This is a genomic window from Nocardiopsis sp. NPDC006198, assembly GCF_040613895.1.
GTDB classification, from domain to species: Bacteria; Actinomycetota; Actinomycetes; order Streptosporangiales; family Streptosporangiaceae; genus Nocardiopsis; species Nocardiopsis tropica.
Map to the genome: position 1 here is coordinate 1 of NZ_JBEXSY010000021.1, position 110,973 is coordinate 110,973.

A 110,973-nucleotide genomic window follows, 5' to 3' on the forward strand; every position below is an offset into this window, starting at 1 on the left:
CGCGTCTCGCCCGAGAGCTCCGCAATGGTCTGGTGCTGCGCGGGCACGCGCACGGGGAGGCGCCCGCCGGAGGGGGACTCCGGCGGGTGTCCTCACCCCTCCAGGGACGTGACCAGGTCGTCGGTGTGGACGGCGCGGGAGGGCGGCGCGGCCCCCTTCCACTCCATCCGCGACCACGGGAGCTCCAGGTCGTCCGGGTCGAGGACCTCCCGCGGAGCCAGGTCCTCGATCGCCGCGGCCTCCCCGTGGCGCGCGAACACCGACTCCACGTACCGGTGGCCGGTGTCCGGCGCCAGGAACACGACGCGGCGCCCCGGGCTGCGGCGGGCCTCCCACCGCGCCGCGAGGTGGGCCGCCCCGGTGGAGAGCCCCGCGAACACCGCGTGGCGGCGGAGCAGGTCGACGGTCCCCGCCAGTGCGGCCGAGAACCCGGTCCAGTGGACGGTGTCGTAGAGCGAGTGGTCGACGTTGCCGAACGGGATGGAGCTGCCGATGCCCGCGATGATGATGTCCCGGTCCTCGACGCCGTCGCCGCCGAACGTGACGCTGCCGAAGGGCTGGACCCCCACCAGCGCGGTGCCGGGCTCCCTCTCCCGCAGGAAGCGGGCCAGGGCCCCGGTCGAGACGCCCGTCCCCACGCCGCCCACCAGGGTCAGCGGCTCGCCCCCCGTCTCCCGGGCGATCATGTCGGCGGCCTCGCGGTAGCCGAGGGCGTGGACGTCGTCGTGGTACTGGCGCATCCAGTGGAACCCGGGGTTGTCCCGGATCACCTCGCGGACCCTGCGCACCCGGCGGTTCTGGTCGAGCCGGAGGTCGTCGGAGGGCGGCATCTGCTCCAGGGTGGCCCCGAGCACGGCGAGCTGGACGCGCAGGGTCCGGTCGACCGTCGTGGAGCCGATGATGTGGCAGCGCAGGCCGTAGCGGTGGGCCGCCAGGGCCAGGCCGTGGGCGTACATGCCGCTGGAGCTGTCCACGAGGGTGTCGCCCGGGCGGACGGCCCCCGTGTCGAGCAGGTGGCGGACCGCCGCCACGGCGGAGGCCACCTTCATGGACTCGAAGCGCAGGCAGGCCAGCCCCCCGCCCAGGTCGATGAGGTCGGGTCTGCCGACGGCCTCGGAGAAGTGCTCGTCCACGGTCACCCCTCCCCTCCCCCGGCCGTTCTCCGGTCCGCACCGTGGGCCCGGTAGCGGTAGAGGGAGGTCGGGTCGGCGCTGAACTGGGAGAACGGGAAGGGTTCGGCCGACAGGGCGCTCACGCCCGCGCCGAGGAACGCGCGGGCCACGGCCGCGCCGCTCTGCGCGTAGACCACGAGCGGGACGTCCCGTTCGCGGCAGCGCTCCAGGATGCGGTCGAAGGTCCCGTTGCCCAGGGTCATCCCGGTGGCGACGACGGCGTCGGCCTCGGAGAGGACCTCCTCCATGTCCGGGGTGACGGGGTCGCCCCACTGCGTGCTCCGCAGGTTCAGGTCGCAGGGAAGACAGCGCCCTCCCCTCTCGTGGATGGCGGCGACGAGGGGGTTCACCACGCCGATGAGGCCGACCTTGCGGCCGTCGGGCTCGGGGACGAGACCGGCGACGGCCGCGTCGCGGGCCAGGGCCCGCTCCTCCGGGGTGCCCCGGGGCAGGACGACCTCCTCGGCGCGGGGGTCCTCGGCGTGCGGCGAGGCCTGTCCCAGGTAGGCGTCCAGGGCGGCGAGCCGCAGCGGGAGCGGCCCGTGCAGGAGGAGGTCGCGCAGCGGGGCGCCGGACGCCTCGGCGCAGACCGCGGGGTCCAGGGCGCCCTGCTCGAAGGCGCACGCGCCGAAGGCCCGGCCGACCCTGACCAGGACGTACTGGTTGAGGTAGGTGACCCCTCCCCCCGCGAGCCGGGTGCCGTGGTGGACCCAGAACACGCTGGTCGCCGGGGGCAGGTCGGGTTCGGCCAGCACCGACCGGAAGAGTGCGTCGAGGTCCTTCATCGGACGGCCTCCCTTTGGTGGGCGCCGTCCCCGGCCCCGGCGGGTCCGCGGGTCAGCCGGAACAGGTGGGTGAGGACGCCGTCCTCCCAGTCGTGCAGGTGGTGGATCCGGGCCCTGAACCCGGTGTCGGCGGCGTGGCCGATGATGCGGCGCAGGTCGGCGGTGTTGGACACGATGAGGTAGACCTCCCCGCCGGGGGCCAGCAGGTCGCGTTCGGCGATCTGCGAGAAGAAGGCCTCGGTGACCGCGGCTCCGGCGCACACGTTGCGGACCACGTCGGGGTCGTCGCTCACCGGCTGGCTGACCGCCGGGGGGTTGAACGTGACGACGTCCGCCTGGTGGCCCTCGGGGAAGCCCGCGAAGACGTCGGAGACGACCGGGACGAACTCCGGCGCCTGCGCGCCGGTGACGAGCCTGCGGTAGTTGTCCCCGGCCGCGCGGACGCTGTCGGCGTGCACGTCCACGGCGTAGACCCGCGCCGCTCCGCGCAGGCCCGCCACAGCGGTCTCGACCCCCAGGCCGACCCCCATCGCGGCGTAGCGCCTGCCCCGCACCGCGATGTCGCCGTCGAGGAGGCGCTGGTGGATCATCCGGCTCGTCTCCCCCGGCATGAACACGCCGGGAGGGACGGTGAAGTCCCATCCGTTCCAGGTGTAGGTGCGGTGGGTGCGGAGGTCGGCCTTGGGCTGGTTCATGCCGATGATCTGCTCGGCCGGAAGAGGGGGAGGGAGCTGGGCGATCAGGGAGGGATCCACGCGGGTCCTTTCGACGGCGGAGGGGTACGTCTCGGAATGCGGACACGGGGCGCCGGCACACACGCCCCAGGTCGCATCTCGGACACCGGACCGACCGCGCGGGGCGGCAGGGGCGGCTCTGGCGATGACGACTATAGGGGAAATGAAAATCATTGTCAGCAGATGGCGGCGATGTGAATACGAGCGTTAGTGGTTATCGTTTTCACTAAGATGGAACAGACCCCTGCCGAACCGCCAGAGAGCGAGAGACCACGCGTGTCAACGACGACGCCGAACCAGACCGATCCCCGCCGGCTACGGGGCTCCCCCCTCCTCGACCCCGCCTTCGTGCGCCTGTGGTGCGGAACCACGGCGTCGGGCCTGGCGACCTGGGCCCTGCCGTTCATCCTCGGTCTGGCGGTGCTCGACGGCTCCCTCGGCGCCGTGGGCCTGGGACTGGTCCTGGCCACGCGGACCGCGGGCTTCCTGGTCGCGGTCCCCCTCGGCGGGCTGCTCGCCGACCGCCACTCCCGGCGGTCCGTCGTCCTGTGGTCGGGGCTCGCGGCGGCAGCCGCCACACCCGTCCTCGCCCTGGGGCTGGGCACCTCCACCGCGCTCATGGCAGCGGCGGCGGCCGTGGTGGGCGTCGGCCAGGGCGCCTGCCGCCCCGCGTTCCAGGCGCTCACCGCCGAGGTCGTCGACCCCGAGGACCGGCAGCAGGCCAACGCGGCCCTCACGTTCTCCGTGCGGGGCGCCACCCTGCTCGCCCCCGGGCTGACCGCGCTGCTGTCGACGGTGACCGGCACGGGAGCCCTGCTCCTTGTCACGGCCGCGCTGTGGCTCGCGGCCGCACTCCTGCCCCCGGCGGGCGCCGCGGCGGGGACCGGGGAGCGGGCACCCCGCGCCGCCTTCCACACCGAGTTCCTCGAAGGGCTCGCCGAGGCCCGCAGGCACCCCTGGTTCGTCGCCGGGCTGGGCGCCCTCACCGTGGTGATCGCCCTGGGCTACTCCGCCACCAACGTCCTGCTCCCCCTGGCCAGCCGCGACCACTACGGGACCGAGGCGGTCCTGGCCGGGGCGCTCACCGCCTACACCGGCGGCGCCCTCCTCGGCGCGGTGCTGGTCTCCCGGTGGCGGCCCCCGGCCCAGGGGTGGACCGCCCTGGCCGGGCTGGCCCTCTACGGCCTGGCCCCGCTGAGCCTGATCCTGCCCGTGGGCCCCCTGGCGGTCATGGCCGCGTACGCGGTGGTGGGGGTCGGCGTGGAGCTGTTCAACGTCCCGTGGTTCACGGCGGCGCAGCGGGAGGTGGAGCCCGGCAAGCTCGCGCGGGTCTCCTCCCTGGACTTCCTGTTCTCCTACGGGCTCGCGCCCGTGGGCCTGGCCCTGATCGCCCCGGCCGCGCAGGCCTTCGGCGCCGGGCCGGTGCTCCTGGCGTGCGCCGTGCTGTGCGTGGCGGCGCCCGCGCTGGCCGCGCTGGCCCCCGGGGCCCGGGATTTCCGGACCCCCTGAGCCCCGGACCGGGGCGGTCGGCGCCGACCAGGGCCCCGTGGTGCCGTGGCCGAAAACGTCGCCGATGTGATGTGAGGGGCCCCGACCCCGATGATCTTGTACCTATAGACGTTCTCGACGCCCAACCTCGCTATAGGTACAAGATCACGGCGGAAAGGCGGAGCGGAGCCGTGCACCTTTCCGGGGACGGGACCGGCCCTCAGGCCCCCCGGTCCGCGGGGACGTGGCGGGTCGGCGGCCCGGTGTACTCCGCCAGGACCGACCGGGGGAGCGGCCCCTTGATCCGGGCGCCCGACCCGTGCTCCTCCCAGGCGTGGGCGAGGATCCCGACGGAGCGGGAGAGCACGAACAGCCCCCGCGCCAGCTCGGCGGGGAACCCCAGGGACGCGTAGACGACCGCCGTGGCGCCGTCCACGTTCATGGGGACGGGTCTCGCACGCCCCTCGGACAGGGCGGCTTCGAGGGCCAGGGCCGACTCCAGGGGGCCGCCCGGCACCACGCCCTCCTCGACGGCCGCCCCGACCAGGCCCAGGAGCGGGTCGCGGCGGGGGTCGCGGGGGTGGAAGCGGTGGCCGAACCCGGGCACGTACTCCCCCCGGGCGCGGTACCCGGCCACCTCGTCGGCGGCCACGCGGTCCACCGGGGCGTCCCCGGCGCGCAGGGCCGCCATCCGCTCCAGGAGCTCCACGCACTGCTGGCCCGCTCCGCCGTGGACGTCCCCGAGGAGGTTGACCCCGGTGGCGACGGCGCTGTTCAGGCCGACGCCGCAGGTCGCCGCCATGCGCGCGGCCGCGATCGACGGCGCCTGGGGGCCGTGGTCGACGGCGGCGACCAGAGCCGCCTCCAGCAGGCGGGACTGCCGGGGGTCGGGCAGTTCCCCGCGCAGCATGAGCCACACGGTGTCCACGAACGAGGCCTGCCCGATCAGCTCCTGGACGGGGTAGCCGCGCGGCTCGATCTCGCCCGGGGCGATCCTGATGACCCCCGTGGACCACCAGCTCCCGATCTCGCGGCGGGTCATGGACTCCTGGCCGGGGTCGCTCATACGGTTCCCTCCTCGCGCAGCCTGTCGATCTCCTCGTCGCCGAACCCCGCCTCGCGCAGGATCTCGGCCGTGTGCTCCCCGAGCACGGGGGGCGGTCCGGGCGGGGCGAGGGCGGCCCCGTCCACGTGCACCCCGCTGCCGAGGACCCGCAGCTCGCGCCCCTCCTCCCCGGGAAAGGGGAGCGTGTGCACGAGGCCCCGGTGCTCCACCTGGTCCAGGTCCAGCGCCTCGGCCACGCTCAGGACGCGGGCGGCCGGGACGCCCGCCTCGGACAGCTCCCGCTCCCACTCCCGGGCCGTGCGCCGGGCGAGGTGCTTCTCCAGCTCCTCCCGCAGGGCGTCCCTGTGGGCCTTGCGGTCCTCGCGGCGGGCGAAGCGCGGGTCCGAGGCCAGGTGGGGCGCGCCGACCAGGGCGCACAGGGTCTCGAACTGCTCCTGCTTGTTGGCGGCGATGTTGAGCGCGCCGTCGGCCGCGGCGAAGGTGCCGGAGGGCGCGGCGGTGGCGTTCTCGTTGCCGATGGGGGACGGCTCGACGCCGGTGGTCAGGAAGTTGGAGACCCCCCACCCCATGGCGGTGATGGCGGTCTCCAGCATGGACACGTCCACGCTGGCGCCGATCCCGGTCCGCTCGCGCCGCACGAGCGCGGTGCTGACCGCGAAGGCCGCGGCGAGGCCGCCCAGGACGTCCGCGACGGGGAAGCCGGCCCGGAGCGGCCCGGTCCCCGGGGTGCCGGTGGCGCTCATCATCCCCGAGAGCCCCTGGACGATCTGGTCGTAGGCGGGGCGCCCGCTCATGGGGCCGTCGGCCCCGAACCCGGAGACCGCGCAGTACACCAGCCGGGGGTTGATCCCGCGCAGCCGCTCCCAGCCGAAGCCCAGCCGCTCCAGGACCCCGGGGCGGAAGTTCTCCAGCAGCACGTCGGACCCGCGGACCAGCCGCTCCATCACCTCGCCGCCCCGGGGGGACTTGAGGTCGAGCGTGAGGGAGCGCTTGCCGGCGTTCTGCGCCAGGAACGACGCGCCCAGGCCCCGGGCGCTGAGGTCGGGGGCGGCTCCGAGCCGCCGGGCCAGGTCCCCGCTGCCGGGCACCTCGACCTTGACCACCTCCGCCCCCATGAGGGCCAGCTGGTAGCCGGCGTAGGGTCCGGCCAGGACGTTGGTCATGTCCAGGACGCGGACCCCGGCCAGCAGGGGTTCGGGCTGTTCCGCCGCGCTCATCGGGCCGTCCTTCCGGGGCCGGCGGGCCCGCCCAGGGGGTCGAGCCCGATGCCGGTGATGCGCCCCGCCGCGCCGACGACGGCCGAGGTGAAGCTCTCGACCGCGGCGTCGGTGAAGCGGGCGGTGGGCCCGCCCACGGCCAGGGCCGCGACGGGGACGGCGCCGTCCGGTCCGTACACGGGGGCGGCGACGCCGGAGGCCCCGGTCTCGCGCTCGCCGTGGCTGACCGCGTAGCCCAGCCGCGCGGCGCGCTCCACCTCCTCCTTGAGCCGGTTGAGGTGCCCGGGGCCGTGGGGCGAGGCCGCCGAGACGCGCAGGAGCAGGGACTCGGGGGCGCCGATGAGGAGGACCTTGCTGGCGGAGCCGCCCCACAGGACCATCTCGTCACCGGTGTTCACGACGTGGCGGAGCCGCTGGGGACCCTCCTCCTGGGCGACGCACACGCGCACCGCGTCCGCGCGGACGTAGAGGTTGACGGTCTCCGCGGTGTCCGCGACGAGTTCGCGCATCACCGCCCGGACCGCCTCGGGGACCCTCCAGACCGCGTGGGCCAGGCGGGCCCACCGCAGCAGTCCGGGGCCCACCCCGATCCGGCCGTCGGGCCGGGTCCACAGCAGCCCCCGCTGTTCCAGGGTTCCCACCAGTCGCAGGACGGTCGTCTTGGCCAGACCCGTCCGCTCGGTGAGCTCCCGCACGGTGTGGGCCTGGTGCGTCTCGTCGAACAGGTCCAGCAGGTCCAGTGCGCGCGCCACGCTGCGCACGGAGCCGTCCGCGTCGCCTCCCGGCATGTCTCCTCCTCGCCAGTGGTCCACTGTGTGGTCTCTCTGATCCATCAGGTGGACTCGCGGCGACAGCCTAGCGCACGGGGCGGATTCCCGTACAGGCCCGCCCGCGACGGGCACCCCCGCCCCGGACGCCGCGCCGTGAAAAAAGTCGCTGGAAGAGGCGCGTACACCCGGACCGCGACGAACACGTTACGGGCGCGTGTCATCCTCCCGTTGACAGGAGCCATTGTGACCCGCATCATTCTCGGAACCAGCAAGCGGCCCTCCTGGTCCACCTGGTGGACCACAGGGTCGAGAGGAAGTGAAGGATGAAGAACCAGCGGATCCTCCGCTCGGTGGGAGCGGTGGCCTCCGTCCTCGTCGTCGGCGCCGCCGCGGCCAACGCCGCGCTCTCCGACACGGGCGCGTCCGAGGCCCGGGCCCGGGTCGACATCGTCGTCCCGGCCGACCCCGGCGGAGGCTGGGACCTGGTGGCGCGCGAGGCCCAGCACTCCCTGCGCGTCAACGGCATCGTCGAGAACACGCAGGTGATGAACCTCCCCGGGGCCGGCGGCACGATCGGCCTCGCCCAGACGGTCCGCCGGGAGGGCGACGCGACCACCCTGATGACGACGGGCACCGTCATGATCGGCGGCATCATCGTCAACGACTCGGCGCAGACCCTGGAGGACGTGGTCCCCATCGCCCGCGTCGCCGACGACTACGAGGTGTTCGTGGTCAGGGAGGACTCCCCGTTCGAGGACATGTCCGACCTCGTCGCGGCCTGGGAGGACGACCCGGGCTCGGTCGCCGTCGGCGGCGGCTCCCTGGGCGGCACCGACCACCTCCTCGCGGGCCTGGCCGCCCAGTCCCGGGGGGTGGACCCCCAGAGCGTCAACTACATCCCCTTCGCGGGCGGGGCCCAGGCGCTCACGTCCCTGCTCTCGGGCAGCATCGACGTCGGCGTCTCGGGCTACAACGAGTTCCGCGACCAGGTGGAGGCGGGCAACCTCCGCGTCCTCGGCGTCTCCGCGGAGGAACGGGTGCCGGGGCTGGAGGAGCACCCGACCCTGCCCGAGCAGGACGTGGACGCCGTGCTGCCCAACTGGCGCGGCTTCATGGCCGCGCCCGGCATCAGCGACGCCGAGCGCGAGGAGCTGACCGCCATCGTCGAGGAGATGGTCCGCACCCCCGAGTGGCAGGACACCCTCGAACGCAACCGGTGGGAGGACACCTTCCAGTCCGGACCGGAGTTCGAGGAGTTCCTCGCAGCCGAGATCGACCGCATCACCACCGTCACACAGGACCTGGGACTGTCATGAGCCTGCGCAGCACACCCGCGGAACCGCGCGGGACCGAGACCGGACCGCGCCCCGCGCGGCCGGCCCGGCACTGGTGGAGGGGGCGGAGCGAGATCTTCGTCGGCCTGCTCACCATCGGCATCGGCCTCTTCCTCGGCGAGCAGACGCTCACCATGCACGTGCCCGACAACTCGGCCTCGCCGGGGCCGCAGTTCTTCCCCTCCGTCGTCGCGGTCCTGATGGTGGTCCTGGGCACGGCACTCGCCGTCCAGGTGATCCGGCGCCCCGCCCCGGAGCCGGAGAGCGGCCCCGCCGACACCGAGACCAGGGCGCACGACCAGGCCGGAGCCGTCGGAGAGCTGGTCGACGGCGAGCGGCCCCCGGCGGGCGCGCCCGCCACCCACAGCGACTGGCGCACGGTCGGCATCGTGATCGGCTCGGTCGCGCTCTTCGCCCTGCTGCTGCAGCCGGTGGGCTGGCTGCTGTCCGGGGCCCTGCTGTTCTTCGGCGTCGCCTGGGCCTTCGGCGACAAGCGGCGTCCCGTGTTCGAGGCCGGCGTGGCGCTGGTCTACTCCTCCGTCGTCCAGCTGGCGTTCGTCGCCGGCCTGGGCCTGAAACTCCCCGCGGGGATCCTGGGAGGGGTGCTCTGACATGGAGACGCTCGGACTTCTCGGGGGCGGCTTCGCGGCCGCCCTCACCCCGGAGAACCTGCTGTGGGCGCTGGTCGGCGTCGTGCTCGGCACCGCGGTCGGCGTCCTGCCCGGCCTGGGGTCGGCGATGGCGGTGGCCCTGCTGCTGCCCGTCACCTTCAAGCTCGACCCCACGGGCGCGTTCATCATGTTCACCGCCGTCTACTACGGCGGGCTCTTCGGCGACTCCACGACCTCGATCCTGATGAACACCCCGGGCAACAGCTCGGCCATCGCCACGGCGATCGAGGGCCACAAGATGGCGCTCAAGGGCAGGGCCTCCCAGGCCCTGGCCACGTCGGCGATCGGCGCGTTCATCGGCGCGGTCGTCTCCACGGCCGTGGTGGCGTTCTTCTCGGGCGTCATCATCGACATCGCCCTGCGCTTCGGCCCCGCCGAGTACTTCGCGCTGGCCGTCTTCGCCTTCCTGGCCACCTCCGCGGTCGTCGCCCAGTCCATGGTGCGCGGCCTCATCGCGCTCTCCATCGGCCTGTCCCTGGCCATGGTCGGCATCGACTCCCAGAGCGGCGCGGCCCGCTTCACCCTGGGCATCCCCTCCCTGTTCGAGGGGGTCAGCATCATCACGGTGACCGTGGGCCTGCTCGCGCTGGGAGAGGTCCTCCACGTGGCCTCGCGCGTGCACCGCGGAGGAAGCGGGAACACCGAACTCCTGCGCACCAGCGGCACCCCCTGGCTCAGTGTGCGCGACCTCAAACGCGCCGTGCCCGCGTGGATCCGCGGACTGGGCTTCGGTCTCCCCTTCGGCGCCGTCCCGGCGGGCGGCTCGGAGATCCCCACGTTCCTGGCCTACGGCACCGAGCGCAAGCTGTCCCAGCTGCGGGCGCGCAGGGGCAAGCGCCCCGACGAGTTCGGCGAGGGCGCCATCGAGGGCGTCGCCGCCCCGGAGACCGCCGCGAGCGCAACGGCGGGCACCGCGATGGGCGCCCTGCTGGGCCTGGGCCTGCCCACCTCGGCCACGGCGGCGATCATGCTCGCCGCCTTCCAGCAGTACGGCATGCAGCCCGGGCCGCTGCTCTTCGAGCGCAACGCCGACCTGGTGTGGGCACTCCTGGCCAGCCTGTTCATCGGCAGCGTCATGCTGCTCATCCTGAACCTGCCCTTCGCACCGCTGTGGGCGAAGCTCCTGCTGATCCCGCGCCGCTACCTGTACGCCGGCATCACCGGTTTCGCGGTGCTGGGGGTCTACGCCTCGTCCTACTCGGTGATCGAGCTGTGGCTCCTGATCCTGCTGGGGCTGTTGGGGTTCATGATGCGGCGGTACTCGATCCCGGTGGCCCCGGTGCTCATCGCGGTCATCCTGGGCCCGCTCGCCGAGACGGAGCTCCGCCGCGCACTGGCCATCGGCCAGGGGGACGTGGGCGCGCTCTTCTCCGGACCGATCACCATCGGCATCTACACGGTCATCCTCGCGGCCGTGGCCCTGGTCGCCGTCGCCCGGATGCGCTCGGCGCGGCGGAGCCGGGCCGAGGCCGAGGCCGCCGAGAAGACGGAGGTTGTCGGGTAGCCGGGGGGTGGTGGGTCCCGGTCCGCCCCCCCTGATCGGGGGCGGACCCCTCCGCGGAGGCCCCGGGCACGGCGAACGCCGTGCCCGGGGCCTCCGTCGTGGGTGCCTCGGGTCGCTAGCCTGCCGGACATGCACCCAGTCGAACTCTCCAGTACCAGGCTCACCCTCCGGGAACTGCGCCCCACCGACGTCGACGGCCTGCTCCGGGTCTACGGAGACCCGGAGGCGGTGCGGCACCTGTCCTTCACACCGCGCACCGGGGAACAGTGCGCGACCGTCGTGGAGGCTGCGATGACCGATGCCGAGCGGGAGGACAGGGGCGTCTACATGCTCGCTGTCGCGCGGCAGGAGGAGCTCGTCGGCGCCGCGCGCCTGGCCGTGGACGAGCGCCCCCACAGCGCGCAGATCGGTTTCGCCCTGCGACCGGACCTGTGGGGGCGGGGGTTCGGTAGCGAACTCGTCGAACTCCTGCTCCGGCTCGGCTTCGACGAACTGGGGCTCAAGCGGATATGGGGCGCCCGCTCTCCGGAGAACCAGGCCTCCGAGCGCGTCATGCTCAGGACCGGGATGGTGGAGGAGGGACGGATCCGGCGACACCTGTGGACCCGGAACGCCTGGCGCGACTCCATCGTCCACTCGATCCTGGACGACGAGCGGACACCGAACCCGGTGACGCACAAACCATAGGTCCCACCCCAGGTCCAGGACACAGGCCGGGCGACGGGAGACGATCCCGGCACACTTCAGGGCCTCCATCGAACTCGGCGCGAAACACCTGCGTTAAACGCCGCGGTCGGTCCGCGGTGGAGCATCTGGCTGCGCGTACATCCCGGCCGGACCGATCACCAAGTGCCGGTGGCCCTGCGGAGCGGTCTCGACGGCCTCCCCGATGTGGACGAGGAACAGCTGCAGCGCACCGATCTCGGGAGCAGTGCCGGGGAACAGTTCGCTGATGCCCTCCATGGACCGCAGGTGCTCTCCCAGCGTCGGCGGGTCCACATGCAGCATGTACGGCGGGTCCAGGTCACGACCCTGCCACCGGCGAAGCAGGACACTTCTCCGGCGGGTGGCCTCGTCGGCTGAGCCTTCATCCAGGTTGAGCCGACGCACGAGTTCGGTGAACAGGTATGTGTCGTCCATGAGCCCTCCAACGCCTACCCGCGCCGGGGGTAGGCAGTGATGATATTGCGTGACTCGTTGGCGACGGAGACCAAAGGCCGGTAAGTACTGACAACGTTTCCGCCACTGTCTCGGATCTGCACTGGCGCTGTGAAAGCATAGGTGTCGTTCCCGGACTTGTAGGTAGAGGATTCAGGCGCGATCAGAATCTGCTCGATCGCGAAGTCAGCGAACGACCTCCAGTTGTCGCCTATCTGAACGGCGATGTTGCTCCAATCCCCCATATGTCTGTCCTGAATGTGTCGATAACCCCAACCCGGCGACCCGCACTTGAGATAAGCAATTTTCCCGGAGGGGCCACCGTTTTTAGTAAAACTACGGACAAGCTTGTGGTTGTCGTCCTGCACCCCACAGGCCGCCCATGTCTGAGAACGCTCCTGCGATGGCCTGTACTCGACCCCGTTGATCTCCGCGTAGTGGTCCTCAGCCTCGACCAGTGGCAGAACATGTTCGGCATGAGCCTGTGGCATTGGACCAAGGAGGATGAGCGCCATCAGGGCAGCAAGCACACCGGGGATCTTCTTGAGCATTTCGGGCGAACTCCTCATATCCCGCACCCGATCAACGAAAGCGCACCAAGTTCCTCCCACAATCCGACGGCGAGAAAACCAGGTTCGCAAGGTGTGCAACCTTGCGCACATGACAGCATTTTTCCTTCATGTGATTTATTTCCACTCCAGAGAGACATGACCAGATCACCCGAAATGCGATCTCGCCACCGGTTTCAGAAGAAACCGGAGTGGTGGCTGATGCAGAATACGGAACAATTCAGGGGACCTTTGATCCGGTGGGTTGCCGCCCCCGGCGCAAGGAAACCCTAGGCCAGCCAGGGTGAACCCGTGGAATGGCCTGGGGTCGGTGGTGCCGTGTGGCTCGTGGTGCGCTCGCCGGTTCGGTTACCCGGCCGAAGCCGAGGTGCCGCGTAGCAGCGCGGCGGTGGCCTCAGCCACCGCCTTGGCCACGTCCGGGAACACCGACTGGTAGGTGTCCTGGGTGAAGTACATGGTCGCGTGGCCCAGCTCGCTGGACACGATGTCTCGTGCCTGGTTTATTGGAGACTCGCAACCAAAGAGGCATCGTAGACCACATCGGCAGCTGGCGCTACTACTATCTCATCAGGAGGAACTAGATGTCGGAACTAGATCGGGAAGTTGCCATCATCAAGGCCGAGGAATTTCTTGAGTCAGAATCAAGAGAATGGAAGTACAATTACGTGAAGACCATGCGCGAAAAATCATTTCAACATGAAAACCACCTCATTGTCCCCTATAACACAATTTCTTACCTGAAGACAGGAAAAATAGAGGATGGCCTAGTAGGAAATACCCCGATTAGGGTAAATTTGGAAACCGGTGCATGCGAATTCATCGACATCATACAGGTCCTGGACTACAGGGACATGGGATACCCGGTCTAGGGATCACATCGATAGCCATTGGCATGCCTGGACGGGTGTTTGCAAAAAAAGAGCATGCAGGCAATGCCGAGCATGGCCCGAAAGGTGGGGTCCCTGCGCCCCCCGGAGCACATTCAACCTTCGACAAGAGCCCGGCCAGGCGATCGAGCCCTCGGCCTCGCACCGGTGTCGCCCCAGTCACCAGGAGGCTCGATCGCGAAACGGACCAGGGTGGATTTGTCTTCCTGGATGCATAGACTGGAATCGCATCCCACGTGAACGCCTGGCGCCACTACATGCCGATAAGGACACACACCCATGATGAAAAAAGAAGAAGCTATTGAAATTGCCAAAGAATTCTTCAGAGATGAGAGCAATGAAGAAACCTTTCACGGAGGCATGATCTCAGAGCAGGATATTTTCTGCCACGAAAAATATGTGATCGTACCCTGGGATTCGATCGGCTTCCTCAAGGAGGGCAAGTGGAAGGAGCGCTTTATTGGAAATGCCCCCATCAGAGTAGACCGGGAGACCGGAGATTGCGAATTCATAGGAGTTCTACAGTCGGTGGAGTATCGAAAGATTGGCTTCCCTGTTTGACGCGAGGATGGAGCTGTCCGTTGCCGGGTTAAGGGTACGCACGTTCTGAGTGCGCACGGTGAGCACCGCGGGGTCAGGAACCCGCACACCGACCACGACGCCCTCCCGGCCTGAACGCCGACCGCATCGGCAGGGACATGCCCAGCATTTACACATCCGAGCACACTGCTGTTGCCTCCGACCCCACACCCCGGCCTGCGGTTCCGTCGCATTCTGCCTGTCTCCGACCTCCTTTTCACAGCGAAACCACCGAGGGCACCCATCCACCGAGGTGGTGCCCTCGGTGCTGGTCCATCACCGTTCGTCCCACCCCGGGGGAAAGGCGGCCAGCACTGCAGCGATATTTGGGTCTCCATGGCCGGGTCATTTCCTGCAGGGCCCGCAGGCCGGGGCAAAAAATGGGATAAGTGTACTTCGCGTGACCTCACGATATGCCATCGGACACCATTCCATCTTCTCATCGATGGTCGCAGGTTCGAATCCTGCCGGGAGCGCCACAAACCCCGGTCCATGCGGAGTGCACTGCTTCACTTTCGAGGAACCATCGCACTGATGCGACCAGCCCCGCATTCATCCTCTGTAACTGCCTACAGGACTATGTCCGGTGCTTCCGTCCACCGGCCGCGTACAACACCCGGTCAGGTCAGTACGACGAGGGCTCCCTGCTCCAGGCGCGAGCGGCCAGGACCAGGACATCGTCGCCCCCCACGAAGACCTGCGATTCCGTCTCCTTCCCGTCGACGCGAAAGCGCAGGGGCCCGCCGAACGCCTCGGTGCCCATCCGGAGCCGGACGGGATCGGTCGCGACCAGACCCTCCAACCGCCACGACGCCCCCGGTTCGTGTCCGGGCACGGCCAGCTGCACGACGGCCTGGGCACCCTGTCGGGTTCCCCGATCGGCGTGTCCGGTCGTGTAGGAGACCAGGCGCAGTTCGGTCCGATCGGGGAGACCTGTGACCTCGCGGTCGGAGTCGGGGACGGCCGGGTCCGCGCCAGACATGAGAGGGCTTCGGTGCACCTCACGTATCAGCTCCGCGGCGCCCGGAACGCCTTGGAGGAGCCGTTTCCACCACGGCACCAGTCCGACCCCTCCACGGTGGAGCCACCGCACCACCAGGGAGCGGAAAGCCACCTCACGCTGTCGCCGCGGAAGAGCTCCTGCCGCCAGGACGTCCTGTCCAGCTCCCCGCAGGGCCCGGCAGTAGGCCTTCACCGGGACACCCAAGGCTCCCGGCAGGGCGTGGACCGAGCGCATGTGCACCATCGCCGTACTGAGGAAGACGGCCGCGCCCCACGCCGAAGGCGACAGCTTCCCCGCCTGTGGTGGATGATCTGCCCTGGTTCTGCCCCTGCGGGACGGGACCTGCGTGTCGGCCCGGCGGCCCGCACCCGACAGGTGCCAGAAGGGGTCGTCGAGCCGCAGCGAAGCCGACCGTGCCCGTAGCACTCCGCGGGCGCCGAGACCGACCGATGCTCCGCGTGCGTTGCAGTTCAGCCGTACCCCGGGCTCGGTCCCGGTATCGACGTCCGCTTCGGCGAGGTCGTGCAGGGACACGTCGAGTGTGGGGACCCGGGCTCCGCCGTCGCCAGGGTCGTAGGAACGGGCGAGTTCCAGGGTGAGGAAACCACCGAGCCGGGTGCCGTCACGTTCGATGCGTAGGTGGCGGAGGGTGGCCGCGTCCAGTGCGTAGTCGTCGGCCAGTTCGGTCAGTGTCTGCGGCGTCCACCGGGAGTACGCCGGCCGGACCGTTCCCCTGTAGTCGCGCCCATGCCCGTCGGGGCGCGCAGGTGGAGGTGGGACCAGTGCGTCGATCCGGTGCCCGGCCGCCGCCCCCTGCTCCAGCAGCCAGGCCCGGCGCCGGGGCTCCAGGCTCGACATCCACTCCAGGGCCGCTCGGGCACGCCGTTCCCTCTCACGACCGGTCCGACCTGTCGCGGCGCGGAACAGGGGGAAGGTGTTGTTGTCCCACACGTCGGCGACGGCCCTGATGGCTTCCCGGTCGAACGTGCGCGCGTCGTGGGCGGCGTCGGCGATCTGGATCAGGAAGCGGTCCAGCAACGCGCCCAACGCGGCAAGGGCAGGCCCAGAGGGCTCGGGGGGTCGAGATCTCATACACGAACCCTGACACGGGCTCCTGAGCCGAGCAGCAAGCGGTCGGGCACCGGTGCCCCCGTCAGAAAACGGGGCCCGGCCCGGGCGGAGCCGTCTCCACCGACCTGGAGGCGGCGCGACCCGCCAGGGCCAGCACCGCGCGCGCACGCTCGACCATCGCGGCGTCGAGGAAGGTCCCGTCGGCCAGGACGACCACCCCCGTCCCCGCGTCGGCGGCCCCGCCGACGCGGTCCAGGACCGTGCGCGCCCGCTCCACCTCGTCCGGCGAGGGCAGGAACGCGGCCCGGATCGTGTCGAGCTGAGCCGGGTGGATCGCGGTGCGGCCGCAGAAGCCGAGCGCGCGCCCGGCGCGGCACGAGGCGGCGAGGCCCTCGGGGTCGCGCACGCGCGTGTACGCCGACATCGCGGGCGGTGGCAGCCCGGCCGCCCTGGCCGCGTTCACGACACGGGCGCGCGCCCAGGCCAGGCCCTCCTCCCCGTCCACCCGCAGGTCCGAGCGCAGGTCGGCCTCGCCGAGGCCGACCGAGGCCACCGCGGGCGATGCCGAGGCGAGGTCGAAGGCGCGCTCGACCCCGAGCGCGGACTCCACGAGCAGGTGCAGGGCGCGGCCGGGCAGCGCGTCGGCGAGCGCCCGCACCTCCTCGGCCGACTCGGCCTTGGGCACGCGGGCCCCGACGCCGGCGGGCAGCCCGGCGAGCGCGGCGACGTCGGCGTCGTGCCACGGCGTGGAGCGGTGGTTGATCCGCACCTGGACGGGGCGGGTCGCGGAGGCGAGCAGCCGCACGGCGTCGCGCCGCGCCCCGTCCTTGCGGGAGGGGGCGACGGCGTCCTCCAGGTCGACCAGCACCGTGTCGGCGGCGGAGCCGAGCGCCTTCGCCACCCGGTCCGGCCGGTCGGCGGGCACGTACAGGAGTGTGAGGGGAGGCGCCGCGCCCGGGTCGCGCGCCACGCCGCTCACACCTCCCCCCGCTCCCGCAGTTCGGCGATGCGCTCGGGCGCGAACCCGAGTTCGCCGAGGACCTCGTCGGTGTCCGCGCCGTGGGGGCGGCCGGTGAAGCGCACGACGCCGTCGTTGTCCGACAGCCGGAACAGCGGGCCCTGCATGAGCATCGGCCCGAGTTCGGGGTCCTCGACCTCGTGGACCGTCCCCAGTTCCCGGAACTGGGGGTCGGCGACGATGTCGGACGCGTCGTAGACCGGGGCGACCGCCGCCTGGGCCTCCTCGAACGCGGCGACGACCTCGTCGCGCGTCCTGCGGGCGATCCACCCGCCGACCGCCTCGTCGAGCTCGTCGGCGTGGCGGGCCCGGTCGGTGCCGCGCGCGAACCAGGGCTCGTCGACCAGGTCGGGGCGGCCGACGAGCCGTACGACGCGCTCGGCGATCGACTGGGCGGAGGTCGAGACGGCCACCCAGTGCCCGTCCCCGGTCCGGTAGGTGTTGCGGGGCGCGTTGTTGGACGAGCGGTTGCCGGTGCGCGGCTGGACCGTGCCCAGCTGGTCCCAGCGGGTGATCTGGGGTCCGAGCACGGCCAGGATCGGCTCGATGATCGCCGTGTCGACGACCTGCCCGCGCCCGGTCCCCGCGCGGGCGGACAGCGCCACCATGACGGCGAACGCCGTGGCGAGCGAGGCGACGCCGTCGGCCAGTCCGAACGGCGGGAGCGTGGGCGGCCCGTCGGGCTCGCCCGTCATCGCGGCGAACCCGCTCATGGCCTCGGCGAGCGTGCCGAAGCCGGGCCGCGTCCGGTACGGGCCGATCTGGCCGAACCCGCTGACGCGCGCGAGCACGAGCCCGGGGTTGCGCTCGCTGAGCTCGTCGTAGCCCAGCCCCCAGCGCTCCAGGGTGCCGGGGCGGAAGTTCTCGACGACGACGTCGGACTCCGCGGCGAGCGCGAGGAACACCTCCCGCCCGCCCCCGCTCCCGAGGTCGGCGGTGACGGTGCGCTTGTTGCGCCCCAGCGTCTTCCACCACAGGTTGACGCCGTCCTTGGCGGCGCCGTGCGTGCGCGAGGGGTCGGGGCGGGTGGGGTGCTCGACCTTGACGACGTCGGCGCCCATGTCCCCCAGGTGCATGGCGGCCATGGGGCCCGCGAAGAGCGTGGAGGCGTCCACGACGCGCAGGCCGGCGAGTGCGCCCGAGGAGGGGTCGCGCGAGACGGTCACGCGACCACCTCCCCGGTGCGCTCCGGCGCCGAGGCGGAGGGCGCCGTTCCGGGAAGGTCTGTGTCCGGCAGGTCCCACGCGCAGCGGAAGCCGACGGTGGCGCCCCGGGCCAGGCCCAGGCCGGGCAGCAGCAGCTTGACGCTGCGGTCGGGTGCGTGGCGCCCGCCCTCGACGTACCACTCGGATCCCTCGGCGGCGTAGTCCGCGCCGCCCTTGAGCATGACGAAGCGGGTCCGGCCGTCGCTGTGCTCGCTCTCGGTCCAGTTCCAGACGGCCGGCGTCCCGCGGCGCAGTCCGCCGGCCTCGCCGGCGAGCTGCCACTCGTCCTCCGTGGGCAGGCGTCCGCCGCGCCAGGCGCAGTACGCCCGCGCGTCGTCCAGGTCCACGAACGACACGGGTTCGTCCTCCGTGCCCGGGGCGGGGCGCCCGTCCTCCCAGTGCGCGAGGAAGCGGTGCGGGAACGCGGGCTCGTAGCCGGTGGCGTCGAGGAACGCGGCGAACTCGGCGTTGGTGGCCTCGCTCGCGGCGACCGCGACGGGCGCGGCCAGCGCCCCGTCCCTCTGGAGGGTGCGCGCGTCGTGCAGGCGCGGCGGGAGGGGTTTCCACTCGTCCACGTACGGGGCGCCCTGGTACATGCCCGTCTCCCGTGCGCGGTAGCGCACGGTGAGGACGTACGGCCCCGCGGGCACCACGGCGGCGTCCGGGTCCGGGCCGTTCGTCGCGGGGGTTCCCGCCGCGCCGGTCTCCGGGGCCGCGGGGCGCAGTCGCGCGGCGAGGCGGTGCCGGAACCGCGCGTCGGGGTCGTGCGGCGCGGCGGCGAGCAGGTCGAGAAGGCCGGGCAGCCACTCGGGCTCGGGGGCGCCGTCCGCGACGTGCAGGAGCGCGGCGACGCCCCGTCCGGGCACGGTCACGTGTCCGGCCTCCGCCCGCCCGCCGCCCGTGAGGTCGACGAGCGTGCCTCCGGGGGCCCGGGCGCCGTCCCCGGGCGCGAGCACCGGGCCCGTGTGGTCGGCCTCGCCGCGGTTGACGAGCGTCCACAGGGTCAGGCCGTCCAGCTCCCACCGGGAGGCGTACACGCCGGCGGCCTCCGCCTCGGGGGCCAGCTCCGCCAGGGGCGTCCACTCCCCGTCGAGGAGGAGGTCGCCCGCGGCGCGCTGGACGGCCGTCATCCGGCTCACGGTGGCCGCGTCGCGCGGTGACCAGCCGACCCAGACCCCGAACACGACCTCCCACACCATGACGCCGACCCCGTTGAGCCAGGCCGACTGGAGCTCCTCGGAGTGGTCGCGGTGCCAGCGGCGCACGTGGTGCTGCATGTGGCGCCGCTCGTACCAGTGCGCCCTGAGCACCCCGGGCACGGGCGAGTCGGCGAAGAACTGCGCCCACGAGGTGGCGTGGTCCTCGATGCGCTCGACGGCCAGCTTCGACTCGCCCTCCAGGACCACGCCGGGCCGGGCGGCGTCCAGGCGGGCGACGAGGTCGGGGTCGGCCTTCTTCAGGGTGTCGAGGAAGACGCCGTCCGCGTCCAGGTCGGCGACGAGCGACGCGAGCTCGGTGACGTCGTCGGCGCCCCGACGGGTGCCGACGTCCCAGGGGTTGTAGTCGACGAACACGTGCAGTCCGGCGCGGTGGAGGGCCTCGACGAGGCCCCCGGGGCCCGCCAGGCCGGGCACGTCGCGGTAGTGGTCCCACTGGTTGCGGTCGTCCAGGCCGATCACCGGGTAGGCGTGCCAGAGCACGACGGCGTCGAGTCCGCCGAAGCGCTCGCGGGCGTCGGCCAGGAAGCGCTCGGGGGTGAAGCGGTGCTCGTCGAAGGAGTACAGCAGCTCGTCCCACAGCCACACCTGCGCGACGGTGTGGCAGCGGGCGGCCCACGCCGCCCCGGGGTGCTCGTACACGGCGCCCCGGTAGCCGTGGCGGGTCCGGGCGTCCTCGCGCCACGCGTGCAGGCGCTCCCGCCAGGCGGGGCGGTCGGCGGGGTCCGCCGGGGCCGCGAAGACCTTGGCCTCGTCGAGGGCCCGGAGCCGGTCCGCGGAGGGTTCGCCGTCGAGGGGCACCTCGGTGGGGAGGTCGATCGGGCGGGGGACGAGCGGGTCGAACAGGTAGGTCACGGCGTGCTCCTCTCGGTCGTGGCGGCGGGGGCCGCGAGGGCCGCGGTCCGGGCGGCGAGGTCGTCGATCCGCTGTTCGCCCCCCGGTAGCGAGGTCGCGATGCGGCCGTCGAGCGGGTCGGACCACCGGGCGCCGATGCCCCGGGCGCCCCGGAGCGCGCCCACCACGCCGCCGACGGTGGCCGCGGCCGAGTCGGTGTCCCACCCGGCCGTCACCGCGTGCGCGACGCTCGGGCCGAACTTCCCCGCGCCGCGGGCGAGGGCGTACGCGATCACGGCCGCGTTGTTGAGGACGTGCACCCAGTGCAGGTCGCCGTAGGCGTCGTGGAGCCGGTCGAGCCCGGCGCGCACGTCCCCCTCCCCGGCGGCGTCGCGTCCCAGCCGGACGGCCGCGGCGAGGCGGCTGTCCGGCGGGACGGCCGCGTCCGCGGCGTCCAGGACCCCGTCGACCGTGTCGTGGACCATCGCCGCCGACGCCAGCGCCGCCGCCCACATGGCCCCGTAGACGCCGTTGCGGGTGTGGCTGAGCCTGGCGTCGGTCCAGGCGAGCCGGGCGGCCCCGCGCACGTCGCCGGGGCTGGCCCACCCGAGGACGTCGGCGCGGATGAGCGCCCCGATCCACTCGCGGAACGGGTTGCGGTGGGTGGCCGTCTCCGGGACGGGGCGCGCGTCGAGGATGTTGCGGTAGGCGGCGCGCTCGGCCGTGAAGACGCGGCCCGCCGGGAGGTTGTCGAGCCAGAGCTGGGCGACGTCCTCGGTCGTGAACCCGCGCCCGTGCCGTTCGAGGAGGGCCAGGGCGAGGATGGGGTAGTTGAGGTCGTCGTCCTCCGGCATCCCGTCGATGTTCTCCTCCAGGGACGTCGGCGCGCTGCGGCGGTTCCACGGCCAGCGGGCGGCGACGCCGTCGGGGAGCCCCACGGCCGTGAACCAGCGGTCGAGCGGCCAGCGCCCCGTGGAGCGCAGGATCTCCTCGATGCCCTCGCGCGGGATCTTCTCGACGGGTTTGCCGAGCAGGCATCCCGCGGCGCGGCCGGTCCAGGCGCCGCGCATCCGCTCGCGGAGGTCGCCGCCGGGTGCGGGCTGCCGCGGCGCCGGGGGCAGGACGGCCTCGACGCCGGCCCAGTCGTCGGGTTCGCCGGGGGCGGCGGGGACGGGCAGGGCTGCCAGTTCGTCGAGCAGCGCGCGTGCGAGTTCTCGCAGCTCCGGGGAGGCGGGCACGGGTCCGGCGCCGCTCACCGCGGGGACGGGGTCGCCCCCGGCGTCGGCCCACCGGTCCCGGATCGCGGCGACGTCGCGCCCCTCGGCGGCGGACTGGACGAGTTCGTGCGCGAGCAGGTCCTCCGGCTGCGCCCAGGTGAGCCTCACGCCGTCCCTCCCGCCGGGACCGCGGCCGGCGCGCGGTCGATCGCGTCGATGTCCCGCAGGCGGGCGGCGGCCCGCTCACGGTCGGCGCGCAGGATGTCGGCGGCGGCGGAGGCCATGAGGCGGCCGGTCTCGCGGATGTCCATGCGGCTCGCCTCCTCGACCGCGTCGAGCCAGTCGGCGGGGACGGCGGTCGTCCCCCCGAGGCCGGCGCAGACAGCGCCCGCCATGACGGCGATGGAGTCGGCGTCGCGGCCGTAGTTGACGGCGCCGAGCACCGCGCCCCGGTAGTCGCCCCGGTGCCCGAGGACGAGGCCCAGCGCGGCGGGCAGCTCCTCGATGGCCTTGGTCCGGGAGGGGCGGCGCGCGTCCATCGACATCTGCCGGTAGGCCGGGCCCACCGAGTCGAACGGGGCGACCGTCTCGCGGACGAGCCGTGCCAGGGCGCGCTCCTCCTCGTCGGTGCGGGGCGGGGCGTCCCAGCCGTCGAAGGCCCCGACGACGGCGCGCAGCGCGGCGGCGGTGCCGTCGTGGGCGACGTCGAGCGCCGCGGCGACGACGTCGTCGAGGGCGGCCCCGGGAGCCACGGAGGCCGCGACCATGGCCGCGAAGACCCCGGCGGCCTCGCGCCCGTAGCTGGACTGGTGCGCGCCGGTGAGGTCGATCGCCTCCGCGTAGGCGCCCCGGGGGTCGCCCGGGTTGGCCAGGCCGACGGGCGCGACGTACATCGCCGCGCCGCAGTTGACGACGTTGCCGACGCCCGCCTCGCGGGGGTCGACGTGGCCGTAGTGGATCCGGGCTACCATCCACTTCTCCGCGAGGAAGACCCGCTGGAGCAGCAGCGCGGTCGACTCCAGCTCGGGGACCCAGCGCGGTTCGCCGATCATGAGCGGGACGAGGTCCTCGGCCACCGCGTAGGCGTCCAGGTGTGCCCGCCGCTTCGCGTAGACCTCCACCAGGGCGCGCGTCATGAGGGTGTCGTCGGTGACGTGTCCGTCGCCCTTGTGGTACGGCGCGATCGGGCGGGCGTTGCGCCAGTCCGGGTACCACGGTCCGACGATGCCGGTCACCCGTCCGCCGTGGCGCTCCTCGATCTGCTCGGGCGTCCACCCCTCGGTGGCGCCGCCCAGGGCGTCTCCCACCGCCGCTCCGGTGATCACGGCCACCGCTCGGTCGTCCAGCCAGGTCATGGGCCCACTCCCCTGTCGTCGTTCGTCTGCGCTGCGGGCCCGTCTTCGCGGGCCCGCCCACTCGTCCGTCCCGGGACGCGCCCGGGACTCCCCGTGCCGGGGGCGTGGCGCCCCCGGCCGCTCCGGGTCCCTACCGCGTGATCTCCTCCCAGCCGTTCTCCAGCTCGGCCGCGAGGCCGTCCGCATCGATCTCCTGGGCGAGGAAGCGCTGGTAGGCGGGGGTCGCGACCGTGTCCTTCCACTGCGCGTAGGCGTCGACGAACAGGTACGGGGAGGACTCCAGGTACTCGCCCGAGGCCAGGACGGCGTCCCAGCCGTTCTCGCCCTCCAGGGAGGAGCCCATGACCTCCCTCGCGGAGGTCGTCGCCGGGATGAGCGAGTCGGCCTCGTTGAGCGCCGCGAGGTTGTCGGTGGAGGTGAAGAACTCGATGAACGCGGCGGACTCCTCGACGTGCTCGGAGTCGATGTTCACCGACAGCGTCTGCGGGTTCGCGGCCTGCCACGGGCCCGCGGGCCCCTCCAGCGGCGGGAGGACGACCCAGTCGAGGTCCTCGGGCGCGTCGGCGGCGATGTTGGCGGCCTGGAAGGAGCCCTGGACCGTCATGGCGACGTCGCCCGCGTAGAAGGACGGGAGCGCCTCCGTGCCCGACTGGGTGAGCGTGACCGGCAGGATCGACCGGTCCTCGTGGGCCATGGCGTCGACGAGTTCGGGCAGGGCCATCTCCCCCTCCCCGATCGCCAGGGCGGCGTCGGGGCCGGAGCCCTCGAAGTAGGTCCCCCCGAAGGCCGGGGCCATGGCCATGAACACGGCCGTGGGGCTGGACAGCCCCCAGCCGAGCCCGTGGGCGTCGGGGGTGGTCGCGGCGAGCGCGATCTCGCGCAGGTCCTCCCAGGCCGTGGTCTCGCCGGTGGGGATGTCGACGCCCGCGTCCTCCAGCATGCCCCGGTTGGCGAAGACCACGTAGGACTGCATCTCGGTCGGGTACGCGATGACCTGGCCGTCGACCGTCACGGAGTCGAGGACGCCCGGGGGGATGTCGCCGCGCGCCGCCTCGGACATGTGGTCCGAGAGGTCGGCGAGGTAGCCGTCGACGGCGAAGGGGACGACGCCGGCGGCCTCGTAGTGGATGATGTCGGGCGCGGCGCCGCCGTTGAACTGGGTGATGAGCTTGTCGTAGACGCCGTCCCAGCCGGCGGGGACGATCTCGACCTGTGTGTCGGGGTTGGCCTCGTTCCAGGCCGCGACGATGCTCTCCGTCGCCTCGATGGCGGCGGGCTGGTCCGAGAGGGACTGGAACTCGAGGGTGACGGGGCCGCCGTCCCCCTCGCCGGAGCCGCAGGCGGTGAGGAGCAGTACCGTGGCGGAGAGTCCCGCGGCGACGGACACGACGCGTGTCTGCATGGGTCTACCTTTCGTCGGGGGGTGCCGGTGGAAGCCGGTCGCGGGGGTCATCCCTTCACCGCGCCGGCCATGAGCCCGCCGGTGAGCTTCTTCTGCATGATCGAGAAGAAGACGATGCTCGGGATCGCGGCGAGCACCGATCCCGCCGCGAGCGGCCCGAGCGCCACCTTGCCCTCGCCGCCGATGAACATCTTGAGCGTGATGGGCAGGGTGTAGTTCTCGGGCGACTGGAGCAGCACGAGGGCGAAGAAGAACTCGTTCCACGAGGAGACGAAGCTGAACATGGCCGTGGCGACGACGCCCGGGGCCAGGAGGGGGAGGATGATCAGGCGCAGCACCGTGAGGCGGTCCGCGCCGTCCATGGCCCCCGCCTCCTCCAGGTCGACGGGGATGCCGGACACGTAGCCCTGGAGCATCCACAGGGCGAACGGCAGCGTGTAGGTCGTGTGGACGAGCGTCAGGCCGACGAGGCTGTCGGTGAGCCCGATGGTGCGCAGGACGAGGAAGAGCGGCAGGATGACGAGGATGACCGGGAAGACCTGGCTCACGAGGATCCAGCCGACGCCCGCCGTGCGGACCCTCCCCTTGAGCCTGGCCAGGACGTAGGACGCGGGCAGCGCGACGAGGACGACGAGCGCCGTCGACACCAGGGCGACGAACACGCTGTTCCACGCGGACCGGACCAGGCCCTGCCGGGCCAGCGCCTGCGCGTAGTTCTCCCAGTGCCACTCCTGCGGCAGCAGGCTCACGGTGAGCGAGTTGAGCTCGCCCGAGGACTTGACCGAGGCCGAGATCAGCCACAGCAGCGGGAAGCCCAGGAAGAGGACGTAGAACGCGAGGGCCGCGTACTGGGCGGGACGGACGAGGGAGCGCACGGTCAGCCCACCTTGCCTTCGCGGTCGTCGCGGAACTGGGACCGCAGGTAGAACGCCAGGAGCAGCACGACGACGATGACGAGCACCATGCCCATGGCCGCGGCGTAGCCGATGTTGCGGTTCTTGAACGCCTCCAGGTACGTGAACAGCATCGGGAGCATCGTGCGGCCGCCCGGACCGCCCTCGGTGAGGACGTACACCAGCGAGAACGAGTTGAAGTTCCAGATGAAGTTCAGCGACGTGATCGAGGCGACGATCGGCCTCAGGCCCGGCAGGGTGACGCCGGTGAACCTGCGCCAGGCGCCCGCCCCGTCCATGGCCGCCGCCTCGTGCAGCTCGGACGGGATCTGCTGCAGCCCGGCGAGGAGGGTCACGGTGGTCTGCGGCATGCCCACCCAGACGCCGACGACGACGACGGCGGGCAGCGCGGTCGAGAAGTCGGCGAGCCAGTTGACGTCGTCGGGCAGGCCCAGTGCGCCCAGTGCGGCGTTGAGCGGCCCCGCGTTGGGCGAGTAGATCATCTGCCACATGATCGCCACGACGACCGGGGGCATCGCCCACGGGATGAGGGCGAGGACGCGCGTGAGGCCCTGGAACCTGAGGCCGGCGTCGAGCAGGAGCGCCAGCCCCATCGCGGCGACGAGCTGGAGCAGCGTCACGGAGACGGCCCAGACCATGCCGATGCGGAACGACTCCCAGAAGTAGGAGTTGTCGAGGAGGCGCACGAAGTTGTCGACGCCGACGAACTCGTAGTCCGGGCGGCGCACCAGGCGCGCGTCGGTGAACGCCAGCGCGATGCCCATGACCAGGGGTGCCACGCTGAGCACCAGGATGGGCAGCAGGGAGGGCATGACCAGGGCGGCCGCCTCGCGGCGCCGTGCGCGGGCCGTGCCGCCCGGCCGGGGCGGGGCCCCGCGCGCGGGGCGGGGCGGGGCCGTGCCCCGCGGGGAGGAGGGCGCCGTCATCGGACGCCTTCCCCGGGCGCGGACGCGCGGGTCGGCGCCGGGGCCGTGGACTCCCGGACGACCAGCCGGGGCCCGACCGAGGCCGTCTGCGGCTCGCCGGCGTCGCCGTCGACGAGCCGCAGCATGATCCGCGCGGCGGCGCGCCCGCGCTCGTCCGAGCCGAGCGAGACGCTCGTGAGGCTGGGCTGGAAGACGCGGCCCAGCTCGGTGTCGTCCATGCCCGTCACCGCGACGTCCTCGGGCACGGACAGGCCGAGTTCGCGGGCGGCGCGGATGGCGCCGATGGCGAGGAGGTCGTTGGCGGCGACGACCGCGTCGAGGCGGGCGCCGGCGTCGGGGGCGCCGGCGAGGAGCCGGTGCGCGGCGGCCACGCCGGCCGCGACGGTGAAGTCCTCGGCGAGGGCGACCTCCACGCGCTCGGCGGCGAACCCGGGGTCGGAGGCGGCTGCGTCGAACCCGCGCCTGCGCGCCTCGCCCGGGGTCGTGTCGGGGGGGCCGTTGAGGAAGCCGATCCTGCGGCGGCCGGTCTCCAGCAGGTGCCGGACGGCCTGGCCGATCCCGCCCGCGGAGTCCGTGGACACGGAGTCGATGCCCTGGTCCCCCAGGGAGCGCCCGATGACCACGACCGGGACCGGCGCCTGCTTGATGGCCCGCACCAGCCCGTCGTCGGTGCGCAGCGGGCTCAGGACCATCCCGTCGACGAAGCCGCTGCCCAGGCTGCGCACGAGCTCCGTGGTCGAGGCGGGGGTGTCGCCCGTGGTCATGACCACGACGCGGTAGCCGTGCGGGGCCAGGACCTCGTGGATGGCGGTCATCATCTCGACGTAGACGGGGTTGCCGATGTCGGCGACGGCGAACGCGATCTGGAAGGTCTTCCTCAACCGCAGGGAGCGGCCGGTGACGTCGGGGCTGTAGCCGAGCTCGGCCGCCGCGGCGCGTACGCGCTCGACCATCGCCTCGCTGGCCCCGCTCCCGTGCAGTGCGCGGGAGGTCGAGGCCAGCGAGACCCCGGCGCGTTCCGCCACCTGGATCAGGGTGGCGCGTGATGACGTCATCGCGGCTCCAGTCACGCTGTGCTCCGGAAGGGCTTGGAAACGTTTCCAGAAACATGGCGCAATGTGCCGGACATCTCCTGGAAACGTTTCCGGGAAACTATCGTGACCCAGTTCACCCTGTCAACAGGTTCAACTCCCCCACCCCTGGTCGCCGGGGACGGGAAGGGCCGCGCACCCCGTTCCCGGGTGTGCGCGGCCCGTGGACCCCTCGGCCGCCGGTCGGCCGCTCAGCCGGTCATTCGGCCCGGTCGACCACGAAGACGGGGATGAGGCGGTCGGTCTTGCGCTGGTAGTCCGCGTAGTCGGGGAAGGCCGCGACGGCCCGCTCCCACCACTCCTCGCGCTCCGCTCCCCCGACCTCGCGCACACGGGCCGCGAAGGGGGTGGGGCCGTCCTGCAGGGTGACGGCGTCGGGGTTCTCGCGGAGGTTGTGCACCCACATGGGGTCCTCCGGGGCCCCGCCCTGGGAGCCCACGAGCGCGTAGCGCCCCCCGTGCTCCACGCGCATGAGGGCGATCTTGCGGATCTTCCCGGTCTTCCTCCCGCGCATCGTCACGATGACGACCGGCAGGCCGGTGTCCCCCAGGGTGTTGCCCTCGGCCCCGCCGGTGCGCTCGTACAGGGCGACCTGCTCGCGGACCCACGCGGACGGGCTCGGTTCGTATTCGCCTTCCACGGCCTTCTCCCTCTGGGCGTGTCCTCGGCGTGCGGGCGGCCCGCCCGCCTCGGACGGTCGGCGCCCCGGCCCGCGCGGCGACCGTGGCGCACGGGTGCGACCCGGTCGCGGGCGCCGCGCCGCCCCTTCGGCGGGGCGGGGCCGTGAGGCCCCGGCGGAGCACCCACATGGTGCCACGGCGGCCCCGCGCGGGGACGGGCGACGCGGCCGGGACCGGGCCGCCCGCTCCGGCCGGGGCGTTGACGCGGTCTCCGCGGCGGTGACAACGTACCCACCACCTGTCAGGGGACGATCGAACGGAGAACCACCGTGCACGACGACCGGCGGCTGACCGAGGCCCGGCTGCAACGGGTACTGGGCGAACGCGTGTGGCCCGCGATCTACACGAGGTCGGTCCCCCTGGAGGTGGCGCGGTGGGACGCCCCCGGCGAGCCGGTGCCCGCGGCGGAGGGGATCGCCGCAGACCACGTGCCCGCCCGCGTCGGCGACGCCTGGGGGCCGGCCTGGGGGACGACGTGGTTCCGGCTGCGGGGCGAGGTGCCCCGGGAGTGGGCCGGGCTGACGGTGGAGGCCGTCGTCGACCTGGGATTCGACAGCGGCATGCCGGGCTTCCAGAGCGAGGGGCTCGTCCACCTCCCGGACGGCGCCGTCGTCAAGGGCCTCAACCCGCGCAACGCCTGGATCCCGGTCGGCTCCCCGGCCGGGGGCGGGGAGGCCGTGGAGTTCCACGTGGAGGCCGCGGCCAACCCCGTCATCCTCGGGAACCCGCCGTTCCGGCCCACGGAGCTGGGCGGGGGGCGGGGGCCCGCGGACGAGCCCCTGTACCGGCTGGCCCGCGCCGACCTGGCGGTCTTCGAGACGGCGGTGTGGGAGCTGGCCATGGACCTCGACGTCGCGGGCGGGGTCATGCGCTCCCTCGACACCGGCGACCCGCGCCGCTGGGAGCTCCTGCGCGCCCTGGAGAGGTCCCTGGACGCCCTCGACCTCCACGACGTCCCGGGCACGGCCGACCGCGCGCGGGAGGCGCTGGCCCCGGCCCTGCGCTCCCCCGCTGCGGCGAGCGCCCACCGGGTGTCGGCGGTGGGCCACGCCCACATCGACTCCGCCTGGCTGTGGCCCGTGCGGGAGACCGTGCGCAAGGTGGTCCGCACCAGCGCCAACGCCGTCGCCCTCGCGGAGGACCACCCGGGGTTCGTCTTCGCGATGTCCCAGGCCCAGCAGTGGGCCTGGCTCAAGGAGCACCGGCCCGACGTCTTCGCCCGGGTGGTGCGCGCCTGTGAGGCCGGGCAGTTCGTGCCGGTCGGGGGCATGTGGGTGGAGTCCGACACCAACATGCCCGGCTCCGAGGCGCTGGCCCGGCAGTTCAGCTTCGGCAAGCGGTTCTTCCGCGACGAGCTGGGCGTCGACACCCAGGAGGTGTGGCTCCCCGACTCGTTCGGCTACTCGGCGGCGCTCCCCCAGCTCGTGCGGCTGTCGGGCTCGCGGTGGTTCCTCACCCAGAAGATCTCCTGGAGCCAGACCAACGCGTTCCCCCACCACACGTTCTGGTGGGAGGGCATCGACGGCACACGCGTCTTCACCCACTTCCCGCCCGTGGACACCTACAACTCCGAGCTCACCGGCTCGGAGCTGGCGCACGCCTCCGGCAACTTCCGGGACAAGGGCGGCGCGTCGCGGTCCCTGGTGCCCTTCGGGCACGGCGACGGCGGAGGGGGCCCCACCCGGGAGATGCTCGCCCGCGCCCGGCGGACCGGCGACCTGGAGGGGTCCCCCCGGGTGGAGATCGAGCACCCCTCGGAGTTCTTCGCCAAGGCCCACGCGGAGTACCCCGACGCACCCGTGTGGCTGGGCGAGCTGTACCTGGAGTTCCACCGCGGGACCTACACGAGCCAGGCGGCCACCAAGCAGGGCAACCGGCGGTCGGAGCACCTGCTGCGCGAGGCCGAGCTGTGGGCCGCGACCGCCGCCGTGCGCACCGGCGCACCCTACCCGTACGAGGCCCTGGACCGGGTGTGGCGGACGGTCCTGCTGAACCAGTTCCACGACATCCTGCCCGGGAGCTCGATCGCGTGGGTCCACCGGGAGGCGGCCGAGTCCTACGCGGAGGCCGCCGCCGAGCTGCACGGGATCGTCGCGTCGGCCCAGGGGGCGCTGGCGGAGGAGCCCGGCGGGGACGGCGGCACCCTGGTGTTCAACGCCGCCCCGCACGAGCGCGACGGCGTGCCCGCGCTCGGCGCGGTCCCCGCCGCGCTCACGGGCGCGCCCGGCGCGGCGGCGGCCTCGGTCGACGCCTCGGACGGCGGCTTCCTCCTGGACAACGGGCTGCTGACCGTGCGCGTGGACGGCCGCGGGCTCGTCACCTCCGTCCTGGACAGGGTCGCGGAGCGCGAGGTGCTGGCCCCGGGGTCACCGGGCAACCTGCTCCAGGTGCACCCCGACCTGCCCAACCAGTGGGACGCCTGGGACGTCGACGCGTTCTACCGCAACACCGTCACCGACCTCACCGGCGCCGACGCGGTCGAGGCCCTGGAACCGCGGCCCGGGGGCGCCGCCGCGCTGCGCGTGGCGCGCACGTTCGGCGCGTCCTCGGTCGTCCAGGTCCTGTCCCTGAGCCCCGGCGCTCGGCGTCTGGACGTGGAGACGGTGGTGCACTGGCACGAGCGGGAGAAGTTCCTCAAGGCGGCCTTCCCGGTCGACGTCCGCGCGGACGAGTCCTCCTCGGAGATCCAGTTCGGGCACGTGAGGCGGCCCACCCACTCCAACACCTCGTGGGACGCGGCGAAGTTCGAGATCTGCGCGCACCGGTGGGTGCACGTCGGGGAGCCCGGCTACGGCGTGGCGGTCCTCAACGACTCCACCTACGGGCACGACGTGACCCGCGCGGTCCGCGGGGACGGGGGCACCACGACCACGGTGCGGCTGTCGCTGCTGCGCGCCCCGCGGTTCCCCGACCCGGAGACGGACCAGGGCGAGCACCGCTTCCGCTACGCGCTGGCCCCGGGCGCGACGGTGGAGGACGCGGTGCGCGAGGGGTACCGGATCAACCTGCCCCCGCGCGAGGTCCCCGGCGGCGGCGAGGTCGAGCCGCTGGTGCGCGTGGACGACCCCGGGGTGGTGGTGGAGTCGGTCAAGCTCGCCGACGACCGGTCGGGCGACGTCGTCGTGCGGCTGTACGAGGCCCGCGGCGGGCGGGCCCGCGCGACGGTGGCGCCGGGCTTCCCGTTCGCCGGGGTCCGCGCGGTGAACCTCCTGGAGGAGGAGTACGAGGGAGCGCCCGAGCTCGACGTGCGGACCGCGTCCGGCGACGGCGGGCACGGCTGCGTGGCGTTCGGGCTGCGGCCGTTCCAGATCGTGACGCTGCGGTTCGCACGGTAGCGCGGCCGCGTACCGGCCGGCGCGTCCGGCCGGTACGCGCGGCCGTCTAACCTGGCACGCATGCACAGGCAGAGCACCACACCCCCCGGCACGCAGACGCTGCGGCGGGGGCTCGACGTCGTCGCCGCCGTGGCGCGGGGGGCGTGCGACCTCCGGGCGGTGTGCGAGAGGACGGGGATCAGCCGCAGCACCGCGCACCGGCTGCTGCAGCTGCTCGTGCAGGAGGGCTACCTGCGCCGGGGCCCGGAGAACACCTACCTGCTGGGCCCCGCGCTGATCGAGTACGGCTTCCTCGCCCTCCAGCAGAACCCGGTGCCCCTGGTGGCGCGCCCGGTCCTGGAGCGGCTCTCCGGGCGGTACCGGGACACGGTGCACCTGGCCATCCGCGACGACGACGAGGTGCTGTACCTGGACAAGATCGCGAGTCTGCGCGGCGCGGAGACGCGTTCGCGGATCGGCTACCGCATGCCCCTGACCACCACGGGCATCGGCAAGTCCCTGATCCTGGACGAGGGGGAGGAGGTCTGGGAGCGGCTCTTCGCCGCCGAGCGGGAGGGCGGCGGTGGCGGAGACCGGTCCCTGGACCGCTTCCTGGAGACGATGCGCCGCTACCGCAGACTGGGCGCCACGATGGACCTGGAGGAGAACGAGCCGGGCATCCGCTGCGTGGCCGCCCCCGTGCGGGACGGCAGCTCGTCCGGCGTGGCGGCGGTCAGCATCGCCGCCACCCGCCCCTACATGCCCGTGGAGCGCATGCGCGCCCTGGTCCCGGTCCTGCGCGAGGCGGCCGAGGAGATCTCCGGGCTCCTGGGGTACCCCTCGGCGGGGTCCCAGGCCTGACCCCGGCCCGGCGGGGCCCGCCCTCGCGCCGCCGGCGGGAGGGGCGCCCGGCCACGTCCGTGGGGACGGGGCCGGCGACCTGCCTCACGCCGCAGGCGGGAGGGGCGCCCCCAGCGCCAGCAGCACGGGGAACCCGATCAGCGCCCCCACCCTGATGGCGTCCTCCACCCTGCTCCGGCCGGTGTGGAAGGCCACCGGTGAGCGCAGCATCCACCACCGCTTGCCCCGCACCGTGAACGGCCAGGCCAGCGGCACGCCCGACCGGGTCAGCCAGTCCCCCAGCACGTGCGTCAGCGCGCCCGCGAACACCACCAGGCCCACGAGCCACGGAGCGGGACCGTAGCCCTCCACGAGCAGCGTGCACGCGCCGAGGACGAGGGCGGCCACCAGCGCCGCCCGCCTGCGCCGCCGGACCGTGCCCCACGCCCTCCAGGGCCGGACCACGGTCCCCAGGCCCAGGGCGGACATCGCGAACACCACCGCGGCGGCCCCGAACGGAGCCAGTGCCGCCCCCAGCGCGACCAGGCCGAACACCAGGCACGCCGGGACGGTGTGGGTCAGGTGGCGGTGCCCGCCGTCCTTGGGCGCCTCCAGCTCCCGCGGGGTGGCCGTGCGGCGGTAGACCCGTCTCGACAGGCCGCGCAGACCGGTCGAGACCAGTTCCGTCACCCGTCCGAGCGAGCGCCCCGCCGAGGAGCCGGGCTCGTCCAGGTCGGGGAGGAGCGCGGCGCCGGCGCCGACCGCGGCGCACGTCAGTGTGACGGGCACGTCGGCGCCGCAGAGCAGGGCGACGGCGCCGCCCGCGAGCACGCCGGTCGCGGCGTGCGAGGTACCCATCATCGAGGTCTCCGTAGGGGGTGGGGAGGTCTGCCTCCCCGACCCTCTCTCGGACGCGCGACAGGGCTGCGCCCGGGGCCCCGTCCACGCCCCGCCGGGCGGGGTGGGGCCGGTGCCGTCATGGCGCTGCGCGGCCGCGGGGAGCCGGGCGCCGAAGGGGTGTGTGGCCGAGCGGGCGCCTGTCCCCGAACCCGATGGGGGCGCTCGTCGCCGTCGGGAGCGCCGCCGCCGTCGACACGGTCCTGCTGAGCGCGCCCGCCCCGGGCCGGCGCCGCTTCGCGCGGCTCCGGCCCGGGTGGGCGTGCCCCCTGCCCTCCGCACAGGCCGTCAGGCCCGGCGGGGGCTGCCCGGACGGCTGGGCGCCGAGGCGCCCGGCCGTCCGGGGCCGGACCCGTGCCCTAGGACGGAGGGCGCGGATCCGGCGGCTTCGAGACCCCTCGCGGGGCCCCTGGTCAGTTGGCCATGCCGGTGGACGCGTAGCCCGACACGAAGCGGCGCTGCATGACGAGGAAGACCGCGAGCATGGGCAGCAGCATGATCAGGCCGGCCGCCGCCACCAGGGCGTGGTTCACGGTGAAGCCCTGCTGGAACGAGTACAGGGCGATCGAGACCGGCAGCGCCTCGGAGTCCTGGAGGAACGTCACCGCCAGGAGGAACTCGTTGTACGCCTGGAGCCCCGCGACCAGGCCCGCCGTGAGCAGCCCCGGCCAGATGAGCGGCAGCACGATCCGGAAGAACACGGTGAGCTCCCCCGCGCCGTCCATCCGGGCCGCCGCCTCGTAGTCCGGCGGGATGGCGATGAGGTAGGACCTCAGGAGCAGGGTCGCGAAGGGGCTGTAGATCGCCCAGTAGATGAGGATGAGGCCGAACTGGGTGTCGTACAGCCCCAGCCGCGTCCACCACGACAGCAGCGGGACGAGGAACAGCTGGATCGGCAGCGAGGTCACCACCAGCAGGTACATCGTGATCGCCCCGGGAGCGGGGACGTCCAGGCGCACCATGGCGTAGGCGGCGGCGCCCGAGATCAGGCACACGCCGACGGCGGTGCAGGACACGATGACCGCGCTGTTGGCCAGGCCGGTGGCCATGTTCGCGCTCTGCCACGCGGTGGTGAAGTTGTCCCAGGCGGCGTCGGCGGGCAGCCCCATCGGGTTGGTGCTGAGCTCCGCCGGGGTCTTCAGCGCGCTGAAGACCATGACGACGATGGGCCCCAGCGCGTACGCGGCGAGGATCACCAGCAGCAGGTAGGTGAGGGGGCGCCCCCGGTCCAGGAGACGCGCGGCGCGTCTGGCCCGTGTCGGTCGTGCGGGCATCGGGGTCACACCTCCCATCGGAGTCGGCGGCGCAGGACGAGGTAGCCCGCGATGGTGACGGCGCTGATGACCGCCATGACGACGCCCACGGCGGAGGCCACGCCCGCCCGGGACTCGCTGAACGCCGTGCGGTACAGCAGGGTGCTGAGCATGTCCGTGGAACCCGCCGGGCCGCCCTGGGTGAGGATGTAGACGAAGTCGAACACCAGGAACGACCAGATGATCGTCATCAGGAACAGGAAGACGAGGGTCGGCCGGATCCCGGGCAGGGTGACGTGCCAGAACTCCCGGAACCTCCCGGCCCCGTCCAGGCGGGCCGCCTCGTACAGCGACGGGTTGACCGACTGCATGGCGGTGAGGAAGAGCATCACCAGGAAGCCCCACCACTGCCAGTTGTTGATCATCGCGATCGCGCCCAGGGCCAGGTCGGGGTCGCCCAGCGCGTTGGCGTCGCCCACCCAGGGCACCCCGAAGGAGGCCAGGGCCGGGCCGATGCCCGCGTCGGGGCTGAGGATCTGGCGCCACACGGCGGCCGAGACGACGGTGGCGACCACGTACGGGATGAAGAACGCGATGCGGAAGAGGGTCCGCCCGCGCCGCACGCGGCTGAGCAGGTAGGCGCCGAGCAGGCCCATCCCCATGGGCACCGTCAGGAAGAACAGCGTCCACACCAGGTTGTGGCCGAGGGCCCGGTGGAAGGCCGGGTCGCCGGCCAGGGCCTCGTAGTTCGCCGTGCCGACGAAGTCCGGGGTGTTGATCCCGTCCCAGTCGGTGAACGAGTACGCGACCGACATCATCGCCGGACCGGCGATGACGAGGACGTTGACGATGAGGAGCGGGGCGAGGAACAGCAGGCCCGTGAGCCTGCGGTTGGGGCCTCGCCTGCGGGCCGGGGGGCGGGGCGGTCGGACCGCCCCGCCCGTCCCGGTGACAGCGACGGACATCGGGTGGGGTTTCCGGTTTCTCTCTACTGCGGAGTGAACGGCGTCGGCAGGCCGCCGGCGCCCAGCTCCTGCTCGAAGCTGGTCTTGAGGAAGTCCGCGTACGCCGACGGCGACATGTCGCCGGTGATGACGCCGTCGAACTCGGTGTAGAGCGCGGTGTTGGTCTGCGGGGGCAGGAAGGTCCAGCTGGCGTAGCCGATGTTGTCCGACGCGGGGATCTCCTCGTACAGGCGCTGGGCGCGCGGGTCGATGCCCTCGGGGAAGTCGTCGGCGCCGTAGGCGACGGGCGGCGGGTTCTCGCCCTGCTCGGCCAGGTAGCCCAGGGAGCGGGAGGTGTCGCCGACCAGGTGGTCCAGGAAGGCGGCGGCGGTGTCGGGGTCGCTGCTGTCGGAGCTGATGGACAGGGCGGTGCCGATCGCCATCGGGAACACGCCCGGCTCGACGCCCTCGGCGAGCGAGGGCAGGGGCGCCCAGTCCCAGTCCTGCGGGTCGTTGCCGGAGTCGGTGAAGAACGTGCCCATGGAGCTGAAGCTCCACGTGCCGCTCATGTACATGGCGACGTCGCCGTTGGCGATGCCGGTGCACATGTCGGGGTCGGTGTTGGTGAACCAGCGCTCGGCGCCGCCGCCCCACCAGCCCTTGTCGATCTGGGACTTCATCGTCTCCAGGGCGTCGACGACGGCCGCGTCGTTCCAGTCGCGGTCCCCGGTGAGGATCTCGTAGAGGTTCTGGGGGCCCACGGCGGCGTTGAGCACGCAGCTGAGGTACCACTCGCTCTGCGCCGGGTAGCCGCTGTTGCCGGCGCCGACGGGGATGATCCCCTTGGAGTCGGCGTCCTCGCACAGGGCCTCGAACTCCGCCTTGGTCGTGGGCGGGGTCCAGCCGTTCTCCTCGAAGACGGCGCGGTTGTAGTACATCACCAGCGAGCCGTAGGAGGTGGGCACGGACTGCATGGCGTCTTCCACGCGGCTGAGCTGCTGCGCCCAGGGGAGCAGGCGGTCGTTCCAGCCGTACTGGTCGGCGTAGTCGTCCAGGGGGATCGTGCGGTTGCCCTGGGCGTAGGACACCGTGGTCGTCGGGCCGGGCGAGTAGATGATGTCGGGGGCGTTGCCGGAGGAGACGGCGGTGTCGGTCTGCGAGGCCAGGTTGGTGAGCTGCTTGGTCGTCATCTTGACCTGGCGCTCCGACGACTCGTTGAACGTGTCGATGAAGTGGGTGCGGAAGTACTCCTCGGTCTCCGGGGTGGGGAAGGCGCCCCAGTAGTCGATGGCGGAGGAACCCCCGCCGGAGCCGCCGCACCCGGTCAGGAGCCAGGCGCCCGCGAGGGCCCCTCCGGCGAGTTTGAAGGCGTCACGGCGAGGAAGGTGGTGGGTCACAGGGGATCCTTTGGATCGTGCACGGTGTTCAGGTGGATTCGCGGACGATGAGTTTCTGGGGGAGGACGACCTCGCGCGCCCCCTGGGCGGGGCCTTCGGAGAGGCGTTCGAGGATCAGCCGGGCGCAGGTGCGCCCGATCTCCCGGGCGGGGTTGTGGACGGTGGTGAGCGGGGGCGACAGCAGCGACGCCGCCTCGATGTCGTCGAACCCGGTGACCGCGACGTCGCGGGGGACGCTCAGGCCGCGCTCGCGGACGGCGTCCAGGGCGCCCACCGCTATGAGGTCGTTGGCGCAGACCAGGGCCTCGGGCGCCGGGTCGAGCGCGAGGAGGGCGTGGGCCCCCTCCACCCCTCCGGCCCGGGTGAAGGGGCCGGAGACGACGAGGGACTCGTCGAACTCGACCCCGAAGTCGCGCAGGGCCCGTTCGTAGCCCGCCAGGCGGAGCCGTCCCGGTGCGGTGTCCGGGTCCCCGTTGACGAAGCCGATCCTGCGGTTCCCGCGTTCGAGCACGTGGGTGACGGCGTCCGCCATGCCTCCGGTGTCGTCGGCCCGCACGATGTCGCCGAAGCGCGGGTCGAGCTCACCGCTCAGCCGGACCAGGGAGGCGCCGGCGTCGGTGATCGCCGCGTAGTGGCGCTCCTGGGCGGTCAGCGACGCCAGGACGACCCCGTCGACCTTGCGGTCGAGCAGGTGGCGCAGGGCGGCGTCGAGGTCCTCGGAGTTCTCCCGGACGCTGCAGATCGAGATGAGGAAGCCCTGGGGCTGGAGCACGTCCTGGAGCCCGGCCGCCATCTGGGGGTAGAAGGGGTTGGTGACGTCGGAGACCACCAGCGCGACGGCCTCGCTGCGTCCGGTCCGCAGGCCTCGGGCCGAGGGGTCGGGCCGGTAGTCCAGCTCCTGGACGACCCGGAGCACCTTGGCCTTGGTCTTGTCGCTGACCGGGCGCCGCCCGCTCAGGACGTGGGAGACGGTCGTGATGCTCACACCCGCACGCGCCGCGACGTCGGCGATGCCGGCCCTGTTCTCCTTGCTCATCTCTCTCGATTCGCATCGTATGCAAAACGTATTGCAAAAGGGTAGGGTTCATAGTGGCCAAAAACGGTGTGCAGTGTCAAGACGAGTATCCCCCTCCCCCACTCACCAGTTGGAACACGGCGGAGCGCGTCGAACTGCTGTGCGCAAAACGAAGTGAGAGGATGCCGATGGTGACTCGTGATCGGTGCCGCGGGGCCCTGGTGGGCCTGGCGGTCGGCGACGCCCTGGGGGCACCCACAGAAGGCATGACCCCCGATGCCATCCGTGCAGCACACGGGCGTGTGGTGGACTTCCTCGAGGAGGACGCCGCGGGCACCGACGACACCGAGTACGCCGTCCTGTGCGCCCGGGGGCTGCTCGCGCACGGGCACGGCCTCACGGCCGACCACGTCGCCGAGGTGTGGCGGACAGCACTCCTCGCCCAGACCGAGGGGTTCCACGGCGCCGGGTTCAGCGAGATGGTGGCCATCGCCAACCTGCGGGCCGGACTGCGGCCCCCCGTCAGCGGCGCCGACAGCTACGAGTCGTGGAGCGACGGCGCGGCCATGCGCGTCGCGCCCGTCGGGATCCTCTGCGCCGGCGACCCGGCCGAGGCGGCCCGGCTGGCGCACGAGGACGCCATGGTCAGCCACGACGCCGACGGCGTCCACGGCGCGCGGGCCGTCGCCGCGGCCGTGGCGGTCGCCCTGGTGGCCGAGGGGCCCGACGAGGTCGTGGCGGCCGGGCTCGCGGCCATGCCCGCGGACTCCTGGACCGGGCGCCTCACGAGGCGGGCCCTGGAGATCGCCGGGGCCGCCCCCGACACCGACACGGCCGAACGGGAGCTGTACGCGCAGATCCCGCTCTTCCACTACCCGTGGCCCGACACCGCCCCCGAGGCGGTGGCCCTGGCCTTCGGGCTCTTCGCGGCCGCCCGCGGCGAGTTCGTCCCCACCGTGCTCGCCGGGGTCAACATCGGGCGCGACTCCGACACCATCGCCGCGATGGCCGGGGCGATGGCGGGCGCGCTGCACGGCGCCTCGGCCGTCCCCGCGCACTGGCGGGAGCAGGTGACGAGCGTCTCCGGCCGCTGCGTCACCGTCACCGCAGGAACGGACCTCATCGAACTCGCCGACGCCCTGCACGCCGCCGGGCGCCACCACCAGGAGGTGGACCTTGCGCTCTGAGACCGCGCGCGGAGCCCTGCTCGGGCTCGCGATGGGCGACGCCCTCGGCCTGCCCGCCCAGTTCCACCGGCGTGTCCGCTCCGGGTGGGGGCGCGACATCCTGTGGCAGAAGAACGCCGAGCTCGACGCCCAGCGCGTCTCGCGCCCGCTGCTGCCCTTCGCCCTGAGCGGCGACGAGGGCAGCCCGCTGTCCGGCACCGACGACGCCGAGACCGCGGCGACGGCGGCCCTGGTGCTGCTGGAGGCCGAGGCCCACGACACCGCCTCGCTGTTCGCACGGTGGCGCGCGCACTACGTGGACACCGAGGACGTGTGGTGCGGCGTCGCCGAGCGCGGCGCGGCCGTCCACGCCCTGCGGGGCGCGGTGCCCCCCACGACGGGCACGGACAACCCCGTGCACTGGGACGACGCCGCGGTCCCGGCGGCCGTGGCGGTCGGACTGCTGCGCGCCGGGGACGCGGACGCCGCCGCCCTCCTGGCCGGGGACTACGCGAGCATCACCCACTCCCGTGACGGGCTGTGGGCGGCCCGCGCCATGGCCCACGCCGTGGCGTCGCTGGCCGGGGGCGCCCCGCTGGAGATCGCGCTGGCGGGAGCCCGCCGGACCGTGCCCGCGGACAGCTGGCTCGGGCGGGGGCTGGACCGCGCCGACGCGCTGGTCGACGACGCCGCGGACGCCTTCACGGCGGTGCCGGACCTGGTGGACGCCTTCGGGCGGGCGCGCTACAGCCACGGGGGCGTGGCCCCCGAGACGCTGCCGACGGCGTTCGCGATCACCCGCCTCGTGGGCGGGGACCTCGCCGCGGGGCTCCAGGCCGCGGCGCTCCTGCCCCGGCAGGCCGACAGCATGCCGGCGATGGTCGGCGCCCTGTGCGGGGCGGTCGGCGGCGAGCGGGCCGTCCCGGAGGCCTGGCGCGAGCGCGTCGACCGGCTGGAGGGCGTACTGCTCCCCCGGGTCGCGGGCGTGCGGCTGACCGAACTGGCCGACCGCCTGGTCGCCGCGGGGGCCGGAGTCCTCCGGTGAGGTGAGCTGGGCCGGGCACCGGTACCGGAGGGCGGATCGGGGCAGGCGTACCCGGCAGCGCGGGGGCGCGCCGGGTATCGGGGGCCGCGCGGGGCGGAGGATCCGTTCCGCGCGGCCTTCCGCGTTCCCGGGACCGCGCCGCTCCCGGGCGGGCCCTCAGCGCTCGCCGTCGGAGGGCGCCGGCACGGCGGCCGCGTCCTCGCGCTCGGCGAGGAGGGCGGCGTTGAGCACCGCGCCGAGCAGCCCCGGCATACGCGTCTCCAGGTCCTCGGTGCGCAGGCGGCTCATCCGCGACGTGCCCTCGTAGTACTGGCGGATGATCCCGGCCTCGCGCAGCACCCGGAAGTGGTGCGTGGACGTGGACTTGCTCACCGGCAGCGCGAAGGCGATGCAGGCCATGTCCTCATGGCCGTCGGCCAGGTCGCGCACGATGCGCAGCCGTACCGGGTCGGCCAGTGCGTGCAGGACCGCGTCCACCCGGATCTCCCGGGCGTGCGGGTGCTCCAACCGGCGTCCCGGCCTTCTCGTCCCCGCCGTGTCGACCACAGGACCGCCTCCCTCGCTGCGCCACCATCCACAAAGTACGACAAGCCTCGTAGTTTGACAATCATCGTAATACGATGATTATCGTATGAGGAGCGGTCGACTCGTGACCGACGCCCGACCCCGGCGCCGCCGGGGTCCCACCCCGCACCACGGGAAGGACCGACCGTGAGCACGTTGTTCACCCCCCTCGTACTGAGGTCGCTGGAGATTCCCAACCGCGCGTGGATGTCCCCGATGTGCATGTACTCGGCGGAGTCCCAGGGCCCCGACACCGGGGTGCCGACCGACTTCCACCTGGCGCACCTGGCGGACCGGGCCGCGGGCGGTCTCGGCATGGTCATGGTCGAGGCCACCGCCGTGCGCCCGGACGGGCGGATCAGCCCGTGGGACCTGGGCCTGTGGAACGCGCGGCAGGAGGCGGGCCTCGCCCGGGTGGTCTCGGCCGTCCGCTCCCACGGCGCCGTCGCCGCCATCCAGCTCGCGCACGCCGGGCGCAAGGCCTCGGTCGACAAGCCCTGGCTCGGCAGCCGCCCCGTCGCCCCCGCCGACGGCGGATGGGCCACGGTCGGCCCGAGCGCCGAGCCCTTCCACGACCACCCGGCGCCGACCGCGCTGACCGTCGAGGAGATCGGGCAGCTCGTGCGCGACTTCGCCGCGGCCGCCGAGCGCTCCCTCGCCGCGGGGTTCCAGGTCGTGGAGGTGCACGGGGCCCACGGCTACCTCCTCAACTCCTTCCTCTCCCCCGCGGCCAACCACCGCACCGACGCCTACGGCGGCAGCCTGGAGAACCGCATGCGGTTCCCGCTGGAGGTGGTCGACGCCGTACGCGCCGTCTGGCCCGAGCACCTGCCGGTGCTCTTCCGCACCTCCGCCACGGACTGGCTCTCGGAGAACGCCGACGACGCCCGCGAGGGCTGGACCGCCGAGGACACGGTGCGGCTCGCCAAGGAGCTCCAGGCCAGGGGTGTGGACCTGCTCGACGTGTCCACCGGCGGCATGGTCCACGACGCCTCCATCCCCGCCGCGCCCGACTACCAGGTCCCCTTCGCCGAACGGGTGCGCCAGGAGACCGGCCTGCCCACCGCGGCGGTCGGCCTGATCCTGGAGCCCGCCCAGGCGGAGGAGATCGTGGCCTCGGGCCGCGCCGACGCCGTGTTCCTGGGGCGGCAGCTCCTGCGCGAGCCCTACTGGGCCCACCGCGCGGCCGAGGAGCTGGGCGCGGCCTCGCGCTGGCCCGACCAGTACGGGTACGCGGTCGCCCGTCGGCGCTGACCGCGCGCACGGACCCGCCCGGCGCGGTGCCCCTCCCGGGGGGCGCCGCGCCGGTGTCGTGTCCGGGGACGGGGGTCCGCTCCGGCTGCGCCGTGCCTTCCGTGCGCGGACTCGACGGCCCCGGGGCCCGGCGTCCGGGAACCGCGTTCGGGACGGGAGCGCCTGCCCGCCCGGGCTCGTCACGGGTCCCGGCAGCCCCTTCGGGCCCCGGGGTCACTCGAACTGCTCGCGGTGGGTGAGGCGGACCTCCTCGGTGTCCATCGCCGACTGCATCCGGCGCAGCACGACGTCGTCGATGCGGCGCTCGTCGCGCAGCCGGATCACGGTGGCCCGCTTGCGGGCCAGCAGAGCCAGGCGCAGCGCCGTGTACTGCTCCTCCCTGTTCCGGATCCGGTCGGTCCGCGCGGCGTCGGGGTCCTCGCGCAGCGTCTCCAGGTGCTCCCGGTACTCCTCCTCCAGGCGGGAGGCGACGGCCGGGTCGGTGTCCAGGGCGGACGCGGTCCCGGGCAGGGCCTCCAGTGCCTCCTCGATCGCGGTCCGCTGGGCGAACCGCCGTTCCCGCTCCACGTCGGAGTCGTCGGGCAGGCCCGCCCTCGAGATCAGCGGGGGCAGCAGCAGCCCCTGGACCACCAGGGTCACCAGGATGACGCCGGTCGTGGTGAACACGATGAGGTCCCGCTCGGGGAAGGCGGCTCCGGAGGAGGTCGTCTGCGGCACCGACAGGGCCACCGCCAGCGACACCGCGCCGCGGAACCCCGCCATGGCGTTGACGAGCCGGGAGGGGAGCCCCGGTCCCCCGGCCGGCCGCCGCGCCCGCGGCAGGAGCCGCACGAGGAGGGCCGGACCGAGGACGAAGGCGCCCCGCACCGCGAGGACCAGCACCGACACGAGGGCCACCAGCGCGAGGGCCTGGGCCAGGGCCAGGCTGGCCAGCCCCCGCACGGCCGTGTGGACCTCCAGACCGACCAGCACGAACAGCGACCCGTTGACGAGGAACACCGCCAGGGACCAGGACGCCTCGGTCTGCCGGCGGGACAGGGGCCGTCCGACGGTCGGTCCGGCCTGGCTCATGATCAGGCCCGCCACCACCACCGCCAGCACGCCGGAGGCCTCCACGCCCTCCGCCAGGAGGAAGGCCGTGAACGGGATGAGGAGGATGGCGACGTTCTGCAGGAGGGCGTTCTCGATGCGGCGGCGCACCGCCGCCCAGAACAGTGCGGTGACCGCGCCGGCCGCGACGCCGCCGCAGTAGGACAGCAGGAACAGCCAGCCGACGTGCGGGGCGCTCAGGGACTCCTCCCCCACGGTGACGCCGACGGCCACGCCGTAGACGACCAGGGCGGTGCCGTCGTTGACCAGGCCCTCGGCGCGCAGCACGGTGATGTCCCGGCGCGGCAGGAGGCGGGCCACGGTGGACACGGCGGTGGCGTCGGTGGGGGCGACGGCGGCCCCCAGCACCCACGCCGCGCCCCAGGGCAGCCCCCACAGGTGGGCCGGGACGGCGACGGCGGCGGCCGTGGCGATGACCAGCAGGGTGCTCATCACCGCGATGCCGGTGAGGTTCTTGCGGATCTCGCGCAGCGACGTGGACAGGCTCTCCCAGTACAGCAGGAGGGGCAGGAAGATCAGGAGCATCAGCTCCGGCGGCAGCTGCACCTCGTGCAGGGCGGGGACGAACCCCATCAGCACCCCGCTGCCCAGCAGCAGGGCCGGGGCTGGCAGGCGGGTGCGGCCAGCCAGGGCGGTGCAGACCAGGATCGCCGTCCCCAGCAGGACGACGAGTACGAGACCGAGCAGGAGGCACCTCCGTCGACGTCGTCCGGGCGCGTCCCGGGGCGCGGCACGCTCGGAAGCCTCTCGCGCCGCACCCCGGGTGCGACCGCCGGACACGGCGCTTTGCCCAGGGTGGAGGAGGTCCTGTCCGCCCCTTGGCCCGCGGGGACGGGGATGCCGGGGTGCGGGAGGGCCCGACCGCGCTCTCCCCGCGGCCGGGGCTCCGGCCCGGGGGCCGCCGCAGCCCGCGCCCCGCCCGGCGGGAGGCGGGCCGCAGGGCCGGACCTGGCGCGCGACGGTGTCGTACCCCCTGGCTACCGTGGCCCCATGCCGACCTTCCAGGACTTCAACTTCAAACTGCTCGTCGTCGAGAAGCTCATGTACGACGACGGGACGCTCTCCCCCCGGTTCACCCTCTCCGAGCACCTCCAGGGGCTCGGGATCACCCAGAGCCCCCACGACTACGCCTACGCGGTCGGGAAGGAGTTCCAGGTCCTGGACGAGGCGCGCGCGTACTTCGAGGCGCTGGAGATCGGCGCGGAGCAGCTCGCCGCCGTGGACTCGGTCCTGTTCGACGGCGGGAACCAGGCGTTCATGGAGTGCGCGCCGGTCTGGGACGGCGAGGACGACCTGTTCGACGTCCGCTCCCTGGACGACCTCGACCTGGTGCCGAACCTCCGGCGCTTCGAGGGCGCCGAGGACCTCTTCTACCAGCGGCCCGAGATGCTGGAGGTCCTGACCGCCAGGGGCATCGAGGTCGACTGAGCCGACGGGGCCCGCAGCGGCCGGCGGGGCACCCGGGCGCGGGCGTCCCGCCGGCGGGAACCCGGAGGCCACCGCGGACGACCACAGGGGCGAAGGACGCTTCCCACCGGGCACGGGCCCGGTGCGCCGCTGTGAGGAGAACGAACGCGTGGAACGGCAACCGGACAAGTCGGCAGCGGACCGGGCCCGCCCGGGGCCCCGCGGCGCCTGGGCGGCGCTGCGCCCCCTGGTCCTGCGGCTCCACTTCTACGCGGGGGTGTTCGTCGCCCCCTTCGTCCTGGTCGCCGCCGCCACGGGGCTCCTGTACGTGTGGACGCCGCAGATCGAGCAGGCGGTGTACGCGGAGCAGCTGTACGTGGAGCCGGGGGGCGAGCCCCTGCCGCTGCACGAGCAGGTGCGCACCGCCCGGGCGGAGCTGTCCGGGGCCGAGGTCGACGCGGTGCGTCCGGCCACCGGCGAGGAGGACTCCACGCGGGTGCTCTTCGACCTGCCCGGGTCGGCCGAGAGCCACCGGACGACGGTGTTCGTCGACCCCTACGGCGGCGAGGTCCTCGGCGTGATGGAGACCTACGGCACGAGCGGCGCGCTGCCCGCCCGGACCTGGGTCGACATGCTGCACCGCAACCTGCACCTGGGCGACGCGGGCCGCCTGTACAGCGAGCTGGCCGCGAGCTGGCTGTGGGTGGTCGCCCTGGGCGGGGCCGCCCTGTGGGCCTCGACCGCGCTGCGCCGCCGCGGGGGCGCGCGCCGCCTGCTCGTCCCCGGCGCGGGCACCGCTCCCGGCCGTCCCCGGTCGGTCTCGGTGCACGGCGCGACCGGGACGTGGCTGCTGGCGGGGCTGCTGTTCCTGTCCGCCACGGGGCTGACGTGGTCCCAGTACGCGGGGGCGAACATCACCGAACTCCGGGAGCGGCTGGCCTGGACCACCCCCTCCGTCTCCGCCGGCGTCCCGAACGCCTCCCCGGGGGTGGACATCGGCATCGACACGGTGCTCGCCGGCGCGCGGGACGCCGGTCTGGACGGCCTCGTCGAGATCTCCCTGCCGAAGGACCCCGCCGCCCCCTACACAGTGACCCAGATCGACCGGTCCTGGCCCACCTCCGTGGACTCGGCGGCGATCGCCGCGGACACCGGGGAGGTCGTCGACGTCGTCCGCTTCTCCGACTACCCGCTCATGGCCAAGCTGAGCCGCTGGGGCATCGACGCCCACATGGGCGTGCTGTTCGGGGTGCCCAACCAGCTCGTGCTGACCGCCGTCGCCCTGGGAGTGGTCGTCGTCGCGGCGTGGGGGTACCGCATGTGGTGGCAGCGGCGTCCGACGCGGGGCCGGGCCCTGGGCGTGGGCCGCCCGTACCCGCGCGGCTCCTTCCGGGCCCTGACGTGGCCGTGGCGGGTGGCGGTGGTCGTCGTCCTGGCGGGGATCGGGTGGGCCGTTCCGCTGGTCGGCGCCTCGCTCGCGGTGTTCCTCGCGGTGGACGCGGCGCTGGGGTGGCGCGCCCGCCGCCCGCGCCGCACGGCGGGGCCGGCCCCTGCGGCGCCCGGGTCCGGGGACGCGCCGGTCGCGGGGTCCCGCTCCCGGTGAGGCGCCCCGCGCGGCCGTCCCCGCCCGGGCGGGGACGGCCGCGGGCTCAGTGGTGCCCTCCGTGGTCGGTCACGGGTGCGCTGCCGGCCGCCATGGGCTGCACGGGCGCGGTGACCTCCAGTTCGCTCCCCTCGGCGAAGGTCAGCGTGACGGCGACCTCGTCCCCCTCCTCCAGGGGTTCGGGCAGGTCGTTGACCATGATGTGGTAGCCGCCGTCGACCAGCTCGGTGGCTCCCCCCGCCGCCACGGGGATCTCCTCCACGACGCGCATGCGGGAGGCCCCGGAGCCGGTGGTCTCCGTGCTGCACAGGTCGGCGTCGGGCGAGGCCCCGGTGGAGACCCCGGTGATGGCGGTGTCCTCGTCGGCGGCGTTGGAGACCTCCATGTACAGGACGGCGATCTCCGGGTTGGCGGGTTCGGGCACCCACGCGCCGGTGACCTCCAGGTCGCCGGCGGCGGCGTGGCCGCGGGGCTCCGCGTCCGGGTCGGCCCCGGCCCGGTCGGCGGGCGCGTCCGGCGTCCCGCAGGCCGTGGCGAGGAGCAGGGCGGCCAGCGCGGCGGCGGCGGTGGTCCGTGGCTTCGGCACGGTCCCGTGTCGTGGGAGTGGCATGGTCCTCGCGGTTTCCTCGTGGTCGTGGTCGTGCGGTGGTGCGGTGGTGCGGGTGGGAGCGCGGCCCCGTCCCCGGGGTCGTTCACGGAGCCCTCGCGGTTCCCGGTGTGCGCGCCCTCACCCGGGGAGGAGGTCGTGCGCGATCCAGGGTTCGCCCCCTCGCACGGGCGGCACGGCGAACAGGGCGCTCCCCTCGTGGCGGACGTACCGGTGGAGGGCGTCGGCCCCCTCGTCCAGAGCGCGCTGCACCGGGGTGAAGCCCGCCCTGGGGTCCGCCTGCCAGGCGGTGAAGACCAGGCCCGCCTGCCGGAGGCCGTCGGCGTCCCAGCCCAGGTCGTAGTTGAAGCCCCGGCGCAGCATCCGCGCGCCGAGGGTGTTGCCGGGGGCGGCGAGCCTGATGTGGGCGTCGGGCGCGATCACCGGCGTGCCGTCCTCCCCCGTGGCCGACAGGTCGGGGAGGTCGTCCTCGGCGCCGCCCCCCAGCGGCGCGCCGTTGGAGAGGCGGCGGCCGATGACGGCCTCCCGGTCCCCGGGGTCGAGGGAGTACCAGTCGTCGAGGAGCATGCGGATGCGGCGGACGACGAGGTAGGTTCCGCCGTCCATCCACGCCAGGGCGGGCTCGGGGTGCGCGGCGAGGACCTGGGGGCCGAACACCGGGTCGGAGGCGTTCGGGTTGACGGTCCCGTCGATCTGGCCCATCAGGTTGCGCGGTGTGGCGCCCGGGTCCTCGGCCGCGGCGGCCGAGCGCTGGAACCCGGGCAGGGACCACCGCGGCCGCGCGTCGGCGGCGACGGCCCCGACCAGGTGCCCGACCGCGGAGGAGAGGACGACGGGGTCCTCCGCCCCCGCGTGGAGCAGCAGGTCCCCGCCGCACCAGCCGGGCTCCAGGCGGTCGGAGGCGAAGGCCGGGACGTCCTCCATGTGCGGGGGGATCCGGTCCTGCGCCCCGATCCGGTCGAGCAGGGAGGCGCCCAGGCCGACGGTGACGCCCAGCGACGCCGGGAACAGCCCCCGGGTCGGGGCGCCCTCGACGCGGGCGTCGAGGCCGTGCCCGTGGAGGGCGCCGATCTCCCGGCCCCAGGTCCGGAGCACCCGGCGCGCGGCCTCGCGCACCCGCTCCCCCGGCTCCGCCCGCAGGTCCAGCGCGACCAGTCGGACCTGGGACGGCGTGGGCGACAGGAGGGCCGGGGGCAGGCCGTCGCGGTCCCCGGCCCTGGAGCGGGAGGGGGCGAGCGCTTGGGCGTTCTCCTCCCCGGCCCGGCGGTCGGCGAAGGCGTGCCCGGCGCCCGCGCCCGCGGCCAGGCCGGCGAGCCCGGCCGCGCCCGTGGCGGCCAGGAGGCCGCGGCGGGAGGGCCCCTCCCCCGGGTCGGTGCGGCGTCTCACAGCAGGGTCTCCGCGAGTTCGGGGAGGAGAGCGGCGATCCGGTCGGCCTCGGTGCCCTCGTCGAACATCCCGGCCGCCTCGCCCCCGGGCAGCAGAACGACGATCCGGCCGCCGTGGGTGACCAGGTACTGGCCCTCGGCCTCCTGCGGGGGGTCGACGGCGATGCCGTAGTCGCGAGCGGCCTCGACCGTCGTGTCGACGTCCCCCCGGACCCCCTGGAAGGAGGGGTCGAACCGGTCGAGCCAGGACCGCATCTGCTCGGCGGTGTCGCGGGCGGGGTCGGTGCTGACCATCACGACGTCGTAGGCGTCGGCCGCCTCCCCGGCCTGCCCGAGTGCCAGGTCGATCTCGGCCATCGTCATCGGGCACACGTCGGGGCAGCTGGTGTAGCCGAAGAAGAGCAGGGTCAGCCGGTCGTCGGCGACGTCGGTGAAGCCCCACGGGTCGCCGTCGAGGGTCGTCAACTCGGTCGCCGAGGCGGCCATGGGGTCGTCGGACAGGTCCATGTAGTGGTCGGCCTCCGCGACGGGGTCCGCGGCGGAGCAGGCGGTGGCGAGGGCGAGGGCGGCGCAGAGCGCGAGGCCGCGGAGGGCGGCCTGGCGGGGTCGGGACGTCATGGTGTTCCTTCTCGGGTTCGGGGCCGGCCGGAGGCCGGCGGTGGGGAGGCGCGTCCGGGGCGGCGCGGTGCCGCCCCGGACGCGTGTCAGGCCGCCTGGCGCAGCATGCGCGCCAGGTCGCGCCGGCCGCGCGCCACGCGGGAGCGCACCGTGCCGACGGGGGTGCCGATGGCCCGGGCGGCCTCGGCGTAGGGCATGCCCTGGATCTGGGTGAGCACGAAGGCCGTTCTGCGGTCCTCGGGGAGGCCCTCCAGCAGGGACAGCAGGGCGAGGTACTCGTCGAAGCGCCCCTGGTGGGCGCACACGCCCTCCTCGGCCCACCCGTCCACGGCCTCGTGGCGCGGGATCCGGCTCTGGGCGCGGTAGCGGTCGGCCACCGTGTGGCGCGCCACGGAGAAGAGCCAGGCGCGCACCGGGGCGCGTCCCGCGTAGTGGTCGAGCCCGCGCAGGGCGCGCGAGAAGGTCTCCTGGGTCAGGTCCTCCACCCAGGACGGGTCCACCCGGCGGGCGATGAAGCGCGCCACGTCGTCACGGGTGCGCGCGAACAGGGAGTCCAGCGCGTCGCGCGCGCCCTCCTTGGCGCGCATCGCCAGGGCTGTCAGTTCGCCGTGCTCGCCGCCGGGGCGGAGGGGGCCCGTTCCCGGGGAGCCGTCGGGGGGTGCGGAGGGGATGGTCTCGCTGAGGGAGAGCATGTCGGTTCTTTCTGTCGCCGACCGCGCGGACCCCGGGACAGGGGTCGGCGGAGGACCGCGCGGTACACGTCGGAGGGGGCGCTCGGCAGGGCGGAGCACCCCGAGGGGCCGGCGGGGCCCGGACGGCGCGTTCGACCGTTCTCCGGCGCCGGGGCGGTGCGGGAGATCAGGGCAGGGGGTCAGGGCAGGGACGGCCGTGACCGCGCCCTGCCCGGGGCGTGGCGAACGCGGGGTCTCAGGCGGGCAACAGGGCCGGGGGGCCGCGCAGGACGCGCGTGTGCCGCAGGTACGGCAGCCGGATGCGGACGGGCACGTCCGCGGTCCGCAGGCGGGGCACGAGGGGGCCGCGCGGTGCGGGCAGGCCGCACACCAGCACCAGCAGCGGGAGGAGGGCGAGCGCCATGAAGCGCAGGAAGGCGAACAGCGCCGTCTCCCCGCGGCGCAGCCACCACGCGCTGACCAGCGCGGAGACCACATGCATCCCGATCATCGTCCACGCCGGCATCGCAGCCTGGACCACCACGTCGCCCTCGTGCGAGGCGGTGTGCGGACCTCCGAGCGAGCCGACGTAGCTGAAGGCCACGTGCAGGGCGAACTGGCCCCAGAGCATCCACCCGGTGAGGGTGGCCCAGCCCTGGCGGCGGTTCGCGGCCGCCCACGCCATGGCGAACACGACGGCCGCCCCCGCGAGGAGTCCGGCGAGGGGGACGTCGTGGCCGGAGCTGAGCGCGTGCCCGTGCGCGGACAGGCTCGCGCACACCAGGGTGAACACCCCGGCGCGCAACGGGCGGCACGACTCGCTCTCGGTCATCTCCCCTCCATCGTCCCACCACCGCGGGGGGCGGCGACGGCGGGGCCGGGTCACCAGCCGGTGAGCAGCAGGTGGTTGACCAGGAGGGCCGTGGCCCCCTGGGCGGCCAGCCACCCCCGGTGGTGGCGGTCCGGAAGGAGGGCCGCGGCGGGGACGAGCCACAGCACGAACGGCAGCCAGATCCGTTCGGTCTCGCCCTTGCTCATCCCCGAGAGGGTGGCCACCGCGATCGCCCCGAGCCCGGCGGCGACGAGCAGGACCGTCGTCGAGGCCTCCCGGGACGGCGCCCGGAGCAGGCCGACCGCCGCCGCGGGCACCCCCGCCAGTGCCCGGCGCAGGCCCGCCGCGGTCGCGGGTCCCACGGCCAGGCACGCGACGGCGAGGTTGGCCCACACCCAGTACGCGTAGGGGCGGACGGCCGCCACCCCCTGGTAGTAGCGCTCCACGAGCAGGCGGTACCCCTCCCACCAGTGGAAGCCCGCCGCGGTGAAGGCGGCGGCGACGACCAGGGCTCCCGCCAGGGCGTAGGGGAGGGGGCGCGCGTTCCTCGCGCACAGGAGCACGGCCAGGGCCGGGACCGCGGCGAGAACCAGCCCGTAGGACAGGTACACCGCCCACCCCAGGAGCAGGCCGGCCGCCAGCGCGGTGGAGCGCGGCGCGCGGGCGCCGGGCGACGCGCCGACCGCGAGCAGGGCCAGGCCCCACGCGGTGACCGCCGCGAAGTAGCCGTCCGCGGACACGCCCGCCCACACCGCCGCGGGCAGCAGCACGAGGAACGGGGCCGCCCGGCGCGCCGCCCCCTCCGCGCCGAGCGCGCGCATCGCGACCAGCACGGCCGCGGCGGCCGACCCGCCGGCCAGGATGCACCAGAGCCCGGCCCACGCCCCTCCCCCCAGGCCGATCCGGTCCAGGGCGACGAAGGTCAGGACGGCGCCCGGCGGGTGCCCGGCCACGTGCGTGGGCCAGTTGTCCGGTTGCCCGATGAGGATGTGCCGGGTGAACGTGCTCAGGGCGGCGCCCGCGTCCTCGAAGCGGTGCACCGAGGACAGGTACTCGTGGGGTGACAGGAGGCGGTCGGCGATCCCGCGCCTCCAGCCGTCGACCAGGGCGAGCGCGGCGGTCCAGAGGGCGGACACCGCCCAGGCCGACCCCACCAGGGCGCGCCAGGGCAGGGCGCGCGCGGCCGCGGGACCGCAGGCCGCCACCGCCGCCGCCAGGGCCAGGGCCGGCACCGTGCCCGGCCCCGTGTGCGGGAGCCAGGAGGCGTACAGCGGCGGCCAGTCGACGTGGAGGACGCCCCGTGTGCGCTCGATCCAGGTGCCGGTGACGGCCGCCGCGGCGAAGAGGAGCACGGCCAGGGCGGCGGCGGTCAGGTCGGCGCGGAGGCCGCGACGGGCGGCGCCGGGCGCCTCCCGGTCGTTCCGGTGGAGTTCTGGCTGCGTCACGCCGTCACCGTAGGTCACGGCCGCCGTTGTCGCGGGGTGCGCGGCGGCGTGTCGCCGGGACGGGGGAAACCGCTGTTCGCAGGGGGTGCGGTCGGACACACCGCCGAGCGTGCGGTCCGCTCCCGGCGCGCCCGGTCGACCTAGGGTGACCGTGGCCGATCCATCGTTGCGGAGGGCGGAGGACCACGTGGACGAACGGGAGGGCGGTCCGCCCCGGGGACGCGCGACCGGCGGCGGGCGCGCGGGGACCCCGGCCCCCGGGCCCCGGCTGCGGGCCGGCGGGTTCCGCGCGCTCCTGCGGGACGGTCCCCCGTACGGCCCCACCCGGGCGGAGTTCTGGCGCAGCCCGCTGCGCGGACCGCGCCTGACGTCCCTGCTGGGCGCGGTCCTGCTCGGCGGGGTCCCGGTGCTGTTCCTCACCGGCCTGCTGTCCTACGCCGCGTACAACCCCGATCTCGGGTCCAACGACATGACCCCCGGCAAGGGGCTCCTCGGGTTCCACCTCTTCCCCTGGCCGACCGACCCGCCGTGGCTCTACCGCCTCACCCAGGGCGTGCACGTCACGCTCGGCGTCACGCTGGTACCCGTCCTGCTGGCCAAGCTGTGGTCGGTGGCGCCCCTCTTCTACCGCTGGCCCCCGGTCCGGTCCCCCGCCCACGCGCTGGAGCGGCTGTCCCTGCTGTTCCTGGTGGGCGGGGCGCTGTTCGTGTTCGCGACCGGGATCCTCAACATCCAGTTGGAGTACGCCTTCCCCGGCTCCTTCTACCCGCTGCACCTCTACGGCTCCTGGGTGTTCGTCGCCGCCTTCTCGTCCCATGTCGTCCTGAAGCTGCCGGCCGCGGTACGGGCGCTGCGCGGGCCGCGCCGGGGCGCGGGCGCCCCGCCGCCCCCGCCCGGGACCGGGGAGGGCCTGATCGCGCCCGCCCCCGCGCCGCGGACGGCCTCGCGCCGCACCCTGCTGGGCGCGGTGGGGCTGGGCTCGCTGGCGCTGTTCCTGACGACGGTCGGCCAGAGCCTCGGCGGCCCGTTCCGGCGCACGGCCGTCCTGGCGCCGCACGGCAGGCTGCCCGAGGACGGGGCCGACGGCTTCCCGGTGAACACCACCGCGGCCCACGCGGGGATCACCGGCGCCGACACGGGCCCGGACTGGCGGCTGACGGTCCGGTACGGGGACCGGGAGGCCGTCCTCACCAGGGAGGAGCTGCTAGCCCTGCCGCAGCACCGGTCGGCGCTGCCGATCGCGTGCGTGGAGGGGTGGTCGACGCGCGACCTGGACTGGGAGGGGGTGCGCCTGGCCGACCTCGCCGCCCTGGTCGGGGCGGACGGGGCCCCGGGGGTCCTCGTGGAGTCGGCCCAGCGCTCGGGCGCCTTCCGCAGGGCCGCCCTGCGCGCCAACCAGGTCGCGGACCCGCGGTCGCTCCTGGCGCTGCGCGTCGGCGGCGAGGACCTGTCCCCCGACCACGGCTACCCCGCGAGGGTGGTCGTGCCGGCGAACCCCGGCGTGCACAACACGAAGTGGGTCACCAGGCTCGGCTTCGGGGAGGTGTGATGGCGTTCCTCCGCCGCTGGTACGGGGCCCCGCCGTGGCACCTGCTGCTGATGGCCGGCGTGTTCGCCGTGGTCGCCTACGCGGGCGTGCGGCTGCTCGCCGGGGGCAACCCGTGGGGCATCGCCGTGTGGTTCGCGGGCGCGGCCCTGCTGCACGACCTCGTCCTCGTCCCCGCCTACAGCCTGGCCGACCGCCTCCTCCGGGCCGTCTGCCTCGGCCGGTCCGGACGCCCGGACGGTACCCGCGGGGAGCCCGGCCGGGCGCGTACGGCCCTGCTCGACCATGTGCGCGTCCCGGCGGTCGCCTCGGCCCTCCTGCTCCTGGTGTACCTCCCGCTGGTCCTCGGCCCCCCGGAGGCCTACGTCTCCAAGACGGGCCTGACCGGGGAGCCGTTCGGCCCGCGCTGGCTGGCGGTCTGCGCGGTCCTGTTCGCCGCCTCGGCGGCACTGGGCGCGGTCCGGTACGCGCGGGCCGCGCGCACGTCCTGAGCGGCCGCCGGCGCGGCGCCGCTCCCCCGGCCCGCCGCGGCTCAGCGCGGGGAGCGCAGCGCCGCGAACCGGCGCCCCCGCACCCTCCACGCCTCCGACCACGTCCATCCGGCCGCCTCCGCGCACAGCCGCAGGGCGGGGAGCCCGACCCTCGCCCACGGGAACGGCGCCCCCGGATCCCGGCGGCCGTCGGTGACCTGCACCGTCACGCACTCGTGGACGTCCTGGCCCGCGGCCTCGACGACGAGCAGGCCGCCGGGCAGGACGACCTCCCGTATCCGGGAGAGCAGGTCCCCGGGCACGCCGCCGATACCGATGTTGCCGTCGAGCAGCAGGGCGGTACGCCAGGCTCCCTCCCGGGGCAGGGGGTCGAACACCGACGAGCGCACCGCCCGGCCGCCCGCCTCGACGGCGCGCGAGACCGCGACGGGGTTCGTGTCCACGCCCAGCGCGAGGTGGCCCCGGGCCGTGAGCGCGGCGACCATGCGGCCGGGGCCGCACCCGACGTCGACGGTGTCGCCCTCGGCGCGCTCCAGCACGCTCTCGTCGGCGGCGTCGGTCCCCCCGCACCAGCGCTCGACCTCCAGCGGGAGCATCCACCCGTCGGACCGGCACAGGAACAGGGGGCCGCGCCCGCTGGCGAGCGCCTGCGAGTAGGGGTCGCACAGCCACGGGGCCGATCCGGCGTCGATCCCGGTCCCGGCCGCGCTCACCTGCGGCACCGCGCTCTCGCCAGCCGGACGGCCCTGCCGAAGCGGCTGCGGGGTATCAGCGACGCCACGAGGGCGGCGTCGCGCGCGGTGTCGACGTCGGTGATCCTCTCCAGGTCGCCCACGCGCAGTCCCGCGCCGACGAGCCGCTCGCGCTGGACCCGGCCCGTGTGCGCGGTCGACATCGGAACGCCGCGCAGCAGAGCGGGGTCGGGGGCGGCCAGGCCGAGCGCCCAGAAGCCGCCGTCCTCGCTCGGTCCGAACCACGCGTCGGCGCGGTCCCACGCGTCCGGGGCCAGCGCGGGCGCCAGGAGCGCCCGGCTCACCTGAGGGGTGTCCATGCCGATCAGCAGGGTGGGCCCCGAGCACGCGGCGAAGGCGTGCGCGAGCCGCTCGTCCAACCCGGCGCCGACCTGCGGCACCACCTCGAAGCCCGGGGACGGGAGCCAGGGGCCGGGCCTGCCCTCCAGGACGAGGAGCCTCCTCCTGGCGGGGAGGGAGCGCACCGTGTGCAGGGTGTCGGCCAGGGCCGCCTCCGCGAGCGCGGCGGCCTCCTCCCTCGTGTACTCCGGGGTGAGCCGCGTCTTGACCAGGCCGGGGACCGGTTCCTTGGCGATGACCACCAGGGTGGCGGCCCCGGTCGGCAGGGCGGCGTCGCGGTGGCCGGTCACGGCGACCCTCCCCCCGCGGGCGCGCGGCGCCGGGCCGGGGGCTCGCGCAGGACCGCCGTCATGTCGCGCACGGCGGTCCAGGTGCCCCGCCACGTCCCGGTGACCTTGGACCTGCCCGACCTGGGCAGGTAGGGCACGTCCACCTCCTCGATCCGCCACCCGGCGTCGGCGGCGCGCACGACCGTCTCCAGGGGGTAGCCCGAGCGGCGGTCGGCCGTTCCCAGCCCGAGGAGCCCGGCTCTGCGGGCCGCCCGCATCGGGCCGATGTCGCGGACCCGCACCCCGGTCCGGGAGCGCAGCATGCGCGCGACGGCGGCGTTGCCGGCCCTGGCGTGCACCGGCCAGGTCCCCCGGCGGGTGGGGCGCCGCCTGCCCATGACCAGGTCGGCGCCGCCGGAGCGGACCCGCTCCACCATCTCCGGGAGGAGCCCGGGGTCCAGGGAGGCGTCGCAGTCGCAGAAGCAGACGAACTCGGCGGTCGCGGCGCTCAGGCCCGCGTGGCACGCCGCGCCGAAGCCCCGGCGCGGTTCGGGGACGACGAGGGCCCCCAGGGCCTCGGCGACGGAGGCCGAGCCGTCCGTCGAGCCGTTGTCGACGACGATCGCCCGCCAGCCCGGCGGTATCCGCTCCATGACCCAGGGCAGGGCGGCGGCCTCGTCCAGGCAGGGCAGCACCACGTCGACGGGCGGCGCGGGACCGCCTCCCCCGGGACCGTGGCCGGCGCGCGCCGGTTCGTCGTTCTCGCGGTCGTGCTCGTGAGGTTCACTGGTCATCTTGGTCACGTTACGAATCGATGCCCTTGCCGGGCGTGAACGACGGGCGCGACACGCGGAGGCGTCGTCCTCACCCCGTCGTGGCCCCCGCGCCGACCGATCCGCGCAGGTCGGCGCGGGCGAACTCGGCCATCCCCTCGGCGAAGCCCACCCTCGGCCGCCAGGACAGCTCCTCGACCAGCCGCCGGGAGGACGCGGTGATGTGCCGTACGTCGCCCAGCCTGTACTCGCCGGTGGTCCGGGGCGCCGGGCCCCCGTACGCGTCCGCCAGCGCCCGCGCCATCTCGGCGATGGTGTGCGGCGTCCCGCTTCCGGTGTTGAAGGCGGACAGCTCCCCGCCGGCCCGGTCCCGCACCGCCTCCAGTGCCGCCACGTTGGCCCTGGCCACGTCCGCGACGTGCACGAAGTCGCGCCGCTGGCGGCCGTCCTCGAACACGCGGGGCGCCTCGCCGCGGGCGAGCGCGGAGCGGAAGAAGGAGGCGACGCCCGCGTACGGGGTGTCGCGGGGCATCCCGGGCCCGTACACGTTGTGGTAGCGCAGGGACACCGCGCGCCCTCCGACGGCCCTGGCCCACGACGCGCACAGGTGCTCCTGCGCCAGCTTCGTGGTGGCGTAGACGTTGCGCGGGTCGGTCGGCGCCTCCTCCCCGACCAGGCCGGGCACGAGCGCGGCGCCGCAGCGGGGGCACGGGGGGTCGAACACCCCGGCCGCCAGGTCCGCCTCCGCCCTCGGTCCCGGGCGGACGTCGCCGTGCTCGGGGCACGTGTACCGGCCCTCGCCGTAGACGACCATCGAACCGGCCATGACGACGTCGCGGACCCCGGCCCGGGCCATGGCGGCCAGCAGGACCGCCGTGCCCAGGTCGTTGCAGCCCACGTAGTCGGGGGCGTCGAGGAAGCCGGCGGAGCCCAGCCCGACCATCGCCGCCTGGTGGCAGACCGCGTCCACCCCGCGCAGGGCACGCTCGACGGCGTCGCCGTCCCGGACGTCGGCCACGACGTCGACGCCCTCCCGCGGTCCCTGCCCGGGGTGGGCCTGGGGCAGGTAGGCGTCGAGGGTCACCGCCTCGTGCCCGGCCAGGCGGAGTTCCTCCGCCACCCGCGATCCGATGAACCCGGCCCCGCCTGTGACTAGTACGCGCATGGCCCCAACCTACGTTTCGATCACTCACCGTCACCGTTTCCGCCACGCACGGTGCGGTGTTTCCGCGGTCGGCGCCCCTGTCGGACGCCGACCGCGACCCGGGGGCCGCACGGCGGCGGGCGGTCCGCCGGGCGTGCGGGGACCGGGCCGCGGCGGGCGGACCGACCGCGGCCCGGTCCGGCCGCCCGCCCGGGGCGGCCTCAGACGGCCGCGCCGGACCGGCGGCGGCGGGTCGTGCTCGCGCCCGTGGCCAGGGCCACGGTGAGCAGGACGGGCACCAGGAGGCCGGTGCCCACTCCGCCCTGCTCCGAGAGCACCCCGATCACGGGGGCGCCCAGCAGGGGTCCCAGGTAGCCGATGGCCGCGACCGTTCCCAGGTTCTTGCCGACGCGCCGGGGATCGATCTCCGCCGCCGCGCTGAACAGCTGGGGCACCGCGCACGAGAGGCCGAGGCCGACCAGGGCGAACCCCGCCAGGACCGTGGCCTGGGTGGGCAGGCCCAGGGCCAGGGAGAACCCGGCGACCGCGACGAGCGCACCGGACCTGAGCAGGACCACCCGGCCCAGCCACAGGACCAGGCGGTCGCCCATGAGGCGGCCGATGGTCATGGTGACCGTGAACGCCGCGAACGCCGTCGCCGCCATGGCGCCGGAGGCGCCCACGCTCTCCTGGGCGTAGAGCGCGCTCCAGTCCTGGACGGCGCTCTCGGTGAGCATCGCGGCCAGGGACAGCACCCCCAGGGTCAGGAGCAGGGGGGAGAGCCGGAGCCTGCCGGGTGACCCGCCGGCGCCGCACTGCTGGTCGACCGCCGGTGGCGTGTACCGCGCGAGCGCTCTCGCGGGGGCCAGTGCGGCCAGCGCCAGGAGCGCGCCCATGGCCTGGAAGGTGATGAGGGGGCTGAGTCCGACGTGGGCGGTGACGACACCGCAGACGGCGCCGAAGGACGCTCCGAGCGACACGAAGGCGTGGAAGGAGGACAGGAGGGGCCGTCCCAGCGGCTGCTGGAGGGTGGCGGCGTGGGTGTTGACGCTGATGTTGAGCAGGGAGTGGGCGACGCCGAGGACGAACAGGGCGGCGGCCAGCTCGCGTGGCCCCATGGCCGCTCCCGGCAGGGCCAGGCAGAGCGAGGCCGCGACCGCGGCCGGGGGGACGACGAAGCGGGGGGCGCACCTGTCGAGCAGGGCGCCGCCCACGCGGGCCGTGATGATCGCCCCCACCCCCATCGCGAGGAGCGCGAGGCCGAGCTGGTCGGCGCCGACGCCGCTCTGCTCCTTGACCGCGGGGATGCGGGAGGCCCACACGGGGATCACGGCCCCGGTGAGGAAGAAGTACCCGGCGAGGGCCGATCGGGCGTGGAGGGCCCTTTTCTCACTGGTATCCCGATCTGGATTGGGGTGCGCGGTGTCAGGTTTCATGGACACTCTCCAGGTTCTCTGGGGTGGTGGAATCGAACGTCACCGCAGGAAATGGTCACGGGCGAGGTCGGGGTCAGGGGCGCATGCGAACACGCAGGCCTCTGGCCGCGCTCTCCCTGCCAGACCCATGGTCGGCCGAAAACACGAGGTTACAAGCGCCGCAACCCGAAGAGTAGTAATTCGCGGACTTTATTTTGTAGAACTGCGAATGGCTTAATCCAGAATTTTCACAAAGTTGTGGAACATGGGGATATTATCCGAGATATTCTTTTTCTCGGAAACAAATGAGAACACCGGAAAGAATGGCAATGACCAACAGATCCCGCTTGTCGACGCATTCGACCGAAGGACACATGCCGCACAGCAGGACAAAAGAACCCGGCGCGCGAGAATTGGTTACCCCGGTCCGAAGTTATCCTGTGGCTTCCTCCACCGGGGAGCACCCCCGCCGGAACACGAAGTGTGGTCCGCCACACTCCTCCATACAGCCCCACCTGGAACACCAGGTCAGACCCGTCCCGGCCACCGGGTGCGGACGGCGGCCGGTGTCGGCCGGACGCCGGCGGCGGCTCCCGGAGCGACTCCGGGGCCGCCCGGATCCCGCGCGCGGGGAGTCGGACGCCCCTGTGTCCCCGGCCCCCTCACGCGGGGGCGCGCACGCCCGCCGTCCCCTCCCCGACCGGGGGGCCGGGGACGCCGGGCACGGGGCCCGCTCACCCGGCGCCGGGCGCCCCCGCGTCCAGCCAACCCACCAGGTCGTCCGTCAGCAGCTCCCCCTCCGACGCCACGTCCTCCCCGATCGCTCCGAGGCCGAGGCGGTACACGCTCTCGCGGTCGCGGCCGTGGCGGCGCATGAACAGTCCGCCGCCCTCGCCGTCGTCCCCCATCAGGACCCAGTCGGCCGCGTACCGGCGCACCTCGAAGGTCTCGTTGCGCTCCCCGATCAGGTGCGGACCGTAGGCCAGGACGCCGTTGGCGAGCAGCGCCCCCGGCGTGGACCGCCACAGGCGGGCCACCGCGGGGTTGGGGCCGTCGCGGAGTCCGAGCGCCAGGGCCGTCCGCACCGCCAGGAACCCGGCGAAGGACTCCGCCACCGGGGACTCGTCCCCGTCGAGGGCGTCCCGGCGCACCACCTGGAACTCCCCGCTCGCCCCCGGGCGGTCGAGGGCGAAGCTGTAGCCGTCGCCGCAGCCGGGCTCGACGCAGAAGCACAGTCTCGCGCCCTCCCTGCGCCATCCGGCCGTGAGGTCCTCGGCCACGGCGTTCTCGTGCGGCGGGGGGACCGTCGCGATGTCCGCGCCCCCGACGGTCCCCCGGCCGAACCTGCCCAGCCACCACCGGTACGAGCGCGGCAGCGGGCCCACCCGCTCCTCCGCCGCGCGCAGGGCGGCCTCCGGAACGGGGGCGGCCCGGCCGCGTCCCAGTTCCGGGGTCCCCTCGACCAGGTCGGCCAGCTGTGTCAGATCCGCTTCCATGGCGGCGATCCTGCCAGGGGGCACCGTCACTCCACGGCCTCCCCACCGCCAGCGGGCGGCGTCCCGGCCGCCGCTCCCTCCCCTGCCGTTGACGGATCGGCCCCGGTGATACAGCCTATACACTGCACACTGTGACGCCAGTCACGGATGGTTCGAGGAGGAGCAGATGACAGTGGTGCTCGCACACGCCCCCGTGGAGTCCGCCGAGGCGGCCTTCGCGCAGGCGGTCCGACAGGCGGGACTCCAGGGCGGCGAGTTGGTGATCGCCAACGCCGTCTCGGACGACGCCGCCGCCGACACACGGGCCGCCGACGAGTCCCGGGTCCGCGAACTCGTCGGGCGCGCGGAGGCCGAGGGGGTCCGGGCGAGGGCCGTACGCCTGGCCGACGCCGACGCGGCGGCCGCCCTCCTGGAACTCACCGAGGAGCTGGACGCCGACCTGCTCGTCATCGGGGTCCGCCACCGCTCCGCGATCGGCAAGCTGCTCATGGGCAGCACCGCCCAGCGCCTGCTCCTGGAGGCGTCGTGCCCCGTGCTCGCGGTGAAGTCCGGAGCCGGGCCCCGCAGAGCGGGAGGCCCCGCGTGATCGGCGACAAGGGCCTCCTCGGCGCCGGGATCGGCCTCGCCCTGGTCGTGACGACCGGGTTCTTCGCCGTGCAGGACGCCGCGGGCGGCGACGAGGGCTCGCGCGCCCGCTCCGCCCTGACGGTCATCGCCCCCGCCGCGGCCGGAGGGGGCTGGGACCTGGCCGCCCGCGAGTTCCAGCAGGCCACCAGGACGGAGTCGATCGTCAACAACGTCCAGGTGGTCAACGTGCCCGGCGCGGGCGGCACCATCGGCCTGGGCCAGCTGGCCAGGCTCGACGGGGAGCCCACCACCGTGATGGTCACCGGCGCCGCCATGGTCGGCGGCGTGGAGATGGGCGGTTCCCCGGTCCGGCTGAGCGACGTGACGCCGATCGCGCGCCTGACCGACGACTTCGAGGTGATCGCGGTTCCCGCGGACTCCCCCTGGCAGACCCTGGACGACTTCCTCCGGGCCTGGGAGGAGGACCCGGACATCCCCGTGGGCGGCGGGTCGGCCGGATCGCCCGACCACCTGGTCGCCGGGCAGCTCGCCGAGGCCGCGGGGCTGGACCCCGCCGACCTGCACTACACGCCGCACGCCGGGGGCGGGGAGCTGACGATCTCCCTGCTCTCCGACGCCGGCGGCACCGTGCAGATCGGCGTCACCGGGTTCAACGACTTCCGCGACCTCATCGAGGGCGGGCGGCTGCGGGCGCTGGCCGTCGTGGCGCCCGAGCGCCTCGACGGGTTCGACATCCCGACCACCGCCGAACTCGGCTACCCCTCCGTCGACCTGGTCAACTGGCGCGGCCTCGTCGCCGCCCCCGGGATCACCGACGAGGACCGGGCCGAACTCCTGGCGATCATCGAGGAGATGTACGGGGCCGACTCCTGGCAGGAGGCGACCGACCGCAACTACTGGCAGCCGAACTGGGCCGGTCCGGAGGAGTTCGCGGAGTTCCTCACCGACGAGGAGGTCCGGATCCGCACGCTCATGACCGACCTCGGCCTCATCTCGGGCTCCTGAGCCCGAGGACTTCACGGAGAGAACATGTCACACACAGACCTCGACAGCGGCTCGGCCGCCGACCCGGCGGAGGCCCCGCCGCGGGCGCCGTCCTTCTGGGACGGCCGCGGCGAACTGGTCATCGGCGGCCTCCTGCTCGCCATGGCGGGCACGCTCGCCGCCGGCAACGCGGGGATGGACGTCATCGGCGACGGCGGCCTGCTCGGCCCCCAGGGGTTCGGCTGGTTCGTGGCCGCGCTCGCCGCCGTCATCGGCCTCCTGCTGATCGTCGCGGCGCTGCGCCGCTCCCCCGGGCGCCGCGCCGCCCTGGCCGCGGAGGAGCGCACCAACTGGCGCGCCGTCGGCCTGGTCCTGCTCGGCATCGCCGCCTTCAGCGGCCTCATCGACATCGTGGGCTGGCTCCTCATGGCGACGCTGATGTTCACGGCCGTGGCGACGGGGCTGGGCAACCGGAACCTCCTGCGCAGCCTGACCGTCGGCTTCGTCATGGCCGCGACCGTCCAGATCGTGTTCAGCGGCATGCTCGGCCTGAACCTGCCCTCCGGCGTGCTGGGGGGTCTGTGACATGGAGCAGCTGACGCACCTCATCGGCGGGTTCGGCGCCGTCCTCACCCCCATGAACCTCCTCTGGATCACCCTCGGCGCGTTCCTGGGCACGGCGGTGGGCGTCATGCCAGGCCTGGGATCGGCCATGGCCGTGGCCCTGCTGCTGCCGATGACGTTCACGCTCGACCCGCTGGCCGCGCTCATCATGTTCAGCGGCGTCTACTTCGGCGGCCTGTTCGGCGACTCCACCGCGGGCATCCTGATGAACACCCCGGGCAACAGCACCGCGATCGCCACCACCTTCGAGGGCCACAGGATGGCGCGGTCGGGGCGGGCCCCGCAGGCGCTCGCCACCTCCGCCATCGGCGCGTTCACCGGAGGCGTTCTCGCCACCGTGCTGGTCGTCTTCTTCGCGCCCTCCATGGCCGACCTGGCGACCAAGTTCGGCCCCGGCGAGTACTTCGCGCTGGCCGTCTTCGCGTTCGTGGCGATCTCCGCCGTGGTCTCGGAGTCGCCCCTCAAGGGCCTGGCCGCCCTGGCGTTCGGCCTGGGGCTCGCCCTGGTCGGCACGGACCAGTCGACGGGCACCGCGCGCTTCACCTTCGGGATGCCGGCGCTCTTCGACGGGATCAGCGTCGTCGTCATCACCGTGGCCGTGCTGGCCGTCGGCGAGGTGCTGTACGCGGCCGGGCGCGTGGGCCACCGCGGCGCGCACGAGATCGTCCCCTCCGCGGGACGGCCCTGGCTGTCGGGCAGGGAGTTCCGGGCGGCGCTGCCCGCGTGGCTGCGGGGCGCCGGCATCGGCATCCCCTTCGGCATCATCCCGGCGGGGGGCGCGGAGGTCCCCACCTTCCTCGCCTACAGCGCCGAGCGCCAGCTGGACAAGCGCCGCCGCAAGCCGATGTTCGGCAAGGGGGCGATCCAGGGCGTGGCGGCCCCGGAGGCCGCGGGCAACGCGACGGCGGGGAGCGCGATGGGGGCGCTGCTGTCGCTGGGCCTGCCGACCTCGGCCACCGCGGCCGTGCTGCTGGCCGCCTTCCAGCAGTACGGCATGCAGCCCGGCCCCCTGCTGTTCGAGCGCAACGGCGACATCGTGTGGGCCCTCCTGGCGGGCCTGCTCCTGGCCACGGTCGTGCTGCTGGTCATCAACCTGCCGTTCGCGCCGCTGTGGGCGAAGCTGCTGCTGCTCCCCCAGTCCTACCTCTACGCGGGCATCACGGTCTTCGCCTGCCTCGGGGTCTACGCCACGGGCGCGAGCAAGACGGACCTGGTGCTCATGTGCCTCCTCGGCGTCCTGGCGTTCGCCATGCGGCGCACGGGGGTGCCCCTGGCCCCGGTGCTCATCGCGGTGATCCTGGGCCCGCTGGCGGAGTACTCGCTGCGCGACGCGATGGCCAACTCCGGCAACGACCCGCTCACCCTGGTCGGGAGCCCGATCACCGTCGCGCTCTACAGCCTGCTCCTGCTCGGGCTCGTCTGGACCGCGTGGCGGCGGCTGCGCCCCGCCGCGCCCGCCGGTGAACCCGCCGCGGAAGACCCCGAGGACTCCGAGGAGGTCCCGCGGGCGCGGAGCTGACCCGGCGCTCCGACACGGAGGGGCCGGCCGGGGGGACTCCCGGCCGGCCCTTCGCCGTGCGGCGCGCGGTCGGATCAGTCCCGGGCCCGCCCCGGCTCCGACAGCGCCCGGTGCAGGATGTAGGGCAGCAGCCCGCCGTGGCGGTAGTAGAGCTGTTCGCGGGAGGTGTCCACCCGGGCCCGCACGGTGAACTCGGTGACCCGGCCCGTGCGCAGGTGGCGGGCGGTGACGGACAGGCGCTCGGGGACCTCGTCGCGGCCCTCCAGCCCCGTGACGGCGTACTCCTCCTCCCCCGTCAGCCCGAGGCTCCCTGCGCTGTCGCCGTCCTCGAACTGGAGGGCGAGCACGCCCATGCCCACCAGGTTGGAGCGGTGGATGCGCTCGAAGGACTCGGCGATGACCGCGCGCACGCCCAGGAGCGAGGTGACCTTGGCGGCCCAGTCCCGGGAGGAGCCCGTGCCGTACTCCCGGCCGGCGATGATCAGCATCGGCTGCCCGCGGTCGCGGTGGCGGTCGGCGACGGCGTGGACCTCGCCGACCGTGCGCTCGTCGCCGTCGGGGCCGAGGTCGACGGCGCTGCCGCCCGGCAGGCCGGGGGTCATCGCGTTGCGGAGCCGGGGGTTGGCCAGGCCGCCGAGTTTCATCACCTGCCAGTTGCCCCTGCGCGAGGCGTAGGTGTTGAGGTCGCGCGCCTCCACGCCGCGCTCGCGCAGGAACCGTCCGGCGGGGCTGTCGGCGGGGATGCGCCCGGCCGGGCAGAGGTGGTCGGTGGTGACGGAGTCGCCGAGGACCTGGAGGGCGCGGGCGCCCACGATGTCGCCGTGCGCCCCCTCCGCGCCCCGCTCCGCCGCCAGTTCCAGGAACGGGGGGCGCTGCAGGTACACGGAGTCGGGGTCCCAGTCGAACCGGGCTCCCCCGGGCGCGGTGAGCCCCCGCCAGTTCTCGTCGCCGTCGAAGAGCGTGCCGTAGACCTCGGTGTACATCGACGGTTCGATGCCGGCGGAGACCACCTCCTCGATCTCGGCCTCGGTGGGCCACAGGTCGGCCAGCATGACCGGCTCGCCGTCCGGGCCGGTGCCGAGCGGGTCGGCGGTGAGGTCGACGCGGGTGGTGCCCGCCAGGGCGAAGGCGACCACGAGCGGGGGAGAGGCGAGGAAGTTCAGGGAGACGTCGTTGTTGATGCGGCCGTCGAAGTTGCGGTTGCCCGAGGTCACCGAGGCGGCCACCAGCCCCCTGTCCTCGACGGCGGCCGCCGCCCCGGGCGCCAGCGGCCCGGAGTTGCCGATGCACGTCATGCACCCGTACCCGACCAGGCCGAACCCCAGCTTCTCCAGGTCGCGCATCAGGCCGGCGCGCTCCAGGTAGTCCACGACCACGCGGGAGCCGGGGGCCAGGCTGGTCTTGACCCACGGTGCGACGCCCAGTCCGCGCCGGACGGCGTTGCGGGCGAGGAGGCCGGCGGCGACCATGACGGCGGGGTTGGAGGTGTTGGTGCACGAGGTGATGGCGGCGATGGCGACGGCGCCGTCGCGCGGCCCGGACGCGTCGGGCCCCTCGGCGGGCGCGGGCCCCTCGGCGCGGCCCAGCTCGGCGAGGGCGGCGCGCACCGCCTCGCCGGTCCCGGCCAGCTCGACCCGGTCCTGCGGTCTGCGCGGTCCGGCCAGGCTCGGGGTGATCCCGTCCAGGTCGACGACGAGGGTCCGGTCGAAGCGCGGCCTGCGGTCGGGGGCGTGCCACAGGCCCTGCTCCTTGGCGTAGGCCTCCACCAGCCGCACGTGGTCCTCGCGGCGCCCGGTCAGGCGCAGGAACTCCAGGGTGCGGTCGTCGACGGGGAAGAGCGCGGCGGTCGAGCCGAACTCCGGGCTCATGTTGGCCAGGGTGCACCGCGTGGCGACGCCGGTGGCGCCGACCCCGGCGCCGAAGAACTCCACGATGCTGCCGACCACGCCCAGGCGCCGCATCCTCTCGGTGACGGTGAGCACGAGGTCGGTCGCGGTGACGCCGGGCCGCAGTTCGCCGACCAGTTCCACGCCGACCACCGGGGGGATGAGCAGGGAGACCGGCTGGCCCAGCACGGCCGCCTCGGCCTCGATGCCGCCCACGCCCCAGGCCAGCACGCCCAGCCCGTTGACCATGGTGGTGTGGGAGTCGGTCCCGGCGACGGTGTCGGGGAGGGCCAGGCCGTCGCGCACCTCGACCACGCGGGCCAGGTGCTCGACGTTGATCTGGTGCATGATGCCGGCGCCGGGCGGGACCACCTCGAGTGTGCTCAGCGCCCGCTGCCCCCACTTGAGGAACCGGTAGCGCTCGGCGTTGCGCTCGTACTCGCGCCGGACGTTGAGGCGGGGGGCGTCGGGGCGGGCGAAGAAGTCGGTGGACACCGAGTGGTCGACCGTCAGCTCGGCGGGGATCGCGCCGTCGACGGCACCCGGGTCCCCGCCGCGCTCGGCGACCGCGTCGCGCAGCGCGGCCAGGTCGGTCAGGACGGGCACGCCGTTGGTGTCGTGCAGGAACACCCTGGAGGGGTGGAAGGCGATCTCGTGGGTGCCGGTGCGCCCCTCGGCCACCGCCGCGATGTCGGCCCCGGTGACCAGGTCGCCGTCCTCGTGGCGCAGGAGGTTCTCCAGCATGATCTTGTGCGCGAGGGGCAGCCGTTCGGTTCCCGGCACCGCCCCGATGTGGAAGTACTCCGCGCCGCCCGCCGCGGACCCCAGCCTCCGGCGGCTGCGGTGTGAATCGATCGACATCAGTCCTCCTAGCCTATAGGCTACATGATGTCAGAAGTCAGGAGGGGCCGATATCCTGCCTCCTCAGGGAGGACGACGTTCGTGACGACGAAGCCGGTTTTCAGCAAGAGCCAGTACGCCTACGAGGAGATCAAGCAGCGCATCCTCGCCGACGAGCTGCACCCCGGGGCGGCGCTGAGCCAGGAGGGCATCGCGGCCGAACTGGGCGTCTCGACCACGCCCGTGCGCGAGGCGCTCAAGCGCCTGGCCGCCGAGGGGCTCATGACGCTGGAGACGCACCGGGACGCGCGGGTGACGGAGCTGACCTTCGAGGAGGCGCAGAGCCTGTACGAGGTCCGCTCGCACGTCGACCCCCTGGCCGCCGGGTGGGCGGCCCAACGCCGCACCGGCGCCGACGTCGAGGCGATCCGCCGCGCGCTGGACGCCCTGGACCCGCTGACCGGCACGTCCGGCATCCAGGCGCTGAACGCGCACCGCGACTTCCACCGCGCCGTGTACCGCGCCTCCCACAACGAGCCCATGATCGGCATCCTGGACAGCCTGTGGGACAAGGCCGACCGCTACCGCCAGTTCACCCTGCGGCACCGCGCCGGGTCCGCCTCCGAGGACGCGCGCGTGCGCCGCGAGCACCGGGCGCTGGCGGAGGCGGTGATCGACGGCGAGAGCGGGACCGCCGAGGAGGTCATGCGCGGGCACATCGAGCAGAGCCTGGGCCGGCAGGCCATGGAGGCCCTGCGCCCGGGGGCGGCCCCCGCGCGCTGACCGGGCCGGTCGGGTCCGGCCCCGCCGACGTGGCGGCGGAGGCCCCGCGGGCCGAGCGGGCGGGGCGCCCGCCCCGGAGATCCCCGGGAAGGCCCCCGCCGTCGGCAGGGGCCTTCCCGGGGCGGGCCGGGCGGGGACTCAGTCCTCGCCGTGGCCCTTCGGGAGGAGGCGGATGACCGGGATCGTGCGGTCGGTGGCCCGCTCGTACTCCGCGAACCCCGGTGCGGCGGCGGTGATCCTCGCCCAGACGCGGTCGCGTTCGCCCCCGGCGAGCTCCTCGGCGGTGACGGCGAGCTCCTCCCCCGCGACGACCACGCGCACCCGGTCGGGTGCGGCGGCCAGGTTGCGGTACCAGACCGGGTGCCTGGCCGCCCCGGCGGCGGAGGCCACGATCGCGTAGGAGTCCCCGTCCAGGGGGAAGTAGGCCACCGGCGTCTGCCGCTCCTGCCCGCTCTTGCGGCCGACGGTGACCAGGACGAGCGCGTTCATCCCGTCCGGTCCGCTGCCGCCGGCGCGGATGTCGGCGATCACGTCCTCGTTCATCCGCCGCATCTGCTCGGCGGGCGGCAGCTGGGCGCCGCGGGTGCCCTCGGGTGTGTCGAAGCTCAAGGTGACTCCTTCTCGTTGTGGCGTCGCGGCGTCGGCGGGCCGACGTCGCGGGCGTCGCGGGACAGGCGGCCGGACGGCGGCGGGGCGGTCTCAGCCCAGGGCCGGGTAGTCGGTGTAGCCCCGCTCGCCGCCGGAGTAGAAGGTGGCCCGTTCCGGGGCGTTGAAGGGTCCGCCGGCGGCCAGGCGCGCGGGCAGGTCGGGGTTGGCCAGGAACAGGGCTCCGAAGGAGACCAGGTCCGCGGTGCCGTCCGCCACCAGGTCGACCGCGTCCGGGCCGGTCGGGACGCCGGATCCGGTGGCGGGGTTGAGGACGAACGTGTTCGGCCACGCGGCGCGCAGCCGGTCGGTGAGCGCGCGGTCGGCCTGCTCCGCCACGTGCAGGTAGGCCAGGTCCAGCGCGGCCAGTTCGTTCACCAGGGGCAGGTAGGTCGCGGCCAGGTCCGCGTCCTCGGTGATGTCGTTGAACGTGCCGCCGGGCGAGATGCGGATGCCGGTGCGGTGCGGGCCGATCGCCCCGGCCACCGCCCGGGCGACCTCCACGGAGAGCCTGATCCGGTTCCCGACCGATCCGCCCCACCGGTCCGTGCGGAGGTTGGCGTTGACCGACAGGAACTGGTGGAGCAGGTACCCGTTGGCGCCGTGGACCTCGACCCCGTCGAACCCGGCCTCGATCGCGTTGCGCGCCGCGTCGGCGAAGTCCCGGACCGTCCGGTGGACCTCCTCGTCGGTCAGCTCCCGGGGGGTGACGAACTCCGCCGCCCCCCGGTGGGTGTACACCTTCCCCTCGGGCCTGACCGCGGAGGGGCCCACCGGCACCAGGCCGTCGGGCAGCACGCTCGGGTGGCTGATCCGGCCGGTGTGCATCAGCTGGGCGAAGATCACCCCGCCCTCGGCGTGGACCGCGTCGGTCACCGTTCTCCACGCCCGGACCTGTTCGGCCGAGTGCAGTCCTGGGGTGTTGGTGTAGCCCTGGCCCGCCGGGGACGGCTGGGTGCCCTCGGTGACGATGAGGCCCGCGCCCGCGCGCTGGGCGTAGTACTCGGCGGTCAGCGCCGTCGGGATCCGCTCCGGCTCCCGGGCCCGGCTGCGCGTCATGGGGGCCATCGCGATCCGGTTCCTCAGCTTGGTACCGGCCAGGTCGTGGGCCTCGAACGCCGTGGTCATGTCCTTCTCGCCTTCTCCTGACGCAGAGCCGGGGACATCGTGCTCCGCAGAGTTTGTTGTCCGGACAAGTAAAGCATTGCCGAAGGCGGCTTATTCCCATGACCTGCTTCGTCTGAACAGAGAATCTAGAATGAAAGGACAGGGTCGCACCACTGAGTGGCCGGTCAAAGAAACCGCGCCGCGAAGGCCGTGCGTTCGAGAGAGGGACTTCATGTGCAGTACACCCGCAGGGCGCTCCGGTGAGTGCGGGCCCACCCCCCTGCCCGGGGCCACCGAACGACTGGGACCGGTCAGCAACGCGATCGTGCGCGTGGCCCGTCTGCACCGCATGCTCGCGGGCCAACTGCTGCGCCGCGTGGGACTCCACCCGGCCCAGGAACTGGTGCTGATGCAGCTGTGGGAACGCGGTCCCCAGCGCCTGAGCGACCTCGCACGGCTCCTGGGCTCGGAGGCCGCGACCATGACCCGCACCGTCCAGCGGCTCGAACAGGGCGGCTTCGCCAGGCGCACGCCGAGCCCGACCGACGGACGGGTCACCCTCGTGGAGGCCACCACGGCCAGCCTGGCCCTGCGCGCCGAGGTGGAGCGGGTGTGGGAGGACCTGGAGCAGAGCGTGACCCGCGACCTCGGCGGCTCCGAGCGCGAGGGGGTCCTGTCCTCGTTGGAGCGCATGGAGCAGGGTCTGACCGAAGCCGTCGAACGGGCCCGGTCCGCGCAGGGGTGAACCGCCCGGGCGCGGGGGCGCGGCAGCCGCGGCCGTCGCGCGGTCCCGCCCCCGGGCGTTCCGGCTCAGGTGTTCCAGACCCCCTGCGCGGCGGCCTCGCGGGCGTAGTCGGCGAAGTCCCGGGGCGGGCGCCCCAGGACACGCTCCACGTCCCCGGTGACCGACCCCAGCGCCCCGGAGCGGACGTGGGCGTACAGGTCGACGGTCAACCGCACCCATTCCTCGGGCACCCCGTGAGCGCGCTGCTCGGCTGCATAGGACTCGGGGCTCAGCGGGGTGTAGCCGATGTCGCGGCCGGTGGCACGGGCGATGTCGGCGACGGCGTCGGCGAAGGACATCGTCCGCGGACCGCTCAGCTCGTAGGCCCGCCCGGCGTGGCCGTCCCCGGTCAGGGCCTCGACCGCGACGGCGGCGATGTCCTCGGCGTCCACGAACGCCTCCTCGCCGTCCCCGGCGGGCAGGCGCACGTCCCCGGAGAGCACCGGGTCGCGCAGGAAGTCCTCGCTGAAGTTCTGGAAGAACCACCGCGGGCGGAGCACCGTCGTCTCCAGTCCGGCACGGGTCGGCGCCTGCTCGGCCGCCGCCACCTGGTCGGTGTCCGGCCCCGGGGTGTCGGCGTGGGGGAAGGAGACCAGCACCGCGCGCCGCACCCCGGCCGCGGCGGCCCGGTCGGTGAAGGCCGCGAGGTTCTCGGCCTCCTGGACGCCGCCCAGGCCGGGGGCGACCAGGTACACCCCGGCCACCTGTCGTAGCGCGGGTTCCCAGGTGGTGCGGTCGTTCCAGTCCAGGCGCACCGCACTCGACGGCGAGGCCGCGCGCACGGGCACGCCCCGCTCCCGCAGTCGGCGCGCCACGCGACGGCCCGTCTTGCCCGTGGCTCCGGTCACCAGGATCATCTCGTCGTTCATGTCCTCCAGTGAACCGGTCCGCGCATGTGGCGGCCATGGCGAGCGCGCTCCGCCCCATACGCGTTCGTCTACGCTGACCGGCATGGACTCCCAGACGCCGACCGCGACGGACCCCCTGACGGATCTGCTGGACGGCGTGCGGAGCGCGGGCGCCCTCTTCCACCGTTCCCCACTGGAGCGGACCTGGGCGGTGCGCTTCGAGGACTCCTCCCCGCTAGCGCTGGCGGTGCCCCTGCGCGGCTCGGTCTGGATCAGGCCCCTCGACGGGGAACCGGTGCGCCTCGGTCCGCAGGAGGTCGCGGTGCTCAGCGGCGGATCGCCGTACGTGGTCTCCCTCGCCCCGGACACCGAACCGGACGTGGTCGTCCGCCCCGGAGGACGCTGTACCGCCCCGGACGGTCGCGAGCACAGCACCACGCGGGGCCTGAGCACCCTCGGGACACCCGGCCCCCAGGACCCGATACTGGTCAGCGGCCTGTACACGGCCCGTCCCGGTGTGCCCCAGCGGCTGTCGACCGCACTGCCCCCGCTCGCCGTCGTCCCCGCCGGCCGGGGGGCCTGCCCGGTCGGCCCGGCGGCGCTGGAGGAGCTCTCCCACCCCGCGCCGGGGCGCCAGGCCCTGCTGGACCGGATGCTCGACCTGATGCTGATCGCCGCGCTGCGCAGCTGGTTCACCCGCCCCGGGGCCCCCGTCCCCGCCTGGTACCGGGCCCACGGTGACTCGGTCGTCGGCCCGGCCCTGCGGCTGCTGGGCGAGGATCCGGCCCGTCCCTGGACGGTCGGGTCCCTGGCCTCCGAGACGGGCGTGTCGCGCGCGGCCCTGGCCCGCCGCTTCCACGAGCTGGTCGGCACGCCGCCGATGACCTACCTGCGCGAACAGCGGATCGCCCTGGCCGCGGACCTGCTGGACGAACCCGGGGCGACCCTCGGCGCGGTCGCGGGGCGGGTCGGCTTCTCCAGCGCCTTCGCCCTGAGTACCGCGTTCAAGAGGCTGCGGGGCGTCAGCCCGAGCGAGCACCGTGCGCGGGGAACCGCCGCGGAGCGCGCGACCGGCCGCGGCGGTGGCGGGGCCGGCGGGAGCACGCCCTGAGGACCGGCGCCCGCCGTCCGCGTCGGCACGTCCACGACGCGGCGCGGAACCCGGGAGGACCGGCCCTCTCCGCCCGCCCCGGCGCCCGGCCGACCGGGGCGCCGCTCGACGCGGTGGTAGGTTCCACTGGTCAGGAGACCGCGGTGGCGTCGGGTGCGAACCCGCCTCGCGCCCGTGTCCACCCCGCGGCCCGCCAGGGGCCGCCCCAGGAGAGGACCCCGTGTCCGGTCGCCCCGTCCCCACCGAGATCTCGGACCTGCCCTACGCCGAGGACCTGCGCCCCTTCAGCATGGAGCAGCTGCACGACGACCCCCACGAGGCCGTCCACTTCGACGGCGGCGGGTTCGACCGGATCCACCTCACCGGCGCCCGGTTCATCGAGAGCGCCTTCACCTCCGCCCGGTGGAGCGGCGGGAGCCTGCGCCGGTGCAGGTTCACCGACGTGTGGCTGCACACGGTGCGCGTGACGGGCACCGACATCGCGGAGTCCGTCTGGCTCGACAGCAGCATCGTGGACAGCGTGTTCGCCGGGGCCGCCTCCTTCGACTGCGAGGTCCGGCGCGTGGTCTTCTCCTCCTGCAAGCTCGACGGGGTGAACTTCAGGGCCTCGCGCATGGACGACGTGGTGTTCGAGGACTGCGTCCTCACCGACGTGGACTTCGGCGGGGCGTCCCTGTCCCGGGTCTCCTTCCCCGGCTCCAGCCTGCGGAAGGTGCACCTGGCCAGGGCGAAGCTGCGCGAGGTGGACCTGCGCGGGGCGGTCGACCTCGACCTGACGTCGGGCTTCGAGTCCCTGGCCGGCGCGATCGTCACCCGGGGCCAGTTGATCGCGCTCGCCCCCGCCCTCGCCGCGAGCACGGGGATCTCCGTCCGGGACGAGTGAGCGCCTCGGGCCTTCGCGAGAACGGGCCCGTGTCAGTGGACCGAGGATCAAGAAAGTGGTCACTCCCGGCCAAGGACGTTTCCGGGAGAACCCGTCAAGCTTGAGGGACCCAACCACCGAACGAACGGATCCCCCCGTGCGACTGCTCAGGAAAAGCCTCGCCACCGCCACCGCCACCCTCGCGCTCCTGGCCGGCGGCGCGATCGCCGCGGCCCCCGCCTCCGCCGCCGCCTACAACGGCGCCTGCGGAACGGGCTACAACGTCGTCAACTCCGCCCAGGTGCCCAACAACCAGGGCACCCTCTTCCTCACCTACAACAACTCCAACGGCTACAACTGCGCGGTCACCATCCGCAACAACCCGGGCGCCGCACTGCCCATGCTCGTCGGCCTGCGCAGGACCGGCGACGAGAGCTCGGCCAGGTACGACTCGGGCGACTTCACCACCTACGCCGGCCCGGTCTACGTACACGGGAGCGACACCTGCATGGACTGGACGGGCACCATCAACGGCCACCAGGTCACGAGGATCGCCACCAACTGCGGCTGAGGCGCGCGGGCTCCCCGGCCCGGCACGACGACGGCCCGCACCCCCGCGGGGGTGCGGGCCCCGAACGAACGGATCCCCCGTGCGATTGCTCAGGAAAAGCCTGACCACCGCCACCGCCACCCTCGCGCTCCTAGCCGGCGGCGCGATCGCCGCGGCCCCCGCCTCCGCCGCCGCCTACAACGGCGCCTGCGGAACGGGCTACCAGGTGGTCAACTCCCTCCGGATACCCGGCAACCAGGGCACCGTCTACCTCACCTACAACAACTCCAACGGCTACAACTGCGCGGTCACCATTCCCGAGAATCCGGGCGCCGCTGCCGTGGATGTCTGGCTGAACAGGGCCGGGGAGCCGACGCCGGGCCTACCCGATCCGTACCCCGGACCGGTGTACGTGGACGGGCGCGGCTCCTGCCTGGAATGGGGCGGCTCCGTCAACGGCCGCAGGGTCGACTGGCGCGACACCAGCTGCGGCTGAGGCGCGCGGTCGCCCCGGCCCGGCACGACGACGGCCCGACCTGCCCGGTGTGGCCGTGCCCGGGGCCGCGGAGCCGTCTACCGGGCCGGCTCGGCCGCGGCGCCCTCCCCGCTTCCGAACACCTCCCCGACGAGCCTCCGCGTCACCTCCTGGAACTCCCCCGCCAGGGACTGCCCGGCGTCGTCCACGTAGGTCAGCGAAGCGGTCAGGGTCCTGCTGCCGTCGGGCGTGCCGTACATCAGCGCAGCGTAGCCCCCGATGCCTCCGTTGTGGGTGATGACGGTGCCCCCGCCGGGCGCCGTCTCCTGCACGAACACCCCGAGGCCGTAGCCCGCCTTGGGGTGCGGCGCGCACATCTCGGCCAGGAGCGGGGCGGGCAGGAGCCTGCCGCCCAGCAGCGCGGAGAGGAACACGTGGAGGTCCCGGGTGGTGGAGACCATGTCGCCGCCGCTGGAGATCCACGAGGGGTTCTGGCGGGTGACGTCGACCGTCCTCTCCTCGCCGTCCTCCTCGTACCGGTAGTAGGCGTGGGCGTGCGGTTCGGGGAGCTCCGGCCCGGTGGTCGGCACGACGGTCCCCGTCAGCCCGAGGGGGCCCAGGACCGAACGCCGCATCTCCTCGGCGAGCGAGTGGCCGGTGACCTTCTCGACCAGCAGCCTGGCCAGCACGTAGTTGGTGTTGGCGTAGCTCCAGTCCGCGCCCGGCTCGAACCGCGCCGGCCTGGACAGCGACAGCTCCACCAGTTCCTCGGGCCGGTAGGTCCTGAACCGGCTCTCGACCCACTCCCGGCCCGCCCAGGTGATCCCGGGCACGACCGTGCCGTCCTCGTGGTACTCGCCGGTGAAGTTGAAGATCCCGCTGGTGTGCTGCAGCAGCATCCGCACCGTGATCCGCCGGTCCAGCCCGAACCCGGGGAGGTGGTCGGCCACCGGGTCCTCCAGGCCGAGTCTTCCCTCGGCCACCAGCTGCAGCACCACGGTCGCGGTGAAGGTCTTGGTGCTGCTGCCGATCCGGAAGTGCCCGTCGGTCGGCGGCTTCTCCGGTGAGCCCAGCTCGCGGACCCCGGCACTGCCGACCCACTCCCCCCGCTCGTCGTTCACGCGCATCTGGATCCCGACGAAACCGGGTCCGACGACGTCCTGGATGATCTTCTGGAGTTCCGGGCGGTCCTGCTCGGCGGGGGTGGCGGACATGGTGGTGTTCTCCTTCGACTGCTGGTACGGGACGGGGACGGCCGTGCTACAGGCTGCGGGCGGTGATGTCGCCGTGGGCGGTGGTGGCGCGGATGTGCAGGTCGGGGACGCCGTCGTTCCTGAGGGCGTTGTGGATACGGCCGTAGGGGGTGCCGGCGTCCAGGGAGGCCGAGACGCCGGGGGCGGCGCCGATCGAGATGTGTCCGGACTCGGTGCTCAGCTCGACGGTGCCGCGCACGGCCTCGGTGACGGCGATGTCGCCCTTGGAGGTGCTGATCCGGGCGGAGCCTTCGAGACGGGCCAGTGAGACGTCGCCGGCCAGGAGGGTGAGGCGGGCCACGGCGGTGTGGTCGAGTTCGACCGTGGCGCGGGCGGCGTCGAGGGTGACCTCGCCCAGGCGTCCGGTGCTGTGCAGCCGGGCGTCGGCGGCCTTGGCCCGGAGGACCGAGCCGACGGGCAGGTGGACGGTGACCCGCACGGAGCCGGTGTCGCCCAGGATCCGGTTCTCGGCGGGCGCGGTCCGGATGCTCAGGACCCCGTCGGCGAGGCCGACGGCGGTGCGCTCGGCGGCCTTGACGTCGCGGCTCCTGGCGGGGTCGGCGGGCAGGACCTCGACGGTGGTGTCGGCGCGGTCGGCGGCGGTGAGGCTGATGTGGGCGCCGGGGGCGTCCAGGACGGCGGTGACGGGGGCGGGGGTGGTGAACGTGTGCATCGTGCTTGTCCTCCTCGTGCGGCGGATCCTTGCGACCCGCTGTTTCCGATGAAGGAAAAGCTACGTTGCATTCGCATAGTCGGCAACACCTTCGTTGCGAGAAAAGCCTATATCCCCAGGTAGTTTTCGTGAAATCGTTGCTTTGGTTTTGAATCTAACGCAACAAGCCCATGCCATTCGTTGCAATAGATAGGAATTGAACGCTATGGCGCCCCGGTCGGGAGGCGCCGGACTTGCTGCCCTACCTAACGGTAGGTAGAGTGACGCCCATGTTCGAACACACCTCGGTCGCGGTCACCGACCTCAGGAAGTCCTACGGGAAGCGCCCGGTCCTCACCGGCGTCTCCCTCGAGGTCCGGCGGGGCAGCCGCACGGTCGTCCTCGGCCCCAACGGGGCGGGGAAGTCCACGCTGCTGGAGATCGTCTCGACCCTGCGCACGCCGACCTCGGGAACGGTCGTGGTGGAGGGCCGCGACGTCGTGGCCCACACCCGGGAGGCGCGGCGCCTGATCGGGCTGGCGCCCCAGTCCAACGCGCTTGACCCGCTGGCGACGCCCCAGGAGGTGCTCGACTTCCAGGGGGCGGCGCTGGGGCTCGCCGGACGGGTGGCGCGCCGCCGGTCCCGCGAACTGGTGGACATGTTCGGGCTCGGGGACCACCGCCGGACACGTGTCGCGAAGCTGTCCGGCGGCACCCGCCGCAAGATCGACCTCGCCGTCGCCCTGGTCGGTTCGCCCTCGCTCGTCGTGCTCGACGAGCCCACCACCGGCCTCGACCCCCTCGCCCGGATGGACCTGTGGGGCGAGCTCGAGCGCCTGAACTCCGACGGCGGCGCCACGCTCCTGATCTCCACCCAGGACCTCCACGAGGCGGAGGTGCTGGCGAGCGACATCGTCGTCCTCCGGGACGGCGCCGTCGTCGCACACGACTCGCCCGACGCGCTCAAGGCCCTCGTGGGGGAACGCACCCTGACACTGACGCTGGACCCGCCCGGGCCGGCCGACGGCCTGGTCGGGGCCGGCCGCTCGGGGTTCCGGCCCGAGCCCGGCCGACCCGGCACGGTCCGCCTGGCCCTCCCCCGCGACCCCGCCGTGCTCCGCTCGGCCCTCGACGACATCGGCTCCGTCGCGGCCTCGGTCCAGGAGGTGCGGCTGGCGGACCCCTCGCTCGACGACGTGTTCGCGGCCCTGGCCACGGGCTGAGCCAGGACACCCTCTTCCGGAAGGACCCGACATGACCACGACGACCGTGTCCACCAAGACCACCCGCCGCGCCGGCACGTTCTCCGTGACCGCGGCGGCCACCCTGCGCTCGCTGCGCGCCGTGTTCCGCTCGCCGGCCCTGCTGATCGCCCCGATCGCCCAGTCGCTGTTCTTCCTCCTCGTCTACGCGGGACAGCTCGGCAACGTCGGGAGCGGCTATCTGGACGACCGGTCCTTCATCGCGTTCCTCCTCCCGCTGATCCTGTTCACGGGGGTCGCGACCGGCGCCGGAGCCGCCGGGACGATGACCCTGGGCGACATCACGAGCGGCTACCTGGACCGGCTCCGCATGGCCCACGGAACAGCCGCGCCGTTCCTCACCGGAACGCTCGTCGCCACCCTCGTCGCCGTCACCGTGCAGGCCCTCCTCACCACCGGCGGGGCGGTGCTCGTCGGCTACCGCCCCGCCGACGCGGCCGGAACCCTCGGGATGATCGCTCTCCTGCTGGTCCTCGGCGTCGCGGTCGCCCTGTTCGGCATCGCCGTCGCGGTCCGCACCGCGTCGTCGTCGACCACCGGCCTCGTCACGCTGGCCTTCTTCGGGCTGTCGTTCTTCACGGGCGTGTTCGCCCCCGTGGAGGAACTCTCCGGATGGATGCGGGCGATCGCGACGGTCAACCCGCTCACGTACGTCATCGACGCCGCGCGCCAGGTGGAGGCCGGGACCGTCCTCACCGCGGGGCCGCTCGCGGCGGCCGTCCTGGTCGCGCTCGTCGCCGCGGGGTTCGCGGCCTGCGTGCTCGCCCTCGGCCACGCACGGAGGAACCGGTGACCGCCGCGCCCGGTGACCGTCGGCCCCGGGGCCGACGGTCCGGGCTCAGCGGCGGTTCGTCGGGGCCCGCGTCCCGCAGGGCAGGATCCGCGGCGGGCAGGATCCGCTTTCACGACGGACTCCGGGCGAAGAAGCCGTAGACCCTGCTGATCCCGCCGCTCTCCGGCACCGGGACGTGCCCACCGTCGCGGACCGAACGGGGCCTACGCCCGCCCCGGGGCGGCGCAGTAGGCCGCCAGCACCGCCGCGCCCCACACCGCCTGCGCCGCGAGCAGCGGACCGCTCACCCCGGCGGCGACCGCCACGAGCGCGGGCAGGCACCCGAGCACGGCGACGTCGGCCCCGGCCAGCGCCCACACCAGCGGACCGAGCGGCACCGGGCCGAGGGGCGTGTCCACGGCCGGCATCGCGTGCTCGATCGGGCGGCGGCGCGCCATCCGCAGCGCCCCCGCCGCCAGTGCCGGCGCGCACAGCAGTCCGAGGGGCCAGAGGCCGGCGCCGTCTCCCGCGACGTCCAGTCCCGCCAGCGCGAGGGCCAGCCAGGAGCCGCCGAGCAGGGCGGGCAGCACCGCCCGCGCCGCGAGGAGCGCGCGCGGACCCGTGCCCAGCAGCCGCGCGAGCGAGGCGTCCCCGGCGTCCCGGCGCGCCCCGGCGGTCCCCGCCGCGGCGACCGCGAGCGCACCCGCGGCGAGCACGGCCGTCACCGCCGTCGCGCCGCCGCCCGCACGCTCCGCCAGCACGGGCAGGGCGGCCGCGGCCGCCATCAGCGCGAGCCTCCCCGGCCGCCGCGCCAGCCGCCGCCAGTCCAGCCAGGCCACCGCCGCCGCGCCGCGCAGCCGCGACGGCCACGGGCGCGACCTCAGGACCCTCGACCGCCAGTGGGCGTCCTCGGCGACCAGGGTCAGCGAACCCGGGTCCATGACGACGAACGCGCCCGCCGCGAACCCCACCCGCCGCGAGGCCTCCAGCACCGCGCGGGCCGGGATGCGCCCGAGGGCCGCCCAGGCCCGTGCCGTGAGGCCGGCGGCCACCACGGCGGACGCGGTGGCCGCCGCCGTCCACGCCGCCGGGGGCGCCGACGCGATACCGGTGAGCACGCTCTGCCCGGGTCCGGCGCTCATGACCACCGCGGCGGCACCCGCGACCACGAGGACGGCCACCGTCGCGACCAGCCGGCCGTCCCAGGGCTGGAACGCCTGGGCCAGGACGGCCGCCGCCGTCCCGCCCAGCATCCACGAGACGCCCGTGACCAGGGACGCGAACAGCCGCAGCGTCAGCTCGTCGGAGGCCCCGAGGGCGCTCAGCAGCACCAGGCCGAGGATCGCGCCGAACGCGGCGCACAGCGCGGCCAGGACCACCGCCGTGCGGGTCAGCACGCTCCGGCGCGGCAGCGGCGAGAGCAACAGCCACGCCGCGTCCGCGGCCGACACCGCCACGGGCCCGAGCCCGCGCGCGAGGACCAGCACGCCGGCCAGCAGCAGCGCGACCAGGGCCAGGCCCGCGCCCGCCCGCGCCGGGTCGACGCCGGCGGGCACCGCCGACACCGCCCGGCCGACCGCCGGGGCCGCGAGGACCACCAGCAGTCCCAGGGCGAACAGGGTGATGTACCGGTCGGACCAGGTGCGGCGACCGCGGTCCCCGGCCCGTGCGAACGCCCGGACCTGCGCCACCCCGTTCACGCGGCGGCCTCCAGGGCGATGTGCCGGGCGTCCTCGGCGAACCGCGGGTCGTGTGTCACCATGACCACCGTCCCGCCGTCGTCGGCGTAGACGGCGAGCAGCCCCGCGAGCCGTTCCCGGAAGGCCGCGTCGAGCCCGCGCTCCGGCTCGTCCAGCAGCAGCAGCCGGCTGGGGCGCAGCAGCGCCATGGCCAGGGACAGCCGCTGGCGCTGCCCGGTCGACAGCGACGACGGGGCCCGGTCGGCGCAGCCGCCCAGCTCGAACAGGTCCAGGGCCGGCCCCACCTCCAGGCGCCCCGGTCCGTGCACGCCGCGCATCAGCTCCAGGTGCTCCCGCACGGTCAGTCCGGGATACCAGGTGGGCTCGTCGCCGACCAGGGCGACCTCGCGCCAGAAGCCGGGCTCGTCCACGGGCGGCCGGCCCAGCACGCTCACGCTGCCGGAGGCGCGCTGCAGCCCCGCGAGGCAGCGCAGCAGGGTGGTCTTCCCGACGCCGTTGGCGCCGAGCACCGCCACCACCTCCCCGGGCTCGACCGTGAGGTCGACCCCGCTCAGGACCGGGACGCCGCCCAGTTCCACGTCCACACCACGGGCCACGATGATCGGTTCGCTCACCGGCCCAGCCTAGGGTGTGGGGCCGACGCGTCCGGCCGGTGCCCCCGGCCGCCGTCCGCCCCCGCGACAGCGGTCCTCCGGGAGGCGCTCCGCCCCCTGTACCCCGCCGCTCGGCGGTGTTAGCCTCGGGGCAACGACCTACCTGGCCCCCAGGGGAGTCCGCGCCGTTCGGCGTGTTCGATTCCCGGAGGTAGACGTGTTCTCCATCGATGGACCAGGTCGGGCGACGGCGCTGTGGGACATGGTCGACGGGCCGATGCCGCGCGGACTGCTCGGCGTCGGCGACCCGGACCTCCACGTGGTCGACGGTGTCGCGACAATGTTCCTGGGCGGCTTCTCCACGACGTTCCGCAACCGGCTCTACCGGGCCCGTCCGGCCCCCGGCGGGGGCATGGACTCCGCGCGGTGGCTGATCGACGCCGACGCGCGCGGCCGGGCGAGGCCGATCGTCGCGGACCCTCCCCGCGACGGGTGGGACCGCGCGGGGATGCACACGCCCTCGTACGTGCCCGCCGTCGACGGCCGGCCCGCGCGCATCTACTACACCGGTCGCGCGACGGCCAGGCACTACGGCCCCCGGAGCGGCTACGCGATCGGGGTCCTGGAGCAGCGCGGGGGACGGTGGGAGCGCCGCGACGAGCCCGTCCTGCGCGGCAGCGCACCGCGGACGAGCGTGCTCGAACCGCTCGTCGTCCACCACCGGGGCCGCTACGTGATGTGGTTCCAGGCCGACCCGAACGAGATCGGACCGGGCGAGCTGCCCGACTACGAGCTCAGGGTCGCCGAGAGCGCCGACGGGATCGCGTGGTCGGCCCCGCGGGTCTTCGCCGGCCCTGACGAGGGCTTCTTCGACAACGCCGTCCACCGCGTGGGCGACCGCTGGGTCATGGTGCTGGCGAGGGGGGCGAACCTGCACAACACTCCTCGCTTCCCCGACCAGGGCCTCTGGGTCGCCACGGCCCCCGAACCGAGCCCCGTCCGCACCGACTGGACGGCCCCGGTCCGGGTGCTGGACACGGACCGGCCGGGCGTTCCCGCGTGGATGGCGCGCGGCGTCTACGGTCCGGCGCTGCACGCCCTGGAGGGAGCGGACGGCGCCGTGCTGACGTACACGGCCGTCAGGGCCGCTCCGAAGTGGCCCGCCTTCAACCTGCGCCGCCTCCTGCGCGGACGGGCCCCGGTCGTGCCCTCCCCCTTCTACCTCGCGGTGGGGCGGTCGCGGTTGTCCGGCCCGTTCCCGGACGCGGCCGGGCGCTGACACCGCCGTCGACCCGCCCGCCCCGGAGCGGGTCCGGGGCGGGGCGTCGCCCCGGGAGGCACGGCGCGGGCGGTCCCGGGCGGGCCCCGCCCGTCCGGGACCGTCCGGTCAGCCCTGCGGGCCGGGGTCCTCGCCCATCGTCACCACGACCTTGCCGCGCAGCCCGCCCTTCTCCACCCTCCGGTGGGCCTCGCGCACCCTCTCCACCGGGAACACCTCGTCCACCACGGGCACGAGCCGGCCCGACTCGACGTACCGGACGAGTTCGGTCAGGTCCTCGCGTGAGGGGTTGTTGCTGAAGGGCAGGACCCTGCGGCGGTCCACGGCGGCGGACCAGAGGGTGTCGGCGGTCGACCTCAGGGGGCGCCGGGGGTCGATGGCCAGCGGGAGGTAGCGGCCCCCCGGGGCGCGCAGCCTCCGGTAGGCGCCCGGCTCGGAGCCCACCACGTCGAGGACGACGTCGAACCGGCCCAGGTCCGCGGGCCCGGTCTCACGGTGGTCGAACACCTCGTGGGCGCCCAGGTCGCGGACCCAGTCGAGGTTGCGCCGCCCGGCCAGACCGGTGACGTGCGCCCCCAGGGCCCGGCCGACCTGCACCGCCGTGCTGCCGACCCCGCCGGAGGCACCGCGCACCAGCAGCCGCTCCCCCTCGCGCAGGCGCGCCTTCTCCACCAGGGCGGTCAGGACCGTGGTCCCCGAGGCCGGGAGCGCCGCCGCCCCGGCCGGGTCGAGGCCGGCCGGGGCCGCCACGACCCTCTCCTGCGGGACCGCGACGAAGTCGGCCGTGCTCCCGAACCCCATGTGCGGCAGGATTCCCAGCACCTCCTCCCCCACCCGCGCGGGGTCGACCCCGGGCCCCACGCCCGACACCCTGCCCGAGAAGTCGACGCCGAGGCCGCGGGGCATGCGCGAACCCATGACCCGGCGGAGGCTGCCCGCGCGGATCTCGGTCTCCCCTCCGCCCACGCTCGCGGCGTGGACCCGCACGAGCACCTCCCCCGGCCCCGGGACGGGGACGGGCACACGGTCGATCGTCAGGACGTCGGGCGGACCGAACCGCTCGTAGCGGACAGCGCGCATGGTGTTCACGGTGAACCTCTCCTCGTTGACGGGAATGGCCGACAGCGCACCGCGGTTCCCCGCTACGAATGCCGGGGGCGGTGCGCGGCCTGTGCCGACTCCCCGACCAACGCACCGGGGCCGCGCCGTGATGGCCCCGGGGACACAAGTGAGAGACGGGGACATGGGGACTTCTCGGATCGGCGCACCGGCGGCGGCCACGGACCCGGACCGCCCGGCGCTCCCGCCGATGCGGCGCGACGCCGAGGACAACCGCCGACGCATCCTGCGGGCCGCCCACGAGTGCTTCCGCGAGCGCGGCCTGGACCTGCCGATGGCGGCCGTCGCTCGACGCTCCGGGGTGGGCACGGCCACGCTCTACCGGCGTTTTCCCACCAAGGACGCCCTGGTGATGGAGCTCTTCGCGGACTCGGCCGCACAGTACGAGAAGGTGTTCGACGCGGCCCTGGCCCATGCCGACCCCTGGCGCGGCATGGAGTACGCGCTGCGGCGCTGCTGCATCCTCCAGGTGGAGGGCCGTGTGTGCTCACCGGAGTTCGCGGCCCGGTTCCCCTCCCACGCCGAACGGCACGCCCGCGAGGGCCGGGAGAAGCTGGCGGCGGTCCTGGACCGCGCCCGGGGGGCCGGGGTCGTGCGGGCCGGGATCACCGCCGACGACGTGGAGATGCTGTTCGAGGCGGTCGGCGGTCTGGCCGCGTCCGCCGAACCCCACCGCCGCGCGCAGCGGCTGGTCAGCCACCTCCTGGCCTCCTTCGCCGCCTGAGGCGCCCTGCGGGCCGCCGGTCCGCGCCCGGACGGCGCGGGGCGCGGCTCCCCGGCCGGCGCGGGGCGGCGACCGGGGCCGGGCCGCGACGGGCCTTCCGAACGCGACGAGGCCCCCGGCGCGACGTCGTGTCGCGCCGGGGGCCTCCGATGTGTGCCGCGGCCCCGGAGGCTACTCGGGGGCCGGTGCGGACTTCTCCGGCACCAGCTTGAGGCCGACGACCGCGGCGATGATCCCGGCGAGGAAGACGACCTTGAGCGCCGAGACGCTCTCGCCGCCGGTGAACATCGCGTAGAACACGGTCAGCGCGGCGCCGAGGCCGACCCAGACCGCGTAGGCGGTGCCGATGGGGATGTGCTTGGCCGCCCAGCCCAGGCCGGCCATGCTGATCGCCAGTGCCACGAGGAACACGACGGTCGGGCCGGGTTCGCTGAACCCCTCGGACATGCCCAGGGCGGTGGCCCACACGGCCTCGAACACCGCGCTGATGAGCAGGATGATCCACGGCATGTCAGCTCACCGCCTTGAGACCGATGATCGAACCGATGAGCAGCACCAGGAGCAGGGACTTGCCCCAGGTGGCGCGGTCCTTGCCGGTGAGGAACCCCCACAGGACGGTGAGCGTGGCGCCGATGCCCACCCAGACGGCGTAGGCGGTGCCGGTCGGCAGCGAGGTCATGGCCCAGGCCAGACCCGCCATGCTCGCGACCAGGGCGACGGCGAACAGGAGTGTGGGGCGCCATCGGGAGAAACCCTTCGACGCGCCCAGGGCGGTGGCCCAGACGGCCTCCAGGACCCCGGAGACGACGAGAACGAACCATGCCATGGACAAGCCCCTTTCGAGGCCGTCTTGTCGTGGCGCGGGTACGGCTCCCTCGTCCGCTGACCCGAGGAGCGGGTCTCGGCCCCAACGTACAACATCGTCCCAGGCCGGTGCCGTGAGGGTCGTCACGACACGTCTCCCCGGGGACGGGTGGGGAGGTCCCGTGCACCGGGTCCGGTTCGGGCCCTCCGCCCCGTCGGGCGCTCGGCGACCGCCGCCGACCTGGCCACCAGGTCGGGGGCGACTCGTGGCCCTTGGTGGCGATATGCCGCGGCCGTCTTCGCGTCTCAGCAGCTCACAGGGTTTTCAGGCCCGAGAGCGGGGGATCCCTGTGGCGTAGGCACCCCGCTCGACACGCTCAGAGGAAACCGATGCGCATCCTCTTCGCCGCCCTCGCCCTGACCGCCGCCGCCCTCACAGCGTCGGCCGCCCCCGCGGCGGCCGCACCGCCACCGCCCCCCGGGGCCGAGTACATCACGGAGGAGATGTGCAGGAAGGGCGGAGGCGTCGTCAAGGAGAGCGAGGACTCCCCCAGCGGCCTGATCTGCGAGGGAGGCCGCTTCGACGGCTTCTTCGTCCACTGACCGGACCCCCGCGCCCCCCTCGGGGCCCCGCGCACCCCCGCGCGGGGCCCCACCCCTGTGCGCCGGGACCCGTACCGGGCCGGGCACGTCCCCGGGCGGACCGGGCGGGAGCGATCAGTCCCACTGCCACATAGGCGGTGAGTCGGCGTTCCGTCCTCCGACCGTTCGTTCTCGTGTTCAGCAGACGTGGCACGGCTCCCGCAGAGGCGGAGACGGAGCGGCCCGGAGTGCCTGTCCGTGGCATGGCGACTTTTTCACCAGGCGCGAGAAGTCGTCCGGAGGTCGGCATCCACACCCACGTGTCCACAAGGCCTCAGGACCTAGCTCGGGTGCTGCTGGTACCGGTCGACCGTGGCCTTCGCCGTCGAGGCGTCCTGAAAGATCAGTTCCCACGGTCCGGTGTTGACATCGAAGTCCTTGCCGAAGCCGACCCAGGGCTCGCGGCCATGGGTGCCGACGTACACGCGACCGGACAGGAACTCATAATTCGCGGCCCCGGGCGTCTACGTGGCGCTACTGTGCGGGGCGACGACATCCGGGCCGCTGCCGCGCTGGTTCTCGCAGCTCTTGCTGCTCGGGGCACGACAGAATTCCACCGGGTCGAGCATCTCAGGCGCGGTTACGAGGACCTGCCGGGCCTGTTGCGCAAGCTCGGCGCCGACATCACCGAGGAGGAACAGTGACCCACGGGTCCGAGGCAGTGGCGCCCGGGGCGGAAGCGCCCCATGCGGAAGCCCATGAGAAGTGGGTTCCGTCGACGGCCTCCGCGATGAGAGCGGCACTGGATCGCATGGTCGCCGACCGCCAGACCCCGGGCGGCGTGGTCGCGGCGGGAACTGTCGGGGGCGCCGTCACCGAGTACGCCGCGACGGGCACGACAGGGGTCGGGGGTTCCGTGGTGCCCGGGCCGACGACGTTCTATGACGTGGCCAGCCTGACGAAGGTCGTCGCGACCTGGCCCTTGGTCGGCCGAGCGGTGGCCCACGGGCTCCTCGGCCTGGAGGCGCCGTTGTCCGACCACATCCGGACGCCGATCCCCGGGCCGGGCGCGGCGGTGACGGTCCGGCAGATTCTCACCCACACCTCGGGGCTCATGCCCGCGACCCGACTGGACCGGTACACGGGCGACAGCCGGGACCTGGCCGAGATGATCCTGTCCGAACCCCTCGTCACCCCGGGCGAACACCGCTACATCAACCGCGGCTTCATCCTGCTCGGCCTGCTGCTGGCCAGAGTGCACGGAAAGTCCCTCCGCGCCCTGGTCGACGACTTCGGTGGTGACCTCGGATCGAGCGGTTTCCGCTATGGGCCGTTCCTCGCGGACGACCGCGTGGCGCCGACCGAGCGACGCCTCGTGGGCGGCTACCCGCTGCACGGGGTGGTCCACGACGAGAACGCGGCCGCGCTCGGCGGCGTCGCCGGGCACGCCGGAGTGTTCGCCCATGCCCAGGGGCTGGCCGAGCTGGCACACCACTTCCTGAGCGCGCAACAGGGCCGGGGTCCGTTGACGGCCATCGGTGCCTATGTCGGGGAGTCCTGGAAACCGGCTGTCCGGGTGGACGCGACCAACAGCCGCGGGCTGGCCTGGCTGATCACCGACACCGGCCTCGTCCACCACCGGGGATTCACCGGAACCGGGATGTACCTCGACCCCGCCACCGGGCGGTATCTGGTGGTGCTCACCAACGCGATCGCCTACGGGAGGGAACGGTGCGGGCTCGCCGAACTGCACGCCCTGGCACTCGCGCAGTTCGACGACTAGCCACGGTGGGCGACCGAAGTCGGAACCGTGGCACTTGTTCGGTGTCCCGGGTCCATCCCCGCGTGCGCGGGGAGCAGGGTTCCGGTCAGAGCACTAGAACGGCCATGTCCTCAGCAGGAGAAGCGGGAAGGGGGCCGCCAGTGCGAGAAGGGGGAAGAAGGCCGCACGCGAGGCCCCCTCGAAGCTGAGCCGCAAGAACATCCGGTGCAGGAGAAAACCGAAGGCGAATCCCACCACGGACACCGCCGTGTTCAGGGCAGTGAACCCCTCGGTGAAAACGAGGGAGAACGGCAGGGCGAAGTAGAAGAGACCGGCCACGGAGGCGGAGGTCGCCTTGGTCGCCCTGAATTCCCGCGAGCCACCCCTGGGCACTCTCCTCCTGACCTCGACAGCGAACGCGACAAGACTCGGGAGAGTCGTTATCAGGAGCAGCACGACATAGCTCGCCAATAATACGGTGAACGCCGTCGAGGGGCGCACGTCGGAGGATATGCTCCAAGGAAACAGGAGCAGCAGGCAGGCGTGAAGGCCGCCCCCGCCCAGGACCCTGCCCCCTATGCCGACGACAGTCATGCCTTCCCCCTGAACCAGGAACCCACCGTTGGGCACAGCTCCGGTTCGTGCGTGCGGCCGCACCGAGCACTGCACCTCCGAACATCGGCATCGACATCGGCCGAAATGAAAGAACAACAAGCCACCGGGAGAGCGACACCGAGAGGTTTTTTCTTTTTCCAACGGATCCGAGCGAAGACTTCTCGTAAAATTACTATCCCCTTCGGCAAGCGTCAAGAGGACAGGAATCCATGGCCCACAGCACAACCGTCCGAAGGGGGACAGCGACTCCGGAAAACCGCAGGCCAGGGGCAGCCAGTTTTTCGAGAACCTCCTCCTCCCGCGTAAAAGTATTGGACTTCACATAAATGGTCTTCGCGGGCACGGAGAGAAACCGCATTCGCACAGGTCAGCAGGTTTCCGCGCCCGGTGGAAGACGAAGCCACCACTGTGTCTGCCCCCTCGCGGAACGGGGCGACGGCATCCGGTCCGCTGCCGCACTGCCGGAGGCAGCGCGGCAGCGCCCGTGCCGCGCGAAGGCCTGACCGGGGCCGACGCCGTCGTGGACCACGGTCTACACCGAGGCGCCGCTGTCGGTGAGGGCGGCGGTACGGTCCTTCTCCAGCTTTCGTCGACGCCACGCGCCGCCGAACCGCAGGATGAACGAGCGAAGCGCCTCGGCGACCCGGCCGGAGGGGACGAACATCTGCTGCTTGATCCGCGCGGTGCGCTGGTGGATCCGGATCGAGGGGCGCAACCCCGACTCCCAGGCGGTCAGTGCGGCACGCAGGTCGGCCGGCTTGTCCCGCAGGGCCCTGCCGAGCGCGTCACCGCCGCGCAGGGCACTGGTCGCGCCCATGCCCGAGTACAGGTTCAGGCACCAGGCCGCGTCGCCCACCAACACGGTCCGGCCCTTGCTCCATCGGGACATCTTGACCTGGTGCACCGAGTCGAAAAGGAACTCCGGAGCCCGTTCGAGCCCGTCCAGGAGGTGCCGCACGACCGGGTCGTCCATTCCGGAGAAGACCGCTCGCAGTCGCTCGATCCGATCCCCGGTGAACTGCTCGGCGATGTCAGCGGTGCGGTAGGTCAGCAGCGCGGTGGGGGCCCGGTCGGCCAACCCGAACACCCAGGCCGCACGCCCTGCGCGGGCACTGATGACGCTGTCCTGCGCACCATAGGACGGCACCTGCTCGTCGAGCTGGAAGGCGCAGATCATCGCGTCCCAGTTCGTCATGTACTCCTCGTGCGGACCGAAGACCATGCGACGCACGCCGGAGCGCATCCCGTCGGCGCCCACCACCAGGTCGAAGCGCTCACGGTACTCGTGGCCGGTTCCGATGTCCTTGAGCACCACCTCGACGTCGTCGGCGCCGTCGTCGATCTCGGCGGGCGTCGTGGCGAACCGCACCTCGACAGGCTCACCGCCGGCCCCGGCGATGCTCTGCCAGAGCGCGACCTCGATGTCGCCGCGGACCACCGCGGCGGGCCGGCCGGGCTGGTGCAGGAATCCCAGCCCCGGTGCCGACCTCCCGTCACGGTCCAGCTCCCACGCCCTGCCGGCGTCGGGAGGGTTGCGGATGTGCAGGTCCTCGCTGATGCCCAGGTCGACGGCCGCCTGCCTGCCGTCGGGCAGCAGTCCGATGAAGTACCCGCCCCGCCGTCGTTCGGGCGCCCGTTCGACGATCACCGGGGTCCATCCGGCCGCGCGCAACCCGATCGCCGCGGACATGCCCGCGATCCCGAGTCCCACGACCAGTGCTCGCTTCCGCATGGTGCTCTCCTTCGCCTTGCCGAGTCGAAATTGCCCGGAGCCATCGGATGCGTGGCTCCGAGGTCGGTCAGTTCGGGACGACGACGGCGCGGGTCCGCCCGTGGTGTGCCCAGGCTTCGCCGACCCGGTCGAGCGGGTAGGCGGTGTAGGGAGCCTGGAAGGTCTCGTCGGCGAAGTGCGCCATGACCGCGGGGGCCTCTGCGAGCAGCTCGGCCTTGGAGACCGAACCGATGCCGCTGCCCGTGACCCGGATACGGCGGCTGCGCAGCAGCGCGGCGGGCACGGCGGCCCGCGCCCCGGCGAGCGAGCCGATCTGCACGTACGCCACCTCGGGGGCGTCCTCGCCCATGCCGCCCCGGGCCAGTGCGGCGAAGGCCGCTTCGGCGACCGTGCCCCAGAGGAAGTCGAGCACGAGCGTGGGCGGGGCCTGGTCGACTGCCGTGGCCAGAGCGGCGGCCAGGGCGTCGGGGCCGTCGTGGTCGAGCGAGACCGGCAGAGCACCCAGTCCCTGCAGTCGCTCCAGCGCCTCCGGGTCCCGACCGGCGGCCACCACCCGGTCTGCGCCGAGTGCCAGTGCGGCCCGCACCGCCAGGGCGCCTGACATGCCGGTCGCCCCCAGCACCAGCACGGTGCCGAGCCGGCCCACTTCCCTGCGCCGGGCGGTCAGAACCATCCAGCCGGACATGCCCGGGTTCATGCCGGCAGCCACGGCGAGGGGGTCGGCCCCGGCAGGCAGCTCCAGCTCGAACGGCGTGACCATCCGCTCGGCCATCGTGCCCCACGGCGCACGGGCGAAGCCCGTGTAGACCAGGCTCCCGCCGGCGGTACGGGCCACTGCGTCCACACCGGGCACCAGCGGGTAGGCGTGGCCGCTGCCGTAGTGCTGACCGGATGCCAGCCCGCGCACGACATGGTGCAGGCCCGCTCCGACCAGGTGGAGCGGCTCATGCCCCGGCTTCGGCTCGGGGTCGGGGAACTCGGCGCACACGGGCGACGCCCCGGGGCCGTTGACGACTGCAGCGCGCATCAGAATTTCCTTAACTAAGTTAAATTCTTGGTGCGGTCAGACTGCCTGAACTTTGTTAAGGTGTCAACATGGCCAAGGGGATCACGCGGGAACAGATCGTGACAGCGGCGCTGAGCCTGCTCGACGACAAAGGCTTGGAGGGCCTCACGGTCCGCGCGCTCGCCGCCCGGCTCGAGGTGCGTCCGCCTGCCCTGTACTGGCACATGCGCAACAAGCAGGAACTCCTCGACGAGATGAGCACCGCCGTCATGCGGCGCGTCACCACCGCGGTGTCGGCCCTCCCGCCGGCCGACGGCTGGCGCGAGGACCTCGCCGCCTACGCACGGATCCTGCGCTCAGAGTTCCTGCTCCACCGGGACGGGGCCCGTATCTTCAGCGGTACGCGCATCGCCGACCCCGACGTGATCCGGATGAAGGAACCGTGGCTCGCGCGCTGGACCGCGCAAGGACTCAGCCTTGCCGATGCCGACGACGCCATCGACCTGGCCGTCGCCTTCGTCGTCGGTTTCGTCATCGAGGAACAGGAACGACGGCAGTCGGCCGGGACCGACCCGTCGCGCTACTCGATCGACCAGCGCGACGCGTGGCTGGGACCGGACGTCCCGCTGGTCAAGGAGGCCGGTCACCTGCGCGACGACGGCGACCAGCGGTTCGAGCGGCACCTGGGTATCGTCCTGGACGGTCTCGCAGCCCGCTTCGACAGCTGACCCGCCCCTTGGACCGCCCGTGTCCAGCCCGGTGACCTCCACCGGGTGCTCGACGCCGGGATGACAGCCGGCTGCACGGGGTGGTCCACGACGAGAACGCGACCGTCCTCGGCGGCGTCGCCGGGCACGCCGGAGTGTTCGCCCATGCCACTATCCCCGCGCGTGCGCGGGGAGCAGTCTGACCCGGATGATCTTGTACTTATAGCCGATCTCGGCGCCTTGGGGTCAAGTGGTTGTTGCAAGAAGGAACTCGTTGAGGGCCTCGGCCGGGGTAGCCCACCCCAGAGTCTGACGAGGACGCCCGTTCAACTCAGCGGCCACCCCGTCCAACCTCGCTATAAGTACAAGATCATCGCGAGAGGGGATGGGGCGTCAGATCGGGTTGAGGCGGGCCTTGAGCAGGCAGAACTCGTTGCCCTCGGGGTCGGCCAGGACGTGCCACTGCTCCTCCCCCGTCTGGCCGATGTCGGCAGGGCGGGCGCCGAGCGCGAGGAGCCGTTCGAGTTCGGCGTCCTGGTCGCGGTCGGTGGCGTTGACGTCGATGTGCAGCCGGGGCTTCCCCTTCTCCGGCTCGTCCCTGCGGCTGAGGATGATCGTCGGCTGCGGACCGCCGAACCCCTCGCGCGGACCGATCTCCAACGTGCCGTCGTCCTCGCGGTCGAGCACCACGAAGTCCAGGACCTCGCACCAGAACCGCGCCAGCACCTCGGGATCGCGGCAACCGAGCACGAGCTCACTGATACGACATGCCATGAACGCAACCCACTCTCATCCGGAGAACCGCCGGGGAGGCCGCACGCGAACTCCGTGGACGCCCCTCGGCGAGACGACCCGGCGACTGTACCGAACGGGACGAGCGGGGGCCAGATGTTTTCGGAGCCGCCCGGGACCCGGCGCCACCTGCGCTTTTCAGAACTGCCGCCGACGCCGGCGCGGTGGTCCCGGCCCGGGGCCGCTACTGCCCGTCGAGGACCCCGGGGGTGTCGTGCAGGACGACGCTCTGGTGGAGCGGGACCCGCCCCCGGCGGAATTCGTTCACCGGCGCCGTCCGGTCGGCCGTGCCGAAGGAGATGCCGAACAGCAGTTTGAGGTCCTCGGGGACGCCCAGGAACTCGCGGACGGTGTCGGCGTAGAAACCGAGGATGGTCTGCGGGATGCCCCCGAGCCCGCGGGACGCCAGCGAGAGCAGGAAGTTCTGCGCGTACATGCCGATGTCCCCGGCCGTGCGCACCCCGTCGCCGATGACCGGCATGAAGAGGAAGGCGGCGTGCGGGGCGCCGTAGAACTCCAGGTTCTCCCGGACCGCGAGTCTCCTGCCCTTCCGGTCCGCGCGTTCGATGCCCCGGGCCCGGTAGTGGCCCGCGGCCTGGGCCTGCGCCCGCTCCTGGTAGACGCCGTCCCCGTAGTCGGCGGTGAAATCGGGGGAGGTCCGCGCCTCCTCCTCGGCCCGGAGCAGTTCCTTGCTGAGGGCGTCCCGAGCCGTGCCCGAGACGACGTGCACCGTCCACTGCTGGGTGTTGCTGTTGGAGGGGGCCGTCTGGGCGTCCTCCAGCACGCCGCGGATGTCCGACGGGGACACGGGGGCGGGCAGGAACTGGCGGGGCGAGCGCCGGGCGAGCGCGATGTCGGTGAAGGGTGAGGCGGTGGTGGGCACGGCGTCTCCTCTTGGCGGTGCTCGTCTTCCGTGGGGCACGTTGCGCCCCACGGGGGCGTCGCAGTGCGGGTCGTGTGTCGGCGGTGGAGCGAGCGGTTGAGCTCGACGGTCTCCTCCAGCGTGGGCGCGGAGGTGAGCTCGGCGAAGCGCTCCATCATGCGGTCGCGGTTGCGCCGGTTCCCGTCACGGTCGGCCGCCTCCGGGGCCGGTCCCAGGTCTTCGGGGCCCAGTGCGGTGCAGTGGGCGGGCGTCAGACGTCGTGGCTGCCCGCGCTGAACGCGCGCGTCAGCGTCCGTCCGATCTCCCCCGCGCCGATGATGCCGATTCTCATGGTGTGTCCCTCTCGAAGGCGCGCCGTCCCGAGGAGGGTGCGGCGCGGTGTGATGGGTGGCCGGGCAGGTGGGAGCGCACGGCTGCCGGGACGGCCGAGGACACCGGGAGCCGGCCGGGAGGCCGGCGGCCTACTCCTCGCCGCCCTGTTCCCGGTACCCGCTCTCGACGAGTGCGCGCAACCGGTCGAGCGACTCCTCGTCGGTGGTGCCGGTGCCCTTGATCCAGGCGACGGAGACGGCCGCGAGGTAGAGGTCGTACCCCTTCACCGAGGGGCGTGCGTGCCCCGCGAGCTGGGCGGCCCGCACGTACTCGTCGGTGGTGGCGATGAGTTCGTCGCAGGGGAGGGTGAGCGGGTTGTCCGGTTCCCGTTCCCGGACGGCGGCCATGAGCGGTTCCGGCAGCCCGCTGAAGGCGCTGAAGTACTCCTCCAGGGCCCGCAGCCACTGTCGCAGCGCCTCGGAGGCGTCGCCGAGCAGGGCGATGTCCTCCTGGCGTGCCACGAGTTCCTCGGACCGCGTCTGCAGCACGGCTGCCAGCAGCGCTTCCCGTGTGGGGAAGTGCCGGTACAGCGTGGCCGGTCCGACGCCCGCCTCCTTGGCCACCGCCTCCAGGGAGGCGCCGACCCCGGCTCTGAGGAAGTGGCGCTGCGCCGCCTCGAGGAGGGCGGCGCGGTTGCGCTGGACGTCCGCCCGGGGCTTGCGCCCCTGCTGCCCCTTGGCACCCATACGTCTCCCTGGCCTCGGTGTTTCCGACTCCTCAAAAAACGGAGGCTGCCTCCGCACAGGAACGAGCTTAAAACGGAGGCAGCCTCCGGTCAAGTCGCCGTCCTCGGTCCGCCACCGCCCGGACGTCCTGAACGGTCGACGCGCGCAGGCGCATGCCACCCGTGGGGGACGTGTCGACCAGGGCTGTGGCGGAACGGGTCCGGCTCGTGCCGGAGGCGGCGAACAGGCCTCCGGCCCGCCTCCGCGTGTACGGAGGCGGGCCGGAGTGTTCGTGTGTGCGGTGGCCGCGGACCGCGGTCACTCCATGCCGGAGACGGCGTCGCAGAGCAGGTCCACGGCCGCCTGGGTACGGCCCGCCTCGTCGAGAGTCTCCTCGACCTCGGCGCCCGCGGGCAGTACCTCGACCTCGACGACGAGGTTGTCCATGCGGTAGAGGGCGTGTCCGGAACCGTTCGCGGTGCCGCTGAGCGGGAGCCTGCCGTCCGGGCAGGTCGCGGACTCGGAGCCGTCCGACTCCGGACGGCTGTCGTAGAAGTAGCTCGTGGCGGCCTCGATGCCGTTGTCCTTGCGGATCCCGTTCACCTGGCTGGTGAAGACGGTGGTGCGCAGGTCCACCTCGTGTCCGGACGCGGCCTCGATGCCGGGGGTGACGACGCACTCCAGGCCCTCGGCTCCGTACGCGTAGGAGTGGTCGGCCTCATAGACCTCCAGGTTCTCGCCGTTTCCGGCGATCTCGCTCGCGGCGTCGGTGTCCAGGAGATCGCACGGACCAGGCGGGGAGGCGTGGACGTCCTCCGGGCCGAACCAGCCGAAGTAGTACGCGCCGCCGAAGCCGGCGGCCGCCATGACGAGGAGGAGGACGGTGGCGCAGCCGCAGCCGACCCAGGCGAGGGTCCTGCCGACGGAGCCCTTCTTGGGCGGGGCCTGCTGTGCGGGCGGCTGCCCGGGGCCGGGACGGCCCTGGCCCTGCGGCTGTCCGGGAGGAGGCCGGTGGCCGGGCGGAGTCTGTGGTCCAGAGTGCGGCTGGTGACCGGGCTGTCGGGGAGGGCGGGGACCCTGGGGAGGCGGGGGGCCGGGTTCGTGCATGGCGGGTACTTTAGCCACGCCCGACGACGGGATCCGGGGTACGCGGCTGGCCTGCTCCGGCCACATCGGGGTTGCCTGTGCGGGTTCCGCGCGTCTTCGCGGTGGTGCTCGTGCTGCCCCGTCCGCTCACCGGGGACGCCGGCGAGGTACGGCCGTCATGAGGCGGGAGCGGGTTCTCCACCATCGCACCGGTAAGGAGCAGAGCCGGTGAGTACCTCCCCGAGGACACCCCGACCGAACCGTCGGACGCTTGCGGACACGCGTGGGGATTCAGCCGTGGGCGGCCGAGGGGAGCACCGGAGGGGGAAGGGTGAAAGACCGTCCCCACGGAGGCTGAGGCGTGGGCGGAGTGCCCGGAGCACGATAGGTGCGGGGAGCTTTGGCCCCGGTGGGGTGTCCCGAACCCGGGCAGCCCGCATCACCTCCGCCTCCTGTGGTCGGAGCGGTTCTGTGGTCTCACACCCGGTCCCGGGCGGCCTCCCTCAACTCATCGGCGCCCCGGTATCCGTCCAGATCCGCCATGAGGTGCCGCAGCCGCACCTTCGTGGTCTCCCGCAGTCCGGCTGCCGGAACCGTCTCCAACACCCGGACACCCAAGCCGACCGCCGCTTCCTTGTCCCTCTCCGCCGCCTGGGCACGTGCCGACACCACCGTGGCCGCCGCCCATCCCGGTGACCCCACCCGCTTCAGTCCGGCCGAGTTCGAGGCATGGACCACGGCCCCTGCCGGGTCATGCCCCAGAGCGGCCTCCGCGAGGTGCAGCTCGAACTCGGCCCGATCGAACCCGAACCTCCCCGGCGCTTCCTCGGCGGTGTCCATGTGACGGCGCGCGGTGGTGGACGCCGAACGGACCCCTTCGGTGTCCCCGAGTGCGGCGAGGCCGCGCAGACGGCACCACGCGGTGATCTGGGCCCGCCGCACCGGGGTGTCCGCGAACCGGGCGGCCTGGTCGGCCAGCTCCACCGCGTCAGCGTCCCGGTTCTGTCCCAGGGTGACCATGGACTGGGCTCCCAGCGCCCACCCCGTCAACCACCGGTCACCGACCTGCTCACCGACCCTGGCGGCCGTGCCCAGGTGGATGAGGGCGCCGGCCGCGTCCCCGATGTGGTGGGCGAGGTTGCCGAGGAGCGCGGACATCCACCCGAGTGCACGACGGGTGTCGGTGTCCCGGTGGTCCATGAGGAGGCTGCGGCAGCGGGCGACCTCGGCGGCCAAGACGCGCGGCGGGTAGTCGCTGTACCGCAGCTCGTAGAACACCAGAGCCTGGTGGGCGAGATCGCGGGCGCCCGCGCCGGGGCCGGTGAGATTGATGCTGTCGGCGACGGCTGAGAGTTCGGGGTACTCGGAGGGCATGTGGTGCTCCTGTCGCGGCTGCGGTATGCGGCGACCGTACCAACCAGCGACGGGGGTGGGCAGGGGAACACCCAGGCGTTCCGGAACGACCCCGTACACACGGGCGAGGGCGTGGATGTAGTCGGGGCCGGGGCGGGCGTGGCCGTGCTCCCACCGGCACAGCATGGCGGTGGACAGCCCCGGTGGGGCGAGCCCGTCCGCCCGGTACAAGTCCGCTACGGCCTCCACGACGTGGGGACGCGACCAGCCGTAGGCGAGCCGCCATGCCTCCAACGGGGCGACGGGGAGATCCCGGCTGATCTGCGCGACGATCGCCGGAACAGGCACACCGTGGCGTTGCCGGTCTGCGCGGATACGGGAGGCTTCACGGGCGATCTGGGCGCGGGTGGTACGGGTGACCTTCACGTCCGTCTCCCAAGGGGTGGGGTACGTGAACGTACCCGGGCCGGAGTGGGCCCAACATTGCCGCCGAGGTCAATGTGTGCTCGCCTCATCGGCATTGATGCGCCCGCCGGCGATGACGTCCACTGGAGCCATACCCCCGGGCGGACGCACCGGCCGGGAGTGGGAGGAGACCACCTGATGACCTCCACCATCGACTCCCCGACCGCCTCCCGCGCCTCCCTCGGCTTCGGCACTCCCGACGTGCTTCCACCGGGTGCAGGACACGTCCTCCAGCCGAGGGAAGACCTCCAAATCCTGGGGTGGGAACGAACCGAACTGGGATAGTGGCAGACGATCAGCCCACTCCGAAAGGCTCCCATGCTGCTCTGCGAACACCCCGGATGGAAGACGGCTACGCACGGGCGTATCCGCACAGTGCGGACGACCGCCGATACCTGGCGCGTGAGCGCGAATCAGAGCATCACCGCTACACGTCTCGGAGAAGGCACCGATCCAGCCCCCCACGTTGATGTGTACGACCCGAAGATCCTGGGCGAGAACACGCCCACCGTCCTGCGCGCGCCCCTCCTCGGACAGGGATCGGTTCGCCGACTGCGCAACCCGGACCTGTGGGATGCCCTGGCGACGGGGATCATCCGGCAGGTCATCCGAGCCGATCAGGCCCGTCTGATGTACCACCGCTTTTGCGACGCCCACGGCACCGCAACCCCCTCCGGCCTCCGGGCCTTCCCCCGGGCCGAAGCCGTACTCGCCCTGAACCAGGAGGACTTCGCAACGCTGGGCATGGCATTTAAGCGCCGTCCCCTGATCGCCGCTGCGGAGGCCTTCCTCGCCCTGGGCTCAAAATGGGCAGAACTTCCACCCGAAGACCTGGTGGCCGAGGTTCAGACTGTGCCCCGGATCGGCCCGTGGACCGCTGGAGCCGCCGTCGCGGACGTCACCGGAGACTTTTCCCTCTACCCCCACGGCGACATGGCGGTGCGCAAGTACGCCGCTCAGGCTGCTCCGGTGCTCGACCAGCCGAACGACGAAGCGACCTTCGCCCGCTGGTGGCGCAGCTTCGCGACCACACCCGCAGAACTCTCCACCCTGACCGTGCTCACCCTCGCGCTGGGAGGACCCCGTGGACAGGACCGACCCCCCTCATGACCTGATCAGCGGCCACGACCCCGACCGCAGCATCGACCTGCTGCTCGTCAACGCCCCTCTGCGCGACTACGCCGCCAGACCGCGCGTCACCGACTTCACCCTGCCGGTACTGGGAATGGGTTACATCGCCACCTACGCCGCTCAACGCGGCGGGTTCAACGTCGGGATCCTGGACGCAGAAGCACTCGGACTGCCGGTCGCCGACGTCGTCCGGGCAGTGAACGCCGCACGTCCACGGTGGGCCGGATTCAACCTCCTGGCTCCCACCTACGAGCTCTCCGCGACGATTGCCGCTTCCCTGGTCCCGGACATCAAGATCATGCTCGGCGGACACCAGGCCAAGGCGATGCCCGCCGACATCCTCACCGACCCCCGTATGGTCCGCTGTGAAGCCCTGGTCATCGGTGAGGGCGAGACCCGGACCGTCGAACTCCTTCACGACCACCGTGCCCGGGGAGACCTGCCCGGGGTGATGTGGCTCGACCCGATTCTGCGCACCCCGGTGGCGGGAGGCCGCCCAGGGCAGAACCACCACCTCGCCCCTGACATCAACGCTCTCCCCTTCGTGGACCGGACCTTCCTCACCCAGGACCCGCACTTCGAGGCGGGGCGGTGGGAGGCCAACATGGTCGGTGCCCGTGGCTGTCCCTACGACTGCTCCTTCTGTGGTGCCGCAGTGTCGGCCAACCCGGACGTGACCATCCGCGTCCGCTCGGCGGAGAACGTGGTCACCGAAATGGAACACCTGCGCGCCGCACTCGACGTCACGGCGTTCCGATTCGTGGACGACCTCTTCCTCGGTGCCCGACGCGTCATCAACCAGATGATGGACGGGTTCACCTCTCACCGGGTCGGGGAGTGGGCGAGATGGGACGCCACCGGTCGTATCAACGTGCTCGCCCGTGAGAACGACGCCGCCCTTGACCGGCTTGTCGCCAACGGTCTGCGCGAGGTCGCGCTGGGAATCGAATCGGGCTCTGAACGGATGCTGGCCTATATCGACAAGCGCATCACCCGGGACATGATCCGCTCCACCGTCATCCGGCTCGTGAACCGCGGCATCCATGTGAAGGGCTACTTCATCCTCGGCTTCCCCGGTGAGGCTCGCACCGAGATGGGAGAGACCGTGGACCTGGTTCGCGAGTTGTGGGACCTGACCGCGACCGCCCCGGGCCGCTTCCGGTCCTCGGTGTTCGAGTTCCGCCCCTACCCGGGCACACCGGAGTGGACCCGGCTCATGGCCACCGGCCGCTTCACCCCCGCCCAGCTCCTGGACTACACCGCCGTCGATCTGACCGAACAAGGCGTTGACGAGGCCATGCGCCAGAGGGATGAGTTCAACTTCTCCTCCAACGTCCAGTTCGGTGAAGCCACAGTGGACGAAGTCCGTGCCGCACTGGTCGAACTGTCCCATGGTGAACACGAGCGAAGGACGGCGACAGTATGAAGACAGGATTGTTCGTGGCCTTCGACGGGCCCGGAGGCGCCGGGAAGTCCACCACGGTCGTCGCACTGGCCGAACGACTGGCCGCTGACGGGCTTCCGGTGACGGCGACCGCCCAGCCCTCTCAGGCGGCGATCGGGCAGCTCGCCCGCACCCGCACCCACGAATTCAGCGGGCCGACACTGGCCTGTCTGGTCACCGCGGACCGCTATCACCATCTGCACACCCTGATCCGGCCCGCGCTGGCCCGGGGCGAGCTCGTGCTGTGCGACCGCTACACCGCCTCCTCTCTCGTGCTCCAGGCCGGGCTGGACGAGGTGCCCGAGTCCTTCGTGCGTGAGCTCAACCGGTTCGCCGAACCACCCGATCTTCAGGTGGTCCTCACCGCTCCCGGCGAGGAACTACGTGCCCGGCTGGCGGTGCGCGGATCGCACGGCCGGTTCGAGGACGACCCGACCGGTGTCACACGGGAGATTGCCCTGTACGAGAGGCTCTCCGTCCAGCTCACCCGGGAAGGGCTCGTCGTGGAGGTGGTGGACACTTCACCAGGGGTGGAAGAGGTGGTGTCACACCTGGCCGGCCTCATCGGAGCGCTATGGTCGCAGGGCCGAGCCGCCGTCTGAGAGGACCACCGACCGTGCCACCGCCCTACACCAGCGTCGTCGACGTCCACGTCATCCTGCACCGAGAGGGCGAGATAGCGCTGCTGGAGCGGCAGAACACCGGGTACTGCGACGGAATGCTCACCGTGCCCGGTGGTCACCTGGAAGAAGGCGAGCCCGCCGACCAGGCCGCGACTCGGGAAGCAGGAGAGGAGGTCGGGGTCCTCATCGACCCCGGCCACCTCACCCTGGGTGCTGTGGTCCACCACCTCCAAGAGGCCGGACACGCACGGATGGGCCTGTTCTTCGTGGCCACCCGGTGGGAGGGCGAACCGCACAACGCCGAACCCGACAAGGCGGGAAAACTGGTGTGGGCGGATCCCCGGACTCTGCCGTCGAACACCATCGCCTACCCCGCAGCGGGCGTGCGGGCCTGGCTCGACGGGATCCGGTTCGTGCCGCACCACTGGTGAGGCCCTCAGGACGCCACGGCGCGCACGAGGGTGTCGTAGGTGTCGGTCGTGCGTTCCAAGGCCACATCGAGTCCACGTGCCCACGCGTCGAGTTCGGCCTGCACGGTCAGGCCGTCGCGATCGTCGTCGACCAGTAGTTCCAACTCGACGAACGCGCCGACGCCCTCGACCACGTCGACGCACACCCCTACCGGCCCGGCGGTGCCGGAGCGCCGGTGCTTCACGATGCGCACCGTGGGCTCGTAGCCCAGAACCAGCAGGGCGCCGTGCATCTGCTTGCGGTCGGCGACGACCGTCTCGTACTCGGCGCACTCCATGGAGTTGGCCAGTGGGGTCTTCGTCGTGAAGACGTGCACTCCGCCGCTCAGGGTCCGCAGTCGGGCGAAAGTGTGGCCGACCTTGCCCAGTGCGGGTTTCCACCCGGCAGGGGCGTAGGCCTGGTCGTCCTGGAGCATGGGGTCTCCCAGCTCGACTCCGGCGCTCTTGAGCGCCAGAAGAAGAGCTTCAAGATCCTGCACCCGATACTTCGTTTCGATCTCGCGCATCAGTAAGCCCCCGGTAACACACCGTTGTCACTGCTCTCAGGAGGGTACAGGCGCCACCTGTGCGGCGAGTTGTTTTCACGCAGTGGTCACGGCCCGGAAGCAGGGGACCCGTCGGCGGCGGCAGAAATGCAGGGGAGCCTCCGGGCGCACGGAACGACCACCTCCCCGAGGCGAACGGGTCCCCGCGCCGGGAGTCATCTGTCCCGCGGGTTCGTCAGTCGGCGGATGGGCTGTACGTGCGGCCGACCCGGCGGATCTCCTCCATCGGATACGGGGTCCGCCTGCTCCTGCTCCGGAACTCGCGGTTGAAGTCCGACATCACGGCGGCGACGGGCGCGTACCGGGCGATGACCCCTGCGGCCCCCTCGGGGATCCCGGTGGGGCGCCCGCCCTCCGCGTAGGAGCGCACCAGCTCCTGGCGGCCGTCACGGTCCTCCACCTGGAATCCGTACAGGGCGGTGACCAGCCAGTTCACCAGATACGTGGCGGTGTAACAGCGGTCGTAGGACTGATGCCGGTCGAAGGAGTCGGCCTCCTCCCGCGACAGCTCGAACCAGGAGGAGGTCACGAGGCCGTAGTCCGCGAAGTAGAGGCGCCGGCCGTCGGTGAGGATGTTCTCGAAGTGCGCGTCGAAGTGCAGGAGCCCCCGCGCGTTCATGAACGAGGTGGTGGCCTCCAGTTCCCGCTCCACCATGGCGCAGGCCCGGTCCACGGCCTCGTCGCCTGCTTCGACCTGGGCGCCCAGCCACTGGTGCAGGTTCTGCGGGATGTACTCCAGGAACAGCGCGACGCTCGCCGAGGACTGCCGGAGGGCCTCGATCCGGCGGCGCACCTGCGTTCCGCCGCCCCAGTAGGCGACAGCCCGTTCGACGTCGGCGAGTTCTGCGGGCAGGGGCGTCGAATCCGGCAGCACCCGCCAGTGGTACATCAGGGGGAAGCCCTCGTGCTCCGCCGTGAGCACCCAGTTCGTCGTCATGGTGTGCACGGCGAGCTCCCTCCAGGCCCCGAAGCCCGGACTGCCGATGGCGCCGGTGCCGTACTGGCAGAAGGCGGGCAGCTCGAACAGGTTCGCCGTGGACCGGACGTGCCCGGGCTGCCTCTCCAGGTCGGTGAGGGGCACCCGCTTCACGAAGACCGGGGTTCCGGCGATCTCCAGCAGGGCCGACGTCCCGCCGATGCCGGATCCGATCGGCACGGCCGTGTCCACGAGCTCGCGCAGGGCGCGATCGCTGTACAGGGCCAGGGAGGTGGAGACCGCGCCGTGGGCGGCGAGACGCGCACCGTGCGACATGTCAGGGTCTTTCACTGTTCCTCCACCTGGACTCCGGTCCCGCTCCTGTGACGGCTGCACGCTTGGACCGATCCGCACCCGAGTGTGACACGCAGCCCTTCGGTCCGGCTTCCGGGGCGGGAACGGGGTGTGGTTTCCCGGCCCGGGTCAGGATTGCGGAACCGCAGGTGCGGTGCGCTCTTCACTGGCATGCTGACCACGCAAGGTCACCAATGGGCTCGGAGAGTCACCATGAAGCGCATGTACGCCACTGCGGCACTGGCCACCGCCCTGCTCGCCGCCCTCGCCGTCCCGGCGCACGCCCAGGATCGTGCCGAGTACAACTGCACGCACATCTTCCCCCGGGGCGGCGACGTCCGGGCGACGGGCTGCATCGGCAACGGGGAAGGGGTCGGCTCCATCATCTCCCTGGCCAACAACGACGTGTTCGAGTGCCGGAACGTGGAGCTCGTCGACGCCAGCATCGTCGGCACCGCCTGCGAGAAGACCCCCTGGGACCACACGCCGCACAGTACCGACACCATGATGTGAGACGGGCCCCGTGGCGGACCGTGGCGGGGTCGGCCCCCTGGTCCGGAGGCCGACTTCTCCCGGCGGGACGGCCCCCGCGCGAGGGCGGCCCCCGGCCGACCGCGTGCGGCCCGTGCGCCCCCGGCTCGGACCGCCACTGACCTCTGAACCGTGAGCCGACGCCCCGTGGGCGTCGGCTCACAGTGCCGCCGGGCCGCCTGTTCCCGCCCCGGCGCTTCCCGGCTCAGCGCCTGGGCAGGGCGAAGGCGAGGAGGGCGAAGACGATGGCGAACACCGCCTGGACGAGCATGCAGACCGCGAGTGCCGTCACGTAGGCCTGCTCGACCGGGACGGTGGAGTCGGCCGTCGCAGCGCCCAGAAGCCCTCCGGCGACCGCGACTCCGAGCCCCATGGCGGCCTGCTGCGTGGTCTGGACGACCCCGGAGGCCGCTCCTGCCGAGGAGGGCGGAACGTCGGCGATCATCGCCCCGACCAGCGGCCCGAACATGAGCGCCTGGCCGAACCCGACGCCGACCAGCAGGGCGCCCAGCGTCCACCCGCTCATGCCCGGGCTCTGCACGAGCACCGATGTCGCGGTCACCACCAGCATCGCCGCCTGCGCGAACCCGCCGATCGTCAGCAGTCGGCGGAACCCGAAGCGGGGCGCCAGTTTTCCCGACCAGATCGACACGACCAGGAAGCACAGCGCGAACGGCAGCAGCACGACGGCCGCGCCCATCGGGGACCAGCCCAGGCCGGTCTGCGTGGACAGCGCGTAGAGGAACGTGAACGCGCCGAAGGCCGACTGGAGCAGGAGGGCCATGAGGAGGCCGAGTCGGTACGACCTCAGGTGCAGGAGCGGCGGAGGGACGAGCGGGACCAGGCCGCGGCGGTGCAGCCGGAGCTGCCGCGTCCAGAACGCCGCGAACGCCACCGGGCTGGCCGCCAGCAGAGCCCAGCACCACCCGGGCCAACCGAGCGCACCGCCCTGGGAGAAGGGGATCATCAGCGCGAGCAGTGCCGCCCCCAGCAGGGCGGTGCCGATCAGGTCCAGTGAACGGTCGCCCGGCGCGTCGGTGCTGGGCATCCAGCGCAGAGCGGCGAGGAACGCGGCGGCGCCCATGAGGACGCTCATCGCGAAGACCGTGCGCCAGGGGGAGCCGAGCAGGGGGACCGACAGCAGGACGCCCCCGAGGACCTGGCCCACCGCCGTGGCGCCGCCCGCGGTCGCCCCGAACAGGGCCACCGCCCGGGCGCGTTCGCGTCCGTGCGTGGAGGCCGTGATCGTCGCGAGCACCTGGGGCACCATCGCCGCCGCCGATACCCCGGTGAGCGCGCGGGCGACGATCAGCACGGCAATCGTCGGCGCGAGGGTCGCCATCAGCGAGAACGCGGTGAATCCGGCCATGCCGACCAGGAAGAGCCGCCGCCTGCCGTACAGGTCGCCCAGACGTCCGCCGACGACCATCGGCGCGGCGAACCCCAGGGAGTAGACCGACACCACCAGCGACTGCTCGGACGCCGAAGCCTGTAGCGACGTGCCGATGCTCGGTACGGCGATGCCCGCCGCGGCGAAGCTCACCACCGACAGCAACAGGGCGGACAGCGCGGTCAGGAGGCCAGCCGTGCCCAGCATCGCGGGCGGCACTCCTTCCGTGGTCACTGACGGGGTCGGCGTGGCGCTGCGGGTCTCGTGGTCACCCTCGACCTGCGGGGAGGGTGTCTGCGTTTTCGGTTCTCTGGTCACGCCCCGACCCTGGCAGCGGCGTCATCCTGGTACCAGGAGCCTGTTTATGGGGGTACTGACCGAACCTGGCTACCGGTCCGCAGGTGAGGCATGGTGGAGGCATGACAAGTCCCCGGCCCCCGGCGATCAGGCGCGAGCTCGGCGCCTTCCTGCGCACCCGACGCGAGCGGCTCACCCCGGAACAGGTGGGGCTTCCCGCCACCGGACGCCGCCGCACGCCCGGCCTGCGACGTGAGGAAGTCGCGGTGCTCGCCGGAGTGGGCGTCACCTGGTACACCTGGCTGGAGCAGGGGCGGCCGATCAACGTCAGCACCCAGGTCCTGACTGCGGTCGGCAGAGCCCTCCACCTGGACGCCACCGAGAAGCGGCACCTGGAACGCCTCGCCGGTGTGCACTCCCGGTCGACCCCGCCGTCGGCGCTCGACGCGTCGCTGTTGGCGGCGTACCAGCCGGTGCTGGACAAACTCGATCCCTATCCCGCGTGCTTGCAGACCAGCGTGTTCGACGTGGTGGCCTACAACCTCTCCTACCGCTTCCTGTTCACGGACATGGACCGGATACCGCCCGCCGAGCGGAATTGCGCGCTGCAGTTCTTCACCAACGCGGACTGGCGCAGCCGCTATGTCGACGACGACATCGTCGCCGCCCGGATGGTCGCACAGCTGCGCGCGGTCGCCGGCACCGACGCAGGCCGCACCGCGAGTACGACGGTCGAAGAGCTGCAGCAGCGGTCGGAGGAGTTCTCACAGCTGTGGGACCGGCACGACGTCATGCTCCAGCACCTGGAGACCAAGCGGCTGAACAGTCCGCTTGTCGGTTTGCTGCAACTCAATTTCGTCTCGACCAACGTCGCGGAGACCGGTCACCGGCTGACCGTGATGACACCGGCCGACGAGACCACCTCGCAGCGCCTTCTCCAGCTGTCGGAAGTGAACATCGACGCCCCTGCACGCGGGTGACGGCGGCGACCGACCTGCGGTGAAGCGGGCTGAACCCGCCGAACAGAACCGGTCCCGCCCATGACGCCCGGGCGGGACCGGTTCTGTTCTCGGTGACTACCGGCTGCGCACTGCGGCGAGCAGTGCGGTCCACTCGGGGGCCGGGGCCGACAGGTGGCCGAGCGGTCGATTCTGGGTGTCGCGCACCAGTGTTTCGGCTCCTTCGGAGACCTCGACACAGTGGGACCCTGACGTGCTGTAGCTGGACTTGTGCCAGGTCTCGGTCATCAGGCGATGCTGGCTCGAAGAACGTGCGGCCATCGCGTGCCACCACTCTCAGCTTGCTTCAGCGATAACACCCGGTTCCTACCCCATGACGGGACCAAGGATCGTGAATCGACGCAGTTCGGGTGGCCTGGTTCGGTCACCGCGCCGTGTGAGGTCTTCGGTCCTGGTGAAGCACCCTGCCCCGGGGTAGCCTGAAGCCGCTGAACAGAACCGGTCCCGCCCATTACGCCTGGGCGGGACCGGTTCTGTTCTCGGTGGCTACTGGCCGCGCACCGCCGCCAGCAGGGCGGTCCACTCAGGGGCCGGGGCCGACAGGTGGCCGAGCGGTCGATTCTGGGTGTCGCGCACCAGGACCGTGGCCTGGTCACTGCGTGTCTCCACGCAGTGCCCCCCTTCGCCGTTGCTGTAGGTGGACTTGTTCCAGTCCTCAGTCATCATGTGATGCTGCCTCGTATCTCTTCCATGCGGAGTCGTGACGCGGCCACCGGAAGGGCGGCGCCCCTGAGCTCTGCGAATACCCGCTCGTAGCTTGCCACAACGTCAGGCTGCTTAAGTGACAGGCCGGTTCTCTGGCTTTCGATGTACACGAACTCACCAGAACCAGGAACCTTCATTAGCGTAAAGGACCCGCCCAGACCATGATGTTCCTCCGTATCGATCGGCACGATCTGGAGGGTGGTACGCGGGTGGCAAGAGAGCTCAAGGAGATGTTCGATCTGTGCCCGCATCACATCGGGGTCGCGGAACCGCCTACGCAGCACCACCTCGTCCAGAACCAGGATGAGGGTCGGCGGGTGTGATCGGCCAAGCACCTTCTGCCGGAGTTGTCGGGCCTTGACGATCTGTTCGATCTCCTCAGGGCTGGCCTCAGGCAACGACAGTCTACTGATGGCTCGGACGTACTGCTCCACCTGAAACAGGCCCGGGACCAAGCCGAGCGAGTAGTCCCGGATGACACTGGCGGACTGTTCAGCCTCGGCGGCTTCCCGGAAATACGCGGTCATCCCGACACCAGAGAAAGCCGCGTCCCAGAAGTCCACAAGGGCTCCACGAGCGGCAAGCGCGTTGTCCAGGCGCACCACTACGTCACGCCGCGTCCCCTTTTTCCCCTGCTCGATATCACTGATCAGACTCTGTGACACCATCGCGGCAGCGGCAAGTTCCTGCTGCGAGAGGCCTGCCTGACCTCGGGATTTCCTGAGCAACTTCCCGAAGCGACGCCCCGCTTCCGCCTGCCCCTCACCTGAGGCTTTCACTCCCACCACCCACTTACCTCAAAGTATCACCAGCGATAGAAGTTTTACCTTCTTGGGTGATAATCCTAGACTGAACTGGGCTTCCGTTGGCAAGGTCTGTGGTGAAGCAGTTACAGAAAGCTCCCCACATGAACCAGGTGGGAGTTATAACCATTTTGTCCACTTTATAAGCATTGGGACAAAACGGTTAAAAACCAGAACACAAAGAGCCTCGGCGGCCGAAGTAGAGAGCGGCCGCCGAGGCAAATGTCCCACCTGTCCCGCAAAGACAAGAGGTGAGACGATTGCAGCCTACCGCCACCCCGGCACCGAATCCAGATCCCGCGTCCGGGCCCGCTGTCCCCTACCCGCACCGGATCGGGTTCACCGAGCCCCACCGGCACGGCATCCTTCTCGGCCACGAGCGCGACTACACCGCCCTGACCAACTGGGTGCACACCGTGGTCCCCCGCCGTTCCAGGCGCAACGCCCTCCAGGTCGCGCGAGCCCTGGTGTCGAACGCGCACCGGCACACCCGCTCCGGGGACCCCGGCGGGACAGTGCGGGTGGTCATCGACGTCAACCCGTTCCTGATCACCGTCGCCGTGACCGACGGCGGCCCCCTGGGCGGCACCGCCGTCCCCTGTCCGCGCCCGGGCGACGCCCACCGCTCCCCGCTTCCCGGCCTCCACCTGGTGGACCACCTCGCCGTGTACTGGGACTGGGAATGGGAGTGGAAGGGCACCGCCCTGGGCCCCCTGACCGTACGCGCGGTCATCGAGAACCCCTGACCTGCGGGACACCGTTCCCGGCCGGAGAGCGCCCCCTCCCCCGGCCGGGAACCCGTCCCCCTCGCACCACACGCCTCCGGGCCGTACACCCGGGGGTTCCCCGCCCGATGGAACACCACCACCGGGCCGCGGGGCCGCCGCCATAAGGGGGGCCGGCGGCCCCGCTCCTCAGTCCCGGGGCCGGTCGTACTTCCCCGGACCGGCCCCGGCCCCCGTCTCACCTGCCATCAACCACCCACAACCGACAAACACACGCTGACGGAGAACCACGTGCCCACCGCACCCCTGCCCGACCTGGTCGAGAACGCCGACGCCCTGCTCACCCCCGGCGAGGTCGCCCGCCTGTTCCGCGTGGACCCCAAGACCGTCACACGCTGGGAAAAGGACGGCCGCCTCGCCTCGGTCAAGACCCTCGGCGGGCACCGCCGCTACCCCCAGACCCAGATCAACGCCCTGCTCACCACCCCCGGCACCGGCACCGGCGACGGCGCCGTCCTGGTGGCCCTGGAAGAGGTCCGCGACCTTGCCACCGCCCACGGCGACCTCACCGCCGCCGCCCGCATCAGCGACCTCATCACCACCCTGCGCACCCAGCCGCACCAGCCCTGAGAAGGGAGGGACCAGGGTGAACGCGCCCTCCAGCGACGGGACCCCGCTCCTGCGCCCCTACACCGAGCACGCCGAACACCATGCCCACACGGCGATGCGCGAGCGGGAGCGGGCGGCGGCCGACGCCGCCGCGGGACTGGCGCGCCTGGCCCAGATCGCCGCCCAGCAACAGGTCGCCGCGGCCCAGGCCCGCCTGGACGCCGCCCGCGCACAGGTGGACGCCGCCGACACCGCCTGTCTGGGCGCCGCGATCCGCCACTGGCACCACCACCGCACCGCGACGCCCCCGGACGGGTGAAGCGCGCGCCGCGCCCACGCGTCATCGGTCCTCCCCCGCGACGGGAGGAGGACCGGTGACGAGGTCACTCGATCTCACGCGGGCCGTGCCGAAGGGGCGAAACACCCTGCGAGGAGCGCTATCGTCCGGGGGGACACCCCCGCACCGCCGCGCGCTTCGTCGTGCGCGGCACACAGAAGGAAGACCGGCTTGCACACGAGCACCATGCCTCCCAGGGCCCCGCGCCCCGACCGCGGTGGCGGCATGCCGCCCTGGCTCCCCCGGGCCATGATGCTGGCCATGTGGATCGTCACGGCGTTCGGCATCGCCCTGTGGCTGTTCCTGCGGTTGCAGAACCTCATCGTGCTGCTGCTGATCTCGCTGTTCCTGGCGCTCGCGCTGGAACCCGCCGTCAACTGGCTCCACCGGCACCGCTGGCCGCGCGGTCCCGCGACCGGGGCCGTGATGCTCCTGGTCATGGCGCTGGTCGTGGCGTTCTTCAGCCTGCTCGGGTCCATGCTCGTCGGTCAGGTCCTGGCCTTCGCCGCCGAGGTGCCGGCGATGATCCGCGCCGCGCTGCACTGGGTCAACACCACGTTCGACACCACCTACTCGCCCACGACCCTGCTCAACGAGATCTCCAGCGCCAGCGGGGTCGTCGAGCAGTACGCCTCCGCGATCGCCGACAACGTCTGGGGGGCCGGGACGACCGTCATGGCCCTGCTCTTCAACGGCCTGGCGATCGCGCTCTTCACCTTCTACCTGTGCGCCGACGGGCCGCGCTTCCGCCGCGTGATCTGCTCGGTGCTGCCGCCCCGCACGCAGCGCGAGACGCTGCGCGCCTGGGAGATCGCCATCGAGAAGACCGGCGGCTACCTGTACTCGCGGGCGCTCCTGGCACTGGTCTGCGCCGGTGCGCACTACGCCGTGCTGGTCGTGCTGGACATCCCCTTCGCGTTCGCGCTGGCGCTGTGGGTGGGCGTGCTGTCGCAGTTCATCCCCACGGTCGGCACCTACATCGGCGGAGCGGTCCCCGTGCTCGTGGCCCTGCTGGTCGGGGTCTGGCCGGCGGTGTGGGTGCTGGTGTTCGTGATCGTCTATCAGCAGTTCGAGAACTACCTGCTCCAGCCACGCATCACCGCCAAGACCCTGGACATGCACCCGGCGGTGGCCTTCGGCTCGGTCCTGGCGGGCGTGGCCATCCTGGGAGCGCCCGGCGCGCTGCTCGCGCTGCCGATGGGCGCGAGCCTCCAGGCCTTCCTGAGCACCTACATCCGCCGGTACGAGGTGGAGGAGCACCACCTGCTCTCGGCGGCCAGGGCCGGAGAGGGACCCGCGGCGGACACCGGGGAGGCCGGGAACGGCGGCGCGGCACCCGGGGACGACAGCGGACCCGGCGAGGACAGCGGTACCCGCGAGGGCGGCGACACCGGCCCGGGCGGTGGCGGGACCGCGACGGGGACCGGCGGGCGCACCGGGTCCACCCCGCCTCCCCAGGACTGACCAGCGGGACGCGGGCGGGGCCGGGGCTACGGCCTCCCCGGCGGGGAGCCGGTCCGGCACCGCGCGGGGTCCCCGGACCGGGACGCCCGGCGGGGCGGGACGTCCCGCCCCGCCGGTCCCGTCAGTTCTCCGCGGCCAGGCCAGAGGGCTCCAGCACGTGGTGGCGTCCGAGGGGGAGCATGAGGGGCCTGCCCGTGGTCGGGTCGGGGATGACCCGGCTCTCCAGGCCGAACACCGCGCGCACGCTGTCCTCGGTGAGCACCTGTGCGGGCTCGCCCATGGCGTGCAGCCGCCCGTCAGCGAGCGCGATCAGCTGGTCGGCGTAGCGGGCGGCGAGGTTGAGGTCGTGCAGGACCATGACGATGGTCGTGCCGCGTTCCCGGTTGAGGTCGGTGAGCAGGTCGAGCACCTCGACCTGGTGGCTCACGTCGAGGAACGTCGTGGGTTCGTCGAGCAGCAGCAGGTCGGTCTGCTGGGCGAGCGCCATGGCGATCCACACCCGCTGGCGCTGGCCGCCGGAGAGCTCGTCGACCGACCTCTCGGCCAGGTCGGAGGTGTGCGTCGCCTCCAGCGCCGCCGCCACCGCGGCGTCGTCCTCCCGGCTCCAGCGGGTGAACATCCCCTGGTGGGGGTGGCGTCCTCGGCCCACGAGGTCCGCGACGGTGATCCCCTCGGGGGCGATCGGCGACTGGGGCAGCAGGCCCATGGTGCGCGCCAGCTCCTTGGCGGGCGTGCGGTGCACCTCCTTGCCGTCGAGGACCACCCGCCCCTTCCTGGGGGCGAGGAGGCGCGACATCGACCGCAGGAGCGTGGACTTCCCGCAGGCGTTCGCCCCGACGATCACCGTGATGCCGCCCGGCCGCACGGCGAGGTCGAGGGATTCGATGACCACCCGGTCTCCGTAGCCGAGCGCGAGGTCCTGGACCTCCAGGGAGTGTTTCGCGGTCACAGGGAGCCTCCGGCGCGGTTGGTGCGGACGATCAGGTAGACGAGGTAGGGCGCGCCGAGCACGCCGGTGACGACGCCGACCGGGAAGCGCGTCCCGAAGGCGTACTGGCCGACGAGGTCCGCGACCAGGACCAGGAGCGCGCCCACGAGGGCCGACGGCACCAGGAGCGAGCCGCCGGGCCCCACGATGCGTGCGGCGATGGGCCCGGACAGGAACGCGACGAACGCGATCGGCCCGGCCGCGGCGGTCGCGAAGGCGATGAGGCCGACGGCGGCGACGATGACGATCACCCGTGTGCGCTCGACGCGCACCCCGAGCGCGGAGGCGGTGTCGTCCCCAAGCTGCATCGCCGAGAGGTTGCGGGACTGGCTCAGCAGGAGGGGCGCCAGGACCGCCAGGGCCAGCAGGACCGGCACCGTCTCGGTCCAGGTCGAGCCGTTGAGGCTGCCCGTCAGCCAGCGCATGGCCTCCTGGAGGTCCCATTCGGCCGCCTGGGAGAGGACGTAGCTGGTGAGGCTGTCGAGCATCGCGGCGATGCCGATGCCGATGAGGATCAGGCGGGTTCCGGCGACCCCGCCGCGGAACGCGAGGGCGTAGATGAGCAGGGCGACGGCGAGTCCGGCGGTGATCGCGACGGCGGACACCCCGGTCCGGCCCAGGGAGAGCACCACGATGGCGAAGGCCGCCGCCGCACTCGCCCCGGAGCTGATCCCGATGATGTCGGGGCTCGCCAGGGGGTTGCGCAGCATGGTCTGGAAGGTGACGCCGCCGATGCCGAAGCACAGCCCGGCCGCGACCGCCAGCACCGCCCGGGGCAGGCGCAGCGTGCCCACGGTGAACGACGCGCCGGGCACCTGCTCGCCCAGGATCACGGCGACGACGTCGGCGGGCGGGTAGAACGTCCGGCCCACCATGAGACTGGTGGCGAACACGGCGGCGATGAGGACCGCGAGCACCGCGACGACGGCGCCCCGCCTGGCGGTGCGCCGGACCCGGCCGCGGGTGACGGCCTCGACGCCGAGGGGTCGGATGGCGGTTTCCGCGCTCACAGGGCACGCACTTTCTGCCGACGGACGATGTAGATGAAGACCGGTGCGCCGATCAGCGCCGTCACGATGCCCACCTCGACCTCGGCCGGACGGGCCACGACGCGGCCGACGACGTCGGCGACGGTGAGCAGCGCCGCGCCGAGCAGGGCGGAGAACGGCAGCAGCCACCGGTGGTCCACGCCGATCAGCAGACGGCACATGTGCGGCACGACGAGGCCCACGAACATGATGGGGCCGGCGACCGCGGTGGCCGCGCCGCACAGCAGCACGGCGCCGAGCGCGGCGGTCGCGCGCACGACGGCGACGCGCTCGCCGAGGCCGGCCGCCAGGTCGTCGCCCAGGGCGAGGGAGTTGAGGGCACGCGCCGAC

At 73.1% G+C, this 110,973-nt stretch carries 110 protein-coding genes, 3 pseudogenes and 1 riboswitch (1 of these 114 only partly in view); of the genes and pseudogenes, 46 read left to right on the plus strand and 67 right to left on the minus strand.

Going from position 1 to position 110,973, the window contains the following annotated elements:
• Positions 1-92: 92 nt before the first annotated feature.
• Genes ABZ234_RS16250 through ABZ234_RS16260 form a run of 3 tightly spaced genes read right to left on the minus strand, consistent with a single transcriptional unit; the run spans position 93 to position 2,712 of the window.
• Positions 93-1,133, minus strand: a complete 1,041-nt coding sequence (locus tag ABZ234_RS16250; RefSeq protein WP_355012676.1) for a pyridoxal-phosphate dependent enzyme — start codon at positions 1,131-1,133, stop codon at positions 93-95.
• A gap of 2 nt (positions 1,134-1,135) precedes the next feature.
• Positions 1,136-1,957, minus strand: a complete 822-nt coding sequence (locus ABZ234_RS16255; RefSeq protein ID WP_355012580.1) for a DUF364 domain-containing protein — start codon at positions 1,955-1,957, stop codon at positions 1,136-1,138.
• Complete coding sequence (locus ABZ234_RS16260; protein ID WP_355012581.1) at positions 1,954-2,712, minus strand: methyltransferase; 759 nt, start codon at positions 2,710-2,712, stop codon at positions 1,954-1,956. Before ABZ234_RS16260 ends, ABZ234_RS16255 begins: the two co-directional genes overlap by 4 nt.
• Positions 2,713-2,967: 255 nt before the next feature.
• Here ABZ234_RS16260 and ABZ234_RS16265 point away from each other — a divergent pair, with 255 nt between their 5' ends.
• Complete coding sequence (locus ABZ234_RS16265; protein WP_355012582.1) at positions 2,968-4,200, plus strand: MFS transporter; 1,233 nt, start codon at positions 2,968-2,970, stop codon at positions 4,198-4,200.
• 199 nt (positions 4,201-4,399) lie between these two features.
• On the opposite strand, the gene ABZ234_RS16270 is transcribed toward ABZ234_RS16265, so the two are convergent.
• From ABZ234_RS16270 to ABZ234_RS16280, 3 genes are read right to left on the minus strand one after another with little or no spacing between them, the layout of a single operon-like run.
• Complete coding sequence (locus ABZ234_RS16270; protein WP_355012583.1) at positions 4,400-5,245, minus strand: citryl-CoA lyase; 846 nt, start codon at positions 5,243-5,245, stop codon at positions 4,400-4,402.
• On the minus strand, positions 5,242-6,462 hold the full coding sequence (locus ABZ234_RS16275) for a CoA transferase (RefSeq protein ID WP_355012584.1): 1,221 nt from the start codon (positions 6,460-6,462) through the stop codon (positions 5,242-5,244). Before ABZ234_RS16275 ends, ABZ234_RS16270 begins: the two co-directional genes overlap by 4 nt.
• Positions 6,459-7,250 carry an IclR family transcriptional regulator gene (locus tag ABZ234_RS16280; protein WP_344177433.1) on the minus strand — a complete coding sequence of 264 codons (792 nt, stop codon included), beginning with the start codon at positions 7,248-7,250 and terminating at the stop codon, positions 6,459-6,461. The genes ABZ234_RS16275 and ABZ234_RS16280 overlap by 4 nt, the downstream gene beginning before the upstream one ends.
• 305 nt (positions 7,251-7,555) lie before the next feature.
• On the opposite strand from ABZ234_RS16280, the gene ABZ234_RS16285 reads away from it, so the two are divergent.
• The 4 genes from ABZ234_RS16285 to ABZ234_RS16300 all read left to right on the plus strand — a co-directional run bounded on the left by ABZ234_RS16285 (position 7,556) and on the right by ABZ234_RS16300 (position 11,428).
• Positions 7,556-8,548: a tripartite tricarboxylate transporter substrate-binding protein gene (locus ABZ234_RS16285; RefSeq protein WP_355012585.1), complete on the plus strand. Its 993-nt coding sequence runs from the start codon at positions 7,556-7,558 to the stop codon at positions 8,546-8,548.
• Entirely contained in the window at positions 8,545-9,177 is a 633-nt protein-coding gene (locus tag ABZ234_RS16290) for a tripartite tricarboxylate transporter TctB family protein (RefSeq protein ID WP_344177439.1), read from the plus strand. The genes ABZ234_RS16285 and ABZ234_RS16290 overlap by 4 nt, the downstream gene beginning before the upstream one ends.
• A 1-nt stretch (position 9,178) precedes the next feature.
• Positions 9,179-10,741 (plus strand): tripartite tricarboxylate transporter permease, encoded by a 1,563-nt coding sequence (locus ABZ234_RS16295; protein ID WP_355012586.1) that lies wholly within the window; start codon positions 9,179-9,181, stop codon positions 10,739-10,741.
• 129 nt (positions 10,742-10,870) lie between these two features.
• On the plus strand, positions 10,871-11,428 hold the full coding sequence (locus ABZ234_RS16300; protein ID WP_355012587.1) for a GNAT family N-acetyltransferase: 558 nt from the start codon (positions 10,871-10,873) through the stop codon (positions 11,426-11,428).
• 93 nt (positions 11,429-11,521) lie between these two features.
• On the opposite strand, the gene ABZ234_RS16305 is transcribed toward ABZ234_RS16300, so the two are convergent.
• The 3 genes and pseudogenes from ABZ234_RS16305 to ABZ234_RS16315 form a co-directional block, all read right to left on the minus strand.
• On the minus strand, positions 11,522-11,881 hold the full coding sequence (locus ABZ234_RS16305; RefSeq protein WP_355012588.1) for a hypothetical protein: 360 nt from the start codon (positions 11,879-11,881) through the stop codon (positions 11,522-11,524).
• A 14-nt stretch (positions 11,882-11,895) separates the two neighbouring features.
• Positions 11,896-12,450, minus strand: a complete 555-nt coding sequence (locus ABZ234_RS16310; protein ID WP_355012589.1) for a hypothetical protein — start codon at positions 12,448-12,450, stop codon at positions 11,896-11,898.
• Positions 12,451-12,816: 366 nt separating this feature from the next.
• A pseudogene (locus ABZ234_RS16315) lies at positions 12,817-12,954 on the minus strand (site-specific integrase); the annotation flags it as partial.
• A 95-nt stretch (positions 12,955-13,049) separates the two neighbouring features.
• Between ABZ234_RS16315 and ABZ234_RS16320 the strand changes: the two are divergent.
• The 3 genes and pseudogenes from ABZ234_RS16320 (at position 13,050) to ABZ234_RS16330 (ending at position 14,413) form a co-directional block, all read left to right on the plus strand.
• Positions 13,050-13,337: a YrhB domain-containing protein gene (locus tag ABZ234_RS16320; protein WP_355012590.1), complete on the plus strand. Its 288-nt coding sequence runs from the start codon at positions 13,050-13,052 to the stop codon at positions 13,335-13,337.
• A gap of 297 nt (positions 13,338-13,634) precedes the next feature.
• Positions 13,635-13,916, plus strand: coding sequence for a hypothetical protein (locus tag ABZ234_RS16325; protein ID WP_355012591.1), 282 nt, complete (start codon positions 13,635-13,637; stop codon positions 13,914-13,916).
• Between the two features lie 389 nt (positions 13,917-14,305).
• Positions 14,306-14,413 (plus strand): annotated as a pseudogene (locus ABZ234_RS16330).
• A gap of 146 nt (positions 14,414-14,559) precedes the next feature.
• On the opposite strand, the gene ABZ234_RS16335 reads toward ABZ234_RS16330, so the two are convergent.
• From ABZ234_RS16335 to ABZ234_RS16385, 11 genes are all read right to left on the minus strand, one after another.
• On the minus strand, positions 14,560-16,029 hold the full coding sequence (locus ABZ234_RS16335) for a hypothetical protein (protein ID WP_355012592.1): 1,470 nt from the start codon (positions 16,027-16,029) through the stop codon (positions 14,560-14,562).
• 61 nt (positions 16,030-16,090) lie between these two features.
• The gene (locus tag ABZ234_RS16340; protein ID WP_355012593.1) at positions 16,091-16,978 is read right to left on the minus strand and encodes a CoA ester lyase; all 888 of its coding nucleotides are present in this window, start codon (positions 16,976-16,978) and stop codon (positions 16,091-16,093) included.
• Between the two features lie 5 nt (positions 16,979-16,983).
• Entirely contained in the window at positions 16,984-18,192 is a 1,209-nt protein-coding gene (locus tag ABZ234_RS16345) for a CoA transferase (RefSeq protein ID WP_355012594.1), read from the minus strand.
• Positions 18,189-20,303, minus strand: coding sequence for an SUMF1/EgtB/PvdO family nonheme iron enzyme (locus ABZ234_RS16350; protein ID WP_355012595.1), 2,115 nt, complete (start codon positions 20,301-20,303; stop codon positions 18,189-18,191). The genes ABZ234_RS16345 and ABZ234_RS16350 overlap by 4 nt, the downstream gene beginning before the upstream one ends.
• On the minus strand, positions 20,300-21,667 hold the full coding sequence (locus tag ABZ234_RS16355) for an ADP-ribosylglycohydrolase family protein (RefSeq protein WP_355012596.1): 1,368 nt from the start codon (positions 21,665-21,667) through the stop codon (positions 20,300-20,302). Before ABZ234_RS16355 ends, ABZ234_RS16350 begins: the two co-directional genes overlap by 4 nt.
• On the minus strand, positions 21,664-22,854 hold the full coding sequence (locus tag ABZ234_RS16360; RefSeq protein ID WP_355012597.1) for an ADP-ribosylglycohydrolase family protein: 1,191 nt from the start codon (positions 22,852-22,854) through the stop codon (positions 21,664-21,666). Before ABZ234_RS16360 ends, ABZ234_RS16355 begins: the two co-directional genes overlap by 4 nt.
• 130 nt (positions 22,855-22,984) lie before the next feature.
• Positions 22,985-24,256: an extracellular solute-binding protein gene (locus ABZ234_RS16365; protein WP_355012598.1), complete on the minus strand. Its 1,272-nt coding sequence runs from the start codon at positions 24,254-24,256 to the stop codon at positions 22,985-22,987.
• A 47-nt stretch (positions 24,257-24,303) separates the two neighbouring features.
• Positions 24,304-25,131, minus strand: a complete 828-nt coding sequence (locus ABZ234_RS16370; protein WP_355012599.1) for a carbohydrate ABC transporter permease — start codon at positions 25,129-25,131, stop codon at positions 24,304-24,306.
• A gap of 2 nt (positions 25,132-25,133) precedes the next feature.
• Entirely contained in the window at positions 25,134-26,096 is a 963-nt protein-coding gene (locus ABZ234_RS16375) for a sugar ABC transporter permease (protein WP_355012600.1), read from the minus strand.
• Positions 26,093-27,151 (minus strand): LacI family DNA-binding transcriptional regulator, encoded by a 1,059-nt coding sequence (locus ABZ234_RS16380; protein ID WP_355012601.1) that lies wholly within the window; start codon positions 27,149-27,151, stop codon positions 26,093-26,095. Before ABZ234_RS16380 ends, ABZ234_RS16375 begins: the two co-directional genes overlap by 4 nt.
• A gap of 235 nt (positions 27,152-27,386) precedes the next feature.
• Positions 27,387-27,827 carry a nitroreductase family deazaflavin-dependent oxidoreductase gene (locus ABZ234_RS16385; protein WP_355012602.1) on the minus strand — a complete coding sequence of 147 codons (441 nt, stop codon included), beginning with the start codon at positions 27,825-27,827 and terminating at the stop codon, positions 27,387-27,389.
• A gap of 309 nt (positions 27,828-28,136) precedes the next feature.
• Here ABZ234_RS16385 and ABZ234_RS16390 point away from each other — a divergent pair, with 309 nt between their 5' ends.
• Positions 28,137-31,202 (plus strand): glycoside hydrolase family 38 C-terminal domain-containing protein, encoded by a 3,066-nt coding sequence (locus ABZ234_RS16390; protein WP_355012603.1) that lies wholly within the window; start codon positions 28,137-28,139, stop codon positions 31,200-31,202.
• 60 nt (positions 31,203-31,262) lie between these two features.
• Positions 31,263-32,042: an IclR family transcriptional regulator gene (locus ABZ234_RS16395; protein ID WP_355012604.1), complete on the plus strand. Its 780-nt coding sequence runs from the start codon at positions 31,263-31,265 to the stop codon at positions 32,040-32,042.
• An 84-nt stretch (positions 32,043-32,126) separates the two neighbouring features.
• Here the strand turns inward: ABZ234_RS16395 and ABZ234_RS16400 are convergent, their stop codons facing one another.
• The 5 genes from ABZ234_RS16400 to ABZ234_RS16420 all read right to left on the minus strand — a co-directional run bounded on the left by ABZ234_RS16400 (position 32,127) and on the right by ABZ234_RS16420 (position 37,548).
• Positions 32,127-32,879, minus strand: coding sequence for a metal-dependent hydrolase (locus tag ABZ234_RS16400; RefSeq protein ID WP_267949683.1), 753 nt, complete (start codon positions 32,877-32,879; stop codon positions 32,127-32,129).
• A 452-nt stretch (positions 32,880-33,331) separates the two neighbouring features.
• Complete coding sequence (locus ABZ234_RS16405; RefSeq protein WP_267949681.1) at positions 33,332-34,192, minus strand: carbohydrate ABC transporter permease; 861 nt, start codon at positions 34,190-34,192, stop codon at positions 33,332-33,334.
• Positions 34,193-34,197: 5 nt separating this feature from the next.
• The gene (locus ABZ234_RS16410) at positions 34,198-35,136 is read right to left on the minus strand and encodes a sugar ABC transporter permease (protein WP_344183341.1); all 939 of its coding nucleotides are present in this window, start codon (positions 35,134-35,136) and stop codon (positions 34,198-34,200) included.
• Positions 35,137-35,159: 23 nt separating this feature from the next.
• Complete coding sequence (locus ABZ234_RS16415) at positions 35,160-36,512, minus strand: ABC transporter substrate-binding protein (protein WP_267949679.1); 1,353 nt, start codon at positions 36,510-36,512, stop codon at positions 35,160-35,162.
• A 28-nt stretch (positions 36,513-36,540) separates the two neighbouring features.
• On the minus strand, positions 36,541-37,548 hold the full coding sequence (locus ABZ234_RS16420; protein WP_267949678.1) for a LacI family DNA-binding transcriptional regulator: 1,008 nt from the start codon (positions 37,546-37,548) through the stop codon (positions 36,541-36,543).
• A 167-nt stretch (positions 37,549-37,715) separates the two neighbouring features.
• On the opposite strand from ABZ234_RS16420, the gene ABZ234_RS16425 reads away from it, so the two are divergent.
• Both ABZ234_RS16425 and ABZ234_RS16430 read left to right on the plus strand, forming a co-directional pair.
• Positions 37,716-38,714 carry an ADP-ribosylglycohydrolase family protein gene (locus tag ABZ234_RS16425; RefSeq protein WP_344183336.1) on the plus strand — a complete coding sequence of 333 codons (999 nt, stop codon included), beginning with the start codon at positions 37,716-37,718 and terminating at the stop codon, positions 38,712-38,714.
• The gene (locus ABZ234_RS16430; protein ID WP_355012605.1) at positions 38,704-39,738 is read left to right on the plus strand and encodes an ADP-ribosylglycohydrolase family protein; all 1,035 of its coding nucleotides are present in this window, start codon (positions 38,704-38,706) and stop codon (positions 39,736-39,738) included. Before ABZ234_RS16425 ends, ABZ234_RS16430 begins: the two co-directional genes overlap by 11 nt.
• A 156-nt stretch (positions 39,739-39,894) precedes the next feature.
• Here the strand turns inward: ABZ234_RS16430 and ABZ234_RS16435 are convergent, their stop codons facing one another.
• A complete protein-coding gene (locus ABZ234_RS16435; RefSeq protein WP_355012606.1) occupies positions 39,895-40,284 on the minus strand; it encodes a metalloregulator ArsR/SmtB family transcription factor in 390 nt (129 codons plus the stop codon).
• A 165-nt stretch (positions 40,285-40,449) separates the two neighbouring features.
• Between ABZ234_RS16435 and ABZ234_RS16440 the strand changes: the two genes are divergently transcribed.
• Complete coding sequence (locus tag ABZ234_RS16440) at positions 40,450-41,556, plus strand: NADH:flavin oxidoreductase/NADH oxidase (RefSeq protein WP_355012607.1); 1,107 nt, start codon at positions 40,450-40,452, stop codon at positions 41,554-41,556.
• A gap of 213 nt (positions 41,557-41,769) precedes the next feature.
• Here ABZ234_RS16440 and ABZ234_RS16445 read toward each other — a convergent pair whose 3' ends face one another.
• Positions 41,770-43,446 (minus strand): Na+/H+ antiporter, encoded by a 1,677-nt coding sequence (locus ABZ234_RS16445; protein WP_355012608.1) that lies wholly within the window; start codon positions 43,444-43,446, stop codon positions 41,770-41,772.
• A 210-nt stretch (positions 43,447-43,656) separates the two neighbouring features.
• Between ABZ234_RS16445 and ABZ234_RS16450 the strand changes: the two genes are divergently transcribed.
• Both ABZ234_RS16450 and ABZ234_RS16455 read left to right on the plus strand, forming a co-directional pair.
• Positions 43,657-44,094 carry a hypothetical protein gene (locus ABZ234_RS16450; protein ID WP_344183326.1) on the plus strand — a complete coding sequence of 146 codons (438 nt, stop codon included), beginning with the start codon at positions 43,657-43,659 and terminating at the stop codon, positions 44,092-44,094.
• 148 nt (positions 44,095-44,242) lie between these two features.
• A complete protein-coding gene (locus tag ABZ234_RS16455) occupies positions 44,243-45,676 on the plus strand; it encodes a PepSY domain-containing protein (RefSeq protein ID WP_355012609.1) in 1,434 nt (477 codons plus the stop codon).
• Positions 45,677-45,722: 46 nt separating this feature from the next.
• Here the strand turns inward: ABZ234_RS16455 and ABZ234_RS16460 are convergent, their stop codons facing one another.
• The 6 genes from ABZ234_RS16460 to ABZ234_RS16485 all read right to left on the minus strand — a co-directional run bounded on the left by ABZ234_RS16460 (position 45,723) and on the right by ABZ234_RS16485 (position 51,234).
• On the minus strand, positions 45,723-46,286 hold the full coding sequence (locus tag ABZ234_RS16460; protein ID WP_355012610.1) for a copper chaperone PCu(A)C: 564 nt from the start codon (positions 46,284-46,286) through the stop codon (positions 45,723-45,725).
• Between the two features lie 117 nt (positions 46,287-46,403).
• A complete protein-coding gene (locus ABZ234_RS16465; protein WP_355012611.1) occupies positions 46,404-47,669 on the minus strand; it encodes a Dyp-type peroxidase in 1,266 nt (421 codons plus the stop codon).
• Entirely contained in the window at positions 47,666-48,286 is a 621-nt protein-coding gene (locus tag ABZ234_RS16470) for an SCO family protein (RefSeq protein ID WP_267949669.1), read from the minus strand. The genes ABZ234_RS16465 and ABZ234_RS16470 overlap by 4 nt, the downstream gene beginning before the upstream one ends.
• An 86-nt stretch (positions 48,287-48,372) precedes the next feature.
• Positions 48,373-48,873 carry an RNA polymerase sigma factor gene (locus ABZ234_RS16475; RefSeq protein ID WP_355012677.1) on the minus strand — a complete coding sequence of 167 codons (501 nt, stop codon included), beginning with the start codon at positions 48,871-48,873 and terminating at the stop codon, positions 48,373-48,375.
• Between the two features lie 340 nt (positions 48,874-49,213).
• The gene (locus ABZ234_RS16480; RefSeq protein ID WP_355012612.1) at positions 49,214-49,789 is read right to left on the minus strand and encodes a hypothetical protein; all 576 of its coding nucleotides are present in this window, start codon (positions 49,787-49,789) and stop codon (positions 49,214-49,216) included.
• Positions 49,790-49,839: 50 nt separating this feature from the next.
• On the minus strand, positions 49,840-51,234 hold the full coding sequence (locus tag ABZ234_RS16485) for a hypothetical protein (RefSeq protein ID WP_355012613.1): 1,395 nt from the start codon (positions 51,232-51,234) through the stop codon (positions 49,840-49,842).
• 151 nt (positions 51,235-51,385) lie between these two features.
• Between ABZ234_RS16485 and ABZ234_RS16490 the strand changes: the two genes are divergently transcribed.
• Both ABZ234_RS16490 and ABZ234_RS16495 read left to right on the plus strand, forming a co-directional pair.
• The gene (locus ABZ234_RS16490; RefSeq protein ID WP_355012614.1) at positions 51,386-52,783 is read left to right on the plus strand and encodes a molybdopterin-dependent oxidoreductase; all 1,398 of its coding nucleotides are present in this window, start codon (positions 51,386-51,388) and stop codon (positions 52,781-52,783) included.
• Complete coding sequence (locus tag ABZ234_RS16495) at positions 52,783-53,271, plus strand: hypothetical protein (protein ID WP_355012615.1); 489 nt, start codon at positions 52,783-52,785, stop codon at positions 53,269-53,271. The genes ABZ234_RS16490 and ABZ234_RS16495 overlap by 1 nt, the downstream gene beginning before the upstream one ends.
• Before the next feature lie 41 nt (positions 53,272-53,312).
• Here the strand turns inward: ABZ234_RS16495 and ABZ234_RS16500 are convergent, their stop codons facing one another.
• The 6 genes from ABZ234_RS16500 to ABZ234_RS16525 form a co-directional block, all read right to left on the minus strand.
• Complete coding sequence (locus ABZ234_RS16500; protein ID WP_355012616.1) at positions 53,313-53,993, minus strand: class I SAM-dependent methyltransferase; 681 nt, start codon at positions 53,991-53,993, stop codon at positions 53,313-53,315.
• Entirely contained in the window at positions 53,981-54,652 is a 672-nt protein-coding gene (locus tag ABZ234_RS16505; protein ID WP_355012617.1) for a DUF2064 domain-containing protein, read from the minus strand. The genes ABZ234_RS16500 and ABZ234_RS16505 overlap by 13 nt, the downstream gene beginning before the upstream one ends.
• Positions 54,649-55,425: a glycosyltransferase family 2 protein gene (locus ABZ234_RS16510; RefSeq protein ID WP_355012618.1), complete on the minus strand. Its 777-nt coding sequence runs from the start codon at positions 55,423-55,425 to the stop codon at positions 54,649-54,651. The genes ABZ234_RS16505 and ABZ234_RS16510 overlap by 4 nt, the downstream gene beginning before the upstream one ends.
• Before the next feature lie 70 nt (positions 55,426-55,495).
• Complete coding sequence (locus ABZ234_RS16515; RefSeq protein ID WP_355012619.1) at positions 55,496-56,569, minus strand: NAD-dependent epimerase/dehydratase family protein; 1,074 nt, start codon at positions 56,567-56,569, stop codon at positions 55,496-55,498.
• Between the two features lie 200 nt (positions 56,570-56,769).
• A complete protein-coding gene (locus ABZ234_RS16520) occupies positions 56,770-57,984 on the minus strand; it encodes an MFS transporter (protein ID WP_267949662.1) in 1,215 nt (404 codons plus the stop codon).
• A gap of 713 nt (positions 57,985-58,697) precedes the next feature.
• On the minus strand, positions 58,698-59,459 hold the full coding sequence (locus ABZ234_RS16525; RefSeq protein WP_355012620.1) for an SMI1/KNR4 family protein: 762 nt from the start codon (positions 59,457-59,459) through the stop codon (positions 58,698-58,700).
• A 166-nt stretch (positions 59,460-59,625) separates the two neighbouring features.
• On the opposite strand from ABZ234_RS16525, the gene ABZ234_RS16530 reads away from it, so the two are divergent.
• Genes ABZ234_RS16530 through ABZ234_RS16545 form a run of 4 tightly spaced genes read left to right on the plus strand, consistent with a single transcriptional unit; the run spans position 59,626 to position 63,174 of the window.
• On the plus strand, positions 59,626-60,045 hold the full coding sequence (locus ABZ234_RS16530) for a universal stress protein (protein ID WP_344185249.1): 420 nt from the start codon (positions 59,626-59,628) through the stop codon (positions 60,043-60,045).
• Positions 60,042-61,052: a tripartite tricarboxylate transporter substrate-binding protein gene (locus ABZ234_RS16535; protein ID WP_355012621.1), complete on the plus strand. Its 1,011-nt coding sequence runs from the start codon at positions 60,042-60,044 to the stop codon at positions 61,050-61,052. Before ABZ234_RS16530 ends, ABZ234_RS16535 begins: the two co-directional genes overlap by 4 nt.
• A 24-nt stretch (positions 61,053-61,076) precedes the next feature.
• On the plus strand, positions 61,077-61,616 hold the full coding sequence (locus ABZ234_RS16540; RefSeq protein ID WP_355012622.1) for a tripartite tricarboxylate transporter TctB family protein: 540 nt from the start codon (positions 61,077-61,079) through the stop codon (positions 61,614-61,616).
• Between the two features lies 1 nt (position 61,617).
• Positions 61,618-63,174: a tripartite tricarboxylate transporter permease gene (locus ABZ234_RS16545; protein WP_355012623.1), complete on the plus strand. Its 1,557-nt coding sequence runs from the start codon at positions 61,618-61,620 to the stop codon at positions 63,172-63,174.
• Positions 63,175-63,248: 74 nt separating this feature from the next.
• Here ABZ234_RS16545 and acnA read toward each other — a convergent pair whose 3' ends face one another.
• On the minus strand, positions 63,249-65,921 hold the full coding sequence (gene acnA, locus ABZ234_RS16550) for an aconitate hydratase AcnA (RefSeq protein WP_355012624.1): 2,673 nt from the start codon (positions 65,919-65,921) through the stop codon (positions 63,249-63,251).
• 81 nt (positions 65,922-66,002) lie between these two features.
• Between acnA and ABZ234_RS16555 the strand changes: the two genes are divergently transcribed.
• Positions 66,003-66,683 carry a GntR family transcriptional regulator gene (locus ABZ234_RS16555; protein ID WP_355012625.1) on the plus strand — a complete coding sequence of 227 codons (681 nt, stop codon included), beginning with the start codon at positions 66,003-66,005 and terminating at the stop codon, positions 66,681-66,683.
• Positions 66,684-66,821: 138 nt separating this feature from the next.
• On the opposite strand, the gene ABZ234_RS16560 is transcribed toward ABZ234_RS16555, so the two are convergent.
• Positions 66,822-67,292, minus strand: coding sequence for a nitroreductase/quinone reductase family protein (locus ABZ234_RS16560; RefSeq protein WP_355012626.1), 471 nt, complete (start codon positions 67,290-67,292; stop codon positions 66,822-66,824).
• Positions 67,293-67,382: 90 nt separating this feature from the next.
• Positions 67,383-68,456, minus strand: coding sequence for an alkene reductase (locus ABZ234_RS16565; protein WP_355012627.1), 1,074 nt, complete (start codon positions 68,454-68,456; stop codon positions 67,383-67,385).
• A gap of 211 nt (positions 68,457-68,667) precedes the next feature.
• Here ABZ234_RS16565 and ABZ234_RS16570 point away from each other — a divergent pair, with 211 nt between their 5' ends.
• The gene (locus ABZ234_RS16570) at positions 68,668-69,180 is read left to right on the plus strand and encodes a MarR family winged helix-turn-helix transcriptional regulator (RefSeq protein WP_355012628.1); all 513 of its coding nucleotides are present in this window, start codon (positions 68,668-68,670) and stop codon (positions 69,178-69,180) included.
• Positions 69,181-69,245: 65 nt separating this feature from the next.
• Here the strand turns inward: ABZ234_RS16570 and ABZ234_RS16575 are convergent, their stop codons facing one another.
• Entirely contained in the window at positions 69,246-70,088 is an 843-nt protein-coding gene (locus ABZ234_RS16575) for an NAD(P)H-binding protein (protein ID WP_355012629.1), read from the minus strand.
• An 82-nt stretch (positions 70,089-70,170) separates the two neighbouring features.
• Here ABZ234_RS16575 and ABZ234_RS16580 point away from each other — a divergent pair, with 82 nt between their 5' ends.
• The 4 genes from ABZ234_RS16580 to ABZ234_RS16595 all read left to right on the plus strand — a co-directional run bounded on the left by ABZ234_RS16580 (position 70,171) and on the right by ABZ234_RS16595 (position 73,086).
• Positions 70,171-71,178 carry an AraC family transcriptional regulator gene (locus ABZ234_RS16580; RefSeq protein ID WP_355012630.1) on the plus strand — a complete coding sequence of 336 codons (1,008 nt, stop codon included), beginning with the start codon at positions 70,171-70,173 and terminating at the stop codon, positions 71,176-71,178.
• Positions 71,179-71,398: 220 nt separating this feature from the next.
• On the plus strand, positions 71,399-72,061 hold the full coding sequence (locus ABZ234_RS16585; RefSeq protein ID WP_355012631.1) for a pentapeptide repeat-containing protein: 663 nt from the start codon (positions 71,399-71,401) through the stop codon (positions 72,059-72,061).
• A gap of 136 nt (positions 72,062-72,197) precedes the next feature.
• Positions 72,198-72,611 carry a spore-associated protein A gene (locus ABZ234_RS16590; RefSeq protein WP_267949646.1) on the plus strand — a complete coding sequence of 138 codons (414 nt, stop codon included), beginning with the start codon at positions 72,198-72,200 and terminating at the stop codon, positions 72,609-72,611.
• Between the two features lie 79 nt (positions 72,612-72,690).
• On the plus strand, positions 72,691-73,086 hold the full coding sequence (locus tag ABZ234_RS16595; protein WP_355012632.1) for a spore-associated protein A: 396 nt from the start codon (positions 72,691-72,693) through the stop codon (positions 73,084-73,086).
• A 77-nt stretch (positions 73,087-73,163) separates the two neighbouring features.
• Here ABZ234_RS16595 and ABZ234_RS16600 read toward each other — a convergent pair whose 3' ends face one another.
• On the minus strand, positions 73,164-74,279 hold the full coding sequence (locus ABZ234_RS16600) for a serine hydrolase domain-containing protein (protein WP_355012633.1): 1,116 nt from the start codon (positions 74,277-74,279) through the stop codon (positions 73,164-73,166).
• 46 nt (positions 74,280-74,325) lie between these two features.
• On the minus strand, positions 74,326-74,991 hold the full coding sequence (locus tag ABZ234_RS16605; RefSeq protein WP_355012634.1) for a DUF4097 family beta strand repeat-containing protein: 666 nt from the start codon (positions 74,989-74,991) through the stop codon (positions 74,326-74,328).
• Positions 74,992-75,260: 269 nt separating this feature from the next.
• Between ABZ234_RS16605 and ABZ234_RS16610 the strand changes: the two genes are divergently transcribed.
• Entirely contained in the window at positions 75,261-76,193 is a 933-nt protein-coding gene (locus ABZ234_RS16610) for an ABC transporter ATP-binding protein (RefSeq protein ID WP_355012635.1), read from the plus strand.
• A 31-nt stretch (positions 76,194-76,224) separates the two neighbouring features.
• Positions 76,225-77,025, plus strand: a complete 801-nt coding sequence (locus ABZ234_RS16615; protein WP_355012636.1) for an ABC transporter permease — start codon at positions 76,225-76,227, stop codon at positions 77,023-77,025.
• Positions 77,026-77,228: 203 nt separating this feature from the next.
• Here the strand turns inward: ABZ234_RS16615 and ABZ234_RS16620 are convergent, their stop codons facing one another.
• Positions 77,229-78,704, minus strand: coding sequence for a DUF6297 family protein (locus ABZ234_RS16620; protein ID WP_355012637.1), 1,476 nt, complete (start codon positions 78,702-78,704; stop codon positions 77,229-77,231).
• Positions 78,701-79,318, minus strand: coding sequence for an ABC transporter ATP-binding protein (locus tag ABZ234_RS16625; RefSeq protein WP_355012638.1), 618 nt, complete (start codon positions 79,316-79,318; stop codon positions 78,701-78,703). Before ABZ234_RS16625 ends, ABZ234_RS16620 begins: the two co-directional genes overlap by 4 nt.
• Positions 79,319-79,514: 196 nt before the next feature.
• On the opposite strand from ABZ234_RS16625, the gene ABZ234_RS16630 reads away from it, so the two are divergent.
• On the plus strand, positions 79,515-80,576 hold the full coding sequence (locus ABZ234_RS16630; protein ID WP_355012639.1) for a hypothetical protein: 1,062 nt from the start codon (positions 79,515-79,517) through the stop codon (positions 80,574-80,576).
• Between the two features lie 108 nt (positions 80,577-80,684).
• Here the strand turns inward: ABZ234_RS16630 and ABZ234_RS16635 are convergent, their stop codons facing one another.
• Positions 80,685-81,656 carry an NAD(P)-dependent alcohol dehydrogenase gene (locus ABZ234_RS16635; RefSeq protein WP_355012678.1) on the minus strand — a complete coding sequence of 324 codons (972 nt, stop codon included), beginning with the start codon at positions 81,654-81,656 and terminating at the stop codon, positions 80,685-80,687.
• A gap of 163 nt (positions 81,657-81,819) precedes the next feature.
• On the opposite strand from ABZ234_RS16635, the gene ABZ234_RS16640 reads away from it, so the two are divergent.
• Complete coding sequence (locus ABZ234_RS16640; protein WP_355012640.1) at positions 81,820-82,419, plus strand: helix-turn-helix domain-containing protein; 600 nt, start codon at positions 81,820-81,822, stop codon at positions 82,417-82,419.
• Positions 82,420-82,590: 171 nt separating this feature from the next.
• On the opposite strand, the gene ABZ234_RS16645 is transcribed toward ABZ234_RS16640, so the two are convergent.
• A complete protein-coding gene (locus tag ABZ234_RS16645) occupies positions 82,591-82,929 on the minus strand; it encodes a multidrug efflux SMR transporter (protein ID WP_355012641.1) in 339 nt (112 codons plus the stop codon).
• A 1-nt stretch (position 82,930) separates the two neighbouring features.
• Complete coding sequence (locus ABZ234_RS16650; protein WP_267949634.1) at positions 82,931-83,245, minus strand: multidrug efflux SMR transporter; 315 nt, start codon at positions 83,243-83,245, stop codon at positions 82,931-82,933.
• 12 nt (positions 83,246-83,257) lie between these two features.
• Positions 83,258-83,324: riboswitch (guanidine-III (ykkC-III) riboswitch) on the minus strand.
• A 289-nt stretch (positions 83,325-83,613) separates the two neighbouring features.
• Here ABZ234_RS16650 and ABZ234_RS16655 point away from each other — a divergent pair.
• From ABZ234_RS16655 to ABZ234_RS16665, 3 genes are all read left to right on the plus strand, one after another.
• Positions 83,614-83,826 (plus strand): hypothetical protein, encoded by a 213-nt coding sequence (locus tag ABZ234_RS16655; protein WP_267949633.1) that lies wholly within the window; start codon positions 83,614-83,616, stop codon positions 83,824-83,826.
• A 329-nt stretch (positions 83,827-84,155) separates the two neighbouring features.
• Positions 84,156-84,509 carry a hypothetical protein gene (locus tag ABZ234_RS16660; protein WP_355012642.1) on the plus strand — a complete coding sequence of 118 codons (354 nt, stop codon included), beginning with the start codon at positions 84,156-84,158 and terminating at the stop codon, positions 84,507-84,509.
• 86 nt (positions 84,510-84,595) lie between these two features.
• Positions 84,596-85,588 (plus strand): serine hydrolase domain-containing protein, encoded by a 993-nt coding sequence (locus ABZ234_RS16665; RefSeq protein WP_355012643.1) that lies wholly within the window; start codon positions 84,596-84,598, stop codon positions 85,586-85,588.
• Between the two features lie 93 nt (positions 85,589-85,681).
• Here ABZ234_RS16665 and ABZ234_RS16670 read toward each other — a convergent pair whose 3' ends face one another.
• From ABZ234_RS16670 to ABZ234_RS16680, 3 genes are all read right to left on the minus strand, one after another.
• A complete protein-coding gene (locus tag ABZ234_RS16670; protein WP_355012644.1) occupies positions 85,682-86,161 on the minus strand; it encodes a hypothetical protein in 480 nt (159 codons plus the stop codon).
• Positions 86,162-86,714: 553 nt separating this feature from the next.
• Entirely contained in the window at positions 86,715-87,914 is a 1,200-nt protein-coding gene (locus tag ABZ234_RS16675) for an FAD-dependent monooxygenase (protein ID WP_355012645.1), read from the minus strand.
• A gap of 67 nt (positions 87,915-87,981) precedes the next feature.
• A complete protein-coding gene (locus ABZ234_RS16680; protein ID WP_355012646.1) occupies positions 87,982-88,941 on the minus strand; it encodes a hypothetical protein in 960 nt (319 codons plus the stop codon).
• Positions 88,942-89,009: 68 nt separating this feature from the next.
• On the opposite strand from ABZ234_RS16680, the gene ABZ234_RS16685 reads away from it, so the two are divergent.
• Positions 89,010-89,648, plus strand: coding sequence for a TetR/AcrR family transcriptional regulator C-terminal domain-containing protein (locus ABZ234_RS16685; RefSeq protein WP_355012647.1), 639 nt, complete (start codon positions 89,010-89,012; stop codon positions 89,646-89,648).
• Between the two features lie 372 nt (positions 89,649-90,020).
• Here ABZ234_RS16685 and ABZ234_RS16690 read toward each other — a convergent pair whose 3' ends face one another.
• From ABZ234_RS16690 to ABZ234_RS16710, 5 genes are all read right to left on the minus strand, one after another.
• Entirely contained in the window at positions 90,021-90,401 is a 381-nt protein-coding gene (locus ABZ234_RS16690) for a VOC family protein (protein ID WP_355012648.1), read from the minus strand.
• Positions 90,402-90,603: 202 nt separating this feature from the next.
• Entirely contained in the window at positions 90,604-91,302 is a 699-nt protein-coding gene (locus ABZ234_RS16695) for a nitroreductase (RefSeq protein ID WP_355012649.1), read from the minus strand.
• 461 nt (positions 91,303-91,763) lie between these two features.
• On the minus strand, positions 91,764-92,360 hold the full coding sequence (locus ABZ234_RS16700; RefSeq protein WP_355012650.1) for a TetR/AcrR family transcriptional regulator: 597 nt from the start codon (positions 92,358-92,360) through the stop codon (positions 91,764-91,766).
• 297 nt (positions 92,361-92,657) lie between these two features.
• Positions 92,658-93,446, minus strand: a complete 789-nt coding sequence (locus ABZ234_RS16705) for a hypothetical protein (protein WP_355012651.1) — start codon at positions 93,444-93,446, stop codon at positions 92,658-92,660.
• Positions 93,447-93,902: 456 nt separating this feature from the next.
• Positions 93,903-95,204, minus strand: a complete 1,302-nt coding sequence (locus ABZ234_RS16710; RefSeq protein WP_355012652.1) for a helix-turn-helix transcriptional regulator — start codon at positions 95,202-95,204, stop codon at positions 93,903-93,905.
• Positions 95,205-95,381: 177 nt separating this feature from the next.
• On the opposite strand from ABZ234_RS16710, the gene ABZ234_RS16715 reads away from it, so the two are divergent.
• The 5 genes from ABZ234_RS16715 to ABZ234_RS16735 all read left to right on the plus strand — a co-directional run bounded on the left by ABZ234_RS16715 (position 95,382) and on the right by ABZ234_RS16735 (position 98,872).
• Positions 95,382-95,528, plus strand: a complete 147-nt coding sequence (locus ABZ234_RS16715) for a hypothetical protein (RefSeq protein ID WP_355012653.1) — start codon at positions 95,382-95,384, stop codon at positions 95,526-95,528.
• 117 nt (positions 95,529-95,645) lie between these two features.
• Positions 95,646-96,353, plus strand: a complete 708-nt coding sequence (locus tag ABZ234_RS16720; protein WP_355012654.1) for a hypothetical protein — start codon at positions 95,646-95,648, stop codon at positions 96,351-96,353.
• Entirely contained in the window at positions 96,328-97,800 is a 1,473-nt protein-coding gene (locus tag ABZ234_RS16725) for a radical SAM protein (RefSeq protein ID WP_355012655.1), read from the plus strand. The genes ABZ234_RS16720 and ABZ234_RS16725 overlap by 26 nt, the downstream gene beginning before the upstream one ends.
• Complete coding sequence (tmk, locus tag ABZ234_RS16730) at positions 97,797-98,420, plus strand: dTMP kinase (RefSeq protein WP_355012656.1); 624 nt, start codon at positions 97,797-97,799, stop codon at positions 98,418-98,420. The genes ABZ234_RS16725 and tmk overlap by 4 nt, the downstream gene beginning before the upstream one ends.
• 14 nt (positions 98,421-98,434) lie before the next feature.
• Positions 98,435-98,872 carry an NUDIX domain-containing protein gene (locus tag ABZ234_RS16735; protein ID WP_355012657.1) on the plus strand — a complete coding sequence of 146 codons (438 nt, stop codon included), beginning with the start codon at positions 98,435-98,437 and terminating at the stop codon, positions 98,870-98,872.
• 5 nt (positions 98,873-98,877) lie between these two features.
• Here ABZ234_RS16735 and ABZ234_RS16740 read toward each other — a convergent pair whose 3' ends face one another.
• Complete coding sequence (locus ABZ234_RS16740; RefSeq protein ID WP_355012658.1) at positions 98,878-99,417, minus strand: CYTH domain-containing protein; 540 nt, start codon at positions 99,415-99,417, stop codon at positions 98,878-98,880.
• Between the two features lie 214 nt (positions 99,418-99,631).
• Positions 99,632-100,723 carry a protein kinase family protein gene (locus ABZ234_RS16745; protein WP_355012659.1) on the minus strand — a complete coding sequence of 364 codons (1,092 nt, stop codon included), beginning with the start codon at positions 100,721-100,723 and terminating at the stop codon, positions 99,632-99,634.
• Positions 100,724-100,948: 225 nt separating this feature from the next.
• Here ABZ234_RS16745 and ABZ234_RS16750 point away from each other — a divergent pair, with 225 nt between their 5' ends.
• Positions 100,949-101,239, plus strand: coding sequence for a hypothetical protein (locus ABZ234_RS16750; protein ID WP_355012660.1), 291 nt, complete (start codon positions 100,949-100,951; stop codon positions 101,237-101,239).
• A 223-nt stretch (positions 101,240-101,462) separates the two neighbouring features.
• On the opposite strand, the gene ABZ234_RS16755 is transcribed toward ABZ234_RS16750, so the two are convergent.
• Positions 101,463-102,854 (minus strand): MFS transporter, encoded by a 1,392-nt coding sequence (locus ABZ234_RS16755; protein WP_355012661.1) that lies wholly within the window; start codon positions 102,852-102,854, stop codon positions 101,463-101,465.
• 212 nt (positions 102,855-103,066) lie between these two features.
• Between ABZ234_RS16755 and ABZ234_RS16760 the strand changes: the two genes are divergently transcribed.
• A complete protein-coding gene (locus tag ABZ234_RS16760; protein WP_355012662.1) occupies positions 103,067-103,924 on the plus strand; it encodes a helix-turn-helix transcriptional regulator in 858 nt (285 codons plus the stop codon).
• Positions 103,925-104,020: 96 nt separating this feature from the next.
• Here ABZ234_RS16760 and ABZ234_RS16765 read toward each other — a convergent pair whose 3' ends face one another.
• The 3 genes from ABZ234_RS16765 to ABZ234_RS16775 form a co-directional block, all read right to left on the minus strand.
• The gene (locus ABZ234_RS16765; protein ID WP_355012663.1) at positions 104,021-104,191 is read right to left on the minus strand and encodes a DUF397 domain-containing protein; all 171 of its coding nucleotides are present in this window, start codon (positions 104,189-104,191) and stop codon (positions 104,021-104,023) included.
• A 258-nt stretch (positions 104,192-104,449) separates the two neighbouring features.
• A complete protein-coding gene (locus ABZ234_RS16770; RefSeq protein WP_355012664.1) occupies positions 104,450-104,629 on the minus strand; it encodes a DUF397 domain-containing protein in 180 nt (59 codons plus the stop codon).
• On the minus strand, positions 104,626-105,456 hold the full coding sequence (locus tag ABZ234_RS16775) for a helix-turn-helix transcriptional regulator (RefSeq protein WP_355012665.1): 831 nt from the start codon (positions 105,454-105,456) through the stop codon (positions 104,626-104,628). The genes ABZ234_RS16770 and ABZ234_RS16775 overlap by 4 nt, the downstream gene beginning before the upstream one ends.
• A gap of 275 nt (positions 105,457-105,731) precedes the next feature.
• Here ABZ234_RS16775 and ABZ234_RS16780 point away from each other — a divergent pair, with 275 nt between their 5' ends.
• The 4 genes and pseudogenes from ABZ234_RS16780 to ABZ234_RS16795 all read left to right on the plus strand — a co-directional run bounded on the left by ABZ234_RS16780 (position 105,732) and on the right by ABZ234_RS16795 (position 108,606).
• A complete protein-coding gene (locus tag ABZ234_RS16780) occupies positions 105,732-106,217 on the plus strand; it encodes an ATP-binding protein (protein WP_355012666.1) in 486 nt (161 codons plus the stop codon).
• 294 nt (positions 106,218-106,511) lie between these two features.
• A pseudogene (locus tag ABZ234_RS16785) lies at positions 106,512-106,676 on the plus strand (BldC family transcriptional regulator); the annotation flags it as partial.
• 166 nt (positions 106,677-106,842) lie between these two features.
• A complete protein-coding gene (locus tag ABZ234_RS16790; protein ID WP_355012667.1) occupies positions 106,843-107,124 on the plus strand; it encodes a hypothetical protein in 282 nt (93 codons plus the stop codon).
• 243 nt (positions 107,125-107,367) lie between these two features.
• Positions 107,368-108,606, plus strand: coding sequence for an AI-2E family transporter (locus ABZ234_RS16795; protein ID WP_355012679.1), 1,239 nt, complete (start codon positions 107,368-107,370; stop codon positions 108,604-108,606).
• A gap of 121 nt (positions 108,607-108,727) precedes the next feature.
• On the opposite strand, the gene ABZ234_RS16800 is transcribed toward ABZ234_RS16795, so the two are convergent.
• The 3 genes in view from ABZ234_RS16800 to ABZ234_RS16810 are tightly spaced (each overlapping or abutting the next) and all read right to left on the minus strand, a layout consistent with a single transcriptional unit that may run on beyond the window.
• Positions 108,728-109,555, minus strand: a complete 828-nt coding sequence (locus ABZ234_RS16800; RefSeq protein ID WP_355012668.1) for an ABC transporter ATP-binding protein — start codon at positions 109,553-109,555, stop codon at positions 108,728-108,730.
• Entirely contained in the window at positions 109,552-110,604 is a 1,053-nt protein-coding gene (locus ABZ234_RS16805) for an iron chelate uptake ABC transporter family permease subunit (protein ID WP_355012669.1), read from the minus strand. The genes ABZ234_RS16800 and ABZ234_RS16805 overlap by 4 nt, the downstream gene beginning before the upstream one ends.
• Positions 110,601-110,973: the final stretch of an iron ABC transporter permease gene (locus ABZ234_RS16810; RefSeq protein ID WP_355012670.1), read on the minus strand. Its footprint extends 665 nt past the window's final position; 373 of the gene's 1,038 nt are visible here — the last part of the coding sequence; its start codon lies off the right edge, out of view; it ends in the stop codon at positions 110,601-110,603. The genes ABZ234_RS16805 and ABZ234_RS16810 overlap by 4 nt, the downstream gene beginning before the upstream one ends.

Excerpts from the sequence above, each read along its gene's own strand:
- ABZ234_RS16255 (WP_355012580.1), bottom strand. The coding sequence starts at position 1,957 with ATGAAGGACCTCGACGCACTCTTCCGGTCGGTGCTGGCCGAACCCGAC.
- ABZ234_RS16270 (WP_355012583.1), bottom strand. The coding sequence starts at position 5,245 with ATGAGCGACCCCGGCCAGGAGTCCATGACCCGCCGCGAGATCGGGAGC.
- ABZ234_RS16275 (WP_355012584.1), bottom strand. The coding sequence starts at position 6,462 with ATGAGCGCGGCGGAACAGCCCGAACCCCTGCTGGCCGGGGTCCGCGTC.
- ABZ234_RS16280 (WP_344177433.1), bottom strand. The coding sequence starts at position 7,250 with ATGCCGGGAGGCGACGCGGACGGCTCCGTGCGCAGCGTGGCGCGCGCA.
- ABZ234_RS16285 (WP_355012585.1), top strand. The coding sequence starts at position 7,556 with ATGAAGAACCAGCGGATCCTCCGCTCGGTGGGAGCGGTGGCCTCCGTC.
- ABZ234_RS16290 (WP_344177439.1), top strand. The coding sequence starts at position 8,545 with ATGAGCCTGCGCAGCACACCCGCGGAACCGCGCGGGACCGAGACCGGA.
- ABZ234_RS16295 (WP_355012586.1), top strand. The coding sequence starts at position 9,179 with ATGGAGACGCTCGGACTTCTCGGGGGCGGCTTCGCGGCCGCCCTCACC.
- ABZ234_RS16300 (WP_355012587.1), top strand. The coding sequence starts at position 10,871 with ATGCACCCAGTCGAACTCTCCAGTACCAGGCTCACCCTCCGGGAACTG.
- ABZ234_RS16305 (WP_355012588.1), bottom strand. The coding sequence starts at position 11,881 with ATGGACGACACATACCTGTTCACCGAACTCGTGCGTCGGCTCAACCTG.
- ABZ234_RS16310 (WP_355012589.1), bottom strand. The coding sequence starts at position 12,450 with ATGCTCAAGAAGATCCCCGGTGTGCTTGCTGCCCTGATGGCGCTCATC.
- ABZ234_RS16320 (WP_355012590.1), top strand. The coding sequence starts at position 13,050 with ATGTCGGAACTAGATCGGGAAGTTGCCATCATCAAGGCCGAGGAATTT.
- ABZ234_RS16325 (WP_355012591.1), top strand. The coding sequence starts at position 13,635 with ATGATGAAAAAAGAAGAAGCTATTGAAATTGCCAAAGAATTCTTCAGA.
- ABZ234_RS16335 (WP_355012592.1), bottom strand. The coding sequence starts at position 16,029 with ATGAGATCTCGACCCCCCGAGCCCTCTGGGCCTGCCCTTGCCGCGTTG.
- ABZ234_RS16360 (WP_355012597.1), bottom strand. The coding sequence starts at position 22,854 with ATGACCTGGCTGGACGACCGAGCGGTGGCCGTGATCACCGGAGCGGCG.
- ABZ234_RS16365 (WP_355012598.1), bottom strand. The coding sequence starts at position 24,256 with ATGCAGACACGCGTCGTGTCCGTCGCCGCGGGACTCTCCGCCACGGTA.
- ABZ234_RS16375 (WP_355012600.1), bottom strand. The coding sequence starts at position 26,096 with ATGACGGCGCCCTCCTCCCCGCGGGGCACGGCCCCGCCCCGCCCCGCG.
- ABZ234_RS16380 (WP_355012601.1), bottom strand. The coding sequence starts at position 27,151 with ATGACGTCATCACGCGCCACCCTGATCCAGGTGGCGGAACGCGCCGGG.
- ABZ234_RS16395 (WP_355012604.1), top strand. The coding sequence starts at position 31,263 with ATGCACAGGCAGAGCACCACACCCCCCGGCACGCAGACGCTGCGGCGG.
- ABZ234_RS16400 (WP_267949683.1), bottom strand. The coding sequence starts at position 32,879 with ATGGGTACCTCGCACGCCGCGACCGGCGTGCTCGCGGGCGGCGCCGTC.
- ABZ234_RS16405 (WP_267949681.1), bottom strand. The coding sequence starts at position 34,192 with ATGCCCGCACGACCGACACGGGCCAGACGCGCCGCGCGTCTCCTGGAC.
- ABZ234_RS16410 (WP_344183341.1), bottom strand. The coding sequence starts at position 35,136 with ATGTCCGTCGCTGTCACCGGGACGGGCGGGGCGGTCCGACCGCCCCGC.
- ABZ234_RS16420 (WP_267949678.1), bottom strand. The coding sequence starts at position 37,548 with ATGAGCAAGGAGAACAGGGCCGGCATCGCCGACGTCGCGGCGCGTGCG.
- ABZ234_RS16425 (WP_344183336.1), top strand. The coding sequence starts at position 37,716 with ATGGTGACTCGTGATCGGTGCCGCGGGGCCCTGGTGGGCCTGGCGGTC.
- ABZ234_RS16450 (WP_344183326.1), top strand. The coding sequence starts at position 43,657 with ATGCCGACCTTCCAGGACTTCAACTTCAAACTGCTCGTCGTCGAGAAG.
- ABZ234_RS16460 (WP_355012610.1), bottom strand. The coding sequence starts at position 46,286 with ATGCCACTCCCACGACACGGGACCGTGCCGAAGCCACGGACCACCGCC.
- ABZ234_RS16470 (WP_267949669.1), bottom strand. The coding sequence starts at position 48,286 with ATGACGTCCCGACCCCGCCAGGCCGCCCTCCGCGGCCTCGCGCTCTGC.
- ABZ234_RS16475 (WP_355012677.1), bottom strand. The coding sequence starts at position 48,873 with ATGCGCGCCAAGGAGGGCGCGCGCGACGCGCTGGACTCCCTGTTCGCG.
- ABZ234_RS16480 (WP_355012612.1), bottom strand. The coding sequence starts at position 49,789 with ATGACCGAGAGCGAGTCGTGCCGCCCGTTGCGCGCCGGGGTGTTCACC.
- ABZ234_RS16495 (WP_355012615.1), top strand. The coding sequence starts at position 52,783 with ATGGCGTTCCTCCGCCGCTGGTACGGGGCCCCGCCGTGGCACCTGCTG.
- ABZ234_RS16510 (WP_355012618.1), bottom strand. The coding sequence starts at position 55,425 with ATGACCAGTGAACCTCACGAGCACGACCGCGAGAACGACGAACCGGCG.
- ABZ234_RS16515 (WP_355012619.1), bottom strand. The coding sequence starts at position 56,569 with ATGCGCGTACTAGTCACAGGCGGGGCCGGGTTCATCGGATCGCGGGTG.
- ABZ234_RS16520 (WP_267949662.1), bottom strand. The coding sequence starts at position 57,984 with ATGAAACCTGACACCGCGCACCCCAATCCAGATCGGGATACCAGTGAG.
- ABZ234_RS16525 (WP_355012620.1), bottom strand. The coding sequence starts at position 59,459 with ATGGAAGCGGATCTGACACAGCTGGCCGACCTGGTCGAGGGGACCCCG.
- ABZ234_RS16530 (WP_344185249.1), top strand. The coding sequence starts at position 59,626 with ATGACAGTGGTGCTCGCACACGCCCCCGTGGAGTCCGCCGAGGCGGCC.
- ABZ234_RS16540 (WP_355012622.1), top strand. The coding sequence starts at position 61,077 with ATGTCACACACAGACCTCGACAGCGGCTCGGCCGCCGACCCGGCGGAG.
- ABZ234_RS16545 (WP_355012623.1), top strand. The coding sequence starts at position 61,618 with ATGGAGCAGCTGACGCACCTCATCGGCGGGTTCGGCGCCGTCCTCACC.
- acnA (WP_355012624.1), bottom strand. The coding sequence starts at position 65,921 with ATGTCGATCGATTCACACCGCAGCCGCCGGAGGCTGGGGTCCGCGGCG.
- ABZ234_RS16565 (WP_355012627.1), bottom strand. The coding sequence starts at position 68,456 with ATGACCACGGCGTTCGAGGCCCACGACCTGGCCGGTACCAAGCTGAGG.
- ABZ234_RS16570 (WP_355012628.1), top strand. The coding sequence starts at position 68,668 with ATGTGCAGTACACCCGCAGGGCGCTCCGGTGAGTGCGGGCCCACCCCC.
- ABZ234_RS16575 (WP_355012629.1), bottom strand. The coding sequence starts at position 70,088 with ATGAACGACGAGATGATCCTGGTGACCGGAGCCACGGGCAAGACGGGC.
- ABZ234_RS16580 (WP_355012630.1), top strand. The coding sequence starts at position 70,171 with ATGGACTCCCAGACGCCGACCGCGACGGACCCCCTGACGGATCTGCTG.
- ABZ234_RS16600 (WP_355012633.1), bottom strand. The coding sequence starts at position 74,279 with ATGTCCGCCACCCCCGCCGAGCAGGACCGCCCGGAACTCCAGAAGATC.
- ABZ234_RS16605 (WP_355012634.1), bottom strand. The coding sequence starts at position 74,991 with ATGCACACGTTCACCACCCCCGCCCCCGTCACCGCCGTCCTGGACGCC.
- ABZ234_RS16610 (WP_355012635.1), top strand. The coding sequence starts at position 75,261 with ATGTTCGAACACACCTCGGTCGCGGTCACCGACCTCAGGAAGTCCTAC.
- ABZ234_RS16615 (WP_355012636.1), top strand. The coding sequence starts at position 76,225 with ATGACCACGACGACCGTGTCCACCAAGACCACCCGCCGCGCCGGCACG.
- ABZ234_RS16635 (WP_355012678.1), bottom strand. The coding sequence starts at position 81,656 with ATGCGCGCTGTCCGCTACGAGCGGTTCGGTCCGCCCGACGTCCTGACG.
- ABZ234_RS16640 (WP_355012640.1), top strand. The coding sequence starts at position 81,820 with ATGGGGACTTCTCGGATCGGCGCACCGGCGGCGGCCACGGACCCGGAC.
- ABZ234_RS16645 (WP_355012641.1), bottom strand. The coding sequence starts at position 82,929 with ATGCCGTGGATCATCCTGCTCATCAGCGCGGTGTTCGAGGCCGTGTGG.
- ABZ234_RS16650 (WP_267949634.1), bottom strand. The coding sequence starts at position 83,245 with ATGGCATGGTTCGTTCTCGTCGTCTCCGGGGTCCTGGAGGCCGTCTGG.
- ABZ234_RS16655 (WP_267949633.1), top strand. The coding sequence starts at position 83,614 with ATGCGCATCCTCTTCGCCGCCCTCGCCCTGACCGCCGCCGCCCTCACA.
- ABZ234_RS16665 (WP_355012643.1), top strand. The coding sequence starts at position 84,596 with ATGAGAGCGGCACTGGATCGCATGGTCGCCGACCGCCAGACCCCGGGC.
- ABZ234_RS16670 (WP_355012644.1), bottom strand. The coding sequence starts at position 86,161 with ATGACTGTCGTCGGCATAGGGGGCAGGGTCCTGGGCGGGGGCGGCCTT.
- ABZ234_RS16675 (WP_355012645.1), bottom strand. The coding sequence starts at position 87,914 with ATGCGGAAGCGAGCACTGGTCGTGGGACTCGGGATCGCGGGCATGTCC.
- ABZ234_RS16680 (WP_355012646.1), bottom strand. The coding sequence starts at position 88,941 with ATGCGCGCTGCAGTCGTCAACGGCCCCGGGGCGTCGCCCGTGTGCGCC.
- ABZ234_RS16685 (WP_355012647.1), top strand. The coding sequence starts at position 89,010 with ATGGCCAAGGGGATCACGCGGGAACAGATCGTGACAGCGGCGCTGAGC.
- ABZ234_RS16690 (WP_355012648.1), bottom strand. The coding sequence starts at position 90,401 with ATGGCATGTCGTATCAGTGAGCTCGTGCTCGGTTGCCGCGATCCCGAG.
- ABZ234_RS16700 (WP_355012650.1), bottom strand. The coding sequence starts at position 92,360 with ATGGGTGCCAAGGGGCAGCAGGGGCGCAAGCCCCGGGCGGACGTCCAG.
- ABZ234_RS16705 (WP_355012651.1), bottom strand. The coding sequence starts at position 93,446 with ATGCACGAACCCGGCCCCCCGCCTCCCCAGGGTCCCCGCCCTCCCCGA.
- ABZ234_RS16715 (WP_355012653.1), top strand. The coding sequence starts at position 95,382 with ATGACCTCCACCATCGACTCCCCGACCGCCTCCCGCGCCTCCCTCGGC.
- tmk (WP_355012656.1), top strand. The coding sequence starts at position 97,797 with ATGAAGACAGGATTGTTCGTGGCCTTCGACGGGCCCGGAGGCGCCGGG.
- ABZ234_RS16740 (WP_355012658.1), bottom strand. The coding sequence starts at position 99,417 with ATGCGCGAGATCGAAACGAAGTATCGGGTGCAGGATCTTGAAGCTCTT.
- ABZ234_RS16750 (WP_355012660.1), top strand. The coding sequence starts at position 100,949 with ATGTACGCCACTGCGGCACTGGCCACCGCCCTGCTCGCCGCCCTCGCC.
- ABZ234_RS16755 (WP_355012661.1), bottom strand. The coding sequence starts at position 102,854 with ATGCTGGGCACGGCTGGCCTCCTGACCGCGCTGTCCGCCCTGTTGCTG.
- ABZ234_RS16760 (WP_355012662.1), top strand. The coding sequence starts at position 103,067 with ATGACAAGTCCCCGGCCCCCGGCGATCAGGCGCGAGCTCGGCGCCTTC.
- ABZ234_RS16765 (WP_355012663.1), bottom strand. The coding sequence starts at position 104,191 with ATGACCGAGACCTGGCACAAGTCCAGCTACAGCACGTCAGGGTCCCAC.
- ABZ234_RS16770 (WP_355012664.1), bottom strand. The coding sequence starts at position 104,629 with ATGATGACTGAGGACTGGAACAAGTCCACCTACAGCAACGGCGAAGGG.
- ABZ234_RS16795 (WP_355012679.1), top strand. The coding sequence starts at position 107,368 with ATGCCGCCCTGGCTCCCCCGGGCCATGATGCTGGCCATGTGGATCGTC.